The organism is Pseudarthrobacter sp. NamE2, assembly GCF_005796205.1.
In the GTDB taxonomy this organism is placed as follows: domain Bacteria; phylum Actinomycetota; class Actinomycetes; order Actinomycetales; family Micrococcaceae; genus Arthrobacter.
The window spans coordinates 229,875-315,448 of record NZ_VAHN01000003.1; the positions used below are offsets into that span (position 1 = coordinate 229,875).

The window sequence follows — 85,574 nt, forward strand, 5'->3', positions numbered from 1 at the left end:
GCCGGGTGCAGGTGGCCCCCGCCCCGCAGCAGGTGCCGGCGGTCCCCGTCCGGGTGCCCCGCGTCCCGGCGGTCCCCGTCCCACGCCTGGCATGATGCCCAACCGTACTGAGCGTCCCGCACCCGCAGGTGCCGGGCGTCCCGGTGGCGGCCGCGGTCCGGGACGCCCGGGTGGCGCCCCCGGCACCGGAGGTCCCGGCGCCGGTGGCGGTGCTCCCGCCGGCGGTGGCTTTGGCAAGGGCGGCCGCGGCCGCGGCGGCACCCAGGGTGCCTTCGGCAAGGGCGGCGCAGGCCGTGGCAAGCAGCGCAAGTCGAAGCGCGCGAAGCGCCAGGAACTTGAGCAGATGAGCGCACCGTCGCTGGGTGGCGTGAGCGTACCCCGCGGCGACGGCAACACCGTCATCCGGCTGCGCCGTGGCTCGTCCATCACGGACTTCGCCGACAAGATCGAGGCGAACCCCGCAGCGCTGGTCACCGTACTGTTCCACCTTGGTGAAATGGCAACTGCCACCCAGTCGCTGGACGAAGACACCTTCGCACTGCTGGGGGAGGAACTGGGCTACAAGCTCCAGGTAGTGTCCCCGGAGGACGAGGAGCGCGAGCTGCTGTCCACCTTCGACATCGACGTAGAGGCCGAGCTTGAGGCCGAAGGCGACGAGGAACTCGAACCCCGGGCTCCCGTGGTAACCGTCATGGGCCACGTGGACCACGGTAAGACCCGCCTCCTCGACGCCATCCGCAACTCGGATGTCGTGGCCGGCGAACACGGTGGCATCACTCAGCACATCGGTGCCTACCAGATCACGCACGAGCACGAAGGCACCCACCGCCAGATCACCTTCATCGATACCCCCGGCCACGAGGCGTTCACCGCCATGCGTGCCCGTGGTGCGAAGGTCACGGACATCGCCATCCTGGTGGTGGCCGCGGACGACGGTGTCATGCCGCAGACCGTTGAAGCGCTCAACCACGCCCAGGCGGCCAACGTGCCGATCGTCGTGGCCGTGAACAAGATCGACAAGGAAGGCGCCAACCCTGACAAGGTCAAGGGCCAGCTGACCGAGTACGGCCTGGTTCCGGAAGAATACGGTGGCGACACCATGTTCGTTGAGGTCTCGGCCCGCCAGAACCTCAACATCGACGAGCTCATCGACGCTGTCCTGCTGACCGCCGACGCCGCCCTGGATCTCCGGGCCAACCCGGACAAGGCAGCCCGCGGTATCGCCATCGAAGCGAACCTGGACAAGGGCCGCGGTGCGGTTGCCACCGTCCTGGTGCAGTCCGGCACCCTGGCCGTCGGCGACACGATCGTGGCCGGCACGGCGCACGGCCGCGTCCGTGCCATGTTCGACGAAGACGGCGAAGCCCTCGACGTCGCACTGCCGTCCCGCCCGGTCCAGGTCCTCGGCCTGTCCAACGTGCCGCGCGCCGGTGACACCTTCCTGGTGACCGCCGACGAGCGTACCGCCCGCCAGATCGCCGAGAAGCGTGAAGCCGCTGAGCGCAACGCCCAGCTCGCCAAGCGCCGCAAGCGCATCAGCCTCGAAGACTTCGACCAGGCAGTCGCCGAAGGCAAGATCGACACCCTCAACCTCATCCTCAAGGGTGACGTGTCCGGTGCCGTGGAAGCCCTCGAAGACGCCCTGCTCAAGATCGACGTCGGCGAAGGCGTGCAGCTGCGCGTCATCCACCGCGGTGTGGGTGCCATTACGCAGAACGACGTCAACCTTGCAACGGTCGACTCCGCCGTCATCATTGGCTTCAACGTCAAGCCGGCCGAGCGTGTTGCCGAACTGGCAGACCGCGAAGGCGTCGACATGCGCTTCTACTCGGTCATCTACGCAGCCATCGATGACATTGAGATGGCGCTCAAGGGCATGCTCAAGCCGGAATACGAAGAAGTCCAGCTGGGCACCGCCGAGGTCCGCGAAGTCTTCCGCTCCTCCAAGTTCGGAAACATCGCAGGCTCGATCGTCCGCTCGGGCATCATCCGCCGCAACGCCAAGGCACGCGTCAGCCGCGACGGCAAGATCATCGGTGACAACCTCACCGTCGAGTCGCTCAAGCGCTTCAAGGACGACGCCACCGAGGTCCGCACGGACTTCGAATGTGGTATCGGTCTTGGGTCGTACAACGACATCATCGAAGGTGACATCATCGAGACCTTCGAGATGCGCGAGAAGCCGCGCGTCTAATCGGTAGTACTGCGAGAGGTGCGGGGTCGTTGGGTTTTCCGGTGGCCCCGCCTTTTCCGCCGCAGAGGGGCCCCGCCCCTACGCTGGGCGGCTTGGAATCTTTGATCCCAGGCCACCCAGCTCCGGCAGGCCCGATGCCACTCCCGGGCCCCCTCTACGGCTCCAAAGAGCCGCCGGAAAACCCACCGTGGGTCCGTCTTTGGCTCGCTGTGGTGCGTGGCACCAATCGAACGTGGGTACGTTTGCGTCAACGCGCCGTCGTACGTCCCAAATTTTCTTAGGAGTTGAACATGGCCGATCCGGCACGTGCTGCCAAGTTGGCGCAGCGGATTAAGGTTGTTGTTGCTGAGGCCTTGAGCCGGCGGGTCAAGGATCCGCGGCTTGAGGGAATTACGGTCACCGATGCCCGGGTCACTAATGACCTGCAGCATGCCACCGTGTACTACACCGTTTTTGGGGACCAGACTTTGCAGGCTGATGCCGCGAAGGGACTGGAGAAGGCCAAGGGCGTCTTGCGCCAGGAAGTGGGCAGGAACATCACTGCCCGGCTGACTCCCACGCTCGAGTTCGTGGCTGACCAGATTCCCGTGAACGCCTCTAACCTGGAGGAACTGCTCCGCGAAGCCCGGAAGCGTGATGCCGAGGTGGCCGCCCTGGCCGCCAATGCCAAGCACGCCGGCGACGCCGATCCCTACAAGAGCGACGCGTCCGCCGAGGTGGACCTCGACGAAGACGACTTCGACGAAGAGGACCTTGACCTCACCGACCCCGACGGGATACACGAGGACGGCAACAAGTAGCACCGGCACAGCAGAAGGCCCGGACCATGGGGTCCGGGCCTTCTGCTTCCCCGAAAATCTCCGCCGACGGCTGCTACGTCTAGTCGAAGTCGACCTCGATGAGCTTACCCTCGGGCTTGGGCATGGGAGCGTCGGGTGTGGCCGGGTCCGGTTGCGGAGGAAGGGCGTCAATCGTGGCGAAAACGTCGCCGTCCCTGAACTCGACGGCGGCCGGCAGGTTCACCTTCAGGAAGTGCGAGCGTTCGCCCTGGTACGTGAACTTCAGGATTTCCCCGCCGAACAACGACGCTACGTACACATCGCCCTCGTCCGAAACTGCCAGGCCTGTGGGGCTGACTATCGCGTTCTGCCAGAGCACGGTCGCGCCGGTCCAGGGGTTGACCTTGAAGATTGCTCCACGGGGACCAAGTGACGGGTCCTCCGGGCCGCCGGGAAGGGATGACACGTACAGCCAACCGTCGGGGCCAATTTCCACGTCAGTGGGAACCGGTTCAAAGCCGTAAGTAAAGCCAGCGCAGCTTGGTACTCCCAAAGATTGTGCAATCTTGTGCGTGATGGTCAGCGGCCGGGGTGGCAAAACCGCCACCGTCGAAATGCTGCCGGACTCCAGATCCACCTTGAGGACCGCATTCATGCCGGCATCGGCCACGTAGGCCGTGTCCTCACGGACCGCCACAGCGTAGGGGTTGGAGTCCAACGTGCCCGTGTACTGCGCAGGCGGGGCATCCGGACGGGATGCCGCTTCGGCAAGGCACTGCTGGCCCGTGTCTGCCTCAAAGCCGTAATGCTGGCCCGCATCCGGATTGAACTTCCGTTCGTAGTCAGCGAGGTCTGCGATAGTACGGGCTTCGCCATCCGAATCAAGGGCTTTCAGGTATCCCCTTAGTCCGTCAGGCCCCTGCCCGGCTCCAAAACTCTCCAGGAAGTAGGCGGTGGAGTCATGGATATCCACCCCGGCTACCGACCAACCCTCGTTTGGGGTGGTGTAGACATCATCCAAGTCGCCATCATCCTCGACATGCGTGAGGATCCCGGCGAAGGCCTGGCTGACGAGGACAGACTCGTCCTTGTCCACGGCGAGGTGGAGAGGTGACAACAGGCCTGTCGCCATCACCTCATAATCCGGCTCATCCGTGGCGGCGATGGCCGGTGCTGCCTGGACCATTGAGGTAACAGCAATGCAGGCGATAAACGTAAGGTGTTTCTTCATTTGGGTACTCCGTTTTTGGCGCCCATGCCGGGCCGGGTAAGAAGCCTCTTCGAGGCGAAGTATCGCGCGCGGTCCCCGGCGACAGGATATGCCTGTGGTGCCGCTGTGTCGTCGGGCGTTTTCCCCCAATTCCACCCCCTATTTGCACCCCCTAACCGCGCCTTGGTTAGGATCTGACTATGACTCAGGTGGACTACAACCACGGCGATGCCGCGCAATATCTCAAGCAGGCCGTAGAACTGGCCACGAGGAATGTGGCGGACGGCGGCGGCCCCTTCGGGGCAGTGGTGGTCACCCCGGACGGACGCACCTACGAGGGCGTCAACAGGGTTACCCGCGATAACGATCCCACTGCCCACGCTGAAGTAGTGGCAATCAGGACGGCTGCAGCAGCACGGGGCACCTTCAGCCTGCAGGGCTCCGTCCTGTATGCAAGCTGCGAGCCGTGCCCGCTTTGCCTGGCCTCGGCCTTGTGGGCACGCATCGACCGGGTCTATTTCGCTGCCGACCGCCATGGTGCGGCTGCTGCCGGCTTCGACGATGCGGTTTTCTACGAGTATTTCAGCGGTTCCCGCCCGGAGCTCCTGCCCGTCACGAGAGGCGACATCCCGGCGTCGGACGCTCCCTTCCATGCGTGGGGATCGCACCAGCGCCGGACGGAGTACTAGGAATGGAACCCACGCTGATCGCCTGCCCGTCGTGCGGCAGGACGAACCGGATTCCGGCCCAGGCCGCCGGGCAGCCGCGCTGCGGGAACTGCAAGGCCGGGCTGCCGTGGATTGTCAGCGCCGGGGATGCGGACTTCGCCGCAGTGGCGGAGCGGTCCCCGGTGCCTGTGCTGGTGGACTTGTGGGCGGAGTGGTGCGGCCCGTGCCGCATGGTGAGCCCGGTCCTGGATCAACTCGTCCGGGAACGCCCGGGCCGGATCAAACTGGTTAAGGTGGACGTGGACTCGTCGCCCGGCCTGTCCCGCCGTTTCGACGTCCAGGCAATTCCAACCCTGATGGTATTGGTGGACGGAAAGGTGGCGGCCCGCCAGGCGGGGGCAGCGCCTGCCGGGGTCCTGCGCTCATGGCTCGATCAGGCGCTTTCCGGAGCGGCGCGTTAGGAGATCCCCGGCGGCAGGAGTTCCGGGGGCGGTGCTTACTGCGCCGGCAGCCGGGACAACCCCTCCAACAGATCCTGCTTCCGGCCGCACAGCGCTATCCGCACCCAGCCCTCACCGATGGAGCCGAAGGCAGTCCCCGGCGCGAGGGCAACCCCGGAGTCGGCAAGGAAGCGCCGCGCCCAGCTGCGCACGTCTCCGCCGCTGGCATGTGATACGTCCGCCCACAGGTAGAACGCCCCTTGGGCCTGAAGGTAAGGAATCCCCTTGGCATCGAGGACGGCGGAGGCAGCGTCCCGGTTCTCCCGGTAGTGCCCGTGCGCCGCGCGGACATAGTCCTGGGGCCCGGTGAGGGCGGCGAGCGCAGCATACTGCGAGGGCGCAGCCACGCAGGAGACGATCGACTCCATCACGTTGTCCATCTGCTGCTTCAACCCGGGCGGGCAAACCAGCGCGCCGATCCGGAGCCCGGTGAGCCCGTACGTCTTGGACAGCGTCAGGGAGGTAAAGACGCGCGCTTCTCCCGGCGTGCCGCCGTCGAACCTCGCGGGACTGACATGCGGTACATCGTAGGTAAACGCCTCGTAGCACTCGTCCGAGATGACCCAGAGGTCGTGGCGCCGCGCCAGGTCCATCAGCCCGCGCGTCAGGTCCTCACCGAGCACGGCACCCAGGGGATTCGACGGCGAATTGAGCACCAGGACCCGGGTGCGCTCCGTGATGAGGGCTTCGATGTCCGCTGTGCGCGGCTGGAAGCCGTGCTCCGGGTACAGGGGGTAGCCAACAGGATGCGCCCCCAGGAGCCGGCCGGTCATGGCGAAGGTGGGATAGCCGGGGTTGGGAATCAGGATCTCGTCGCCAGGCGCGAGCAGCAGGCTCATGGCGAGGTGCAGGCCCTGCTGCGCGCCGGCCACCACATAGATACGGTCGGCGCCCACGTCAACGCCCTGCTGCTCCCGGAAGCGGGCGGCAAAGGCTTCGCGCAGCCCGGGAATTCCCGCGTTGGGGGTGTAGTTGGTTTCGTCGCGGTCCAGGCATGCGATTCCGGCGTCGAGGACGTGGCGGGGGAGCGGGAAGCCCGGCTCCCCGATGCTGAGGACCAGGGCGCCGGGGATACGCCATGCCGCTTCCGTGATCTCGCGGATCTGGTTGACGGGCACGTCGCGGACATGGGCGGCAAGCTCAGGCATGCCTGCCATCCTAGCGGCCGCTGCTTCCGCCGCCGGCACCTGGCCTGCCGTGCGCACAGGCACCGCCGCCCGCCGTCGGGCCTTCCGCCCCGGACAGCCCCCATATACTGGAAGGCGTGCTTTCTGGACTGGTGATAGTGGACAAGCCGCAGGGATGGACCAGCCATGACGTGGTTGGCCGGATGCGGCGCCTGGCAGGTACCCGGAAAGTGGGGCATGCGGGGACGCTTGATCCGATGGCCACCGGCGTCCTGGTGCTCGGCGTCAACAAGGCCACCCGCCTGTTGACCTACATCGTGGGCACCTCCAAGACCTACACCGCCACCATCCGGCTGGGCCAGTCGACCGTGACTGACGACGCCGAGGGCGAGGTCACGGCGACAGCCGGCACCGCTGGCGTCAGTGACCAGGCAATTCACGACGGCGTCGCAGCACTGACGGGGGACATCCAGCAGGTGCCCAGCAGCGTCAGCGCCATCAAGGTCAACGGCGAACGCGCCTACGCGCGGGTCCGCTCCGGGGAGGACGTCAAGCTGTCCGCCCGCCCGGTCACCATCCACCGGTTCGAGGTCCATGCCATCCGGCGGGACGGGGAAGCCGGCTTGCTGGACCTGGATGTCACCGTCGAGTGCTCCTCCGGCACCTATATCCGCGCGCTGGCCCGGGACCTGGGCAAGGCACTGGGCGTCGGCGGTCACCTTACCGCCCTGCGCCGGACCCATGTCGGCCCGTACTCGCTGGCGCAGGCCCGCACCCTGGAACAGCTTGCGGAGGAACTGAACATCCTGGACATATCCCAGGCCGCGCGGGCCCTGATGCCCAACCGGGAACTGACGGCGGAAGAAACAACCGAAATCTCCTTCGGACGGCGCATTGCCGCCGGTGCTGCTCCCGGAAGTCCGGATGCACCAACCGCCGAGCATCCTGCCGCAGCCTTCGCCCCCGACGGCAGCCTGGTGGCGCTGCTCGCCGATTCCGGCAGCTACGCCAAGCCCGTCCTTGTCTTCGAGCCCGGCAACGGGGCTCCCGCCAGCGCCACGGCCGGGAAGGCCTGAAGGGTGGACGCGTACTTTTACATCATCCTGGTGGTCGGCCTGCTGTCCACGGTGACCTGTGTAGTGGCCGGCATCCTCAAGAAGGCGCCCAACGACGTCACCATCCTGTCGGTCGCGGCGGTGGAACTGGCTCTGGTGGTCTACCTGGTGGGGTCGATCGTCCGTGTCATTGCCGGCGAACCCATCGCGGGCGAGGCCTGGGAGTTCTGGGGCTACCTTGCCACGGCGATGCTCCTGCCTCCGGCGGCCGTCTACTGGTCCATCCTTGAACGGACCCGGTGGAGCAACTTCGTCCTGGCCGCCGTCGGGGTTACGGCCCTGGTGATGGCCGCCCGCATGAACCAGATCTGGTACTGAAGTGGAAGAAGCACGCAAAGTGAACGACCAGCAATCAACCTCCGCTGCCGGCAGCCGCGCCGCCGCCGGCCGGCGCGACACCCGCAACACCGGCCCCGGGCGCCTGCTCATCGCCGTATATGCGGTTTTCGCCATCTCCGCTTCGGCCCGCGCCGGCTACCAGATCCTCACCAAGTTCTCCGAGGCCCCGCTGGCCTACCTGCTGTCCGCCTTCGCGGCGCTGGTGTACGTGGTGGCCACCGTGTCCCTGGCCAAGGCCGGCAGCACCTGGTTCAAGGTGTCGGTTGCCGCTGTGCTGGTGGAACTGGTGGGTGTGCTGGTGGTGGGCGCACTGAGCGTGTTCGACCCCGTGGCGTTCCCGCACGAAACCGTCTGGTCCCTGTTCGGCCGCGGCTACGGATTCATCCCGCTGCTGCTGCCGGTGCTCGGCCTGGTATGGCTGTACCGGCGGCGTCCCGGGCAGGGAAACGGCACCGTAAAAGGGGCACCGTGAATACGGGTAACCTTGAAGAGTTCCGCGGCCGGTCCGGTTGCGGAGCGTTGATGCTGCAGGCGTTTTAAGGCGAGGGTGATGGTCTACATCTGGCACGACCCGTCCGAGGTCCCGGCGGACTTCGGACCCTCTGTTGTCACCTTCGGGAACTTCGACGGGGTTCACCGCGGGCACCAGCAGGTGCTGTCCCAGCTGATCCGTTCGGCCCGCCTTACCCGGTCAAAGGCAGTGGCGGTGACCTTCGATCCGCACCCGGCGTTCATCCACCGTCCGGAGTCCGCGCCGGAAATGATCATGGGCCTGGACGACAAGCTCGAGGCGCTCGGCGAACTTGGCCTCGACGCCATCCTGGTGGTCAAGTACTCCCTCGACCTGGCCAGCCTCACCGCCGAGGAATTCGTGGAGCAATACCTGGTGGACTGCCTGCACGCCAGCCACGTGGTCATCGGCCACGACGCCCGCTTCGGCCGTGGCAACTCGGGGGACCTGGACACCATGCAGGCCCTGGGGGAGAAGTTCGGGTTTGAAGTCCGGGTCATCAGCGAGTTCGGTTCCGAGGGGTATCCGCTGCATGACGACGGCGGCAAGGACCGCCGCTGCTCGTCCACCTGGGTGCGGGAAGCCCTGCAGGAAGGCGACGTCGCAACCGCGGCCGCGGTGCTGGGCCGGTGGCACCGGATGCGGGGTGAAGTGGTCCACGGCGCTGCCCGCGGGCGTGCCCTGGGCTTTCCCACCGCCAACCTGTCCTCCGATGCGAGCGGGCTGATCCCGGCCGACGGGATCTACGCGGGCTGGCTCGTGGACCAGGCCGGCAAACGCTGGCCCGCCGCGATTTCGGTAGGCTCCAACCCCACATTCGACGGCGTCAGCCGGCAGGTCGAGGCCCACGTCATCGACCGGCCTAAGGAAGCCGTGGAGGACTTCGATCTGTACGGCCAGACAGTCATCATAGAATTTGTGTCCCGCCTGCGGGGGATGGTGGCTTATCGTGGGCCTGAAGCGCTGGTGGACCAGATGAAACTGGACGTCGTCCAGGCACACGACCTCCTGACCAGGCGCTGACCGCCGGGCAGCAGCCGTTCCTGTCCCCACCAGCCTCCGGCGGCAGGGCCTGCCGGGGCGTCCCGCAAGGAAGGCAGTACGTGTCGGTCGAGAAGAACACCCGCAAGCTGGACAAAGGCATTGTCCGGGATTTCAGCTCCCGGATGAGCTACGCCTCCTACCTGCAGCTGCCCACCCTCCTGAGTGCCCAGCAACCGGTGAGCGAGCCGGAGCACCATGACGAGCTGCTGTTCATCATCCAGCACCAGACCACGGAACTCTGGCTGAAGCTGGTGCTCCATGAGCTCCGCAGCGCCGCCGCCTGGCTCCGTGCTGACGACCTCGGCTCCGCCCTGAAGGGGATCGCGCGAGTGAAGCACATCCAAAAAACCCTGACGGAACAGTGGTCTGTCCTGACCACCCTGACGCCCACCGAGTACTCCCGGTTCCGGGGCTTCCTCGGCAACGCCTCCGGTTTCCAGTCGGCCCAGTACCGGGCCGTCGAGTTTGTGCTGGGCAACAAGAACCGCAAGATGCTTCCGGTCTTCGAATCGGACCCGGAAGCGTCTGCCATGCTGGGTGAGCTGCTCGAAGCCCCCAGCATCTACGACGAGTTCCTGGCGTACCTCTCACGGCACGGATTCGACGTGCCTGCCGCAGTGCTCAGCCGGGATGTCACCCGGGCCCACGAGTTCACTCCGGAACTGGTGCCGCTCTTCAAGCACATCTACGAGCACGCGGAGGACAACTGGAGCGCCTACGAGGCCTGCGAGGAACTGGTGGACCTGGAGGACAACTTCCAGCTCTGGCGCTTCCGCCACCTGCGGACCGTGCAGCGGACCATCGGCATGAAGACCGGAACCGGTGGCTCCACCGGTGCTGCCTTCCTGCAGAAGGCCCTCGAACTGACCTTCTTCCCCGAACTATTCGCCGTCAGGACGGAAATCGGACAATGAGCATCGACCAGGCACAGTCCGCTGCAGCAACGGATGAAGCACTTCGGCGGCGGGCCGAAGAGCTTGACCGCCAGGATCCGCTGGCACACTACCGGGCCCACTTCATCGGCACGGAGATGCCGCTGTCCTACCTGGACGGCAATTCGCTGGGCCGGCCGTTGAAGCGGACTGCCGAAGACATAGCGGCCTTCGTCCGGGAGGAGTGGGGCGGGCGGCTGATCCGCGGCTGGGACGAACAGTGGCTGAACCTGCCGCACGCCATCGGCGACCAGCTGGGACGTGCAGTCCTGGGCGCCGCGCCGGGGCAGACGATTATCGCTGACTCCACCACCGTGGTTCTCTACAAGGTGACCCGTGCCGCTCTGGCCGCGGTGGCGGACCCGGACCGGAACGAACTGGTGCTGGACACCGGGAACTTTCCCACGGACCGGTATCTCGTGGAAGGCATTGCCCTTGAGGAGGGCCTTACCCTGCGCTGGATCGAAACCGACCCCGCGGCCGGGGTGACGGTTGACCAGGTGCGTGCAGTGACCGGGCCGCGCACCGCCGTCGTACTCCTGAGCCAGATCGCCTACCGTTCAGGCCACCTGGCGGACCTGCCAGCCATCACCAGGGCAGTGCACGACGCCGGCGCGCTGGTGGTGTGGGACCTGTGCCATTCCGCGGGGTCGGTGGTGATCGACCTTGACGGTGCCGGCGTGGACTTCGCCGCGGGGTGCACCTACAAATACCTCAACGGCGGCCCGGGATCGCCGGCGTTCGCCTACGTCAACCAGCGGCACCTGGCAGCGCTGAACCAGCCGATTTGGGGGTGGATGGGGCGTAAAGATGCCTTCGAGATGGCGCATGGGTACGAACCTGCTCCCGGCATCCGCGGGTTCCTCAGCGGGACGCCGGCCATCCTCGGGATGGTGGCAATGCAGGGAATGCTCGAGGTCATCGAGGAAGCCACCATGGTTGCCGTCAGGAAAAAGTCGGAAAAGCTGACGGCCTTCGCCGTCGACATCTTCGACGCCTGGCTGGCGCCGCTTGGGGCTGAACTGGCGTCGCCCCGGGAGCCGGGGGAGCGGGGCAGCCACATCACCGTGGACCACCCGGACTTCACCAAGGCCATGGTGGAGGCGCTCTGGGACGGCGACGTGATCCCCGACTTCCGGTCGCCCCGCGGGATTCGGGTGGGGCTGTCGCCGCTGAGTACCAGCTTCGGCGAGGTGCTCCAGGGCATGGCAGCGATCCGGGACCGGCTGCAGGGCTGATTCCCACGCGGGTACGCCTGTTTCGACAGGTTAGGGGAGTGCCGGTAAACTTGACGATGGATCCGGCTGCAGTCCGTGGCGGCTGGTTCCTGTTGCACGCGGCTTCTATCCGGTTTTGTCCGGATGCGGTGGCGGCGGCAGACCCGGCAGTGAGTTTCTGACCGGGCCCTCACGGCACATTTTCCCAAGGAGTTATTGTGGCACTTGACGCCGCTGTAAAGCAGTCCATCATCAAGGAATACGCAACCTCGGAAGGCGACACCGGTTCGCCCGAGGTCCAGGTTGCCGTCCTGACCCAGCGGATCAAGGATCTGACTGAGCACATGAAGGAGCACAAGCACGACTTCCACACCCAGCGCGGTCTGCTGGCCATGGTGGGTCGCCGCAAGCGCATGCTGAGCTACCTCAAGAAGACTGACATCGCCCGCTACCGTTCGCTCATCGAGCGCCTCGGCCTGCGCCGCTAGTCTGGCTTTGGGCGGCCCTTTCCGTACGGAACGGGCCGCCTTCTTTCAACACAACTAAACAGGAGGATCAACCGCATCACGCATTCGCGGTCCTCGGTAGTGATCCCCGGGAAGGCTTCCTTCAGGAAACTTCGGCCCGTGGGTCTCGATCGATGACCGGGTGCAGGGCCAGTAGACAGATGCTGGACTGGGTTGATGCGGCTGGACTTCCGTGAAACAGAAACGGAGGTGACTCTCTTGGAGGGTCCCGAAATCCAGTTCTCGGAAGCAGTCATTGACAATGGCCGCTTCGGCAAGCGCGTAATCCGCTTCGAAACCGGCCGCCTCGCCAAGCAGGCAGCCGGTGCAGCCATGGTGTACATCGACGACGACACCGCGCTGCTGTCCGCCACCACCGCCGGTAAGCACCCGCGCGAAGGCTTCGACTTCTTCCCGCTGACGGTCGACGTCGAAGAGCGCATGTACGCTGCCGGCCGCATCCCGGGCTCGTTCTTCCGCCGCGAAGGCCGCCCGTCCACCGAAGCGATCCTGGCCTGCCGCCTGATGGACCGCCCGCTGCGCCCCGCCTTCATCAAGGGCCTGCGCAACGAGGTCCAGATCGTCGTCACCGTCCTGGCTATCAACCCGGACGAGCTGTACGACGTAGTGGCCATCAACGCCTCCTCCATCTCCACGCAGCTGTCCGGCCTGCCGTTCTCCGGCCCCATCGGCGGCGTCCGCGTTGCCCTGGTTGCCGACGAAAACGGCTCCCAGTGGGTTGCTTTCCCCAAGCACTCCCAGCTGGAAAACTCCGTCTTCAACATGGTGGTTGCCGGCCGCATTGCCGGTGACGACGTCGCCATCATGATGGTGGAAGCCGAAGCTACCGACAACTCCTGGAACCTCATCAAGGAACAGGGCGCCACCGCCCCCACGGAAGAGGTTGTTTCCGAGGGCCTCGAGGCTGCCAAGCCGTTCATCAAGGCACTCTGCGAAGCACAGGCCGACCTGGCTGCCCGCGCTGCCAAGCCCACCGTCGAATTCCCGGTCTTCCTGGACTACGAGGACGACGCCTACGCCGCCATCGAATCCGCTGCCACCGAAAAGCTGACCGCTGTCTTCCAGATTGCTGACAAGCAGGAGCGCGAGAACGCTGCGGACGCACTGAAGGACGAGGTCCTCGCGGACCTTGCCGGCCAGTTCGAGGGCCGCGAGAAGGAACTGTCTGCAGCCTTCCGCTCGCTCACCAAGCACGTTGTACGCCAGCGCATCCTCAAGGACCAGATCCGCATTGACGGCCGCGGCCTGACGGACATCCGCCAGCTCACCGCCGAGGTTGAGGTCCTGCCGCGCGTACACGGTTCGGCAATCTTCGAGCGCGGCGAGACCCAGATCATGGGCGTCACCACGCTGAACATGCTGAAGATGGAACAGCAGATCGATTCGCTGTCGCCGGTGAAGACCAAGCGCTACATGCACAACTACAACTTCCCGCCGTACTCCACGGGTGAAACCGGTCGGGTGGGCTCGCCCAAGCGCCGCGAAATCGGCCACGGTGCCCTGGCCGAGCGCGCCCTGGTGCCGGTGCTGCCGTCCCGCGAGGAATTCCCGTACGCCATCCGCCAGGTGTCCGAGGCCCTCGGTTCCAACGGTTCCACGTCGATGGGTTCCGTCTGCGCCTCCACCCTCTCCATGCTGAACGCCGGCGTGCCCCTGAAGGCCGCCGTCGCCGGTATCGCCATGGGCCTGGTTTCCGACCAGGTGGACGGACAGACCCGCTACGCGGCACTGACTGACATCCTTGGCGCTGAAGATGCCTTCGGCGACATGGACTTCAAGGTTGCCGGCACCTCCGAGTTCGTCACGGCCATCCAGCTGGACACCAAGCTCGACGGTATCCCCGCGTCTGTGCTGGCAGCAGCCCTGAAGCAGGCCCGGGAAGCCCGCCTGCACATCCTCGAGGTTATGGATTCGGCCATCGACACCCCGGACGAGCTCTCCGAGTTCGCACCGCGCGTCATCGCCGTGAAGATCCCCGTGGACAAGATCGGTGAGGTCATCGGCCCCAAGGGCAAGATGATCAACCAGATCCAGGAAGACACCGGCGCCGACATCTCCATCGAGGACGACGGCACCGTCTACATTGGCGCCACCGACGGACCGTCTGCCGAGGCAGCACGCTCCGCCATCAACGCCATTGCCAACCCGCAGGTTCCGGAAATCGGCGAACGCTACCTGGGCACGGTCGTCAAGACCACCACCTTCGGTGCCTTCGTGTCGCTGACCCCGGGCAAGGACGGTCTCCTGCACATCTCCGAGCTGCGTAAGCTGGCCAACGGCAAGCGCGTGGACAACGTGGATGACGTCGTGTCCGTGGGCCAGAAGGTCCAGGTGGAGATCACCAAGATCGACGACCGCGGAAAGCTGTCGCTGGCCCCGGTGGTAGCCGAGGAAGAGGGCGCCGAGGATGAGACCGAGCGTGCCCACACGACGGAACCTGTTGAAGGCGCTGACGTCTAACACGTCCGGTCTCCGGCACAAGCATTAATCGGCGGGGCCGGTGGATGATCCACCGGCCCCGCCGCTGTTACGATGGCAGCCAGATCCGGCTGCCCCTGTGAAAGGCCTCAATGACTGTTGTACCCCTGCCGCTTGAGCAGAACCACCGCGGCGACACCCTGGTCCACGGATCCGACGGCGGCTCCGAGGTCCGGCGTTCGGTGCTGCCCGGGGGAGTGCGGGTGCTGACGGAGGCGATGCCCGGGCAGCGGTCTGCGACCATCGGGTTCTGGGTTGGCGTCGGGTCCCGGGACGAAGCCCCGGGCCAGCACGGCTCCACGCACTTCCTTGAGCATCTGCTGTTCAAGGGCACCAAGCGCCGCACCGCCCTGGAAATCGCGTCGGCGTTCGATGAGGTGGGCGGCGAGTCCAACGCGGCCACCGCGAAGGAAAGCACCTGCTACTTCGCCCGCGTTTTGGACTCGGACCTGCCGATGGCCATCGACGTGATTGCCGATATGATCACCGGCGCCGTGCTTGATCCCGCTGAGATGGAGCAGGAGCGCGACGTCATCCTCGAGGAAATCGCCATGGACAGCGATGACCCCACCGACGTCGCCCATGAGCATTTTGTATCAGCTGTCCTCGGCAGCCATCCCCTGGGCAGGCCTATTGGCGGCACGCCGGCAGCGATCAAGGCTGTGGCCCGTGACTCGGTCTGGGAACACTACCGCCGCTACTACCGTCCGGATGAACTCGTGATCACGGCCGCCGGCGGCCTGGAGCACGACGTTGTCTGCGACCTCGTCATCGATGCCCTCGAGTCAGCCGGCTGGTCCCTGGAAGCGGACGCGTCCCCGGTCAAGCGCCGCTCCACGGAACGTGCGCTGATCACCGGTACTGCAGGCCTTCATGTGGTCAAGCGCGCGGTGGAACAGGCCAACATCATCATGGGGTGCCCCACCATTGTTGCCACCGACGAGCGCCGGTACGTGATGAGCGTCCTGAACGCAGTCCTGGGCGGTGGCATGTCGTCGCGGCTTTTCCAGGAGATCCGCGAAAAGCGGGGCCTCGTGTATTCCACCTACTCGTTCGCATCCTCCTATGCCGACGCCGGTTACTTTGGCATGTACGCGGGATGCACGCCCTCCAAGGTCCGGCAGGTGCTGGACCTGTTGGGTGTGGAGCTGGACAAGCTGGCTGAGCACGGGATCTCTGATGATGAGCTCCGCAAAGCGGTGGGCCAGCTCTGCGGCGGGATTGTTCTCGCCCTGGAAGACACTGGCTCGCGGATGTCACGCCTGGGCCGCGCCGAACTCGTTTCCGGCGAGTACCAGGACATAGATGAGACCCTTCGGCTCATCAAGGCCGTTACTGCCGAACAGGTCCAGGATTTGGCAGCTGAACTGGCCGCCGCACCCCGGACGGTTACGGTGGTTGGTCCCTTCGAAGAGACGGAAACCTTCGGACTCTGACCCCGGTCCAACGCATTCTTTCGGCCTAAGATGTAGCCATCCGACGTGGGAGGAAGGCTTCGGAGGAAGCGGTGAGGGGTGATTGGCGTGGGTGCCTTTCCTGCCGGTGATCCTTCTGGGGACCGCGCCCGGGCCGAGCATCCTGCCTTGGCCGGCCTGCTCGGCCGTTGGCTGGGGAGTACGCGGCTCGCATCAGGGCCGTGGGGACCTGAACGGACAGTCGAGGCCGAGGTGACTTACCGCCGCGCGGCCGGTGGGTTTGCCGTGGTGCAGAGCTACCGTCATCTCGAACCTGACGGCTCGCACTTCGAAGGCCACGGAGTTTTCACGATCGACCCCGATCATAAAGACGTCCTCTGGTACTACGTGGACAGTTCAGGACCTGCACCGGACGCGCCCGCGCGCTGTACGTGGCGCGACGGCATCCTTCGTGTGGAACGCCGGGGGAGCGCAGGCTGGACACGGCATTCTGTACGTGTTGACGGCGAAGTCCTCACGCACGTTACCGAACTGCGCAGGCAGGGCCAGCCCGGAGTTCCGGAGCAGGCAACCGAAGGAAGCGTTGTTGGCGACGTGCACGGCGCAGGCGCCAACGGCACGGGCTCCGCGTTCATCCCCTTCATGACCTCCACGTTCCGGCGCAGCTGACAGAAGGATCTGGCGACTTCCTCAGTCGGGCTACGACAGCATCAGTTCCCAGTCCGGCTGCGGACCGGGCGGCAGGATAAAGGGCTTGGCGTAAAAGGCGTCCCATACAGGGTCTTCAGGTGGGAAATCGTCGGAGTCCATGAGGTTCTCGCCAAAGGTTCTTCACCTGAAGGTTCGTTACCAGGGGGTTCCACGTGCGGCGGTGCCGTATCGAGCCATGCAGGATATGCGGAGGAAGCTGCATCCGGCAGCATGGACCAACCACACACCTCTGAACGCTGTGCTCCCGAATTGCGTTGCTCCACGTCAGGCTCCTCGGCCAGTGTGGCGGCCGCCAGTCGGGTTGTCCGGCTTGGTAGTGGCGGCCGGTGGGTGAGGTCCAGCCGGGTGGTTCGTTCGTCACGTGCATCCGTTCGAGCCGGATCTCGTAGGCCCGCCCCAAAACATCCACTCCGTCCCCGACGGCACCTGAAGCGCCGGCGGAAGCGAGGGCGGCGTCCTTGGCGGTGAGCGCGGTGAGAGCGTCAGAAGAGGCGTGAACGTCCTCCATCGCTGCCGCCGCCCCGACACCGTTTCCCATACCAACATCATCGGCGGAGGCACTGATTTTTTGGCGCGGCCGGCAACGAGAGCCGGAACCAGCAAAGAGAAGGAAGCTTTACCCGCCGGCAAACGGCGGCAGCACATCCACAACGTCGTCGGGGCTGAGCACTGTGGAATGGACCCGGACGGCCACCTCGTTCAGCAGGAAGCTGCTCCGCGACAGGACGCGGGGAAGCGCAGGAGTCCCGGCAGGAGGTTCCGGCCGCTCCACGGCGAGCACTGCCTCAAGGAGCCCGGCGACGGTGGTGCCTTCCGGCAGGTCAAACTTTTCTTCCTCAAGCCCGGCAGCAGCGCGCGCGGCAGCAAAGTAACGTACATGCATTGGTGTCAGCCCCCGATGGCGCTCATACTGCGGTCCGGCTGGACGAAGTCCGGAGCGTCAAGTCCCACGTGGTCCATGCCGTGGGCCTTTGGCTTGAGCCACATGGCATCCTGCCAGCGCCGTGCGAGGTCCTCGTCAGAGGCGCCCGAGCGCAGGAGTCCCAAGAGGTCGTATTCCTCGTGCGAGAACAGGCAGCTCATGATCTTGCCCTCAGCCGTGATCCGGGTGCGGCGGCAATCCGAGCAGAAGGGCTCGGTCACCGAGGCAATAATTCCCACGGTGCCCAGCACCGGCCCGTGCACGGAAGCGTCGTCCGCGCCGGACCCGGCCGCCCGCCGTCGTACTTCAAAACGCTCGGCCGGTGCGCCGTCTCGGGCGCGCGGATCCGGGGAGAGGACAAAGTCGCGGGACAGGAGTTCGCGGATCTCCGAGGCCGTGATCATGTCGCGCCGCGTCCAGCCGTGGTCGGCGTCAAGGGGCATCTGCTCGATGAACCGCAGTTCGTAGCCCCGGCCCAGGGCCCACGCGAGAAGCGACGGCGCCTCGGCATCGTTGATGCCGCGCATCAGCACTGCGTTGAGCTTGACCGGTCCCAGCCCGGCAGCCCACGCCGCATCCACGCCGGCCAGGACCTGGTTAAGGAACGGCCGGCGGGTCAGTTGGGTGAAGGTTTCCTCGTGCAGGGAGTCCAGCGAAACGTTGATGCGCGTCAGCCCGGCTGCCTTCAGCGCTGCAGCCTTCTTGGCCAGGCCGACTGCGTTGGTGGTCATGGAAATTGGCAGGTCGGGGTGGTTGCGCCGCAGTTCGGCAATGATCTCCACGAGGTCGTGCCGGACCAGCGGCTCGCCGCCGGTCAGCCTCAGTTCGCGGACACCAAGGCGTTCCACGCCGATCCGTACGATCCGGACAATTTCCCCGGCCGTCATCACGGCCTGCTTCGACAGCCACTCCAGGCCCTCGGCCGGCATGCAGTACGTGCAGCGGAGGTTGCACTTGTCCGTCAGGGAGAGCCGCATGTCCGTGGCACGGCGTCCGTACCGGTCCACAAGCCCGGCACCCGCAGTGGCAGGGCGGACGGCGGGTACGTTACTGCCGGCAACCTCCCGTGGCTGCGGCATGCCTAGCTGGACGCTCATGAATTCAGGCTACGCCACTATGCGCTGCACATCACACTCGTGACCATCCGGCGGACGTCCACGCGCACCGCCTCCGCTGGGGACACCTGAAACTATGCTTGAAGGGTGGACAATCCACAGCCTGGGCAAACCACGCACGACGGCGGCACGCGCGTCAGGATACACGCCGACAGCCGGGTGCAGCGACAGTTACGGGACGGCCCGCGACGCCGGTTCGCGGCAGCCGCCGGTGTTGTTGCCGCCGGCGCGGCAGTGGTGGCTGGAGAACTCCTGGCCGGGCTGGTGAGCCCTTCGCTGTCGCCCCTGACGGCCGTCGGCGGCGCTGTTATTGACGCCGTTCCACCCGGGGTCAAGGACTGGGCCGTTGCGCTGTTTGGCACGGCGGATAAAGCTGCCCTCCTGGCCGGGATGGGCCTGGTCATCGCAGTCATTGCCGCGCTGGCCGGAATCATGGAAGACCGCCGCCGGCATACGGGTGTGGCAGTAGTAGGCGTGTTCGGGCTGGTTGGCGTGGCCGCTATAGCGACGCGCGCCCAAGCGACGCCGGCGGCTTTGGCCCTGCCCCTGGTGACCGGGTTAATGGCCGCAGTGATGCTACGGTTCCTGATTGGCAAGCTCCAGAACTGGGCAGCAACGCCGCATGCAGGATCAGGGGAAGGCAGTTCGCGCCGGCGTTTCCTGCAGGACCTGGCCGGTGGTGCAGTCTTAACGGCAATCGGCGGAGCCGTCGCAGGAGCCTGGCGCGGTGCCACCGCCGGAGTGAGCGAGGCGCGGGACCGGCTCGCACTGCCGCAGGCCGCCTCACCGGCCCCGGCCATACCCCCCGGCGCCGCAGCCGGCGTCGAAGGCATGCAGCCCCTGATCACGCCCAACCCGGACTTCTACCGCATCGATACCGCCCTGTCCGTGCCCGCGGCCGATCCGGACACGTGGGTCCTCAAAGTTACCGGTATGGTGCAGCGGGAGGTGGAACTGGACCTCGCCGGGCTCCTGGCCAAGCCCCTGGCTGAACGGCACATCACCATTGCCTGCGTATCGAACCCGGTAGGCGGAGACCTGATCGGCAACGCCCGCTGGCTGGGCTGGCCGGTCCGGGAACTGCTCGCGCAGGCCGGGCCCCTCCCGGGCGCCGACATGGTGCTCTCCCGCAGTGCCGATGGATGGAGCGCGGGAACGCCGCTGGACGTCCTCACGGACAGCAGGGACGCCCTCCTGGCCGTGGGCATGAACGGGGAACCCCTCCCGCTTGAACACGGCTTCCCCGTGCGGCTCGTGGTGCCGGGACTCTACGGCTACGTCTCGGCCACAAAATGGGTTACGGAGCTCAAGGTCACCACATTCGCCGACGACGCCGGCTACTGGACGCCCAGGGGCTGGTCCGAACGCGGGCCCATCAAGATGTCGTCCCGCATCGACGTGCCCCGGAAGGGACGGCCGGTGCCGGCCGGAACCGTGATGTTCGGCGGCGTCGCATGGGCCCAGCACACCGGAATTGCGAAGGTGGAGCTGCGGGTCAACCGCGGCCCGTGGCGGGAGACGGAGTTTTCGCCCGGCATTTCGGTGGACACCTGGTACCAGTGGAAGCTCGGGGTGGACCTGGGGCCGGGACAGCATGAGGTCCAGGTCCGCGCCACCGACCTCGCCGGCAAGACCCAAGACGAAGAGCAACGGCCGGTGGCACCCGACGGGGCCACCGGGTTCCACACGGTTAGAGTGGACGTGAGATCCTGACGGCCGCAACCGAAGGCACAGCCATGACCAGCACGCACCCGCACGCTCACCACGACGGCCGTGCACGCTCCATTGCCCACCACCTCGCCGCCGTCACCGAACTCCTCCGCCCGGTCGCCGCCCTCGCCCGCACGGAAACCGTGCCCCTCTCCAAGGCGCTCGGCCGCGGCCTGGTGCATGACGTCATGGCACCCCTCAGCCTGCCGCCCTTCGCCAATTCCCAAATGGACGGTTACGCCATCCGCTGCTCCGAGGTGCCCGACGGCGGCGCGGCCCTGGGCATCGCGGCTCCCGTCCCGGCGGGGGCCAGTGCGCCCCCGCTGGGGGAGGCAATGGCTGCCCCCATCATGACCGGTGCGATGATGCCGGCCGGTGCTGACGCCGTCGTACCCATTGAACGCGCCATCCCGGACCACTTTCCCGCTGCAGGGGAGGGCGGAACCGTGACACTGCCCGCCACGGTGCCCGGCACCTTTGTCCGCGCAGCCGGAAGCGACATCGCGGAAGGGGAACGGGCCCTTGCCGCGGGCACATTCCTCGGGCCCCCGCAGCTTGGGCTGCTCGCCGCCCTCGGCATCCCCAAGGTCACCGTTTACGTCCCTGTGACGGTGCTGCTGGTGGCCACGGGGGACGAGGTGGTGGAGCCGGGAAGGGCGCTCCCGGCCGGCAAGATCTACGACTCCAACGGAACCCTCCTGGAAGCCGCCATGACCCAGGCCGGGCTGCAGGTCCGGCGTGCCGGGATCATCACTGACAACCCGGACGAACTGCGGAAACTGTTGCGGAACCAGGGTGCAAATACGGACCTGATCGTCACCACCGGAGGAGTCAGCAAGGGCGCCTACGAAGTAGTACGGCAGGCGATGACTGACCAGCCCGTCGACTTTATGCACGTCGAGATGCAGCCCGGCGGCCCCCAGGGAATAGGCACGTTCGAAGGGATCCCCTTCCTTGGGTTTCCGGGAAATCCCGTCAGCTGCCTGGTCTCGTTCGAAATGTTCCTCCGGCCCGCTCTCTCGGCGCTGCTCGGAACTCCGGCACCGCGCGTGCCCCTCCGCGCCCGCCTGCACCAGCCGCTGACGTCGCCCGGGCACAAGCACCAGGTGCGCCGCGGCACCCTCTGCGCAGATGGCACTGTCCGGCTGGAGGGCGGCGAAAGCTCACACCTGATGCATGCCCTGGCCGCCTCGAACGCGCTGGTGCACGTTCCCGCGGGGGTATCCGCGCTCGCGGCCGGTGATGAAGTGGAAGTATGGATGCTGTGAATGCAGAACAAACCCCTGCCGCGCTGACGCACCTGCGCCAGGACGGCAGCGCCCAGATGGTGGACGTCTCCACCAAGGCCGAGACCACCCGCGAGGCCACGGCCACCGCAACCGTCAACACCACCGCGGAGGTCATGGGCCTCCTGGGTACCGGCGGGCTTCCCAAGGGCGATGCGCTCGCCGTAGCCCGCGTTGCCGGCATCATGGCGGCAAAGAAGACCCCTGAACTGGTGCCGCTATGCCATCCGCTGCCGCTGTCCAAGGTGACGGTGGACTTCGACCTGGTTGCCACCGCCGTCGTTATCGTGGCCACCGTCAAGACCCGTGGTGTTACCGGCGTGGAAATGGAAGCCCTCACCGCAGCGTCCGTGGCCGCCCTGAGCGTCTACGACATGATCAAGGCCGTGGACAAGCACGCGGTCCTCACCGACATCAAGGTACTGGCCAAGAGCGGCGGCAAGAGCGGGGACTGGGCACTGTGAGCGCCCAAGCAACCCACAGCGCACCGGAACCGCACAGGCACGGTGAAGTGCAGGGGCGCAAGGCGGGGGTGGTCATCGCCTCCACCAGGGCCGCCGCCGGGATTTACGACGACGAGACCGGCCCCGTGATCACCGACTGGCTGACCGAACACGGCTTTGACGTGTACCCGGCCATGGTGGTCCCGGACGGTGAGCCCGTGGGCGCCGCGATCCGTGCCCTCCTGACCCAGCGGCCCGCCGTCGTGATCACCAGCGGCGGTACCGGCCTGAGCCCGGACGACCGCACACCGGACGTCACACTGCCTTTGCTGGACCGCGAGATTCCGGGCATCATGGAGGCCATACGTCGCGCCGGTGCGGCCAAGACACCGCTGGCAGCCCTGAGCCGCGGGTATGCGGGTGCTGCCGGCAGCACCTTCATTGTTAATCTCCCCGGTTCACCCAAGGGAGTCATGGACGGGCTCACCGTCCTGGACACGGTGATCGGGCACCTTTGCGACCAGCTGGAAGGCGGACATGGGCACTGAATCAGCATTCGAGGTGGTGACGGCTGTCCTGAGCGCGGAACCCATTTCCGTGGACCAGGCAATCGCCGCCGTGGAAAGCGATACGGCCGGCGCCGTGGTCAGCTTCAGCGGCGTGGTCCGCAACCACGACGGCGGCAAGCCGGTTGAACGCCTCAGCTACAGCGCGCACCCCACGGCATACCAGGTGATGGCCGACGTCGTCGCCCGCCTTGTCGCCGAACAGCAGGCCTCCGGGCCCGCGGACACGGGAAGCCAGCCAGTCCGCATCTGGGCCGCCCACCGGACCGGCATGCTGGAAATCGGCGATCCCGCCCTGGTGTGCGCGGTGTCCGCGGCCCACCGCGGCCAGGCCTTCGCTGTCTGCTCCGAGCTGGTGGACCGCATCAAGGAACAGGTGCCCATCTGGAAGGAACAGTTCTTCTCGGACGGAACCGTTGAATGGGTGGGCGCCGGCGCCTGAGCCCCGCTGCCCGCGAGGTAACGCACACCGCCCGGTTCCTTGCCGCGCCAGGCCCGCCGGTAGGGTTAAGCCATGACCGAACAACACTCCGAACCCATCCTGGTTGCCGTGCTGGGCGCCAACGGACGCATGGGCGCCGAAGCCGTGAAAGCCGTTGAAGCCGCACCCGACATGAAGCTCGCCGCAGCCCTGGGACGGGGTGACTCACTGGACCAGGTTACCGCTGCCGGTGCCAACGTGGTGGTGGACCTGACGGTTCCGGAAAGCACGGAGGCTAACGTCCGGTACGCCGTCGAACACGGAATCCACGCCGTCGTGGGGACCACCGGCTGGGACGCCGGCCGCCTGTCCTCGCTCGAGGCGCTGCTGGCCGAACACCCGGAAACCGGCGTGCTGATCGCCCCCAACTTTGCCGTGGGCTCGGTCCTGGCATCGGCCTTCGCCGCCAAGGCCTCCAAGTACTTCGAATCCGTGGAAATCATCGAGCTGCACCATCCGGACAAGGTGGACGCGCCCTCCGGCACAGCCGTCCGCACGGCGCAGCTCATCGCTGCCGAGCGTGCCGCTGCCGGGGCTGCGCCCAGCCCGGACGCCACCACCAGTGAAATGGCCGGCGCCCGCGGCTGCGACGTCGACGGCGTCCGGGTCCACAGCGTGCGGCTTCGCGGGCTGGTGGCGCACCAGGAGGTTTTGCTCGGCGGTCCCGGCGAACAGCTGACGTTCCGGCACGATTCCTACGACCGGGCCTCGTTTATGCCTGGCGTCCTTCTCGGCGTGCGCAACGTCGCCAGCCGCCCCGGCCTGACGGTGGGCCTGGACGGCTACCTGGACCTGGGACTCTAGGCCATGGGCGGGTTCCTGGCGGCCCTGCGAAAGAACCGCACCAAGATCTGGGTGGGGGCGGTGACGCTTCTGCTTGTTTTCTACCTCGTGGTGTCCTTCCAGCGGTCGCTCCTGCTCCTGACGGACAGCAACCTGGCTGCACAGGCGATCGGCGCAGCCTACCTGGTGCTGCCCGTCATCGGTGCCTGGGCGCTGATCCGCGAGCTGCTGTTCGGGGCGCGCACGGAACAGATGGCCAAGGTCCTGGAAGCCGAGGGCGGACTGCCCGTGGATGAGCTGCCCCGCACTCCCGGCGGCCGCATTGTGCGGGCCGCCGCGGACGCTGAATTCGAAAAGTACCGTGCCGAGGCTGAGGCCGCTCCCGATGACTGGCGTTCCTGGTTCCGCCTGAGCTGCGCCTACGACGCCGCGGGGGACCGCAAGCGTGCCCGGGCGTCCATGCGGGATGCCGTCCGGCTGTTCCGGGGCAAGGTTCCGGCGTAGTTCCGGAGGCTTGCCCCCTAACGGACCGCCTTGACCTGGCCCCGACCCGCCTGGCTTGCCGCATGCGCCAGCCACTCCAGCGGGCCGCGCCACTTCAGCAGCACGAAGGCCATGCCGACGATGATGGCGGTGGCCGCCTGGGCAAAGTACATGCCGTCCTCGGTCCAGCCGGCGGGCAGCGGCTTCAGGTAGAAGCCGGAGACCACCCAGACGTGCACGGTGTACAGCGACAGCGTCATGGCACCCGCCCCGCGCAGCGGCAGCAGCAGGTCCAGGTCCACCCACTCTGCCAGCCTGCCCAGGAGCAGGCAGACGCCGATCACGGCGGCGGCCACGCCCGAGGTGTGCAAGAGGTCCAGGGATGTTCCGGAGTGTGGCGCAGCGGATGCCAGCCACCACCATGACCCTTCCTGCGGAATGCCCGTCAGGTTCACCTGGAGGACGCTGTGCAAAGGGTAGCCGGGGGAGTCGAGGATCGCTTCCAGGGCTGCCCTGCCGCCCCAGCTTTCCATCGCCGTTACCCCGAGGGTTTTTGCCGCCACGGCCACCACCGTTCCCGCCACCAGCAGCACAACGGGCACCAGGGCCCTGGTGAGGACCAGCCGGCCGATCACAAGGCCCACCAGCAGGTATGACATCCACTGGACCACGGGGTAGTAGCCGGTAAAGAACAGGTCTGACAACAGCCGCGCAGGCGTCCCCAGGTCTTCCCACTTCGGATTGTGGCCCAGCTTCAGCGGCGGCTCGGCGGCGAGCAGCCAGGGCCGCAGCAGGTAGGCCAGCACCGGCGAGGCCAGGATCCAGCCGGCGGCCCAACCACAGAGCTGCTTCAGTCCCACCCCCAGGAACGGCAGGACGCACAGGAACAGCACCGCGTAGTGCACCAGGATGATGGCCAGGCTCACTTCCAGTCCGCCCAAAGCCAGGCCGACGGCGGCAATCACCAGGGCGCGCAATGCGACCCCCCGGCGGGCGGCACTGAGGTCACTGCCGGAGAGCGGCTTGTTCCTGCCGGTGGACAATGCCAGTCCCACACCGGCCAGCACTGCGAACAGGGCTGCGGCCCGCCCTGAAAACGTCAGTCCGACCCAGGTTGGCGTCAGGTCCGCATTCGATTCGAAGGTCGGCAGCAGATGGGTGGCCATCATGCCCAGGAGGGCAACACCGCGGGCAGCGTCAATGCCGTGGAGCCGCGCCGAAGCCGGGCCCCCGGTTTTCCTGGACGCTTTGGCGGGGGTTCGGGACGTCATGTCCAGATCGTCTCACACCTGCCTTTGAACCAGCTGCCAAGGATGCGGCGCCCGGACAATCCCTTCACGTGCCTGGCCGGACGGGGGGCGCAGGCGCTTGTATTCGAATATGTGTTCGAATAGCATGGAGGGCATGCAAACCCCAGCACGCGATATCCCGGCAGAAGGGCGGGGCGGCCCCCAGCAGGGCAACGCCGGCCTCCTCAAAGCCATGAGTCCCGGCGTCGTGGACTTCCTCTTCCGGCAGCTGGTGGCAGGCCGGCCCGCCGAGGACGTCCAGTGGGAGCAGGAAGGCATCAGCCTCGCCAGCCAGCCCGAAGGGGCCGAGCTTGCAAGGCGTCTTGCGGAAACAGACCTTGACGCCCTCACGCCCCTGGAACTGTTCCATTACGTCAGGGCGGCCCAGCGGCTCGCCGACTGGGCGGAGGGCCTCAGGCAGGCTGCCGTTGCCAGGTACTGCGGAGCGCCCCCGGCGTAAGGTGCTTCCGGCGAGGGTACAGCGGGACTGGGAGCCGCAGCGGGGACCGGGAGGTGCCGGAACCTCGTTGACAGCTCGCGACGCAAGCGGTCAACGAGGTTCCGGCATGCAATTTGACCTTCATCACGCCGAGGGCATTGTCCTAACCTGCCGGGGACAGGGTAACGTTTTTGCCATGGCTGACTCTTCCGCGCACATCCCCGCCCTCGGTACCCTCCTGACCGCCATGGTCACGCCGTTCACCAAGGACGGCGCCGTGGATTACGAGCAGGCAGCGGCGTTGGCCGGCAAGCTGGTGGACGACGGCTGTGACGGCCTTGTGGTCACCGGCACCACGGGTGAAACCTCCACCCTGACGGACGAAGAGAACCTTGGAATGTTCCGCGCCGTCAAGGAAGCCGTTGGCGGCCGCGCGGCCATCATCGCCGGCACCGGCACCAACGACACTGCGCACTCCCTGCACCTTTCGCGGCAGGCCGCGGCCCTCGGCGTCGACGGCCTCCTGCTGGTCACCCCGTACTACAACAAGCCAAGCCAGGCAGGCGTGCGCGCGCACTTCGAAACCGTCGCCTCCGCCGTCGACATCCCCGTGATGCTGTACGACATCCCGGGCCGCTCCTCCATTGCCATTGAGCCGGACACCATGATCCGCCTGGCACAGCACCCGAACATCGTGGCCGTCAAGGACGCCAAGGCGGACCTCGTCACGGCCACCCGCGTCATGGCGGAAACCGACCTCCTCTTCTACTCGGGCGACGACGGACTGACGCTGCCCTGGATGGCGCTGGGAGCCGTCGGGCTGGTGGGCGTCACAACGCACGTTGCCACCCGCCGTTTCCGCGAACTCATCGACGCCGTCAACGCCAACGACCTCGGCACCGCCCGGAAGATCAACTTCGAACTCCAGCCGGTAGTCCGCGCCACCATGAGCCGGGTCCAGGGCGCCGTGGCGGCCAAGCAGATTCTTAAGTGGCAGGGAGTGCTGCCCAACTCGATTGTCCGTTTGCCCCTCGTGGAGCCGGACGAAGCCGAGATCGAAACCATCCGCGGGGATTTGGCGGAAGCGGGGCTGGTCTACTCCTGAGGACGACGACCGGCACCCTTCCGCCTGGAAAGTAGTGCAATATGACCCAAACCGCCCTTACCGGCCTTGTTACCCCTCCCCGCCTGCCTGCCGGCACGCTGCGGATCGTTCCGCTCGGCGGCCTGGGGGAAATCGGCCGGAACATGGCCGTGTTCGAAATCGACGGCAAGCTGCTGGTCGTGGACTGCGGCGTCCTCTTCCCGGAGGAAACCCAGCCCGGCGTTGATCTGATCCTGCCGGACTTTTCGTACATCGAGGACCGGCTGGACGATGTTGTTGCCGTGGTCCTCACCCACGGGCACGAGGACCACATCGGTGCTGTCCCGTACCTGCTGCGGCTGCGCAACGATATACCGCTGGTGGGCTCGCAGCTGACCCTTGCGCTGATCGAGGCCAAGCTGCAGGAGCACCGTATCCGTCCCTACACCTTGTCAGTGGAGGAAGGGCAGGTCGAAAGGTTCGGGCCGTTCGAATGCGAGTTCGTTGCCGTCAACCACTCGATCCCGGACGCCCTCGCCGTGTTCATCCGCACCGCCGGCGGTACGGTCCTGCACACCGGCGACTTCAAGATGGACCAGTTGCCGCTGGACGGACGCATCACGGACCTGCGCCACTTCGCCAAGCTCGGCGAAGAAGGCGTCGACCTGTTCATGTCCGACTCCACCAACGCGGACATCCCCGGCTTCACCACCGCGGAAAAGGAAATCGGCCCCACACTGGAGCGCGTTTTCGCCCAGGCTGCCAAGCGGATCATCGTGGCGTCCTTCTCCTCCCACGTCCACCGGGTCCAGCAGGTGCTGGATGCGGCCGCAAAACACAACCGCAAGGTGGCGTTCGTGGGCCGGTCGATGGTCCGCAACATGGCTATCGCGGAAAAACTCGGCTACCTGGATGTACCGCCCGGGCTGATCGTCGACATCAAGAACATCGACAACCTGCCGGACAACCGGGTGGTGCTCATGTCCACCGGTTCACAGGGCGAACCCATGGCCGCCCTGTCCAGGATGGCCAACGGCGACCACCGTGTGGTGGTGGGCGACGGCGACACCGTCATCCTGGCCTCCAGCCTGATCCCCGGCAATGAAAACGCAGTGTTCCGGATCATCAACGGCCTCCTGAAACTCGGCGCCGACGTCATCCACAAAGGCAACGCCAAGGTGCACGTCTCCGGACACGCCGCCGCGGGTGAACTGCTCTACTGCTACAACATCCTGGAACCCCTCAACGCCATGCCCGTGCACGGGGAAACCCGGCACCTGATGGCCAACGGCAAGATCGCCATAGAGTCCGGCGTTCCCGCGGCCAGCGTCATCCTGGCCGACAACGGCACCGTGGTGGACCTCAAGGACCACCGGGCCGACGTGGTGGGCCAGGTCGAAGTCGGCTTTGTCTACGTGGACGGCTCCAGCGTTGGCGAGATCACCGACGCGGACCTCAAGGACCGGCGAATCCTCGGTGATGAAGGCTTTATCTCCATCATCACAGTGATTCACCGTGCCACCGGCAAGGTGGTCTCCGGACCGGAAATCCATGCACGGGGCGTGGCTGAGGACGACTCCGTCTTCGACGACATCATCCCCAAGATCAACAGCGCCCTGGAGGAAGCCGTCCTCAACCACGCGGACCACACCACGCACCAGCTGCAGCAGGTTGTCCGCAGGGTGGTGGGCACCTGGGTCAACCGCAAACTGCGCCGGCGTCCCATGATCATTCCGGTGGTCCTCGAAGCCTGACGGCGGCTGTCCCTCCCTGTCCGCCTCGGCCCGCGAAAGGTCCGGTTCCACGGAACCGGACCTTTCGCGTCCGACCAGCCCGGAGGCCCCGAAATCCCCGGGTTTCCGGCTCGGCTCCGGTAGCGTGGCTACTATGGCCACACGTACTACCTCCGCGCCCAAAGGAACCGGCAGGGGCACCTCCGGCAGCTCCACGGGCCGCGGTTCCGGCTCGGCATCATCCAAGTCCGGCCGGGGCGGAGGCTCCTCCAGCACGGCCCGAACCCGGCAGCTTCCCGCCGTTGAGCACCACCAGCCGTGGCTGCTGAAGGTAGTTGGCGGCGCCTGGCTGGGAGTCGGCCACCTGGTGGGCGGGGGAGTCCGCCGGATCGGCCACGACGTCAGCGACCTGCCCGCCGAGGACCGGCGCGACGGCGCAGCCCTGTTCAACCTTGTCCTCGGCATCTTCATTGCCACCTTCGCCTGGTGGGGCCTGACGGGCTGGTTCCCGGACGCAGTGTACGCCGTGGTCAACGGCACCTTTGGCTGGATCTCGCTGCTCCTGCCGCTGATGCTGTTCGTGTGCGCCTTCCGGCTTTTCCGCCAACCCTCGGACGGCCGTGGAAACAACAGGGTGGGCATCGGCTTCCTGGTGATGACGTTCGCCGGCTGCGGCCTCGCCCACATGCTGGGCGGCCAGCCCACCGTTGCCCAGGGCTTCGACGGCCTGCGCCAGGCCGGCGGCATGCTGGGGTTCCTCGCCGCCACGCCGCTGGCAGCCATCCACGCCGCAGTGCCGCTCGTCCTCTACAGCCTCCTGGCCTTCGTGTCCCTGCTGATCATCACCGCCACCCCGTTCACCGCCATTCCGCGGCGCCTGCGTGCGGCGTACGAGCACCTTATGGGCGTTGACCTGATCGAGCAGGAACAGGACAAGGATGTCCATGACCGCAGCTACCTCGACCGCACCCCTCAGGCCGCTCCCAAGAAGAAGAAGCGGAAGCTGTTCGGCAAAGACGAGGACAAGTCCGACGCCGGCCTGGAAGGGTATGTGGGCGACGAGGCCTTCGAGCATGCCGTCATCGACGACGACGACGCCCAGCCGCCGCGCCCCGCACCGGGGGTCCGCCGGCCCACCCAGGCCGAGATCGCCGTCGAAAAGATCAAGGCGGCCCAGGGGCTGGGCGCCGCCAACGCCTCCGCGGGGGAGAACGCCACAGAGGCCATCCCGATGGTCACACCCGGGATGGCTCCACCCCCGGGCAAGCCTGCCGCGGCACCTACCGTGCCCTCCACCCCCGTTGCGCCCGCCCCGCCGCCCACGCCCATCCCGCAGCGCACCGAACAACTGTCGCTGGCGGGCGACGTGACGTACACGCTGCCGGCGTCGGACTTCCTGACGCCCGGCTCGGTGCCGAAGGAGCGCACCGAAGCCAATGACGCCGTCGTCGCCGCCCTGACCGACACCCTCCAGCAGTTCAACGTGGATGCAACCGTCACCGGCTTCAGCCGCGGCCCCACTGTCACCCGCTACGAAATCGAGCTCGCGCCGGGCACCAAGGTGGAACGCGTTACCGCGCTGTCCAAGAACATTTCCTACGCCGTTGCCTCCAGCGACGTCCGCATCCTGAGCCCCATCCCGGGCAAGTCAGCCATCGGTATCGAGATCCCCAACACGGACCGCGAAACCGTGTCGCTGGGTGACGTCCTGCGGAGCCAGAACGCGCGCCGCACCGACCACCCCATGGTGATGGGCGTCGGCAAGGACGTGGAAGGCGGCTACGTGGTGGCCAACCTGGCCAAGATGCCGCACCTGCTGGTGGCCGGCGCCACCGGCGCCGGTAAGTCGTCCTTCGTCAACTCGATGATCACCTCCATCCTGATGCGCGCCACCCCGGACGAAGTCCGCATGGTGATGGTGGACCCTAAGCGCGTGGAGCTGACCGCCTACGAAGGCGTGCCGCACCTCATCACACCCATCATCACCAACCCCAAGAAAGCCGCCGAAGCTCTTCAATGGGTGGTGCGCGAGATGGACGCCCGCTACGACGACCTTGCCAACTACGGCTTCAAGCACATCGACGACTTCAACAAGGCCGTGCGGGCGGGCAAGGTCCAGCCCCCGCCGGACTCCAAGCGCGTGATCCGCCCCTACCCGTACCTGCTGGTGATCGTGGACGAACTTGCCGACCTCATGATGGTGGCGCCGCGGGACGTGGAAGACTCGATCGTCCGCATCACCCAGCTGGCCCGTGCCGCCGGCATCCACCTGGTCCTGGCCACCCAGCGCCCGTCCGTGGATGTGGTGACCGGCCTCATCAAGGCCAACGTGCCCTCCCGCATGGCCTTCGCCACCTCCTCCGTCACGGACTCCCGCGTCGTGCTGGACCAGCCCGGCGCCGAAAAGCTGATCGGCCAGGGCGACGCACTGTTCCTGCCCATGGGTGCCTCCAAAGCCATGCGTGTCCAGGGCGCATGGGTCTCGGAGTCCGAGATCCACAAGGTCGTCGAGCACGTCAAGACACAGCTGCAGGCCGTGTACCGTGACGACGTTGCCCCCGAGGCGGAAAAGAAGCAGATCGACGACGACATCGGGGACGATCTCGAGGTTTTGTTGCAGGCCACCGAACTCGTGGTCACCACGCAGTTCGGCTCGACTTCCATGCTGCAGCGCAAGCTCCGCGTCGGCTTTGCCAAGGCGGGCCGGCTTATGGACCTGCTGGAGTCCAGGGGAGTGGTGGGGCCCTCCGAGGGGTCCAAGGCCCGTGACGTCCTGGTGAAGCCGGACGACCTCGCGGCCGTGCTGGCCGCCATGAAGGGCCAGGAGGCTCCCGCCTCGGCGGACGCCCAGACAGCTGCCCTCAGTGACAACGCCAACGCCAACATCGCGCAGGGCGGTTACGCCGAGGACCTCGTGGCAGCCGACCTGGAACAGCGGAAGCAGAAGGTCGAATACTACGACGGCTCGGACACCGCTCCCGGCGGTTACGGCGATGACGACGACGGGTCCGAGGACGCCTGGTCCCTCACCGGGCGCTAGCCGGAAGAATGTAGCCTAGAAAAGTGACAAGCACCGATGCAGCAGCCGCCGGCCCCGGCCGGGCCGGGGTCTGGAACCTTCCCAATGTCCTGACCATGATCCGCATCGCGCTGGTGCCGTTCTTCGTCTGGTTCCTGATCGCCGACGCCCCGGGCTTGCGCAGCGAGTCCGGGCTGTGGCGCTGGGCCGCGGTGCTGGCATTCGCCGTCGCCATCTACACGGACAAGCTCGACGGCGACATCGCCAGGAGCCGCAACCTCATCACGGACTTCGGCAAGATTGCCGATCCGATCGCCGACAAGCTCCTCATCGGTTCGGCACTGGTTATGCTGTCCCTGCTGGGTGAACTGCCCTGGTGGATGACCCTGGTCATCCTTATCCGTGAATGGGGCATTACCGGCCTGCGGTTCTTCGTCATCCGGTATGGCGTTATTCCCGCATCCCGTGGCGGCAAGCTGAAAACCGTGGTGCAGACCGCCGCGATCTTCCTTTACCTCCTGCCGTTGGCGGCCTTCGCACCCTGGCTGTCCTGGGTGGCCTTTGCCGTAATGCTGGCAGCGGTCATCATCACCGTCTGGACCGGCGTCGAGTATGTTATGGAAGCACTGCGGCTGCGGGCAAGGGGCAAGCGCGAGGCACGGCCGGACCACGGACAGGAGCAGGCATGACAAACCTCCACCACCTCGCCGCCCGGGCCGTGCGCCAGGCCCTCGAAGTACGGCGGACCGTGGCCACGGCCGAATCGCTCACGGCCGGGATGGTGTCCGCCGTCCTCGCCGACACCCCCGGGGCTTCCGGGATGCTGCAGGGCGGCGTGGTGGCTTACCAGAACTCGGTCAAGGAGTCCGTGCTGAACGTCGGTTCCGACCTGCTCTCGCGCGCTGGTTCCGTTGACAGTGACGTGGCCCGGGAGATGGCCGAAGGCGTCCGCACCCTCCTGCGGGCCGACGTCGGGATTTCCACCACAGGCGTGGCAGGGCCCAACGGCCATGACGGCAAGCCCGTGGGCACCGTCTTTGTCGGGGTGGCCACGGCCGGAGGCAGCTTCTCCTTCGAGTACGCGTTCGACGGCAGCCGGGCGGAGATCCGGGGCCTGGCCTGCGGCGCGGCACTCGAGAGGCTGCTGGAGGCGCTGTCCTCCTGAACCCTTCACCTGCTGATGCTTGGCTACTGCGGGACGCTGCGGCCCGGGCGAAGTTACCGGACGTAAACTTGGCGGGAACAAAAGCCGCTACCGATTAGTTATTACATTGTGTCGCTTCCGGAGAGCGGAGGCGCCTAGGATGAAGATGACCATGACGGTTCGCTTCGCGGCGGACCTGAACGATGAGGGAGCAAGGCGATACAGATGGTAAAGCAGCCCGTATCCGTAAACGGCGTTGTCCGCTGGAAGGATGTGGGCCTCGCCGACCAGATCAAGAGCGAACAGAAGGAGCGCAAGATGGTTGTACTTCGTCACGAAATTGGTGATGTCCTGCGCGATGTCCGCCAGCGTCAGGGCCGTACGCTCCGTGAAGTTTCGCACAGCGCCCGTGTCTCCCTTGGCTACCTCAGCGAGGTGGAGCGCGGCCAGAAGGAAGCATCGTCCGAGCTGCTGTCGTCAATCTGCTCGGCCCTGGATGTTCCGTTGTCCAGCATGCTCCGCGAAGTCAGCGATCGCGTGGCAGTGGCCGAAGGCGTTGCTGTTCCGGACACCGTCCCCCAGGAATTTTCCCAGCGCTACGGCCGCGACCTCGATACCGACCTCGACGGCGAACTGTCCACCGGCCTTCTCTCCGGCGCCCGCTAAGGGCGGCCCCCCGGAAGGCGGGCCCTGGATTTGCACGAAGCCCCCGGCGCAGGCCGGGGGCTTCGTTCTTGTTAAGCCGCTGCTGCTGTCAGTCCTCCTGACCGCTGGCAGGGGCGGACGCGTCTCCAGGGATACCGTCCCGCTCATAGGTGGAGTTCAACCTGGCCATGTAGCGGGCCAGTTCCTTGAGGTCCTGCACCGGCCACTCGCCCAGGCGCTCCCGGAAAACCTGGCGGCGCGCGTCCTGGACCTGGTGCATCTTCTCCTCGCCCCTGGGAGTCAGCCGGATCGCCTGTGCGCGGCGGTCAAGCGGATCAGCCTCCTTGGACACCAGGCCGATGCTTTCGAGGAACGCAATCTGCCGGCTCACGGACGGCTTGCCCACGCCGATGCTCATGGCCAGGTCCGTCAGCCGGATGGGGCCTTCCCGGCGGATCACGGTGAGGAGGCCGTACGCCGCGGGCTCCATGTCCGGGTGGACCTGGCGGGAGAGTTGGTTGGTGATGGCACGCCCGCGCCGCCAGAACAGGGTCAGCTGATGTTCCACGTTCTGCAGTGCATCATCAACGGTCGATTCGTCCGCGGGGTGTTCCGAGGGCGGCAGATCGGGGGAGTTGCTCATGGCAACAATTCTAGGGTCCCGGGCCGTGAGAGAATTTTTTGATGCGACTCAGTGACTACTGGCGGCTCATGGACGATGAATTCGGGTCGGGCTACTCCCGCGTGCTGAGCAGCACCCTGGTCCTCGCAGGCGTTGGCGGCCGGACCGCAGACCAGGCGCTGGCGGCTGGCGTGGAGCCGCGCAAGGTATGGCTGGCTGTCTGCGACGTGCAGGACGTTCCGGCCGAGCGGCGCTTGGGCCGCGACATCAAGCCGCGCGGCAACTGACTCCTTTGCCGTCGATTTTTGGGCCGCCACTTCACGGACACGCCGTGCCGCTGTTCGAATACCTGTTCGGATAAAGCTATGCTCTTCGTAGCGGGTTTTTCCACATAGCCGTAGTCATCCGGCCGGAATGTCAGTGGGTCCCCTTAGCGTCAGAGATGACCAATAAACGGCCGCGAAGGCCACCATCGAGAAAGCATTAGAGGTGTCAACCATGGCGGCAGCCCCGGATCGTGCAAAAGCGCTGGAAGCAGCGCTGGCCCAGATTGACAAGCAGTTCGGCAAGGGCTCGGTCATGCGCCTGGGCGATGAAGTCCGCGCCCCGATTGAAGTCATCCCCACTGGTTCCATCGCCCTTGACGTTGCCTTGGGAATCGGCGGCTTGCCGCGCGGCCGGGTCATCGAAATCTACGGCCCTGAATCCTCCGGTAAGACCACCGTTGCCCTGCACGCCGTGGCCAACGCCCAGCGGGCCGGCGGCATCGCCGCCTTCATCGACGCCGAACACGCGCTGGACCCGGATTACGCCGCCAAGCTGGGTGTGGACACCGACGCCCTCCTCGTCTCGCAGCCGGACACCGGTGAGCAGGCTCTGGAAATCATGGACATGCTGGTCGGCTCCGGTTCGCTGGACATCATCGTCATCGACTCCGTGGCAGCCCTGGTGCCGCGCGCGGAGATTGAAGGCGACATGGGGGACAGCCACGTCGGCCTCCAGGCCCGCCTGATGAGCCAGGCGCTGCGTAAGATCACCGGCCGGCTCAGCCAGACCAAGACCACCGCCATCTTCATCAACCAGCTTCGCGAAAAGATCGGTGTTTTCTTTGGTTCTCCGGAAACCACCACGGGTGGTAAGGCCCTGAAGTTCTACGCCTCCGTCCGCATCGACGTCCGCCGGATCCAGACGCTGAAGGAAGGCGCCGACTCCGTGGGCAACCGGACCAAGGCGAAGATCGTCAAGAACAAGATGGCCCCGCCGTTCAAGACCGCCGAGTTCGACATCATTTACGGGCAGGGCATTTCCCGTGAAGGCGGCATCATCGATATGGGCGTGGAGCACGGCATCATCAAGAAGTCCGGTTCCTGGTTCACCTACGACGGCGACCAGCTCGGCCAGGGCATGGAAAACTCCCGCCGTTTCCTCCGGGACAACCCGGAACTGGCAGCTGAACTCGAGCGTCTGATCAAGGAGAAGCTTGGGGTCGGCGTGAAGGCGGCCGAAGCCGAAGCCAAGGACTCGCCGAAGCTGAAGGCAGTCGACGGGTTCTAACCGTTGACAGGACACCAACCGGGGCGGCCCCAAACCAAGGGGGGCCGCCCGCGGCATTCCCGCCCGGTTTCGGAAGCCGGGGACGTAGATGACTTTGGCGACCCCGATGCACCCGGTTTCGGTGACGCCGAACCCGACCCCGCTTCTGTTGCGCGGGCCATTGTGTACCGCCATCTCACTGCCTCCGCCAAGAGCCGGCACCAGCTGGCGCGCAAGCTTTCCGAACGGAATATCCCTGAGGCCGTCGCGGAGGCGGTACTGGACAAGTTCCAGGAAGCCGGGCTGATCAACGACGCCGAGTTCGCCGGGATGTGGGTCCGCAGCCGGGCCCAGTCCCGGAAACTTGCCAGGGGTGCGCTCCAGCGCGAACTCGCAGACAAGGGCATTGACCACGAGACCGCATTGGCAGCCCTGGAGCAGGTCTCGGACGCCGACGAGGAGGCAGCCGCGCGGACCCTGGTGGAGCGGAAAATCCGCGCCGGCACGGATCTGTCGGACCGCGGCGAACGGGACAAAGCCACCCGGCGCCTGGCATCCATGCTCGCCCGCAAGGGCTACCAGCCGTCCCAGGCGTTCCGGATCGTCACCGAGGTACTGGACGAGCAGGCCGCCGCAAGCTTCGACCACTGACTGCAGCCGCGGCCCGCCTACGTCCCGGCGCCGGCCCGACTGCGGGTCCAGCCGCAACAGCCGGTACCCTTAACGGGTGAGTTTGACCATTCCTTCACCCCTTCCCGGTGCCGAGGCCTCCACAGGGGCCGACTCCGCTGCCCAGCCCGGCGGCACCCCCGCTCCCCGCACCTACCAGGTGCGGACTTTCGGCTGCCAGATGAACGTGCACGATTCCGAGCGGATGGCAGGCCTGCTGGAAAACGCCGGCTACGTTCCGGCAGAGGGCGAGCACGCCGACGTCGTGGTCTTCAATACCTGCGCCGTCCGTGAAAACGCCGACAACAAGCTCTACGGCAACCTCGGGATCCTGGCGCCGGTCAAGGCCGCCAACCCGGGCATGCAGATTGCCGTCGGCGGATGCCTGGCCCAAAAGGACAGGGAGACAATCCTGAAAAAGGCCCCCTGGGTGGACGCCGTCTTCGGCACCCACAACGTGGGTGCACTTCCCGCGCTGCTGGACCGCGCCCGCCACAACAATGAGGCGCAGCTGGAAATCCTGGAATCCCTGGATGTGTTCCCGTCCACGCTTCCCACCAAGCGCGACTCCGTCTACTCGGGCTGGGTGTCCATTTCCGTGGGGTGCAACAACACCTGCACGTTCTGCATCGTCCCGGCCCTCCGCGGCAAGGAGAAGGACCGCCGGCCCGGGGAGATCCTGGCCGAAATCCAGGCCCTCGTGGACGACGGCGCCATCGAGGTCACCCTGCTCGGCCAGAACGTGAACTCCTACGGCGTCGAATTCGGAGACCGCCAGGCCTTCTCCAAGCTCCTGCGCGCCTGCGGTGAAATTGAGGGCCTGGAGCGGGTGCGCTTCACCAGCCCGCATCCCGCAGCCTTCACGGACGACGTCATCGACGCCATGGCCGAGACCCCCAACGTCATGCCGCAGCTCCACATGCCGCTGCAGTCCGGCTCGGACAGCATCCTTCGTGCCATGAAGCGTTCCTACCGGTCCACCAAGTTCCTGGGCATCCTGGACAAGGTGCGCGAGAAGATTCCGCACGCCGCGATCTCCACGGACATCATCGTCGGCTTCCCCGGGGAGACCGAAGAAGACTTCCAGGCAACCCTGGACGTGGTGGAGAAGTCGCGCTTCGCCACGGCCTTCACGTTCCAGTACTCCAAGCGCCCCGGCACCCCCGCCGCCGACCTGCCGGACCAGCTGCCCAAGGCCGTGGTGCAGGAACGCTTCGAGCGCCTTACCGCCCTGCAGGACCGGATCGCCGCGGAGGAAAACCGCAAGCAGCTCGGACGCAGGGTCGAAGTGATGGTCACCGCCCAGTCCGGACGGAAGGCGGACATGACGCACAGGTTGTCAGGCCGCTCGCAGGACCAGCGCCTGGTGCACTTCTCCGTTCCCAAGGGGGCGCCGGCACCCCGGCCCGGCGACCTCGTCACCGTTACTGTCACGGAAGCGGCCGCCTTCCACCTTATCGCCGACCCCACCCTGGAGGACTACAGCCTGCGCCGCTCACGTGCAGGCGATGCCTGGGACAGGTCACAGGCCGATTCGTGCGGTGCCCCGGCACCCGCTGCCGGGAACGGGCGGAAGGGCGTCTCCCTGGGCATGCCCTCGCTGCCGCTGCGTACCCGCTGACAGGTGGGCACCCCGCCGGTCATCGCCGTCGTCGGCCCTACAGGATCCGGAAAGTCGGACCTGGCCGTCAGCCTGGCCCTGGAGCTGGACGGCGAGGTGATCAACGCTGACGCCATGCAGTTTTACCGCGGCATGGACATCGGAACTGCCAAAATCACCGTGCCCGAGCGCAGGGGAGTCCCGCACCATCTCCTGGACACCCTGGACGTGACGCAGGAAGCCAGTGTCTCGGACTTCCAGCAGCAGGCGCGCCAGCTCATTGCCGGGATCCACGCCCGGGGCAAGCGGGCCATCCTGGCCGGCGGCTCCGGCCTCTACGTCCGGGCCGCGCTGGACGTCCTGGAATTCCCCGGCACTGATCCCCAGCTGCGGCACCAGCTGGAGTCCGACCTCGCCGCCCACGGCACCGCAGCGATGCTGGACCGGCTCCGGACGGTGGACCCGGAGTCCGCCGGCAGGCTGTCCGATGACCGCCGGATCATCCGCGCCCTGGAGGTTTACCAGCTCACGGGACGGCCCTTCAGCTCGTTCATGCCCAGGCGCGAGTACTATCAGCCGGCGGTGCAGGTGGGCCTCAGTGTGGACCGGGCGGTGCTGCACGAACGCCTCGCGCTGCGGGTCCATGCCATGGTGGACAAGGGCCTGCTGGCCGAAGTCCGCCGCTTGGACGCCCAGGGGCTGCGCCGTGGCAAGACGGCCCCCCGCGCGCTTGGCTATTCCCAGTTCCTGGCCGTCATCGACGGCGAAGCAACTGTCGCAGAGGCCGCAGAAAGCACCATTGTGGCCACCCGCCAGTTCGCCCGCCGCCAGCTCACCTGGTTCCGCGCCGACCCCCGCATCAGTTGGCTTGACTGGCAGGACCCGCAGCTGGTGGCGCGCGCCGTGGAACTGTGCCGCTGACGGGCCAGGTACGTCCTGCCGGATTCGGGCCGTGCGCGTCCGGCCGGTAACCTAGGAGGCATGGATGCAACCCTCGCCGAGACCGCCGCGCCCGCCTTAAGCACGCTTGGCGGGCTCCGCTTCTCGAAGGGGCACGGCACGGGCAACGACTTTGTCCTGGTGGCCGACCCCGAGGGCGTCCACACCATAACTCCCGAGCAGGTGGCAGGGCTGTGCGACCGGCATCGCGGCATCGGCGGCGACGGACTGATCCGGGCCGTCCCCTCGCGACTCCTGCCCGAGGGGCGCGAGCTGCTGGCCGCCACCCCGAACGCGGAGTGGTTCATGGACTACCGCAACGGCGACGGTTCGCTGTCCGAGATGTGCGGCAACGGTGTCCGCGTCTTTGTCCACTTCCTCCGCGCCGAGGGCCTGGTGGACCTGCCGGACGGCGGTGCCCTCACCATCGGCACCCGGGGAGGCGTCAAGACGGTGGTCCGCACGGGGGACGACTACGCCGTGGACATGGGCCCGTGGGAATTCATCTTCCCGGGTGAGGCCACGGCCAAGGCCATGGATTCGCTGGTCACCGCGGAAGGCCTCGAGGTTCCCCGGCCCGCCCTGTCCGTGAGCATGGGCAACCCGCACACGGTGGTGGCCCTCGCCGAGCTCTCGGAACTCGCGGGCACCAAACTCTTCACGGCACCCGCCGTCGAACCAGTTCCCGCCAACGGAACCAACGTAGAGTTCGTTGTACCGGCTGAACCGCTGGTCCACGACGGCGTAGGTTCAATCACCATGCGCGTCCACGAGCGGGGCGTTGGCGAGACCCAGTCCTGCGGAACCGGAGCGTGCGCTGCCGCCGTCGCCATCCGCCACTGGGCAGGCGCCGGGGCTCCGGACAGCTGGCGGGTTCATGTCCCCGGAGGAGTGGTGGGCGTAAAGTTCTTCTCCGGACCCGGCGGGCACGAGCACGTCGAGCTCAGCGGCCCGGCCGTGATCGTGGCTAGCGGAACGCTTTCCTGACCTTCAGGATCCGGAAGGACTTGGACGTCGATTCGCGGGTCACGGTGAACGACTCATCCAGTTCCGCCGCCAGCCAGCGCTGCAGCGAATCCGACCCGAGGTTCTTCTGCACCACCAGCCACGCCGCTCCGCCCGGGGCCAGCCGGGGCAGCCACAATTTCAGGAGCGAGTGCAGTTCGTCCTTGCCGATCCGGATGGGCGGATTCGACCAGATCGTGTCGAACCGCAGCTCCGGGTCCACGGCCTCCGGCGTGCTGGCCACAACGTTGGTCAACCCCAACGCGGCGGCATTCTCATTGGTCAGGGCGATGCAGCGCTCGTTGACATCCACCGCATAGACCGTTGAATGCGGCGCGCGCAGGGCCATGGTCAGCGCAATCGGGCCCCAGCCACACCCGATGTCGAGCAGGTTGCCGGTAGGGGAGGGGGCAGGCACTTCGGCGAGCAGGACAGCCGTACCCTTGTCGATTCCGTCAGGGCTGAAGATGCCGGTGGAAGTCTGCAGCCTGCGCGTTTCACCGGCCAGTTCAACGGTGAGGGGCTTTCGTGTGAAGGGGCCGGCGGGGGATGCGCTGAAATAATGTGCGGACTCCATAACTGGCAGAGTAGTTCCCCCTGCAGCTTAAAGTGAAAATTCGGCTTGGGGGGCTCTGCTAACCTTGTGGGCATGTTCCTGATCTTCGAGTAGCCGGCACGGGCCCTGCCCGTCCCCGCAGCCTGTCCTCGCGACAGCCCGTCCCGCAGCGACGCAGGTATTTCCTGCCTTCCGCTTGTGCACCGGACCAGGCGCATCGGCCTGCTCCGGCCGCCGGACAATACTCGAGAGTCAGCATTTCTGCTGGTCTTCCCGCCGTGCTCCGGCATCTCATCGAACCGCCGCCCGTTCATGATGCGGCACGTCCGCCGCCCGCACTGTTGCGGCGGTGCAGAGAACCAGGAGAACTGCATGACCGCAGACCGTCAGCCCAACGCGAATACTTCCCTACAGACCAGCAATCGGCACTATTCTGGAAATGCCCAATCTTCAAAGGAGACCATGACCAGCCAACCCAACACCGGATCCGAGCCAGCCGCCCAGGACATGAGCCCTGCGGAAATCCAGGCTGTCATCGACCGGATTCTCTCCAAGGACGTACCGGCCAGGAATCGCACGCCCCGCGGAGAAGAGCGTGGAAACGGCACGGCAGTGCTGGGCAAGGCCCAGGCGATCTCCAACCTCGACGAAGAGCACGGCAGTTACGACGGCGACCAGCAGGACCTCGAGGAACGCCGGGCACTGCGGCGTACGGCAGGTTTTTCCACCGAACTCGAGGACGTCACCGAGGTCGAGTACCGCCAGCTCCGCCTGGAGCGCGTGGTCCTGGCCGGGCTCTGGTCCGAGGGCACCCTCGCGGATGCCGAAAACTCGCTCCGCGAGCTGGCGGCCCTCGCCGAGACCGCCGGTTCCGAGGTGCTCGACGGCATCGTCCAGCGCAGGGAAAGACCGGATCCCGGAACATTCCTGGGCTCCGGCAAAGCCCTTGAGCTCAAGGACATCGTGATGTCCACCGGCGCAGACACCGTGGTGGTCGATGCCGAGCTGGCCCCTTCCCAGCGGCGCGGCCTTGAAGACATTGTCAAGGTCAAGGTCATCGACCGCACCGCGCTGATCCTGGACATCTTCGCCCAGCATGCCAAGAGCCGTGAAGGCAAGGCCCAGGTTGAGCTGGCCCAGCTGGAATACCTGCTTCCCCGCCTTCGCGGCTGGGGCGAGTCGATGTCCCGCCAGGCCGGTGGCCAGGTGGGCAGCGCCGCGGCCGGCATGGGTTCCCGTGGTCCCGGTGAAACGAAGATCGAACTGGACCGCCGGCGGATCCGCACGCGGATGGCCAAGCTGCGGCGCGAGATCGCCGGGATGAAGCCGGGACGCGAGACCAAACGCGCCAACCGGCGTCGTAATGCCGTCCCTTCCGTTGCCATCGCCGGGTACACCAACGCCGGCAAGTCCTCGCTGCTCAACCGGCTTACCAACGCGGGCGTCCTGGTGGAGAACGCCCTGTTCGCCACGCTGGACCCCACCATCCGCAAAGCCGAAACTGCGGACGGCCTCGGGTACACGCTGGCCGATACCGTCGGGTTCGTCCGCTCCCTGCCCACTCAGCTGGTGGAGGCCTTCCGCTCCACCCTGGAAGAGGTGGCGGACGCCGACCTGATCCTGCACGTGGTGGACGTTTCGCACCCGGACCCCGAAGGCCAGATCGCTGCCGTCCGCAAGGTCTTCAGCGAAGTGGACGCCCGCAAGGTGCCCGAGATCATCGTGTTGAACAAGGCCGACGCCGCTGATCCCTTTGTGGTGGAGCGGCTGAAGCAGCGCGAGCCCCGCCACGTCGTGGTGTCCGCTCGCACCGGTGAGGGGATCCAGGAGCTGCTGCAGGCGATCAGCGAATCGATCCCGCGGCCCAGCGTCAAGCTGGAGTTGCTCATCCCGTACCACCGCGGCGACCTGATCAGCAAGCTGCACGATTCCGATGCCGAGATCATCAGCCTGGACCATGTCGAGGCAGGCACCCGGGCGGTTGTTATGGTCCGGGAAGGCCTGGCGGCCGAACTGGAATCATTCGTCAGCAATGACTGACACCGTGGCGGGCGAAGCCACGGAGACGGCCGGCGAGCAGTTCGTCATCGAACTGCTCGACCGGGCCGTTGCCGCCATGGGTGGCCAGAGCCGGACGGGCCAGCATGACATGGCGCGGCAGGTTGCCCGGGCGATCGAGTCAGGTAACCACCTGCTGGTCCAGGCCGGGACGGGTACCGGCAAGTCGCTGGCATACCTGATACCGCTCATTGCGCATGCCCTGGAGAGCAACAAGCCCGCCCTGGTCTCCACTGCGACGCTGGCGCTCCAGACCCAGATCGTCGGCAGGGACCTGCCCCGCCTCCTCAAAGCCATCACGCCTGCCCTGGACCGCCCCGTGAAGGTGGCGCTGGTCAAGGGCCGGTCCAACTACGTGTGCCGGCACAAGCTCGAAGGCGGTTTCCCTTCTGAAGAGCCTGCAGAGGGCCAGCTGTTCTCCCTGGGCGAGGACACCAGCGTCCCGCATGTCGCCGCGGCCGTGGGCGGCCCGGCGTCCCAGCTCGGCCGGGAAGTCGTCCGGCTGAGGAAGTGGGCGGAGAAGACCGCCACAGGCGACCGTGACGAGCTCCTGCCCGGCGTGACGGACCGTGCGTGGCGGCAGGTCTCGGTGACATCCATGGAGTGCCTGGGCGCGCAGAAGTGCCCCCTTGCCGAGGAGTGCTTCAGCGAGCTTGCCCGCCAGGACGCGGCCGAGGCGGACGTTGTAGTCACCAACCACGCCATGCTGGCGGTCAGCGCTTTCGAAGGGCTTGCCGTCCTTCCTGAGTACGACGTCGTAGTGGTGGACGAGGCCCACGAACTCCAGGACCGGGTCACGGGTGCCGTCTCGGGCCAGCTTTCGGTGGCAATGGTCCACGCCGCCGCCTCGAGTGCCAGGAAACACACGGCCATCACCGTGGACGCGCTCAACGCGGCCGCCGCCAACCTTGAGCTTGCACTGGCAGGCGTGCCGGCAGGGCTGCTTCCGAACGGCCTGAATGATGAGCAGCTCGACTGCGTCGACCAGTTGCGGGAAGCCTGCCGCGCTGCCCTGTCCGATTCCAAGGGGGACAGCAGCATAACGGCCGACGGCGGCAGGCAGTTGGCGCGGTCCCGCCTGATGGTCATCCTGGAGCTTTGCGAACGGCTCCTGGCAGCCCGGGAGAACCGTGAAGTGGTGTGGTTCTCACGCGCCAGTTCCTTCGACACGGCGCAGGGCTACTCCCAGCCGGACGAAGGCGCCCCGGCGCTGATTAACATCGCACCGCTGTCCGTGGCGGCAAGGCTGCGGGAAGGCCTGTTCGCGGACCACACCGTGGTGCTGACGTCCGCCACGCTGGCCATCGGGTCGGCTTTTGAGCCCGCCGCCGGCGGCCTTGGACTGGTGGGTGACGGCGCTCCCTCGTGGACCGGCGTCGATGTCGGATCGCCCTTCGACTATCCCAGGCAGGGCATCCTGTACGTGGCCGGCCACCTGCCCAAGCCTGGGCGCGGAGCATCGCCGGAATCACTGGCAGAGCTTGAGTCCCTGATCCGTGCCTCGGGTGGGGGAGCGCTATGCCTGTTTTCCTCCCGGCGGGCGGCCGAGGAAGCGGCCGAGGCGTTGCGCCCGAAGCTGGGCGTGACGGTGCTTTGCCAGGGAGATTCCACAATGACCGCCCTGGTTAAGCAGTTCGCGGATGAGCCGGACACGTGCCTCTTCGGAACCATGTCCCTGTGGCAGGGCGTAGACGTTCCCGGCGGTTCCTGCAGGCTGGTGGTCATCGACAGGATTCCGTTCCCGCGTCCGGATGATCCTTTGATGACGGCCCGGTCGCGCGCGGTGGCGCAGGCCGGAGGGAACGGCTTCATGGCGGTTTCTGCAACGCATGCCGCGATCCGGCTGGCGCAGGGCGCGGGCCGCTTGATCCGGTCCACCGGGGACAAGGGTGTGGTGGCGGTGCTGGATCCCCGGCTTGCGACCGAACGCTACGCGGGATTCCTGCGGGGCGCGCTGCCCCCGTTTTGGGCCACCACGGACCGCAAGGTTGCCGTGGCCGCGTTGGAAAGGCTTGCCAAGGAACGGAACTGAGGGGAGCGTTGCCGCTGCGGCTGCAGGGCTGTCAATGCAGTGGTGCGCTTCCCGGAGGCTGGGAACTTGTTATAGCGAACGCAGGACCGAAACGACCTTGCCCATGATGGTGGCGTGATCGCCAAGGATGGGTTCGTACTGCGTGTTCTGCGGAAGCAGCCACGTGTGTCCGTCCCGCTGGCGGAAGGTCTTGACGGTGGCCTCGTCATCCAGGAGGGCAGCCACGATGTCCCCGTTGGCGGCGTCCGCCTGCCGGCGGACCACCACCCAGTCGCCATCGCAGATCGCGGCGTCCACCATGGAGTCGCCGGCGACTTTCAGCATAAACAGTTCGCCCTGGCCCACAAGCTGCCGGGGAAGCGGCAGGACATCTTCCACCAGCTGGTCCGCGAGGATGGGGCCGCCGGCGGCAATCCGCCCCACCAGGGGCACCATGGCGGTATCGACGGCAGTGGGCAGCTCCGTAACAGTGCCACCATCGGCCTCGTCCATAACTGCGGACGACTTAGCGGCCGGCTTCGGCAATCCGGTGTCGAGGGTGAGGGGTGTGAGGACCTCCATGGCGCGCGGCCGCTTCGGGTCCCGGCGCAGGTAGCCCAGTTTCTCCAACTGGGACAGCTGGTGTGTCACGCTCGAAAGGCTTGCGAGGCCCACGGTATCGCCGATTTCCCGCATGGACGGCGGATAGCCGTTCTCGTTGACCGATCGCTGGATGGTTTCGAGAATTTTCTTTTGCCGGGGCGTCAGGCCCTTGGTGGTCCTCTTCGGCTGAGGGGTTGCCCTGCCTCCGGTGGCTGCTGCTGCCATACTCGCAATGCCTTTCAGTCGCCACCGGGCTTTCCAAGACGCCGGACTGGGTGGGTAGCCCTCATTGTCAGACCCTGCTGATCAACTTCAAGGGTGGTTGTTCCTTGTTTCAAAACTAGGCCAGCCACTTGGCTTTTTCAAACATTTGTTCTAGCGAGTCTCGACATTGTTCGTTGATAGGTGCTAAAAACTAAGTGGCGCAATTCGAATACGTGTTCGATGCAGGAGTCGGGTTGTTCGAACATCCGGTGGATTGTCGGAGGTGCGAGTTGGGCTTGGGACACCGCCAGCAGCAAGGCCGGCAACGCGGCGTCTTCGCCAGTCAGCACATTGGCTAGGCAGCACCTTGGTTAGGCAGCACAGTTCGGTCCAGGAGGGCTAAGTCATGTCAGCTATATCCGCTTCACAGGTAAACGGCCGTCACGTCCCGGCGCAGCGGACCAAACCCGCGCAGCAGGTCAAGCGCGGGCAGCAGGCGCACCAGCGGCCTGCACCCCTGCCTCCGCTGCGGCTTACCCGGCGGGGCAAGGTGGTCCTGATCGGCATTCCGATGATGTTGCTGGCAGCCCTGTTGCTGTCCCTGGCAGGGTTCTTCAACTCGCCGGCCAAGGCTTCGGATGCGCCGGAGGATCTGGCCGTCACGCCCACCGTCACGGTGACCGTCCAGCCGGGGGAGTCCCTGTGGGCAATTGCGGGCTCGGTCGCCCCGGGACGGGACGCCCGGGATGTGGTCGCCGAGATCGTCCAGCTCAATAACCTGTCCGAGGGCACGGTCCTGCCCGGCCAGCAACTTTACATTCCCACCCGCTGAGTGCAGGGCGCACGCCCAGCGCGAACACTGCCCTGTCACATTTTCCGCTCCCCGGGGCGGCCACTAAACTGTTCAGGTGAATGACCAGCTTGAGCGCCTGAACCGGCTTCCCCTCCGCAGCAACCTTCGCGGCCTGACCCCCTATGGGGCCCCACAGCTGGATGTACCCATCCTCCTCAACGTCAATGAAAATACGCATGGCGTTCCAGCGGACGTACGCGCCGCCATCACGGCAGCTGTGTCCGAAGCTGCGGCCGGACTGAACCGCTACCCGGACCGGGAATTTACCGAGTTGCGCAAGGCGCTGGCCGAGTACCTGGGCCACGGGCTCGACGAATCCAATGTATGGGCGGCCAACGGCTCCAACGAAGTGCTCCAGCAGATCCTGCAGGCATTTGGCGGTCCCGGCCGCACCGCACTCGGCTTTCCCCCTACCTATTCCATGTATCCCCTGCTGGCCAGCGGCACGGACACCGAATACATCAAGGGGGAGCGGGCGGAAGGCTACGAGTTGAGCGCCGGGTCCGCGGCGCGCCAGGTGAAGGAACTGCGGCCCAACATCGTTTTCCTCTGTTCACCGAACAACCCCACCGGCACCGGGCTGGGGCTGGACGTCGTGGAAGCGGTCTACGAGGCCGGTGCGGAGAGCCAGACCATCGTGATCGTGGATGAGGCTTACCACGAGTTCGCCCACGACGGGACGCCCAGCGCCCTGACCCTCCTCCCCGGCAGGGAACGGTTGATCGTCTCCCGGACCATGAGCAAGGCTTTCGCCCTGGCAGGGGCGCGCCTTGGCTATATGGCCGCCGCGCCGGAAGTTGCGGATGCGCTGCGCCTGGTGCGCCTGCCCTACCACCTGTCCGCCATCACGCAGGCCACGGCCCTGGCCGCCCTGCAGCACCGTGAGGCTTTGATGGCTGACGTGGAGGACATCAAGAAGCAGCGGGACCACATCGTCAGTGAGCTCACCCGGATGGGACTCGCACCGGCTGCCTCCGACTCCAACTATGTCTTTTTCGGGGGACTGGAGAATCCGCACCAGGTGTGGCAGGAACTGCTGGATGCCGGGGTTCTGATCCGCGACGTGGGCATCCCCGGCCACCTGCGTGTTACCGCCGGCACTGAGACCGAAACCACAGCGTTCCTTACCGCCCTGGAAAGCATCCTTGCAAACCAGGCCGCCCTTCCCGCCTAGACTTGAAGTACCGGCGCTGGGCGCCCCGAAATACTTTTTCCCGCTCAAAGGACACCTGACCATGAGTTCCAACGGATCGAACACGGCCGCGGCCCGGACTGCGCGGATGGAGCGTGCCACCAGCGAGTCGTCCGTGCTTGTCGAGATCAACCTTGACGGAACCGGCATCTCGGACATCGACACCTCCGTGCCTTTCTACGACCACATGCTCACGGCCCTGTGCAAGCACTCCCTCATCGACATGACCGTCAAGGCCACGGGCGACATCCACATCGACGTCCACCACACGGTGGAAGACGTCGCCATCACTTTCGGTGAAGTGCTCCGCACCGCGCTGGGCAACAAGGCCGGCATCCGCCGGTTCGGTGAAGCCACGGTCCCGCTGGACGAGGCACTGGCCCACGCCGTGGTGGACGTTTCCGGCCGGCCCTACCTCGTCCACGGCGGCGAGCCCGCCGGGCAGGAGTACCACCTGATCGGAGGACACTTCACCGGCTCACTGACCCGTCACGTGTTCGAAGCCATCACCCTCCACGCCGGTATCTGCCTGCACATGAATGTCATCGCCGGCCGCGACCCTCACCACATCGTGGAAGCCCAGTTCAAGGCCTTTGCCCGCGCCCTTCGTGCCGCCGTCGAAACCGACCCCCGCGTCGAAGGCATCCCGTCCACCAAGGGCGCGCTGTGAGCGGGCAGGTTTTGAAGGACGGCGCCATCATCGATCCGTCGGCCTCCCGGAAGCTGCCGTCGCCGGAGGGAAAGCCCACTGTCACGGTGCTGGATTACGGCTCCGGGAACGTGCGCTCCGCCGTGCGGGCCCTGGAGCGGGCAGGTGCCGAAGTCATCCTGAGCGCCAAGCCGGACGATGTCCTGAACGCGGACGGCCTGGTGGTTCCCGGCGTCGGCGCCTTCGAAACCGTTATGCGCGAGCTTAAGGCCGTGGACGGCATCCGCCTCATCGGACGCCGGGTGGCCGGCGGCCGTCCGGTCCTGGGAATCTGCGTAGGCCTTCAGGTGCTCTTCGAAGCAGGCGTCGAACACGGCACCGAATCTGAAGGCATCGGCGAGTGGCCGGGGAAGGTGGAACTCCTGCCCGCGGACGTGGTGCCGCACATGGGCTGGAACACCGTGAAGGTGCCGGAAGGCTCCAAGCTGTTTGCCGGCGTCGAGGACGAGCGCTTCTACTTCGTGCACTCCTACGGGGTGCAGGAGTGGAACTTTGACGTCATCCAGCCGCGGATGGCGCCGCCCCTGGTGACGTGGTCCGAGCACGGCGCTCCGTTTATTGCCGCCGTCGAAAACGGCCCGCTCTGCGCCACCCAGTTCCACCCGGAGAAGTCCGGCGATGCCGGTGCGAAACTGCTCCGGAACTGGGTTGAGGCGCTGCACCGGCCTGCCGGCGGCCACGCGGCCGAAGGCGCAACGGAGCCGTCCGGCGGCACCGCGTAGATGTGGTGGTCCGTTCTCCTGATGGGGCTTGCCGGCCTGCTGGTGGGAGGCGCCCTGTCCTTTCGGCAGCAGCGCAAGCCGCTGTGGACCCAGATATCGTTCTACGTCCTGGCGGGCATGGCGCTGCTTGCCGCCTACCTGCTGACGCTGCCGGCCGCGTGACCGGCATTACCGCTCCCTGCACCCAACCCTGAGGATGATGATGACCACCGCAAACGATCTGCCGGTTCTCGAACTGCTGCCCGCCGTCGACGTCGTGAACGGGCAGGCGGTCCGGCTGGTCCAGGGTGAGGCAGGGAGCGAGACGAGCTACGGCACCCCGCTGGAGGCCGCGCTGAACTGGCAGCAGCAGGGCGCAGAGTGGGTGCACCTCGTGGACCTGGACGCTGCCTTCGGACGCGGTTCGAACGCAGAACTTCTGCGCGACGTGGTGGGCCGGCTTGACATCAACGTGGAGCTCTCCGGCGGGCTGCGCGATGACGAAACCCTGGAAGCGGCCCTCAACCTGGGCGTCGCCCGGGTGAACCTCGGCACCGCCGCCCTGGAAAACCCCGAATGGACGCGGCGGGCCATCGACCGCTTCGGTGACAAAATCGCCGTCGGCCTCGATGTCCGCGGCACCACCCTTGCCGGCCGCGGCTGGACGAAGGAAGGCGGGGACCTCTGGGAGGTGCTGGGCCGGCTCGAAGAGGCCGGTTGCTCCCGGTACGTCGTCACGGACGTTACCAAGGACGGCACGCTCCAGGGGCCCAATGTTGAACTGCTGCGCCAGATGGTGGAGAAGACGGGCAAGCCTGTGGTGGCGTCCGGCGGTATCTCCAGCCTGGATGACTTGAAGGTGCTGCGCTCCCTGGTTCCGCTTGGTGTCGAAGGGGCCATCGTTGGCAAGGCGCTCTACGCGGGCGCCTTCACGCTGCCCGAAGCACTCGACGTGGCCGGACGCCGCTAGGCCGGGGCGCAGGAAACAGCGCATGGCCAGCGATGACGAAGGCGCCCCGGCGGCACGCCAGCTCCCGGGGCATATAGCGGCGGCCCTGGCAGGGGCCGGTGGGGCAACCGACTCCGCCGGCCGGCCCTGGGCAGGCCGCAGCCTTGCCGGCGATGACGCGAAGATTCACAACTTCGAGGACGACGACGGCACCGCCAATGCCGGTTACCTTGCCGCACTGGAGGCTCTCCGGGCAGGAACCGGAGACGAAGCGGCTGTTGTCGCGTCCCTGGCGACCGCGCGGGTCTTCATCCCCATCGTGGCCCAGTTGGCCGAAGAAGAGGAGACCGTGCACGGCCTGCACGCTGACAAACAGGCGGACATGGCGCTGGTCACCCTCAAAGCCGCCGACGGCAGGACGGCCCTGCCGGCCTTCACGTCCGCCGCGGCGCTTTCGCACTGGCACCCGGAGGCCCGTCCGGTCGCCGTCTACGCCGCCCGCGCAGCCCTCTCCGCCGTGGCGGAGGGCGCCGAACTGCTGGTCCTGGATCCCGGCGCCGAGGTTACCTTCGTGGTGCGCCGGCCCGGGGTCTGGGCCCTTGCCCGGCAGCGTGACTGGATGCCCTCCTACACGGACGGGGAACTGGCCGGGGAGATGGGCCGGGCCGCCGGCGGCTTTCCCGCGGTCCGCCGCATCGAACTGCTGCCGGGCAGGGGAGTGCCGTCCAGGGCCGCGGACGGAAGCACCGTTCCGGGTGGTGGAGCCGGGCCCGAACTGCAGGTTGTGCTCTACCTTGAAGACGGCCTGGACGCGGCCGCCGTGCAGCAGCTGGTGGCCGGACTCCAGGAGGAGTGGTCACGGAATGTATTGTTTGGGGAGCGCGTCGACTCCATCGAAATCACATTGCGGCGCGCTTCACAGTAGCCAGAGCGAGGCGGGATGATCTCCGGCCTGCTGCGGCAGACGTAAGGACCACCTCGTGAACTTCGCGCTGTACCGGGAACTGCTGGCCGTCCGTTCCATCCGGAGGCTGCTCCTGGTGGGAATGATCGCCCGCATTCCGCACTCGGCCGCCGGCGTGCTGCTGACCCTGCACATCGTCCTGACCCTCGGCCAGGGGTATGCCGCCGCCGGCGCGGCAGCAGCCGTCATGACCATCGGCATCGCCCTCGGTGCGCCCTGGCGCGGCCGCCGCGTGGACACTGCCGGCCTGCGCAAAGCCCTGGTTCCCTCAGTCATCTCCGAGGCCGTGATCTGGTCCATCGTCCCGCACGTGTCCTACCAGTGGCTGCTGCCGCTGGTGTTCGTGGGCGGCCTGCTGACGCTGCCCATCTTCAGCGTGGTGCGCCAGTCACTGGGCGTGCTGGCCGAAGGCGACCAGCGGCGCACAGCCTATGCCCTGGATGCGATCACCACCGAAATGGTCTTTATGATCGGGCCGGCCGTCGGCGCCGTGGTTGCCACCAGCGGCTTCACCACCATTGGCCTGACCGTGGTTGGCGCAGCAACATCCGTGGCGGGTCTTTTCCTCATCTGGTTCAACCCGCCCACCCGCAGCCCGGAGGAATCCCGGGAGAGCGCTGAGGAGCAGCGCCACGCGGCGGAGGTCGCCGTGGTGGCCGCCGCCCCGGCCCACCTGCAGGAGGCGGCGGCTGAACTTGGGCCTGCCGGTTCCAGCGCGCCGGCCGGACTGCGCGGCAGGGTCGCCCGCAATTTTGTCTGGTTCACAGCTACCGTGGCGGCGCTGTTCGCCGTCGCCGGGGGTGCCGGGATGGTCCTCAGCGGCACTGACGTAGGCATTGTCGCAGCCTTGGAAACAGGCGGCCGGCAAAGCGAAATAGGAATCGTGTTCTTCTTCTGGTGCGCAGCATCGGTGGTGGGAGGTTTGGTCTACGGGGCCATGCACCGGCCCGTCCCGCCCATCCTCCTGCTGCTTGGAATGGCTGCCCTGACCATCCCGATGGGCTTCGCCCGCGACACCTGGACGCTGGCCCTCGTCTCGGTCCTGCCCGGGCTATTGTGCGCTCCCGTCCTGTCCTCGGCATCGGAGAAGGTGGCGGACCTCGTCTCAGAGGAACGCCGCGGCGAGGCCATGGGCTGGTACGGCTCTGCGCTGACCGCCGGCGTCGCGCTCGGCTCGCCGCTCGCCGGGGTGTTCATCGACTTCATGGGCGCATCCGGAGGGTTCGTGTCCGTGGGGGTTGCCGGCGTGCTCCTGTGCCTGGTCGGCCTGGTCCTCCAGCAGCGGCGCCGCAGCACCCCCGCCTGATCTACGCCTGAAGAGTTTTTGTCCAGATATGCCGACCTCCGGGGCCCGGAAGCCGGCATATCTGGACAAAAACTTCGGGTTAACGCACGACGGCGGGCCAGCCTTTGGAAGGCCGGCCCGCCGTTGCGGAGTCCGTGGAAAGCTTCTGCCCTAGCTGACTGCCCCGGTGTACTTTTCGCCCGGGCCCTTGCCCGGAGCGTCGGGAATCAGGGATTCTTCGCGGAACGCTAGCTGGAGGGAGCGCAGTCCGTCCCGCAACGGGCCGGCGTGCTGTGAACCGATTTCCGGTGCGGCGGCGGTGACGAGGCCTGCCAGCGCGGTGATGAGTTTGCGTGCCTCGTCCAGGTCCTTCAGTTCCGCCGCGTTGTCCTCGGCGGCCAGGCCGAGCTTGACCGCTGCGGCGCTCATCAGGTGCACGGCGGCGGTGGTGATGACCTCGATGGCAGGTACCTCGGAGATGTCCCGGATCTGCTGGGACACGTCGGCGCCTGCTTCGGAGGAGTCGAAGCGGTATGAATTACTGTCTGCGGTGCTCATACTGGTAAGCTTGACACAGACCAACTGGATGTCGTTATTTTAGAAACCAGGTCCCAGCGGTGCTGCGCAGCGCCGGCGGGACTTTTTTCTGTAGAATGGCATGCAGTTTGCAAGCGGAGTTCTCTCCCACCCGCGTCAGCCGTTGTTCCGAAGGTTCCCAAAGAGCCGTTCCGGGACGCAAGGTTGCCGGGTACCTGGTTGGGCATGGCGCCGGCGATGAGCCGGAGCCGTGCGTACGGTCCTCTAGTCGGGACCGGCATTCCCAGCCGTCCATGAGGCCTTCGATTGCTCCGGCAGTTGGGGGCCTTCTCTATTTGCCGGATTCCACAACAAAAACAGGAGCTTTAACATTAGCGAGCCAAGAATCAATGAGCGTATCCGCGTCCCCGAGGTGCGGCTGGTCGGCCCTGCAGGTGAACAGGTAGGCATTGTCCGTATTGAGGATGCCTTGCGTCTGGCTGCCGAATCCGACCTTGATCTCGTTGAAGTTGCACCTCAGGCGAAGCCTCCGGTGTGCAAGCTGATGGACTTCGGCAAGTACAAGTACGAGGCCGCGGTCAAGGCACGCGAAGCCCGGAAGAACCAGACCAACACGGTTCTGAAGGAGATCCGGTTCCGCCTGAAGATCGACACCCACGACTACGAGACCAAGCGCGGACACGCACTGCGCTTCCTCGGTGCCGGGGACAAGGTCAAGGCCATGATCCAGTTCCGCGGCCGTGAGCAGCAGCGTCCGGAGATGGGCATCCGCCTGCTCCAGCGCTTCGCCGACGACGTCGCCGAAGTAGGTGTGGTGGAATCCAGCCCCCGCATCGACGGCCGCAACATGGTCATGGTGGTCGGCCCGCTGAAGAACAAGGCCGAAGCCAAGGCAGAAGCCCGCCGCGCCACGCAGCGTGCCGAAGCGAAAGCGCAGAACGAAGCCAAGGCAGCCGCCCGGATCGACGTTTCCGGCGAGGACCAGGCCCCCATGACCCAGTCGTTGGGTGACCTGCTGCCCGAGGGCTTCACCGTCGCCGCGGAGACCGAGGCTCCGGCAGAGGCGCCCGAAGCGCAAAAGCCGGCTCCCGCCGTCGAACCCGCCAAGGACGAAGTGCCTGCCAAGGAAGAAGCGCCTGCCAAGGAAGAAGCGCCTGCCAAGGTTGCCGAAGCGCCCAAGCAGGAAGCTCCGAAGGCCGCAGCGCCGGCTCCGAAGCCGTCTGCAGCGGAGAAGCCGGATGCCGCGGCGGCCAAACCTGCAGCCGTTCCTGCTCCGCCCAAGCCGGTGGCAAGGCCGGCAGCGCCGAAACCGGGAGCACGCCCTGTCCCCAAGGCAGTGCCGAAGCCGGCCGGCAAGAAGACCACTTAGTTCACAGCTGCCGGGGGTTCCGCCCTCCGGCAGTCAGCAACCAGCATGCCGCCCCCGCAGGGGCGGCTGCGCGAAAGAGCTGCAGGCCCAGCCTGCGGATACGTAAGGAGATCGGTTCCCATGCCGAAGATGAAGACCCACAGTGGTGCCAAGAAGCGCTTCAAGCTGACCGGCAGCGGCAAGCTGCGCCGCCAGCAGGCCAACCGCCGCCACTACCTCGAGCACAAGTCCACCCGGCTGACCCGCCGCCTCGCCGCGGACAAGATCGTCTTCAAGGGCGACGCCAAGGTCATCCGGAAGATGCTCGGCATCTAATTTCCAAGTCCTTTGACGGGCAGCCGCCTGGTGGCCCGTCACCTGCCAAACAGCCTTCTCAGGCCGCCGGTCAGCCGGCAGTAGATGCTTGGGATCAGATTTTCGAAGGAGTACGCACGTGGCACGTGTGAAGAGGGCGGTTAACGCCCACAAGAAGCGCCGGGTTATTCTCGAACGCGCAAAGGGCTACCGGGGACAGCGTTCGCGCCTGTACCGCAAGGCCAAAGAGCAGCTGCTGCACTCGTTCGTGTACAGCTACGGCGACCGCAAGAAGAAGAAGGGCGACTTCCGCCGCCTGTGGATCCAGCGCATCAACGCCGCTTCGCGCGCCAACGGCCTGACCTACAATCGTCTCATCCAGGGCCTGAAGGCCGCTGAGGTTGAGGTCGACCGCCGCATGCTGGCAGAGCTGGCCGTCTCCGACGCCAACGCTTTCGCCGCGCTGGTCCAGGTGGCCAAGGACTCGCTGCCGGCTGACACCTCCGCCAGGAAGGTTGTTGCCTAGCAACCCCTCCGTCCCCGCACAGGGGGCAGTTCAAGAGCCGGTGGCACCAGCCACTAGAGTTCTTATATGAACCAAACCGGGCGCCCGCAAGATGCACCACTGTCCAACCCCCGAGCAGATCGGGTCAGGGACGTGGCAAAGCTTGCCGGGCGCCCGGCCCGTATAAAGCGCGGGCAATTCCTGGCGGAGGGGCCCCAGGCCGTGCGTGAAGCGCTGAAACTGCACCAGGAGAGCCTCGCCGCCGGAGCGCCGGGCGTCGTCACGGACGTGTTCGCCAGCGAAGCGTGCCTGGACCGGTTTCCGGAGTTCGAGGAGCTCGCCGAGGGCACCAGCGCGCGCCTCGCCACGGACGAGGTCCTCGCTGCCATGGCGGACACCGTCAATCCCCAGGGCATCATCGCCGTGTGCCGCTTCGTTGACGTGGCGCTTGAGGAAGTGCTCGACGGCGGTCCGCGCCTGATGGCCGTGCTGTGCCAGGTCCGCGACCCCGGCAATGCCGGTACAGTCCTGCGCGCAGCAGACTCGGCTGGCGCAGACGCCGTTATTTTCACCGCCTCCAGCGTGGACATTTACAACCCCAAGGCTGTCCGCTCCACGGCGGGCTCGCTGTTCCACCTGCCCGTGGTGCTGGGTGCGGACGTCGCCGGGCTGGTTGCAGCGTGCAAGGCCAGGGGGATCGGCATCCTGGCGGCGGACGGCTACGGCACTCTCAATCTGGACGCATTGCAGGACGAGAACGCCCGGCGCAGGCTGACCGGCGGGGGACCGGAGTCCGTGTACGATCTGGCAGCGCCTACTGCATGGCTGTTCGGCAACGAAGCCCAGGGGCTCTTCCCGGATGAACTGGCCCTCGCCGACCACCGGGTTGCCGTGCCGGTCTATGGTGCAGCCGAAAGCCTTAACCTCGGCACCGCCGCCACCGTCTGCCTCTACGCCAGTGCACGTTCGCAGCAGCCCGCGGGAATTACGGCCTGAATCCTGGGCGCCGTTACGCCGGGAGCCCGAGGCACAAATAAAGGCCCCGGTTCTCCGGGGCCCTTTGGGTTATCGAACTGTTAGGTGACAGGAACCATCATGGTGCGCGGGTGGTCTTTCCGCGTCCGGTGATGGCTCCGTAGATGCCGGCTACCACCAGGCCGCCGACAATAGCGAGGATCCAGGTCCCGAGGTCGAAGAAGGCAAGATCGCCCCTGTTGAACAACAGGCTGCCGATCCAGCCGCCAACGATGGCGCCCACTACACCCAGAACCAGGCTGGTGACCCAACCGCCGCCCACCCGTCCGGGCATCACAGCCTTAACGATGGCACCGACAATCAGGCCCAAAATGATCCAAGCAAGAAAACCCATGTCTCCTCCTTTTGGTTACCGGGGCTTAATAGTCCCGATGAGGCTCAAGCTAACATAACGGTCTCGTGATGTCAGCAGGCTCAGGGGACCTGGGTTCGCCGCCTGAGCCGGCCTGGATTAGCGGTCGATGCAGCAGGGACGCTTGATCCGCTGCGCCGCCTGTTCCCAGGTGTCCGGGGGTTTCAGGAGCTCATGTGGCCAACGGCCGCCGACGTTCCATGACCCCGCTGACGACGGCGACGCCGAACCCCAGGACGGCCAGGACGGCACCAACCAGCGCGGGGGCAACATAGCCCCATCCGAGGGCGATCACCAGCCCGCCCAGGAAGGCGCCCAGGGCGTTGGCCACGTTCAGCGCGGCGTGGTTGAGCGACGATGCCAAGGAGGGTGCGTCCGGCGAAGCGTCCAGCAGGCGGGTCTGCAGTGCCGGGATCAGCATCGATCCAGCAGCGCCCACCACGAACACCATCACGAACGCGGACCACGGCCAGTGCACTGCCACCGCATAGACAACCAGCGCCACCGCGATGGCGGGCAGAACCCTGTACAGGGTGCCCATCACGGACTTGTCCGCGATCCTGCCGCCCACCACGTTGCCGGCCACCATGCCCAGTCCGTACAGGGCCACCACCACGGGGATCAGCGAAGACGGGATCCCGGCCACCATGGTCATGGTGTGGGCGATGTACGTGTACGTGGCGAAAAAGCCGCCAAAGCCCACTACGCCGATGAGGATGGCCAGCCATACCTGGAGCCGCTTCAGGGCGCCCAGTTCCCGCCTGATGCTCGCTTCGGGGTGGGCGTGCTCGAAGGGGACGAACTTCCAGACCAGAACGAGGGTCGCCAGGCCGATGCCGCCCACCAGGACAAAGAGCAGCCGCCAGCCGTACGTCTGGCCCAGCCAGGTGGCGAATGGCACCCCAATGACATTGGAGATGCTGAGCCCCGCCATGACCATCGAAATGGCCCAGCCGCGCCTGGTGGGCGGTACCAGGGAGGCTGCGATGACGGCAGCCACGCCGAAGAACGCCCCGTGCGGAAGGCCGGCGGCAAAGCGTGAGGCCAGCATGGTGCCGTAGTCCGGGGCGATGAACGAGGACAAATTGGCCAGGGTGAAGAACAGCATCAGGCCCAGTGCCAGGTGCTTGCGTGGCAGCCGGGCACCCACGGCGGCGAGGACGGGGGCACCCACCACCACACCGAGGGCGTAGGCGGAGATGAGGTGGCCGGCGTCGGGCGTGCTGATGCCCAGGCCCTGTTCCACTTCCTGCAGCAGCCCCATCATGGTGAATTCGGTAACCCCGATGCCCACCCCGCCCATAGCAAGGGCAATGATGGCCATAGTGAGGTTGACGGGCGTGGTGGGGGATGCCGTGGACATGCGGAGGGCGCTGCTCATAAGCCTGCTTTTCGAGGAGAGTTTTGTATGACTGGTGCCACAGCGGTGGGGCGGAGGGCCGGAACCCCTTTGCGGAAACCCCGGACCAAGGAAGCGTATTCCCGGTGCCGGGACCGCGGTCCCGCCCTTTCCATTGTCCCCCAATAGAATGAGGCGGTGAGCGGACTGATACAGGTAGTGGGCGGAGCCGTAGTGGACAGCCTGGCCGACCCGGCCAAGCTCCTGGTGGCGCGGCGCAGCGCCCCCGAAAAGCTGGTTGGCCTGTGGGAGTTCCCGGGCGGCAAAGTGGAACCCGGCGAGGACCCGCAGGCAGCGCTCGTGCGGGAACTGGTGGAGGAACTCGGCATCACAGTGCGGCTCGGTGCGGAACTTCCGGCCGATAGTCCACAAGGCTGGCCGCTCAACGAACGGGCGGCGATGAGGGTCTGGTTCGCGGAGCTGGCGGGCGGGGAACCACGTCCGCTGCAGGACCATGACGAACTGCGCTGGGTGCCGCTTGCGGCTGCGGACGAGGTCCTGGGCCTGCCCTGGATTCCGGCTGACTTCCCGATTGTCCGGGCGCTGCTTGGCGCAGTGTCTGTGCCGGCCGGACGCAGCTCCGCCTAGCGTAATGTCCCGGAGAACCGGGACGGCCTAGAACAGGGTGGGCTGGCCCGCCTGGCTGCCCGCGGCAGGTGCCCCCGACGCCCGGCCGGCCGGAGGGGCGGCGGGGATGATGCCGGCAGGATACTCGGCTTCCTCACCGCGGGGATCGTCCAGGTCCCGGTGGCTGAACCCGGCGGTGTTGGCGAAACCGTGCCGGGCCTTGAAGTAGCGGACCTTTCCGGCCAGCCAGCTGCGGTATTCCTTGGAGGCGTAGGAGCCTGATTCGTACAGCCGGCGGTACTTGCCCACCAGTTCAGGGTGGTTTCCCGCGAGCCACTTCATGAACCATTCCCGGGTCCCCGGCTTCAGGTAGAGGGCTCCGGCGGTGACGCCCGTGGCCCCTGCCGCGGCCAGGGACGCGAAGAGCGCGTCCAGCGCTTCGTCGCTGTCGGACAGCCAGGGAAGGATCGGCATGGCCATCACCCCGCAGGGGAGGCCGGCTTCCCGGAGCCGGGTCACCAGCTTCAGCCGTGCCCGGGGGCCCGGGGTGCCCGGTTCGATGGCCTCGGACAGGGCCTCGTTGGTCATGGCAAGGGAGATGCCCAGTCCCACAGGTACCTGGGTGGCGGCGCTCGTGAGGAGCGGGATATCCCGCGCCAGCAACGTGCCCTTGGTCAGGATGGACAGGGGAGTCCCGGAGTCCGCCAGTGCCGAGATAATGCCCGGCATCAGCCGGTAGCGTCCTTCGGCACGCTGGTACGGGTCAGTATTGGTGCCAAGGGCAACCTGCTCACGCATCCATGACGGCCGGGTGAGCTCCTTGCGCAGGACCTCTGCGGCGTTCACTTTGACCACCACCTGGCTGTCAAAGTCCATGCCGGCGTCGAAATCCAGGTATGTATGGGTTTTCCGGGCAAAGCAGTAGACGCAGGCGTGGCTGCAGCCGCGGTAGGGGTTCACGGTCCACTCAAACGGCATGCGCGACCCCGCCGGCACCCGGTTGAGCACCGATTTTGCGGTGACCTCATGGAAAGTGATGCCGGCGAAGTCCGGAGTGGTTACCGAACGCACCAGCCCGGCGAGCGGAAGGAGCGACGGAACAGGTCCTGCAGCCTCGGTGGTGGGGGCAGGAACCAATGCTTGCGCGTCCCATCTCATAGCCACTATTCGAAAACATCTTCGAATCGAAGTCAAGGTGGCCGGCTATTCCGCGGCACGGCCTCCGACCAGTTCCCACACGACTGTCACTGTTGTTTCCACCCGCGTTTCCCCGGGCTCAACCGCAATGCTCTCAACGGCGCTGGCACGTTGGAGGCCTGCCACTGGCACCGGTGCCATGCCGGACGGGTGCTCCGTCACCGACACCACCCGGCCCAATGTTGCTGATGCGAGGCCTGCGAACTGCTGGCCTGCCCGCAGCGCGTCCTGCCAGGCGGCGGCCCGCGCCCGCTCCCTCAGTGACGAATCGTCAGCGAGGGCCAGCTGCATGCTGTTGAGGCGCACGTGGTTGCCCCCGGCCCGGACGGCATCGGAAATGGCGCCGGAAGCGGATTCAACATTCCGGAGCCTCACCTCGAGCATGCTCGCGGCGATGTATCCCGCCACTTGCTGCCCTTCGCCCTCACGCCACACCAGGTCCGCGCGGACATTCAAACCCGTTGTCCTGATGTCCGCCGCTACGATTCCTTTCGAGTGAAGCGAAGCAGTAACGGCGGCCAGGGCTGCGCCCGCGGCTGAGTAGGCGGCTTCCACTCCGGCAGCACGGCATTCGACGCCGATGGAAACCTGGAGAAGGTCGGGGACCGCGCCTGCCCTGCCCGTTCCCGTCACCGTCACCGTGCCGGGAGAAAATTGCGCAGCACCCGCCAATTCGGCCCTCATGGTACCGCCCTGCCTTTCCTTGCACCGGCGGGTGCCGGGAACGGGTAGCCTCCCTCGGCAAGGCCGGCCCGCCGCTCGAAGATGTTCGCGGTTCCCGGATTGCCGGTGCGCAGGACAGACCAGCCGGCAGCGGCCAGGTACAGCGGGATGAACGGGAGTCCCAGGCACCAGGCGTACTGGCTGCAGTGCTTCTCCTCATGGCCCAGGAGCGCCGGCCGGGACAGAAGGTCCCGGGCCGGACCGCGGCACAGCACCACGTTTCCCAGGGTGAAGGCCCGGGCGAAGGGCAGCCGCCACCGGTAGCCGCCGGCGAGCAGCAGCCCGCGGGGGCCCGGACTGATCCGGCTCCGGGCGGCCACAGCCACCACCAGGCCCAGCAGTGTGCTGCCGTTAAGCAGGTTTGCTGCCTGCCGCAGCCGCTGCCCGGGAGAAACCGGACTGGCGGGAAAGCTATGCGGGGCAGGAGGCAGCAGCGCAACGGAACCCGGACGCTGCCGCAAAGTCATGAGGCCATCGTAGCCGGAGGGTTCAACTAGACTGGAGGGCAGTGGCCGCCGGTTCTGCCGGCGAGCCCTGACCTGGTCATTGAGTGCACTTTCCGTGAGGGCATTCATCCATGACCTGCCAGTGACGGACGCGCCGCCGGGAGACCGTGCAGGGCTGCTCCGCTCGCCGGCAGCCACGACTCGTAGCTAAGAACAGTAGATGACTGAAACTTTGCCGGGCGCCGCTCCGAACCCAACGGATGAAGCCGCCATCACCGCCGCCGTAGACCAGGCCATCACCGCCATTGCCGGTGCGGCCACCCTTGACGAGCTGAAGGCGGTGAGGCTCGCGCACACGGGGGAGAAGTCCCCGCTCAGCCTCGCCAACCGCGAGATCGGCCGCCTCCCCAAGGAGCAGAAGGCGCTCGCCGGAAAGCTCATGGGAGCATCCCGCGGCCGGGTGAACAAGGCGCTTGCCGAGCGCACGGCTGAGCTGGAAGCGGAGAACGACGCGCGGATCCTCCTTGAGGAGACGGTGGACGTCACGGCCGCTCCGCGCCGCCGTCGTGCCGGTGCCCGGCACCCGCTGTCCACCCTCCAGGACCGCGTCGCGGACATCTTCGTCGGCATGGGCTGGGAAATCGCCGAGGGCCCGGAAGTTGAATCCGAGTGGTTCAACTTCGACGCCCTGAACTTCAAGCCGGACCACCCGGCCCGGGAGATGCAGGACACATTCTTCGTGGAGCCCCCTGAGGCCCACCTGCTGATGCGCACGCACACCTCCCCGGTGCAGGTCCGGTCCATGCTGGAGCGCGACGTGCCCATCTACGTGCTCTGCCCCGGCAAGGTTTTCCGGACGGACGAGCTGGACGCCACCCACACGCCGGTGTTCCACCAGTTCGAGGGCCTGGCCATCGACAGGAACCTCAGCATGGCGGACCTGCGCGGCACCCTGGAGCACTTCGCCCGGCAGATGTTCGGCGACGAAGCCCAGATCCGGCTGCGCCCCAACTACTTCCCGTTCACTGAACCGTCAGCGGAACTGGACATCTTCCACCCGGGTGCCAAGGGCGGCCCGCAGTGGATCGAGTGGGGTGGCTGCGGCATGGTCAACCCCAACGTCCTCCGCGCGGCCGGCATCGATCCGGACGTCTATTCAGGTTTTGCCTTCGGCATGGGCATCGAGCGCACCCTCATGTTCCGCAACGAGGTGGGCGACATGCGCGACATGATCGAGGGCGATGTACGTTTCAGCGAGCACTTCGGGATGGAGATCTAACAGTGCGTATCCCACTTTCCTGGCTGCGTGAATTCGCAGAAGTACCGGCCGGAGCGACGGCCGAAGACGTTATGGCGGACCTGGTCAAGGTCGGCTTCGAGGAAGAGGACGTGCACCGTCCCACGGACTCCCTGCAGGGCCCCATTGTGGTGGGCCAGGTCCTGAGCCTGGTGAAGGAACCGCAGACCAACGGCAAGACCATCAACTGGTGCCAGGTCCGGGTGGTTCCGGAGGGCAAGGAGCAGATTCTCACCGGCAAGGGGATCGACCCGTCGGGCGTGCAGGGCATCATCTGCGGTGCGCACAACTTCGTGGAGGGCGACAAGGTGGTGGTCACCCTTCCCGGCGCCGTGCTGCCCGGCGACTTCCGCATCTCCGCCCGCAAGACCTACGGCCACCTCTCCGCAGGCATGATCGCCTCGGTGCGGGAGCTGGGCATCGGCGAGGACCACGACGGCATCCTGGTGCTGTCCCGCATCGGCCTGGACCCCGAGGTGGGCACCGACGCCATGGAGCTCCTTGGCCTCTACGACCAGGCAGCGGAAATCAATGTCACCCCCGACCGCGGCTACGCCTTCTCCATCCGCGGCGTTGCGCGCGAATACGCCCATGCCACCGGGACCACGTTCACGGACCCGGCAAGCAAGGTGCAGGCACCCGCTGAACTGGCCGGCGGCTACGGCGTCAAGCTCAACGACGACGCCCCCATCTACGGCAATCCCGGCTGCGACCGTTTCGTGGCGCGCACCGTCCGCGGCGTGGACGCCACCCGGCCCACCCCGCCGTGGATGGTGTCCCGGCTCCGCCTGGCCGGCATCCGCTCCATCTCGCTGCCCGTGGACATCTCCAACTACGTCATGCTCGAGCTGGGCCAGCCGACGCACTGCTACGACCTGGACAAGCTGTCCGGCGACATCGTGGTGCGCCGTGCCGCCGCCGGTGAGAAAATCACAACGCTGGACGACAAGGAACGCACCCTTGACGCCGAGGACCTGCTCATCACCGACGACTCCGGCGCGATCGGCATCGCGGGCGTCATGGGCGGGGCAGCCACGGAGGTGAGCGATTCGACGTCGAACATCCTGGTGGAGGCCGCGCACTTCGACGAGGTCTCGATCGCCCGCTCGCGTCGCCGGCACAAGCTGCCTTCCGAAGCGTCCAAGCGGTTCGAGCGCGGCGTCGACTGGCAGGTGGCCGGCATCGCGGCGCAGCGCGTGGTGGACCTTTTGGTGGAACTGGCCGGCGGCACCGCCGACGAAACCGGCACCGATGTGGGCACCGCCCCGGAGACGGTGACCATCGAGCTGCCCGCCGGCTTCGCCGCCCGGCGCATCGGCATCGACTTCACCGAAGAACAGATCGTCACGTCCCTGGAGGACCTGGGCGCGGTTGTGGTGAAGAACGACGGCGGCTGGACCGTCACTGCCCCGAGCTGGCGGCACGACCTGGAGACCAAGGAAGACCTGTCCGAGGAAATTGCCCGGCTGGTGGGCTACGACAAGATCCCCGCCACCCTGCCCGTGGCGCCTCCCGGCCGGGGGCTGACGCGCGTGCAGCAGCAGCGCCGCCGCCTGATCCAGGCCCTGGCGGACGCCGGCCTCACGGAAGTGCTGTCCTACCCCTTCGTGTCCAAGGCCGCGAACGACACCTTCGGCGTGGCTGAAGCAGGAGCTGAACGCAGCGCCGTGAAGTTGGCCAACCCGATCAGCGAGGAGCAGGGCTTCCTGCGCACCTCCATCCTGCCGGGACTGATCGAGGTGGCCAAGCGCAACCATTCCCGCGGCTTCCGCGACCTGGCGCTCTTCGAGTCCGGGCTGGTGTTCCTGCCCGGCGAAACGGTGGGCACGGCCTCCATCCCGCCGCTGGGCGTCAAGCCTGCCGATGAGGTGCTGGATGCGCTGTACGACGGCGTCCCGGCCCAGCCCTTCCACCTCGCCGCGGTCCTCACCGGCCATGACTCGCCGGCTGCCGCAGCCCACGCCCCCCGGGCCTGGGACTGGGCGGATGCCCTGGACATCGCACGCCTGGCCGGCGACGTCCTGGGCGTTGAGCTGGTCGTCTCGCAGGGCAGCCACCAGGCGTTCCACCCCGGACGCGCGGCCAAGCTGTCGCTGCGGACAGGTGAAGCGGTGGGCTACGCCGGCGAGCTGCACCCCAAGCTGCTGGCGGCCGCGGACATGCCGGCCCGCTCCGTTGCCCTGGAGCTCAACGCCGACGCCCTGTTCGAGGCCGCGCCGGACGTGATCGTGGCACGCCACATCTCGGCATTCCCGGTGGCCACCCAGGACGTGGCGCTGGTTGTCCCCGCTGACGTTCCGGCGGACGCCGTCCTGGCCGTGCTCCGCGAAGGCGCCGGGGACCTGCTGGAAGACGTTGCGCTGTTTGACGTCTACGCCGGCAAGGGCATCGAGGAGGGCAAGAAGTCGCTGGCCTTCGGGCTGCGTTTCCGGGCCGCTGACCGGACACTGACGGCGGACGAGGCTTCCGCAGCCAGGGAAAGCGCCGTGGCCCTGGCTGCCGAGCGCTTCGGGGCGGTCCAGCGGTAGCAGCCGATCCGGCTGACGAGGTTCAAAGGACGGGCGGCATGACTCCAGAGCTTGTGGTGCATGCCGTCCCGCCCTTTTCGCTGTCCGGCGCGGCTGAGCGGGTCCAGCGCGACGCCCAGGCCCTGCTCGACGGCCCGGAGCTGGCACGGGCCCAAGCCATGGAGCCCGCGTCCCGCAGCCGGTTCCTTGCCGGGCGCCTGGCCCAGCGGCGGTTCGCCGCGGAGCTGCTCGGCGTGCGCGGCAGCCGCCTGGTAGCAGCCTACAGCTGCCCCCGCTGCGGCACCGGGCCCGGCATCACCCACGGCAGGCCGGGCTACCTGCTCGACGGCGGCCCCGCGCCTCTGGTCCTCAGCCTGTCCCGTGCGGCGGGGTGGACTTTGCTCGCGGCCGTGGCCGGGCCGCCGGACAGTTGCCGCCTGGGAGTGGATGTGGAGGACCCTGCCCGGACCGGCTTTGACGGCTTCCCCGCACTGGCGCTCACGCACGCTGAGCAGCAGGTTGTCGGGCACCTGTCAGGCGGCGCGTTGCTGGCCGGGCGTGCCCGCCTGTGGGCACGCAAGGAAGCGGTACTGAAAATGACCGGGGACGGATTGCGGACCGCACCCTCATCGCTGGACGTGCTGCAACGGAACGATGTACGAGACCTGTTGCCCGCCGAAACGGGCCTGCCCGCCCGCCTTGCGGCCGCCGTCGCGTTGTCCTGGGCGGTACCTCAGCCCACCGGAAGGGGCGGCAGGGCTTCCTCGTAAAGCCACGGGTGGAGCAGCGACTCCGCGTCCACCGCGGTGGCCCGGTTGACGGCCAGGATGAAGTCGTGCGTGGTTACGGACCCGTGCCGGTGCCGTGCTGTCCATTCCTGGAGCAGGGCAAAGAATGCGAGGTCCCCGCAGGCCATGCGTACAGCGTGCACCGCCAGCGCGCCGCGCTTGTAGACGCGGTCGTCGAACATGTGCTCGGGTCCCGGGTCGCCCACCAGGATGTCCTGCAGGTCAGTCTTCAACCGCCGCCAGGCAGCCTCGGCGCGGGCGGCGACGGACAGGACACCCGCTTCCTCCGACCAGATCCACTCGGCATAGCAGGCAAAGCCCTCGTGCAGCCAGATGTCCTGCCACGCCGCGGCTGTCAGGGAATTGCCGAACCACTGGTGCGCCAGCTCATGCGCAATGAGCCGCTGCGACTCCCAGCCCTGGTCCAGGTGGTTCGGCCCAAGGATGGACATGCCCTGGGCTTCGAGGGGAATCTCGAGCTCATCCTCCGCCACGACCACCGTGTACTCCGGGAAGGGGTAGGGGCCGAAACAGCTGGCGAAGGTCCGCATCATGGCGGGTTGCAGGGCCAGCCCGGCCCGGGCACGGTCGGCCAGGGCGGGCGGAACGGCTGCGGACTGCGGCACCGCGGGGGCATGCCGTCCCGGATCCAGCTCAAGCAGACCGTACCGGCCAATCTGGACGGTGGCGAGATAGCTGGCCATGGGCTCCGCCTGCTCGTAAATCCAGGTCTCCCGGCTGGAACGGGTGGTGCGGGACTGGAGGACACCGTTGCAGACGGCGCGGTAATTCGCGTCCGTGGTGACGGTGAACCGGTAGCTGGCCTTGTCCCGGGGATGGTCGTTGCACGGGAACCAGGACGGCGCGCCGTTGGGCTGTCCGGCCACGAGGACGCCGTCGGTCAGTTCTTCCCAGCCCACCTCGCCCCACAGGCCGCGGCGAGGTGCGGGGCTGCCCTCGTACCGCACGTCGAGGGTGAAGTGCTGGCCGGGCTGCAGTGGAGCCTGCGCGGTGATCACCAACTGCTCGGCCCGCTGGCTGAACCGGCCGGCCTTGCGTCCGTCCAGCTGCACCTTGGTGGCGCGCAGGTTGCCCATCAGGTCCAGGACAACGGCCGACGCCGGTGCCTGGGCCACGCCGTGCAGCACCGCCCTGCCGCTGAGGCGGTTGCTGCTGACTTTGTAGTCCAGCTCCAGTTCATAGCGCTCCACCCGGTAGGCGTTGCTGCCCGACCCCGGCAGGTAGGGGTCGGCGGCCGGGCCGTCTGCCGGAAAGCCCTGGCCGGTTCGTGCTGGAAAAGTCATGGATACCTTTAGTTTGTTCGTTCAAAGCTCTGGGGGACCGCTCCAGGGACTCACCGGATTGCCCATCCAGTAGGTGCCCGCGGGGATTGTTTCGCCGCATCACGAGCGATGCAGGACCAACTGTTCCACCCGGCCCGATGGCCGCCTGCGGAAGGATGACCCCGTGCGGACCCATGGTGGCCCCGTCCTCGAGCGTAACAGCGTCCATGCTCATCACCCGGTCGTGGAAGAGGTGGGTCTGGACCAGGCGGTCGCGGTCCACGGTGGAGTTCCGGCCAAGGGTCACCAGGTTTGCTTCAGGGAGCCAATAACTCTCGCTCCACGTGCCTGACCCGATCCGGGCTCCCAGGGCGCGCAGCCACCAGACCAGGGCGGGCGTGCAGCCCCCGGGCGGCAGCGCGGACTTCATCCATCAACTGCGCGTAACTGAGGGAGCGGTGGCCGTCATCCAGGGCGGAGGCCTCGGGGTAGCGGCGAGCGGTGTCCTGCAGGATGTCGATCAGCGTCCGGACCGGGGGAGCGGCGAGCGATCCCGGCATCTGGGGTGCGTAGGGGCGGATGGCGGTGGAAAGGGCATCACCATGGGGGACCTGCTGCTCAGTCACCCGGGCATTTTGCCTGTGCCAGGTGAACAGAAGGTGTACCCGGCGGCTCCAGTACCCCGATCTGCAGATTTCCGGTTAACCTGCCGTTCACCTTGCCTGTGCCGTGAGCCACCCCTGGGGGCTAGGGAACCAGGAGTACCTTGCCGGTGGTACGCCGCCCCTCGAGGTCGCGGTGGGACTGTGCCGCCTGTGCCAAGGGATAGCGGGCCCCGATTCGAACCTTCAGGCTGCCGTCCGCCGCTGCAGCAAAGACTTCCCTGGAACGCCAGCGCCGTTCCGCTGCGTCCCGCAGATGGTGGGCGATGGTGGGCCTGGTGAGGAACAGGGACCCGCCGGAGTTGAGGCGCTGGGGGTCCACAGGCGGAACGGGGCCGGACGCAGCACCGAACAGGACCAGCATTCCCCGCATGCCTAATGCTTCCAGTGAACCGTCGAAGGTGTCCTTCCCCACTCCGTCGTACACCACATCTGCACCGGTGCCGCCGGTAATCTCCCTGACCCGTCCGGCAAACCCCTCGTACTGCAGCACGTGGTCCGCCCCGGCGTCGAACGCCAGTTCTTCCTTTTCCCCAGTGGAAACGGTGGTGATGACTTCGGCGCCCCTTGCCTTGAGCAGCTGGATCAGGAGCAGGCCCACGCCGCCGGCTCCCGCATGCAGCAGGACCTTGTGCCCCGGTTCCACCCTGAAGGTGGAGTTCATGAGGAAATGTGCCGTCATACCCTGCAGTGGGAGTGCTGCCGCCGTGAAGTCATCGAGGTTGGCCGGAACGGGCAGGGCGGCCTGCTCGGCAACCAGGGCGTAGTCCGCGTAGCAGTTGAAGCCTTCGGCCGTGGCCACACGGTCACCGGGAGTGAAGCCGGTAACGCCCTCGCCCACAGCCTCCACCGTGCCGGCGGCTTCGGACCCGGGGGTAAAGGGAAAAGGAACCTTGTAGGTGCCGCCGCGCTTATAGGTATCGATGAAGTTGACTCCCGCCGCCGTCACCTTAACCAGCAGCTGCCCGGGCCCCGGCACCGGGCGTTCCACTTCCTCATAGGCAAGGACTTCCGGTCCGCCTGCCTGCCGTGCGACGATTGCGTGCGTCATTGCTTCCCTTCCGCGGATCCGGCGTGTCCGGCTCCGGCTGCTGGAACCATCCTAGGGATTCCTCCAGCGGCCCAATGTCAATGCACGATAAACAATGCATAAATATCAGCTGTCCTGCATAAGTATTGCTGTATAGTCGGAGTCATGACTATTTCTGTTGCAGTCTCCGGTGCCAGCGGATACGCCGGGGGCGAGGTGCTCCGCCTCCTGGCCGGGCACCCGGACGTCACCATCGGCGCCATCACGGCGCACAGCAATGCCGGGTCCCGGCTCGGCGAACTGCAGCCCCACCTGCACGGGCTCGCCAGCCGCATCCTGGAAGACACAACAGTGGAGAACCTCTCTGGCCATGACGTCGTCTTCCTGGCACTGCCGCACGGAGCTTCGGCCGACATTGCCGCCAAGCTCCCCGAGGGGACAGTGGTGATCGACGCCGGCGCCGACCACCGGCTGCAGGATCCGGCAGCGTGGGAGAAGTTTTACGGCTCCGCCCACGCCGGGACCTGGCCCTACGGGCTTCCCGAGCTTCCGGGCCAGCGCGAGGCGCTGAAGGGTGCCACCCGCATCGCCGTACCCGGCTGCTACCCGACGTCGTCCCTGCTCGCCCTGGCTCCCGGCTTCGCAGCCAACCTGCTGGAGGCCGACGACGTCGTCATCGTTTCCGCCTCGGGCACCTCCGGCGCCGGCAAGGCAGCAAAGGTGAACCTGATCGGTTCCGAAGTCATGGGCACCATGAGCCCATACGGCGTCGGCGGCGGCCACCGCCACACTCCCGAGATCGAGCAGGGCCTGTCCAATGCGGCAGGCGAACAGGTGACGGTCTCCTTCACCCCCACGCTCGCCCCGATGAGCCGCGGCATCCTCACCACCGCCACCGCACGGGTCAAGGCCGGCACCACGGCGGATCAGCTGCGGCAGGCCTGGGAGGGCGCGTACGACGACGAACCGTTCGTGCACCTGCTGCCGGAAGGCCAGTGGCCCACCACCAAGTCCGTCCTGGGCTCCAACCACGCCGCAATGCAGCTGGCCTTCGACGCCCACACCGGCCGCGTAATCGTCACCTGCGTCATCGACAACCTGACCAAGGGCACGGCCGGCGGCGCCGTCCAGTCCATGAACATCGCACTCGGCCTGCAGGAAACCGCCGGCCTCAACCTGCAGGGAGTAGCCCCGTGACCGTCACCGCACCCCAGGGCTTCCGGGCCGCCGGCGTCACCGCCGGATTGAAGGCCTCGGGCAAACCGGACCTCGCACTCGTGGTCAATGACGGGCCGTCCAGGACCGCCGCGGCAGTCTTCACCAGCAACCGCGTCGCCGCCGCTCCCGTCCACTGGTCCCGCCAGGTGGTTTCCGACGGCAGGGTGGACGCCGTCGTCCTGAACTCCGGCGGCGCCAACGCCTGCACGGGACCCACCGGTTTCCAGAACACGCACAGCACAGCGGAGAAGGTGGCCGAGGTCCTGGGCATCTCCGCCACGGACGTCCTTGTCTGCTCCACCGGCCTGATCGGCGAGCAGCTGCCCATGGACAAGATCCTCCCGGGAGTGGAGGCCGCGGCAGCAGCACTCAGCACCGAGGGCGGCCCGGCAGCCGGCAACGCGATCATGACCACGGATTCCGTGCCCAAGTCTGCGTTGTTCATTGGCTCCGATGCTGACGGGCAGGAGTTCACCATCGGCGGCATCGCCAAGGGCGCCGGCATGCTGGCTCCCGGCCTGGCCACCATGCTGGTGGTGCTCACAACGGATGCGGCAGTCGAACCGGAACTGCTCGACGTCGTCCTGCGCGACGCCACCCGCGTCACGTTCGACCGGGCGGACTCGGACGGCTGCATGTCCACCAACGACACCGTGGTCCTGATGGCCTCCGCGGCCTCCGGCGCCGTGCCGTCAGCCGAAACCTTCACCGCGGGCCTTACCCAGGTGTGCGCCGAACTGGCACGCAAACTTATAGCCGACGCCGAAGGCGCCAGCCACGACATCGCCATCCGGACCTTCAACGCAGCCACCGAGGCCGATGCCGAAACCGTCAGCCGCGCCGTGGCCCGCTCCAACCTCTTCAAGGCCGCCATCTTCGGCAAGGACCCCAACTGGGGCCGCGTGCTCTCCGCCGTCGGTACCACCAACGCAGTGTTCGAGGCGGACCAGCTCAACGTCGCCATGAACGGTATCCAGATCTGCCGCAACGGCAGCATCGGCGACGACCGGGGCCTGGTAAACCTGGAGCCTCGCGAGGTCCTGGTGGAGATCGACCTGCAGGCCGGCGACGCCGAGGCCACCATCTGGACCAACGACCTCACCCACGACTACGTGCACGAGAACAGCGCGTACTCCAGCTAGCCCGACCTCAGCGGAAGTGACACCATGAACACCCAGACGCGCGAGACCACCAGCATGTCCGACGCCCAGGCCAAGGCGGGGACATTGATCGAGGCCCTGCCCTGGATCCAGCGCTTTGCCGGCACCACCATGGTGATCAAGTACGGCGGGAACGCCATGGTCAATGACGACCTCCGCCGTGCCTTCGCGGAGGACATCGTCTTCCTCCACCACGTGGGCATCCATCCCGTGGTGGTCCACGGCGGCGGCCCACAGATCAACTCGATGCTCGGCAGGCTCGGCATCGAGTCCGAGTTCAAGGGCGGCCTGCGCGTCACCACGCCGGAAGCCATGGACGTGGTCCGGATGGTCCTCACCGGGCAGGTGGGCCGCGAACTGGTCGGTCTCATCAACTCACATGGTCCGTACGCAGTTGGCATGTCCGGCGAAGACGGCGGGTTGCTGCGCGCCGTCCGTACCGGGACCGTGGTGGACGGCGAGGAGGTGGACCTCGGGCTGGTGGGCGAGGTGGTCGGCGTCGATCCCGCAGGCATCGTGGACATCCTCGACGCCGGGCGCATCCCGGTGATCTCCACCGTGGCCCCGGAAATCCTCGACGGCGGCGACGGCACAGCAGGTGCCGGCCGTTTCCAGCCCACCGGGCAGGTGCTGAACGTCAACGCCGACACCGCCGCGGCAGCGGTGGCCTCCGCGCTGGGAGCGTCGAAGCTGGTCATCCTGACCGACGTCGAAGGCCTCTACGCCAACTGGCCGGACAAGTCCTCGCTGATTTCCTCCCTGACCGCCTCCGAGCTGCGGGACATGCTGCCCCGGCTCGAATCCGGCATGATCCCCAAGATGGCGGCCTGCCTGAAGGCGATCGATGAAGGCGTGGAACGCGCGCATATCGTTGACGGCCGGCTGCCGCACTCCATGCTTCTTGAAACTTTCACCACCGCCGGAATCGGCACCCAGGTTGTTCCGGACGAGGATGTGAAGGCATGAACGAAACTGTTGACGTGAGTCCGGCCGGCGATGGGGGCCCCGCCCGCTTCGCGGTGCCCGACCACGCCCTGGCCCCCATCGCCGGACCGGACGCCAAAGCTTCCGTTATGACTGGAATGGGAAGTGGCTCCGAGTGGCTGGCCCGCTACTCATCGTCGCTCATGGGCGTCTTCGGCACCCCGCAGCGGGTCCTGGTCCGCGGCGCCGGCTGCCTGGTGTGGGACGCGGACGGCAAGGAATACCTGGACCTGCTGGGCGGCATCGCCGTCAATGCACTTGGCCATGCCCACCCGTTCGTGACGTCCGTGATTGCCAGCCAGCTTTCCACGCTGGGCCACGTGTCCAACTTCTTCACCAGCCCCACGCAGATCGCCCTGGCCGAGAAGCTCCTGGCGCTGGCAGACGCGCCGGCCGCGTCCAAGGTGTTCTTCACCAACTCCGGCACCGAGGCGAACGAGGCCGCGTTCAAGCTTGCCCGGCGGAACACGGGCGGCGGCGATACCAAACGGACAAAGATCATCGCCCTGGAAGGTGCCTTCCACGGCCGGACCATGGGCGCCCTCGCGCTCACCGCCAAGGAAGCGTACCGGACCCCGTTCGAGCCACTGCCGGGCGGGGTGGTCCATATTCCGTTCGGCGATGTGGAGGCGCTTAAGGCAGCCGTCGACGAGACCGTGGCCGCCGTTTTCCTGGAGCCCATCCAGGGCGAGGCCGGCGTCCGCCCGCTGCCTCCCGGATACCTGAAGGCTGCCCGCGAACTGACGGCCCGGGCCGGTGCCCTGCTGATCCTGGATGAAGTCCAGACCGGAATCGGCCGCACCGGCAAATGGCTCGCGAGCGGGGATGCCGGGATCATGCCGGACGCCATCACCCTGGCCAAGGGCCTCGGCGGCGGGTTCCCCATCGGCGCCCTCATCACCATGGGGGAGCAGACGTCGTCATTGCTGTCCGCGGGCCAGCACGGCACTACGTTCGGCGGCAACCCGGTGGCGACGGCGGCCGCCCTCGCCACGCTGCACGCGATCGAAAGCCAGGGCGTGCTCGCCAACGCCACCGCCGTGGGGGAGCACCTCCGCTCCGCCTTGGCGGTGCTGCCCGGCGTCACCGAAGTCCGCGGGGAAGGCCTGCTGATCGGCTTCGACCTGGACGCGGAGGTGGCACCTGCCGTGGTGCAGGCCGGGCTCGACGCGGGCTTCATCGTCAACAGCCCCGGGCCGCGCACCATCCGGCTGGCACCGCCGCTGGTCCTCACAGAGGCCCAGGCAGACTCCTTCCTCGCCGCATTCCCGGCAATCCTTCAGACAGCAAAGGACGCATCGTGACCAGCACAACCCGGCACTTCCTCAAGGACACGGACCTGAGCCCGGCCGAGCAGGCGGACGTCCTGGAGCTTGCCGCCCGCATGAAGGCGGCGCCCTACAGCGTCCAGCCCTTCGCCGCCCAGGGCGGCGGCCGGAAGACCGTGGCTGTCATCTTCGACAAGACCTCCACCCGCACCCGGGTTTCTTTCGCCACCGGCATCGCCGATATGGGCGGCAACGCCCTCATCATCAACCCGGGCGAAGCACAAATCGGACACAAGGAGTCCGTGGAGGACACCGCCAAGGTCCTTGAGCGGATGGTGTCCACCATCGTGTGGCGGACCGGTGCGCATGCCGGTCTGGTGGCTATGGCCCAAAACTCGAAGGTGCCCGTCATCAACGCCCTGTGCGACGACTACCACCCGTGCCAGCTCCTCGCCGACCTGCTGACCGTCAAGGAGCACAAGGGCGAACTGAAAGGCCTCACCATGAGCTACCTGGGTGACGCCGCGAACAACATGGCCAATTCCTACCTGCTTGCCGGCGTCACCGCCGGGATGCACGTCCGCATCGCCGGGCCGGAAGGGTACCTGCCCGCCGCGGACATCGTGGCCGCCGCGGAGGAGCGGGCGGCGCTGACCGGCGGTTCCGTCCTGGTGACCACCGATGCCAAGGAAGCTCTTAAAGGCGCCGACGTGGTGGCCACCGATACCTGGGTGTCCATGGGGCAGGAAGCTGAAAAGGAAGCCCGGCTGCAGCTGTTCCGGGACTACACCGTGGACGAGGGGGCCATGGCGCTTGCCGCGGATGACGCCGTCGTACTCCACTGCCTGCCCGCGTACCGCGGCTACGAAATCTCCGCCGGCGTCATCGACGGTCCGCAGTCCATCGTCTGGGATGAGGCGGAAAACCGGTTGCACGCGCAGAAGGCGCTGATGGCCTGGCTCCTGCACGCCTCGGGCCAGGCCGTCGTCGAGGGTCTCGCACCCCTTGGGGACACGCCGGGAAGCACGTCCTAGTGTCCGCGCAGCCGGTATCGCCGGGCTCCAGTCCGGCCACCAAAACCGCCCGCCAGGCGCGCATCACCGCCCTCCTGACCAACCAGTCGGTGCGTTCGCAGGCGGAGCTTGCGGCGCTTTTGGCGGACGACGGCGTGCAGGTCACCCAGGCCACCCTGTCCCGGGACCTGGTGGAACTCGGCGCGGTCCGCGTACGCGGAAAAGAGGGCGCCCTGGTCTACGCGGTTCCCGCCGAGGGCGGCGATCGTGCCGCCAAAAGCGGGGTCAGCCAGGAAATCCTGGATGCCCGGCTGGCCAGGCTGTGCAGCGAACTGCTGGTCACCGCGGAAGCCTCGGCCAACATCGCCGTGCTCCGGACCCCGCCGGGCGCGGCGAACTTCCTGGCCCTGGCCATCGACCACTCGGTGATGCCGTCCATCTTGGGCACCATCGCCGGCGACGACACCGTGCTGCTGGTGGCCCGGGACCCGCAGGGCGGCCGGGACCTCGCCGCCAGGTTTTTGCAGCTGGCTGAAGAAGCCGGGCAATAAGCTTGAAGACAACATCCAAAGAAACCCCCAACAAGGAGCATGTGAAGTGACTGAACGCATTGTGCTCGCCTACTCCGGCGGCCTGGACACCTCAGTAGCCATCGGCTGGATCGGTGAAGCCACCGGCGCCGAGGTGATCGCCGTGGCGGTCGACGTCGGACAGGGCGGCGAGTCGCTCGAGACCATCCGCCAGCGCGCCCTGGGCTGCGGCGCCGTCGAAGCCTACGTGGCAGACGCCTCGGACGAGTTCGCCAACGAGTACTGCATGCCCACGCTGAAGGCCAACGGCCTGTACCAGGGCCACTACCCGCTGGTGTCCGCCATCTCCCGCCCCGTGATCGTCAAGCACCTGGTCAAGGCTGCCCGCGAATTCGGCGCCACCACCGTTGCCCACGGCTGCACCGGCAAGGGCAATGACCAGGTCCGCTTCGAAGTAGGCATCCAGACCCTCGGCCCGGACCTGAAGTGCATCGCACCGGTCCGCGACCTCGCCCTGACCCGTGACAAGGCCATCGCCTTCGCCGAGGAAAAGGGCCTGCCGATCGAGACCACCAAGAAGAACCCCTACTCCATCGACCAGAACGTCTGGGGCCGCGCCGTGGAAACCGGCTACCTCGAGGACATCTGGAACGCCCCCACCAAGGACATCTACGACTACACCGCCACCCCCGAATTCCCGCCGGCACCGGATGAAGTCATCATCTCCTTCGATGCCGGTATTCCTGTCGCAATCGACGGCGTGAAGGTCACCCCGCTGCAGGCCATCAAGGAGCTCAACCGCCGTGCCGGCGCCCAGGGTGTGGGCCGCATCGACGTCGTGGAGGACCGCCTGGTGGGCATCAAGTCCCGCGAAATCTACGAGGCGCCGGGCGCCATGGCCCTGATCACCGCCCACAAGCACCTTGAAGACATCACTGTGGAACGCGAGCAGGCCCGCTTCAAGGCGACGGTCAACCAGCGCTGGGCCGAACTGGTCTACGACGGCCAGTGGTTCTCCCCGCTCAAGCGCTCCCTGGACGCCTTCATCGAGGACACCCAAAAGTACGTGTCCGGCGACATCCGCATGAGCCTGCACGGTGGCCAGGCCATCGTCAACGGCCGCCGCTCCGAAACCTCCCTCTACGACTTCAACCTTGCCACCTACGACACCGGCGACACGTTCGACCAGTCGATGGCCAAGGGCTTCATCGAGCTGTGGGGCATGTCCGCCAAGGTTGCCTCCGGCCGCGACCTGCGGGTCGCAGGCGAGTGAGTCCTCAGCAGGGCCCACGAGCGCAGGGGTCCCCGACCGAGCGCAGCGAGGCCGGGGTGCGCTCGGGGACCAACGAGGGCGCGCTGTGGGGCGGCCGTTTCGCCGGCGGCCCCGCGGACGCCCTCGCGGCACTGAGCAAGTCCACCCACTTTGACTGGCGGCTGGCACGCTACGACATCGCCGGCTCCAAGGCGCACGCCCGTGTGCTGCACAAGGCCGGACTACTGGATGACGCCGAACTGGAAGGCATGCTGGGGGCGCTGGCGCAGCTGGACGGGGACGTTGCGTCCGGTGCGTATCTGCCGGCGGAGTCTGACGAGGACGTGCACGGTTCCCTGGAGCGCGGACTGATCGAGCGTGCGGGTGCCCAGCTGGGCGGCAAACTCCGCGCCGGCCGGTCCCGCAACGACCAGGTTGCAACCCTGGGCCGGATGTTCCTGCGCGATCATGCACGGATCATCGCCCGCGGTGTCCTGGACACCGTGGACGCACTGGTGGACCAGGCGAAGGCGCACCAGGGTGTGGCCATGCCGGGCCGCACGCACCTGCAGCACGCCCAGCCCGTCCTGCTCAGCCACCACCTGCTGGCCCACGCCTGGGCGCTGCTGCGCGATGTGCAGCGGCTCCAGGACTGGGACCGGCGGGCCGGCGTTTCGCCCTACGGCTCGGGAGCACTGGCCGGGTCCTCGCTCGGCCTGGATCCGGAAGCCGTCGCCGCGGACCTGGGCTTCTACTCCGCAGTGCACAATTCGATCGACGGCACCGCCTCCCGTGACGTCTTCGCCGAATTCGCCTGGGTGTGCTCCATGATCGGGGTGGACCTGTCCAGGATCTCGGAAGAGGTCATCTTCTGGGCCACCAAGGAGTTCTCCTTCGTCACGCTGCATGATTCGTACTCCACCGGGTCCTCGATCATGCCGCAGAAGAAGAACCCGGATGTAGCGGAGCTGGCCCGCGGCAAGGCCGGACGCCTGATCGGTAACCTGACCGGGCTGCTCGCCACGCTCAAGGGCCTGCCGCTCGCGTACAACCGCGACCTGCAGGAGGACAAGGAGCCGGTATTCGATGCCGCCGACACCCTGGAGCTGCTGCTGCCGGCAGTGTCCGGCATGATCGCGACGCTGAAGTTCAACACGGAAAGGCTGGAGTCGCTGGCGCCGCAGGGCTTCGCGCTGGCTACGGACATCGCCGAATGGCTGGTCCGCCAGGGCGTGCCGTTCCGCGAGGCGCACGAGTTGTCCGGCGCTGCGGTCAAGCAGGCCGAATCCCGCGGCGTTGAGCTGTGGGACCTGACCGACGACGAGTACGCAGCCATCTCGGAACACCTCACCCCGGAGGTCCGCACGGTCCTTTCGACCGAAGGTTCCCTGAACAGCCGCAACTCCCAGGGCGGCACCGCACCGGCCGCCGTCGAACGCCAGCTGGCCGCGCTGGAAAGCGAGCTCGCCGGCGCAAGGGAGTACGCAGGCCAGTAGCAGCACGCTCTCTCACTTTCTGCACCCAAACGGCCGACGCTCTCTCACTCTCCCCAGGAAAGTGAGAGCGCGTTGGCCGTTTTCATGCGACAAGTGAGAGAACGTTGGGTGTGAAACCTGCGCCGGCTCAACCCGCTCCGGCTACCATGGCGCCATGAGCGAAACCTTCCGCAAGTTCCTTCGCACCCTGCCGGATTTCCCGGCGGACCTTCCCCGCTTTGACCCGGCCAGCGCCCCGCGGAAGCCCGTGGAGCTGTTCAAGCAGTGGCTGGACGAGGCGCTGGACGCGGGGGAGCAGCAGCCGCACGCCTTCAGCCTCGCCACGGTCAGTGCGGGGCAGCAGCCTTCGTCGCGGATGCTGGTCCTGAAGAACATCGACGGCGACGGCTGGCACTTTGCCACCTCCCGCACCTCCCGGAAGGGGCAGGAACTCGACGTCGTTCCCCAGGCCGCCATGAACTTCTACTGGGCCTCCATGGGCCGGCAGGTCCGGGTGGCCGGGCCGGTGGTGCAGCTGTCCGCAGAGGCCTCGGCCCGCGATTGGGCGGAACGGCCGCGGGCGGACGGCAGCACCAACCCGAACTGGCAGCTCTACGCAGTCCAGCCCACCGAGTACGAGTTCTGGCAGGGCAGCAACGACGGTGACCACGTCCGGCACCGCCTGGGTCCGGACGGCACCGTTCACGGCTAGGATGAGCGCCATGACCGCTCCAGCTCCCGATGTCCTGCTCGCCGCAATCCACAAAGCCGCCGACGACGTCACTGCCGATGCCGCCAAACTCACCGACGCGGACATCAAGGCTCCTTCAGCCCTTCCAGGGTGGACCAAGGGGCACGTCCTTGCCCACCTGGCCGGGATCTCCAACGCGATGGCCCGGCAGCTTGAGTACGCGGCTCGCGGTGAAAGCATTGAGCTGTACGACGGCGGCATGGAGGGCAGGAACAGGGCCATCGACATGGCCGCCGGCCACGATGCCGCCACCGACCGTGCAGACCTCGCGGCGGCCCTGGGGCGGGTCAGGCACGCGTTTGATTCGCTGCCCGGCATCAAGGATTCCGCAGCGAACCGCACCGGCTGGTGGGCCCCCATCGCCTACCGCGGGGGAGTGGTCCTGGACGGCGGGTTGGCCCTGTGGCGCGAACTGGTCATTCACAATTCGGACCTGGGCACGGGCCGGGGACCGGAAACCTGGAGCCGGGAGTTCTGCAGCCATCTCTTCGACTTCCTGGCTGCCCGGGTGCCGGACAACGTGAAACTGGTCCTGCAGCCGCTCGGGCTGCAGCCGGTGACGATCGGCACCGGCGGGCAATCCATTGTGGTCAACGGCATGGTCACTGACATCGCCGCGTGGCTTGCCGGCCGTGAGCCCTCGCTGGGCAGCCTGCGGGCGTCAGCCGCGGCCGACGGGGCAGACCTGCCGGACCTGCTGCCCTGGCCCGCCGGAACCCCCTCACCCATAAACCCAACAGGGGATTAAGCCGCTTCGCGGGCCAGCAGGCTCTCTTTCACCCGCAGTCCCCAGCGGAAGCCGCCCAGGGAACCGTCCGTGCGGATCACCCGGTGGCACGGCACAAACAGGGCTGCCGCGTTGAACGCGCACGCGCTGGCCGCGGCCCGAACGGCCTTCGGATTGCCGGCCAGGGCGGCGTACTCGGTGTAGGTAACGGGGAAACCCGGTTTGACCTGCCGCAGAACGTCCCACGCCTGGGCGCGGAAGGGACCCGACCGCTGCCGGACCGGAACGTCCATGGCCAGGCGCGGGTCGCCGTCGTAATAAGCCTCCACGGCGAGGGATATGTCCCCGAGCGCATCGACGGGCTCGTAGGCATCGGGGAGGAGGGCCGGATGGACCTGCCCCGTCAGCTCCGCCGGATCGGCCGTCCAGCCCGAGGACAGGACCAGGCCCTCCGAGGCGAGGATGGTGAAGGGGCCATCCGGTGTGGACATGGTGAGCAGCTGGGCTTTCATTGCATCGCTTTCTGGAGAATGCCGGTGCCGGCACGGACTTTGGGTGCGGCGGCGGCCCGCCACAGGTGCATCGTGGCGTAGGAGCGCCACGGACTGACGTTCCGGAAATCAGGTGCCCCGGCGCCGGAAAGGGTGCGGATGCCGTTCCGTACGGCGGCGTCGTTGGCAAGGAAGATGTCAGGGGCGCCGAGGATCCGCATGGCCGCGTAGCCCACCGTCCAGGGTCCTACGCCGGGGAGGGGAAGCAGCATGGCGGTCAGGCCGGCCAGGTCGTCGCCATAGCCCGGATCAATCCGTCCCTCGGCCATGGCGGCAGCGGCGTGAAGGAGCGCTTCCGTCCTGCGCCGCGGTCCGCGGAGCAGATGCCCGGCCGCTGCAATTTGGGCGGATGTGGGAAAAAGGCGGTGCAGCCCGTCTCCCTGGACGCTGCTGGTGCTGCCGGCCGCGGACAGCTGCGTCAGGGCCGTTCGTGCTGCAGCCACGGTGATCTGCTGGCCCACCATGGCCCGCACCAGCAGTTCCTGTGGGTCCAGGGCGCCGGGCATCCTGATGCCAGGTGCTTCCGCCACCAGGCCGGTGAGCCGGCCGTCTTCCCCAAGGGCACTGTCGATGGCTTCGGGATCGGCGTCAAGGTCGAAGAGGCGCCGCACGCGGCTCAGCAGGGCCGGAAGGTCGCGCAGGTCCGCCGCGCCGATGGTGAGCGTCAGCGGCCGCTCCCGCGCGCCGTCGTCGTACTCAACCCGGAACCGTGCGTCTCCGTGGGGCAGCCGCAGGGTACGGGCATAGGAGGTAGCCGTGCCGGCCTCGATGCCGGGGATCGACCTCAAGGCGAGGAAGGTGAAGATGCCCGGGTCGAAGGGTTTCCGGTATGGGAGGCTAAGGGTCAGTGCGGTGGCACTACCGGCCGTTTTTCCATGCCTGGCCGTATGGCGCAGGGCAGTGGGGGGCATGTCGAAGACGTCCAGCATGGTTTCGTTGAACTGGCGGATGCTGCTGAAGCCGGCGGCGAAGGCGACGTCGGCGAGCTTCATGGGCGTGGACACCAGAAGGGTGCGGGCCGTCTGGGCCCGGCCCGCCCTCGCGAGCGACAACGGCCCGGCGCCGAGCTCCTGGGTGAGGATCCTGTTGAGCTGTCGCGACGAGTACCCCAGCCGGGCAGCCAATCCCTCCACCCCATCGCGATTAATGACGCCGTCGTTGATGAGGCGCATGGCCCGCCCCGCGATGTCCTGCCGGACGTTCCACGCCGGGGTGCCTGGGACCGCCTCCGGGAGGCAGCGCTTGCAGGCCCGGTAGCCGGCGTCGTGCGCGGCGGCTGACGTTTCATAAAAGGTGACGTTGGCGGCCTTGGGCGTCCTTGCGGGGCAGGACGGGCGGCAGTAAATGCCCGTGGTCCGGACGGCAGTGTAGAACTGTCCGTCGAACCGGGTGTCCCGGGCATCGATCGCCCGGTAGCGCTGCCAAAAGTCCACGGCTTCCATCCTGCCAGCCCGCGGAGACGGCTACTAGCGGAAATCGGACACGGCCGTAGGGTTCCTTGCGTAACCTGCTGTGGGTGACGCAACCGAAGTGGGTAGGGTCTGCCCATGACTGAAAAAGCCGCCCCGTCAGGACAACCGCTGCGGGAGTTCCTCTCCGGGGATGCCCGGACGCTCGCGCCGCTGCTGCTGGGCGCTGTCCTGACCCACGATTCGCGGGAAGGCCCGGTTTCGGTCCGGCTGACCGAGGTTGAGGCCTACCTGGGGCCGGAGGATTCCCTCCACCCGGACCCGGGCTCGCACACCTACCGCGGCCCGACCCCGCGGAACGCGCCGATGTTTGGCCCCGCGGGCCACCTCTACGTCTACTTCACCTACGGGATGCACCACTGCACCAATATTGTCTGCGGGCCGGACGGGGTTGCTTCAGCGCTGCTGTTGCGGGCCGGCGAAATCGTCGAGGGACTGGAACTGGCGCAACGTCGCCGGGCAACGTCCAAAAACCCTTCGGATCTGGCGAGGGGCCCTGCCCGCCTGGCGAAGGCATTGGGGCTTACGACGGCGGACAGCGGACGTGACGCCCTGGCCCCGCCGTTCGGGCTGGTGCTTCCGTCCGGGCCGGCTGTGCAGGTCAGCTCCGGTCCCCGGGTGGGGGTGGCCGGAGCTGGCGGGTCCGACGAGTATGCCTGGCGCTTCTGGATCACGGGCGATCCCACCGTGTCCACGTACAGGCCGGCCAAACCGCGGGTGAGGAAGCCCGGCGGATCCGCGGCCGGTTCGCCGCAACCGGACCGGTGCGCGTTTCATCAGCGTTAACGGAAATGGTTGTAGAATAGTAGGTCTGTCTTTTGCGATAGGGGAACGTTGAATGCTTGACGCCGATTTGGCCCACGAACGGGAATATGTGGCCGGGTTGTACGCCCGGTTGGAGGAGCTCCGTGAGGAAAAGCGCCGACAGCTTGCACAGGTGCGCCGGGCCGGGGCAGTGGGCACCATGCAGAACGTTTCCGAGCGCGACGCGTTCGCCGCACTGTACGAGGACCGCCTGGCGCAGCTCGACGCCGTCGATGACCGCCTGGTGTTCGGACGCCTGGACCTTGACTCCGGCGAAGCCCAGTACATCGGCCGCATCGGCCTCACTACCGAGGACCTGCAGCGCCTGATGGTTGACTGGCGCGCCCCTGAGGCCGGGCACTTCTACCAGGCCACCGCGTTCGACCGGCAGGGTGTCCGGCGCCGGCGCCACCTGATCCTGCAGGGCCGCGAGGTGAAGGCCATCGAAGACGATGTCCTTGATGCCGGGATGCTGGCGGACAACGAATCGCTGCAGGGCGAAGGAGCCCTGCTCGCTGCCCTCAATTCCAAGCGCACCGGCAGGATGTCGGACATCGTCAGCACCATCCAGTCGGAGCAGGACCGCATCATCCGCTCGTCCATCTCCGGCGCGCTGGTGGTGCAGGGCGGGCCCGGCACCGGCAAGACGGCCGTGGCGCTGCACCGTGCCGCCTACCTGCTCTACACCCACCGCGACCGGCTCAAGAGTGCAGGTGTGCTGCTGGTGGGCCCGTCGTCGTCGTTCATGAAGTACATCGAACGCGTGCTGCCCTCCCTGGGCGAGACCGGGGTGGTGATGGCCAGCCTGGGCCGCCTGATGCCCGGCATCCAGGCCGTACCCGAGAAGGATGCCGATGTCGCCGCGCTCAAGGGCCGGCTGGACATGGCGGAAATCGTGGCCAACGCCGTGTCCAACAGGCAGCGGGTCCCCGCGTCGAACCGGATTCTGGAAGTGGACGGGCGCAAGCTGACGCTGACGCCAAAGCAGGTGCGGCGCGCGCGGGAACGTGCCCGTGCTACTGGAAAGCCGTACAACGAGGCGCGCGTGACGTTCGTCAAGATCCTGCTGAAGGAATTGACGGAGCAGATGACGGACCTGGTGGAGGCAGGCAACATCGGCAACAACGCCGACCGCTCCTACCTGGCGGAGGACGTCCGTACCGCGCGGGACGTCCGCATTGCCATTAACCTGTGCTGGATGCCCATGACCCCGGAGAAGCTGATCTCGGACCTGTTCAGCAACCCGGAGGTACTGCAGTTCTGCACCCCCAACCTGACACCGGCCGAGCGGGCCCTGCTGCAGCGGCCGGCCGACGCGCCGTGGACCGAGTCCGACGTGCCGCTGCTCGACGAGGCCGCCGAACTGCTGGGCGAGCTGGATCCTGCTGCCGGGCGCGGGCTGGCCCAGCAGGAACACGACCGTGCCCGGGACCTCGCCAACGCCAAGCAGACCCTTGCCAACATGGAAACCGCCGGTGTTGATGCCCTGATGACGGCCGAGGACCTGATGGAGCACAACCAGGAGCGCGAGGCCCGGCTGACCGCTGCCGAGCGTGCCACGAGCGACCGGACCTGGGCTTTCGGGCACATCGTGGTGGACGAGGCGCAGGAGCTTTCCCCCATGCAGTGGCGGCTGCTGGTCCGCCGCTGCCCCCTGAAGTCCTTCACCATCGTGGGCGATATCGCCCAGACCAGCTCCGTTGCCGGCGCCAATTCCTGGCAGGGCGCGCTTGCCCCGATGTTCGGTGACCGCTGGCAGCTGGAAGAACTCACGGTCAACTACCGCACACCCTCCCAGATCGCCGAGGCCGCCGTGCGGATGGCCAATGCTGCGGGACTCGTGGTGTCCGCGCCCAAGGCTGTCCGGGAAGGACGCTGGGCGCCCATCATCGACGAAGTGGAGCCGGGCGGCCTGGTCCGGCGGCTGGTGGAGATCCTTCCGGAGGAGTTGGACGCGCTCGACGGCGGTTTGCTCGCCGTGATCGTCGAAGGCGACCTGTTGCCTGAAGCCGCCGCGGCCCTCCGCGCCCTTTACGGACGCCGCATCGGCACGGGTGCGGGCAGCTACGAACAAGACATCGTGGTCATCAGCCCCCGCGACGCCAAGGGCCTGGAATTCGACGGCGTCGTGGTCCTGGAACCCGCCGCCATGCTCAACCATGAGCACGGCAAGGTGGGGGACCTGTACGTTGCCATGACCCGCGCCACACAGCGGCTCCGGCTGATCGCGGGTCAGCCTGTTCCCGCTGGAATCGAGCGCTGATCGGGAGTTCCGGATACTGCTAACTTAGAAAGCGTGCCAGACATCAGCAGCCTCGAATCGCAACAGAACGACCCCACTTTTGCCAACATTTGGCAGGAGCTGAAATGGCGTGGCCTGGTCCACGTCTCCACCGACGAAGCAGAGCTGGAAGAGCTTCTCGCCGGTGCACCGGTGACGTACTATTGCGGCTTCGATCCCACGGCGCCTTCGCTGCACCTGGGCAACCTGGTTCAGCTGCTCGTCATGCGCCGGCTGCAGCTTGCCGGCCATAAGCCACTGGGGCTGGTGGGCGGTTCCACCGGGTTGATCGGTGATCCGCGCCCCACGGCGGAGCGCACCTTGAACACCAAGGACACGGTGAACGAATGGGTGGGTTACCTTCAGGCCCAGGTGCGCCGCTTCCTCAGCTTCGAGGGGGACAACGCCGCCCGGATGGTCAACAACCTGGACTGGACCGCGCCGTTGAGCGCCATCGACTTCCTGCGCGAGGTGGGCAAGCACTTCCGGGTGGGCACCATGCTGCGCAAGGACGCCGTGGCCTCCCGGCTGAACTCGGACGAGGGCATCAGCTACACCGAGTTTAGCTACCAGATTCTCCAGGGCATGGACTACCTGCAGCTCTACCGCGACTACGGTTGCGTGCTGCAGACTGGCGGCTCCGACCAATGGGGCAACCTCACCAGTGGAACCGAGCTGATCCGCAAGGTTGAGGGCAAGAGCGTCCATGCGCTGGGAACGCCGCTGATCACCAACTCGGACGGCAGCAAGTTCGGCAAGAGCGAGGGCAATGCCATTTGGCTGGACGCCGGCATGTGCAGCCCTTACGCGTTCTACCAATTTTGGCTCAACACAGCCGATGCCGACGTCGTGGACCGGCTCAAAGTGTTCACTTTCCTTACCCGCGCCGAGATCGAGGAGATCGCTACGGCGGTTGCCGAGCGTCCGTTTGCCCGGGAAGGCCAGCGCAAGCTCGCGTACGAGGTGACCTCACTGGTCCACGGGGTGGAGGCTACCGAAAAGGTCATAGCAGCCTCGGCTGCACTGTTCGGCAACGGCGACCTGTCTGCCTTGGATAAGCCGACGCTCCAAGCCGCCACATCCGAGCTGCCCTCTGCCACCGTGCAGGTGGACGGGATGGGCATCATCGATCTGCTCGTAGCGTCCGGGCTTTCGGAGAGTAAGTCGGCGGCACGACGCACTGTCGGGGAAGGCGGCGCCTACGTCAACAACGAGAAGGTGCTGGATCCCGAGGCGGTCATTTCCGAGGACGAGCTGCTGCACGGACAGTACCTGCTGCTTCGCCGGGGTAAGAAGAATCTGGCCACCGTTGAGGTGCTGGTTCCGTAACCGGGGAGTCCCACTATCACGTACACGCTCCTTCGCAGCCGATTTGCACGGCTCCGGAGGGGCGTGTATTGTTTTCTGAGTCGCCGCCGCTGAGTGGTGACAAATTCCCGACTAAATGAGAAGCGATTCTTGACGGAGCAAAGCTCTGTCCGGAGAAAAGCTCGAATTTATGCTGGGCAGATTCATTCCACCGAGTAAATTCCGGAAAAACACCGGATTTGCAAAAGTGAATAAGAATGAAATAAGCTGGAAACACCGCAGCGAAGAAAATGCGAAACAAATTCTTATTTTGTTTCCAAAGTACTCGAATGTGTCTGTTGTTTGAGAACTCAATAGTGTGCCAAGTTTGTTGATACCAATTGTTTTATGAATTGGTTGAATTGGCCGTGCCGCCACCCCGTGGTTGGCA

At 66.8% G+C, this 85,574-nt stretch carries 85 protein-coding genes and 1 pseudogene (1 of these 86 only partly in view); 65 read left to right on the forward strand and 21 right to left on the reverse strand.

All coding sequences use genetic code 11. The features are described 5' to 3' along the window. Positions 1–2,194, forward strand: the 3' portion of a protein-coding gene (gene infB, locus FDW83_RS05890) for a translation initiation factor IF-2 (RefSeq protein ID WP_138136662.1). It extends 683 nt beyond the left edge of the window; only the last 2,194 of its 2,877 coding nucleotides appear in the window; its start codon lies off the left edge, out of view; it ends in the stop codon at positions 2,192–2,194. 290 nt (positions 2,195–2,484) lie between these two features. Then, the gene (gene rbfA / locus FDW83_RS05895) at positions 2,485–2,994 is read left to right on the forward strand and encodes a 30S ribosome-binding factor RbfA (protein ID WP_138136663.1); all 510 of its coding nucleotides are present in this window, start codon (positions 2,485–2,487) and stop codon (positions 2,992–2,994) included. 79 nt (positions 2,995–3,073) lie between these two features. Here the strand turns inward: rbfA and FDW83_RS05900 are convergent, their stop codons facing one another. Continuing rightward, positions 3,074–4,204 (reverse strand): ScyD/ScyE family protein, encoded by a 1,131-nt coding sequence (locus tag FDW83_RS05900; protein ID WP_138136664.1) that lies wholly within the window; start codon positions 4,202–4,204, stop codon positions 3,074–3,076. Positions 4,205–4,383: 179 nt separating this feature from the next. On the opposite strand from FDW83_RS05900, the gene FDW83_RS05905 reads away from it, so the two are divergent. Together FDW83_RS05905 and trxA are read left to right on the forward strand one after the other, a co-directional pair. Then, positions 4,384–4,872: a nucleoside deaminase gene (locus FDW83_RS05905; RefSeq protein ID WP_138136665.1), complete on the forward strand. Its 489-nt coding sequence runs from the start codon at positions 4,384–4,386 to the stop codon at positions 4,870–4,872. Positions 4,873–4,874: 2 nt separating this feature from the next. Further along, positions 4,875–5,312: a thioredoxin gene (gene trxA / locus FDW83_RS05910; protein WP_138136666.1), complete on the forward strand. Its 438-nt coding sequence runs from the start codon at positions 4,875–4,877 to the stop codon at positions 5,310–5,312. 35 nt (positions 5,313–5,347) lie between these two features. On the opposite strand, the gene FDW83_RS05915 is transcribed toward trxA, so the two are convergent. Then, a complete protein-coding gene (locus FDW83_RS05915; RefSeq protein ID WP_171027461.1) occupies positions 5,348–6,499 on the reverse strand; it encodes a pyridoxal phosphate-dependent aminotransferase in 1,152 nt (383 codons plus the stop codon). A 116-nt stretch (positions 6,500–6,615) separates the two neighbouring features. Between FDW83_RS05915 and truB the strand changes: the two genes are divergently transcribed. From truB to FDW83_RS05965, 10 genes are all read left to right on the forward strand, one after another. Continuing rightward, entirely contained in the window at positions 6,616–7,554 is a 939-nt protein-coding gene (truB, locus tag FDW83_RS05920; RefSeq protein ID WP_138136668.1) for a tRNA pseudouridine(55) synthase TruB, read from the forward strand. 3 nt (positions 7,555–7,557) lie between these two features. Then, the gene (locus FDW83_RS05925; protein ID WP_138136669.1) at positions 7,558–7,911 is read left to right on the forward strand and encodes a hypothetical protein; all 354 of its coding nucleotides are present in this window, start codon (positions 7,558–7,560) and stop codon (positions 7,909–7,911) included. Positions 7,912–7,930: 19 nt separating this feature from the next. Then, the gene (locus tag FDW83_RS05930) at positions 7,931–8,404 is read left to right on the forward strand and encodes a hypothetical protein (RefSeq protein ID WP_138136670.1); all 474 of its coding nucleotides are present in this window, start codon (positions 7,931–7,933) and stop codon (positions 8,402–8,404) included. Positions 8,405–8,482: 78 nt separating this feature from the next. Then, a complete protein-coding gene (locus FDW83_RS05935) occupies positions 8,483–9,466 on the forward strand; it encodes a bifunctional riboflavin kinase/FAD synthetase (protein ID WP_138136671.1) in 984 nt (327 codons plus the stop codon). 80 nt (positions 9,467–9,546) lie between these two features. After that, positions 9,547–10,401: a tryptophan 2,3-dioxygenase gene (kynA, locus tag FDW83_RS05940; RefSeq protein WP_138136672.1), complete on the forward strand. Its 855-nt coding sequence runs from the start codon at positions 9,547–9,549 to the stop codon at positions 10,399–10,401. Next, the gene (locus tag FDW83_RS05945) at positions 10,398–11,657 is read left to right on the forward strand and encodes a kynureninase (RefSeq protein WP_138136673.1); all 1,260 of its coding nucleotides are present in this window, start codon (positions 10,398–10,400) and stop codon (positions 11,655–11,657) included. Before kynA ends, FDW83_RS05945 begins: the two co-directional genes overlap by 4 nt. Positions 11,658–11,854: 197 nt before the next feature. Next, on the forward strand, positions 11,855–12,124 hold the full coding sequence (gene rpsO / locus FDW83_RS05950; RefSeq protein ID WP_138136674.1) for a 30S ribosomal protein S15: 270 nt from the start codon (positions 11,855–11,857) through the stop codon (positions 12,122–12,124). 237 nt (positions 12,125–12,361) lie between these two features. Then, positions 12,362–14,623, forward strand: coding sequence for a polyribonucleotide nucleotidyltransferase (locus tag FDW83_RS05955; protein ID WP_138136769.1), 2,262 nt, complete (start codon positions 12,362–12,364; stop codon positions 14,621–14,623). 110 nt (positions 14,624–14,733) lie between these two features. Further along, positions 14,734–16,077: a pitrilysin family protein gene (locus tag FDW83_RS05960; RefSeq protein ID WP_138136675.1), complete on the forward strand. Its 1,344-nt coding sequence runs from the start codon at positions 14,734–14,736 to the stop codon at positions 16,075–16,077. A gap of 87 nt (positions 16,078–16,164) precedes the next feature. Next, positions 16,165–16,725 (forward strand): DUF1579 family protein, encoded by a 561-nt coding sequence (locus FDW83_RS05965; protein WP_138136676.1) that lies wholly within the window; start codon positions 16,165–16,167, stop codon positions 16,723–16,725. A gap of 658 nt (positions 16,726–17,383) precedes the next feature. Here the strand turns inward: FDW83_RS05965 and FDW83_RS05975 are convergent. Continuing rightward, complete coding sequence (locus FDW83_RS05975) at positions 17,384–17,650, reverse strand: MoaD/ThiS family protein (protein ID WP_138136677.1); 267 nt, start codon at positions 17,648–17,650, stop codon at positions 17,384–17,386. 5 nt (positions 17,651–17,655) lie between these two features. Beyond that, positions 17,656–18,786 (reverse strand): GTP 3',8-cyclase MoaA, encoded by a 1,131-nt coding sequence (gene moaA / locus FDW83_RS05980; protein WP_171027462.1) that lies wholly within the window; start codon positions 18,784–18,786, stop codon positions 17,656–17,658. Between the two features lie 177 nt (positions 18,787–18,963). Between moaA and FDW83_RS05985 the strand changes: the two genes are divergently transcribed. The 7 genes from FDW83_RS05985 to FDW83_RS06015 all read left to right on the forward strand — a co-directional run bounded on the left by FDW83_RS05985 (position 18,964) and on the right by FDW83_RS06015 (position 24,577). Then, complete coding sequence (locus FDW83_RS05985) at positions 18,964–20,517, forward strand: molybdopterin-dependent oxidoreductase (protein ID WP_370281170.1); 1,554 nt, start codon at positions 18,964–18,966, stop codon at positions 20,515–20,517. Positions 20,518–20,540: 23 nt separating this feature from the next. Next, positions 20,541–21,782 (forward strand): gephyrin-like molybdotransferase Glp, encoded by a 1,242-nt coding sequence (glp, locus tag FDW83_RS05990; protein WP_138136678.1) that lies wholly within the window; start codon positions 20,541–20,543, stop codon positions 21,780–21,782. Beyond that, positions 21,770–22,264 (forward strand): cyclic pyranopterin monophosphate synthase MoaC, encoded by a 495-nt coding sequence (gene moaC / locus FDW83_RS05995; RefSeq protein ID WP_138136679.1) that lies wholly within the window; start codon positions 21,770–21,772, stop codon positions 22,262–22,264. Before glp ends, moaC begins: the two co-directional genes overlap by 13 nt. Further along, complete coding sequence (locus FDW83_RS06000; protein WP_138136680.1) at positions 22,261–22,791, forward strand: molybdenum cofactor biosynthesis protein B; 531 nt, start codon at positions 22,261–22,263, stop codon at positions 22,789–22,791. Before moaC ends, FDW83_RS06000 begins: the two co-directional genes overlap by 4 nt. Then, entirely contained in the window at positions 22,781–23,251 is a 471-nt protein-coding gene (locus FDW83_RS06005; protein WP_138136681.1) for a molybdenum cofactor biosynthesis protein MoaE, read from the forward strand. Before FDW83_RS06000 ends, FDW83_RS06005 begins: the two co-directional genes overlap by 11 nt. Before the next feature lie 72 nt (positions 23,252–23,323). Continuing rightward, positions 23,324–24,094: a 4-hydroxy-tetrahydrodipicolinate reductase gene (gene dapB, locus FDW83_RS06010; RefSeq protein ID WP_138136682.1), complete on the forward strand. Its 771-nt coding sequence runs from the start codon at positions 23,324–23,326 to the stop codon at positions 24,092–24,094. Positions 24,095–24,097: 3 nt separating this feature from the next. Then, a complete protein-coding gene (locus tag FDW83_RS06015) occupies positions 24,098–24,577 on the forward strand; it encodes a hypothetical protein (RefSeq protein WP_138136683.1) in 480 nt (159 codons plus the stop codon). A gap of 17 nt (positions 24,578–24,594) precedes the next feature. On the opposite strand, the gene FDW83_RS06020 is transcribed toward FDW83_RS06015, so the two are convergent. Continuing rightward, complete coding sequence (locus tag FDW83_RS06020; RefSeq protein ID WP_138136684.1) at positions 24,595–25,827, reverse strand: heparan-alpha-glucosaminide N-acetyltransferase domain-containing protein; 1,233 nt, start codon at positions 25,825–25,827, stop codon at positions 24,595–24,597. A 133-nt stretch (positions 25,828–25,960) separates the two neighbouring features. Between FDW83_RS06020 and FDW83_RS06025 the strand changes: the two genes are divergently transcribed. The 7 genes from FDW83_RS06025 to FDW83_RS19380 all read left to right on the forward strand — a co-directional run bounded on the left by FDW83_RS06025 (position 25,961) and on the right by FDW83_RS19380 (position 33,930). Then, positions 25,961–26,305 carry a hypothetical protein gene (locus FDW83_RS06025; protein ID WP_240720865.1) on the forward strand — a complete coding sequence of 115 codons (345 nt, stop codon included), beginning with the start codon at positions 25,961–25,963 and terminating at the stop codon, positions 26,303–26,305. A 175-nt stretch (positions 26,306–26,480) separates the two neighbouring features. Further along, positions 26,481–27,389 (forward strand): 4-hydroxy-tetrahydrodipicolinate synthase, encoded by a 909-nt coding sequence (gene dapA, locus FDW83_RS06030; RefSeq protein ID WP_138136685.1) that lies wholly within the window; start codon positions 26,481–26,483, stop codon positions 27,387–27,389. Between the two features lie 41 nt (positions 27,390–27,430). Further along, a complete protein-coding gene (locus FDW83_RS06035; protein WP_138136686.1) occupies positions 27,431–29,122 on the forward strand; it encodes a ribonuclease J in 1,692 nt (563 codons plus the stop codon). Positions 29,123–29,255: 133 nt separating this feature from the next. After that, positions 29,256–32,141 (forward strand): DNA translocase FtsK, encoded by a 2,886-nt coding sequence (locus FDW83_RS06040; protein ID WP_138136687.1) that lies wholly within the window; start codon positions 29,256–29,258, stop codon positions 32,139–32,141. Between the two features lie 23 nt (positions 32,142–32,164). Further along, a complete protein-coding gene (pgsA, locus tag FDW83_RS06045) occupies positions 32,165–32,809 on the forward strand; it encodes a CDP-diacylglycerol--glycerol-3-phosphate 3-phosphatidyltransferase (protein ID WP_138136688.1) in 645 nt (214 codons plus the stop codon). Beyond that, positions 32,806–33,285 (forward strand): CinA family protein, encoded by a 480-nt coding sequence (locus tag FDW83_RS06050; protein ID WP_138136689.1) that lies wholly within the window; start codon positions 32,806–32,808, stop codon positions 33,283–33,285. The genes pgsA and FDW83_RS06050 overlap by 4 nt, the downstream gene beginning before the upstream one ends. A gap of 204 nt (positions 33,286–33,489) precedes the next feature. After that, entirely contained in the window at positions 33,490–33,930 is a 441-nt protein-coding gene (locus FDW83_RS19380) for a helix-turn-helix domain-containing protein (protein ID WP_138136690.1), read from the forward strand. An 88-nt stretch (positions 33,931–34,018) separates the two neighbouring features. Here the strand turns inward: FDW83_RS19380 and FDW83_RS06060 are convergent, their stop codons facing one another. Next, positions 34,019–34,552 carry a MarR family winged helix-turn-helix transcriptional regulator gene (locus FDW83_RS06060; RefSeq protein ID WP_138136691.1) on the reverse strand — a complete coding sequence of 178 codons (534 nt, stop codon included), beginning with the start codon at positions 34,550–34,552 and terminating at the stop codon, positions 34,019–34,021. 41 nt (positions 34,553–34,593) lie between these two features. On the opposite strand from FDW83_RS06060, the gene FDW83_RS06065 reads away from it, so the two are divergent. The 6 genes from FDW83_RS06065 (at position 34,594) to dapF (ending at position 40,259) form a co-directional block, all read left to right on the forward strand. Beyond that, positions 34,594–34,818 carry a DUF3046 domain-containing protein gene (locus FDW83_RS06065; protein WP_138136692.1) on the forward strand — a complete coding sequence of 75 codons (225 nt, stop codon included), beginning with the start codon at positions 34,594–34,596 and terminating at the stop codon, positions 34,816–34,818. Positions 34,819–35,029: 211 nt separating this feature from the next. Next, the gene (gene recA, locus FDW83_RS06070) at positions 35,030–36,085 is read left to right on the forward strand and encodes a recombinase RecA (protein ID WP_138136693.1); all 1,056 of its coding nucleotides are present in this window, start codon (positions 35,030–35,032) and stop codon (positions 36,083–36,085) included. Between the two features lie 159 nt (positions 36,086–36,244). Continuing rightward, entirely contained in the window at positions 36,245–36,715 is a 471-nt protein-coding gene (locus tag FDW83_RS06075) for a regulatory protein RecX (RefSeq protein ID WP_240720875.1), read from the forward strand. Positions 36,716–36,791: 76 nt separating this feature from the next. Next, on the forward strand, positions 36,792–38,354 hold the full coding sequence (gene miaB, locus FDW83_RS06080) for a tRNA (N6-isopentenyl adenosine(37)-C2)-methylthiotransferase MiaB (RefSeq protein ID WP_138136695.1): 1,563 nt from the start codon (positions 36,792–36,794) through the stop codon (positions 38,352–38,354). Positions 38,355–38,357: 3 nt separating this feature from the next. Further along, positions 38,358–39,254 (forward strand): tRNA (adenosine(37)-N6)-dimethylallyltransferase MiaA, encoded by an 897-nt coding sequence (gene miaA / locus FDW83_RS06085; protein WP_138136696.1) that lies wholly within the window; start codon positions 38,358–38,360, stop codon positions 39,252–39,254. A gap of 60 nt (positions 39,255–39,314) precedes the next feature. Continuing rightward, the gene (gene dapF / locus FDW83_RS06090) at positions 39,315–40,259 is read left to right on the forward strand and encodes a diaminopimelate epimerase (RefSeq protein ID WP_138136697.1); all 945 of its coding nucleotides are present in this window, start codon (positions 39,315–39,317) and stop codon (positions 40,257–40,259) included. Here dapF and FDW83_RS06095 read toward each other — a convergent pair. Continuing rightward, positions 40,240–40,854: a class I SAM-dependent methyltransferase gene (locus FDW83_RS06095; protein ID WP_138136698.1), complete on the reverse strand. Its 615-nt coding sequence runs from the start codon at positions 40,852–40,854 to the stop codon at positions 40,240–40,242. The genes dapF and FDW83_RS06095 overlap by 20 nt on opposite strands. A gap of 441 nt (positions 40,855–41,295) precedes the next feature. On the opposite strand from FDW83_RS06095, the gene hflX reads away from it, so the two are divergent. Together hflX and FDW83_RS06105 are read left to right on the forward strand one after the other, a co-directional pair. Then, positions 41,296–42,873, forward strand: a complete 1,578-nt coding sequence (gene hflX / locus FDW83_RS06100) for a GTPase HflX (RefSeq protein ID WP_138136699.1) — start codon at positions 41,296–41,298, stop codon at positions 42,871–42,873. Beyond that, positions 42,866–44,923 (forward strand): ATP-dependent DNA helicase, encoded by a 2,058-nt coding sequence (locus FDW83_RS06105; protein ID WP_138136700.1) that lies wholly within the window; start codon positions 42,866–42,868, stop codon positions 44,921–44,923. Before hflX ends, FDW83_RS06105 begins: the two co-directional genes overlap by 8 nt. Positions 44,924–44,992: 69 nt before the next feature. On the opposite strand, the gene lexA is transcribed toward FDW83_RS06105, so the two are convergent. Continuing rightward, the gene (lexA, locus tag FDW83_RS06110) at positions 44,993–45,730 is read right to left on the reverse strand and encodes a transcriptional repressor LexA (protein WP_138136701.1); all 738 of its coding nucleotides are present in this window, start codon (positions 45,728–45,730) and stop codon (positions 44,993–44,995) included. Positions 45,731–46,115: 385 nt separating this feature from the next. On the opposite strand from lexA, the gene FDW83_RS06115 reads away from it, so the two are divergent. The 8 genes from FDW83_RS06115 to FDW83_RS06145 all read left to right on the forward strand — a co-directional run bounded on the left by FDW83_RS06115 (position 46,116) and on the right by FDW83_RS06145 (position 52,383). Further along, positions 46,116–46,541: a LysM peptidoglycan-binding domain-containing protein gene (locus FDW83_RS06115; RefSeq protein ID WP_138136702.1), complete on the forward strand. Its 426-nt coding sequence runs from the start codon at positions 46,116–46,118 to the stop codon at positions 46,539–46,541. A gap of 76 nt (positions 46,542–46,617) precedes the next feature. Next, the gene (locus FDW83_RS06120; protein ID WP_138136703.1) at positions 46,618–47,736 is read left to right on the forward strand and encodes a histidinol-phosphate transaminase; all 1,119 of its coding nucleotides are present in this window, start codon (positions 46,618–46,620) and stop codon (positions 47,734–47,736) included. A gap of 61 nt (positions 47,737–47,797) precedes the next feature. Next, positions 47,798–48,424: an imidazoleglycerol-phosphate dehydratase HisB gene (gene hisB, locus FDW83_RS06125; RefSeq protein WP_138136704.1), complete on the forward strand. Its 627-nt coding sequence runs from the start codon at positions 47,798–47,800 to the stop codon at positions 48,422–48,424. After that, entirely contained in the window at positions 48,421–49,185 is a 765-nt protein-coding gene (hisH, locus tag FDW83_RS06130) for an imidazole glycerol phosphate synthase subunit HisH (RefSeq protein ID WP_138136705.1), read from the forward strand. Before hisB ends, hisH begins: the two co-directional genes overlap by 4 nt. Then, complete coding sequence (locus FDW83_RS19080; protein WP_171027463.1) at positions 49,186–49,347, forward strand: hypothetical protein; 162 nt, start codon at positions 49,186–49,188, stop codon at positions 49,345–49,347. Between the two features lie 40 nt (positions 49,348–49,387). Next, positions 49,388–50,134, forward strand: a complete 747-nt coding sequence (priA, locus tag FDW83_RS06135; RefSeq protein ID WP_138136706.1) for a bifunctional 1-(5-phosphoribosyl)-5-((5-phosphoribosylamino)methylideneamino)imidazole-4-carboxamide isomerase/phosphoribosylanthranilate isomerase PriA — start codon at positions 49,388–49,390, stop codon at positions 50,132–50,134. Between the two features lie 22 nt (positions 50,135–50,156). Beyond that, complete coding sequence (locus FDW83_RS06140; protein WP_138136707.1) at positions 50,157–51,038, forward strand: SseB family protein; 882 nt, start codon at positions 50,157–50,159, stop codon at positions 51,036–51,038. A 55-nt stretch (positions 51,039–51,093) separates the two neighbouring features. Continuing rightward, positions 51,094–52,383: an MFS transporter gene (locus tag FDW83_RS06145; RefSeq protein ID WP_138136708.1), complete on the forward strand. Its 1,290-nt coding sequence runs from the start codon at positions 51,094–51,096 to the stop codon at positions 52,381–52,383. A gap of 150 nt (positions 52,384–52,533) precedes the next feature. Here FDW83_RS06145 and FDW83_RS06150 read toward each other — a convergent pair whose 3' ends face one another. Then, positions 52,534–52,920: a DUF1844 domain-containing protein gene (locus FDW83_RS06150; RefSeq protein ID WP_138136709.1), complete on the reverse strand. Its 387-nt coding sequence runs from the start codon at positions 52,918–52,920 to the stop codon at positions 52,534–52,536. A gap of 391 nt (positions 52,921–53,311) precedes the next feature. Here FDW83_RS06150 and infC point away from each other — a divergent pair, with 391 nt between their 5' ends. From infC to FDW83_RS06170, 4 genes are all read left to right on the forward strand, one after another. After that, positions 53,312–54,268, forward strand: a complete 957-nt coding sequence (infC, locus tag FDW83_RS06155) for a translation initiation factor IF-3 (RefSeq protein ID WP_240720866.1) — start codon at positions 53,312–53,314, stop codon at positions 54,266–54,268. Between the two features lie 120 nt (positions 54,269–54,388). Further along, positions 54,389–54,583: a 50S ribosomal protein L35 gene (gene rpmI / locus FDW83_RS06160; protein ID WP_138136711.1), complete on the forward strand. Its 195-nt coding sequence runs from the start codon at positions 54,389–54,391 to the stop codon at positions 54,581–54,583. A gap of 118 nt (positions 54,584–54,701) precedes the next feature. Further along, positions 54,702–55,088 carry a 50S ribosomal protein L20 gene (rplT, locus tag FDW83_RS06165; protein ID WP_091418046.1) on the forward strand — a complete coding sequence of 129 codons (387 nt, stop codon included), beginning with the start codon at positions 54,702–54,704 and terminating at the stop codon, positions 55,086–55,088. Positions 55,089–55,154: 66 nt separating this feature from the next. Further along, on the forward strand, positions 55,155–56,063 hold the full coding sequence (locus tag FDW83_RS06170; protein WP_138136712.1) for an RNA methyltransferase: 909 nt from the start codon (positions 55,155–55,157) through the stop codon (positions 56,061–56,063). A gap of 97 nt (positions 56,064–56,160) precedes the next feature. Here the strand turns inward: FDW83_RS06170 and FDW83_RS06175 are convergent, their stop codons facing one another. Together FDW83_RS06175 and FDW83_RS06180 are read right to left on the reverse strand one after the other, a co-directional pair. Next, positions 56,161–56,436, reverse strand: coding sequence for a GlsB/YeaQ/YmgE family stress response membrane protein (locus FDW83_RS06175; RefSeq protein WP_138136713.1), 276 nt, complete (start codon positions 56,434–56,436; stop codon positions 56,161–56,163). Positions 56,437–56,626: 190 nt separating this feature from the next. Continuing rightward, positions 56,627–57,835, reverse strand: a complete 1,209-nt coding sequence (locus FDW83_RS06180) for an MFS transporter (RefSeq protein WP_138136714.1) — start codon at positions 57,833–57,835, stop codon at positions 56,627–56,629. Positions 57,836–57,991: 156 nt separating this feature from the next. On the opposite strand from FDW83_RS06180, the gene FDW83_RS06185 reads away from it, so the two are divergent. Then, on the forward strand, positions 57,992–58,441 hold the full coding sequence (locus tag FDW83_RS06185; RefSeq protein ID WP_138136715.1) for a (deoxy)nucleoside triphosphate pyrophosphohydrolase: 450 nt from the start codon (positions 57,992–57,994) through the stop codon (positions 58,439–58,441). A 27-nt stretch (positions 58,442–58,468) separates the two neighbouring features. Here the strand turns inward: FDW83_RS06185 and FDW83_RS06190 are convergent, their stop codons facing one another. The 3 genes from FDW83_RS06190 to FDW83_RS06200 are packed head-to-tail and all read right to left on the reverse strand — an operon-like array spanning position 58,469 to position 60,807. Then, entirely contained in the window at positions 58,469–59,578 is a 1,110-nt protein-coding gene (locus FDW83_RS06190) for an Rv2578c family radical SAM protein (protein ID WP_138136716.1), read from the reverse strand. A gap of 45 nt (positions 59,579–59,623) precedes the next feature. Beyond that, positions 59,624–60,301 (reverse strand): SIMPL domain-containing protein, encoded by a 678-nt coding sequence (locus FDW83_RS06195; protein WP_138136717.1) that lies wholly within the window; start codon positions 60,299–60,301, stop codon positions 59,624–59,626. Beyond that, the gene (locus FDW83_RS06200; protein ID WP_240720867.1) at positions 60,298–60,807 is read right to left on the reverse strand and encodes a hypothetical protein; all 510 of its coding nucleotides are present in this window, start codon (positions 60,805–60,807) and stop codon (positions 60,298–60,300) included. The genes FDW83_RS06195 and FDW83_RS06200 overlap by 4 nt, the downstream gene beginning before the upstream one ends. 199 nt (positions 60,808–61,006) lie before the next feature. Here FDW83_RS06200 and pheS point away from each other — a divergent pair, with 199 nt between their 5' ends. Genes pheS through FDW83_RS06215 form a run of 3 tightly spaced genes read left to right on the forward strand, consistent with a single transcriptional unit; the run spans position 61,007 to position 65,360 of the window. Next, positions 61,007–62,065 (forward strand): phenylalanine--tRNA ligase subunit alpha, encoded by a 1,059-nt coding sequence (gene pheS / locus FDW83_RS06205; RefSeq protein ID WP_138136718.1) that lies wholly within the window; start codon positions 61,007–61,009, stop codon positions 62,063–62,065. A gap of 2 nt (positions 62,066–62,067) precedes the next feature. After that, a complete protein-coding gene (pheT, locus tag FDW83_RS06210) occupies positions 62,068–64,611 on the forward strand; it encodes a phenylalanine--tRNA ligase subunit beta (protein WP_138136719.1) in 2,544 nt (847 codons plus the stop codon). A gap of 38 nt (positions 64,612–64,649) precedes the next feature. Then, on the forward strand, positions 64,650–65,360 hold the full coding sequence (locus FDW83_RS06215; protein WP_138136720.1) for a 4'-phosphopantetheinyl transferase superfamily protein: 711 nt from the start codon (positions 64,650–64,652) through the stop codon (positions 65,358–65,360). Here FDW83_RS06215 and FDW83_RS06220 read toward each other — a convergent pair. From FDW83_RS06220 to FDW83_RS06230, 4 genes and pseudogenes are all read right to left on the reverse strand, one after another. Next, positions 65,324–66,682, reverse strand: coding sequence for a M1 family metallopeptidase (locus tag FDW83_RS06220; protein WP_138136721.1), 1,359 nt, complete (start codon positions 66,680–66,682; stop codon positions 65,324–65,326). The two genes, FDW83_RS06215 and FDW83_RS06220, sit on opposite strands and share 37 nt — an antisense overlap. Positions 66,683–66,703: 21 nt before the next feature. After that, a pseudogene (locus tag FDW83_RS19385) lies at positions 66,704–67,061 on the reverse strand (hypothetical protein); the annotation flags it as partial. Continuing rightward, positions 66,979–67,287, reverse strand: a complete 309-nt coding sequence (locus FDW83_RS19085; protein WP_171027464.1) for a hypothetical protein — start codon at positions 67,285–67,287, stop codon at positions 66,979–66,981. The pseudogene FDW83_RS19385 and the gene FDW83_RS19085, both read right to left, overlap by 83 nt. 121 nt (positions 67,288–67,408) lie before the next feature. Continuing rightward, positions 67,409–68,374, reverse strand: a complete 966-nt coding sequence (locus FDW83_RS06230; protein ID WP_138136722.1) for a quinone oxidoreductase — start codon at positions 68,372–68,374, stop codon at positions 67,409–67,411. Between the two features lie 144 nt (positions 68,375–68,518). On the opposite strand from FDW83_RS06230, the gene argC reads away from it, so the two are divergent. The 10 genes from argC to FDW83_RS06280 all read left to right on the forward strand — a co-directional run bounded on the left by argC (position 68,519) and on the right by FDW83_RS06280 (position 78,752). After that, positions 68,519–69,550 carry an N-acetyl-gamma-glutamyl-phosphate reductase gene (gene argC, locus FDW83_RS06235; protein ID WP_138136723.1) on the forward strand — a complete coding sequence of 344 codons (1,032 nt, stop codon included), beginning with the start codon at positions 68,519–68,521 and terminating at the stop codon, positions 69,548–69,550. Further along, positions 69,547–70,713 carry a bifunctional glutamate N-acetyltransferase/amino-acid acetyltransferase ArgJ gene (argJ, locus tag FDW83_RS06240; protein ID WP_138136724.1) on the forward strand — a complete coding sequence of 389 codons (1,167 nt, stop codon included), beginning with the start codon at positions 69,547–69,549 and terminating at the stop codon, positions 70,711–70,713. The genes argC and argJ overlap by 4 nt, the downstream gene beginning before the upstream one ends. A 24-nt stretch (positions 70,714–70,737) precedes the next feature. Beyond that, positions 70,738–71,697, forward strand: a complete 960-nt coding sequence (argB, locus tag FDW83_RS06245; protein ID WP_138136726.1) for an acetylglutamate kinase — start codon at positions 70,738–70,740, stop codon at positions 71,695–71,697. Between the two features lie 107 nt (positions 71,698–71,804). Next, on the forward strand, positions 71,805–73,019 hold the full coding sequence (locus FDW83_RS06250) for an acetylornithine transaminase (protein ID WP_138136778.1): 1,215 nt from the start codon (positions 71,805–71,807) through the stop codon (positions 73,017–73,019). Continuing rightward, complete coding sequence (argF, locus tag FDW83_RS06255; protein WP_138136727.1) at positions 73,016–74,017, forward strand: ornithine carbamoyltransferase; 1,002 nt, start codon at positions 73,016–73,018, stop codon at positions 74,015–74,017. Before FDW83_RS06250 ends, argF begins: the two co-directional genes overlap by 4 nt. Next, a complete protein-coding gene (locus tag FDW83_RS06260) occupies positions 74,017–74,547 on the forward strand; it encodes an arginine repressor (protein ID WP_138136729.1) in 531 nt (176 codons plus the stop codon). Before argF ends, FDW83_RS06260 begins: the two co-directional genes overlap by 1 nt. A gap of 46 nt (positions 74,548–74,593) precedes the next feature. After that, positions 74,594–75,799, forward strand: a complete 1,206-nt coding sequence (locus tag FDW83_RS06265; RefSeq protein ID WP_138136730.1) for an argininosuccinate synthase — start codon at positions 74,594–74,596, stop codon at positions 75,797–75,799. Then, positions 75,796–77,274, forward strand: a complete 1,479-nt coding sequence (gene argH / locus FDW83_RS06270) for an argininosuccinate lyase (protein WP_138136731.1) — start codon at positions 75,796–75,798, stop codon at positions 77,272–77,274. The genes FDW83_RS06265 and argH overlap by 4 nt, the downstream gene beginning before the upstream one ends. A 154-nt stretch (positions 77,275–77,428) precedes the next feature. Further along, entirely contained in the window at positions 77,429–77,965 is a 537-nt protein-coding gene (locus FDW83_RS06275; protein ID WP_138136733.1) for a pyridoxal 5'-phosphate synthase, read from the forward strand. Positions 77,966–77,975: 10 nt separating this feature from the next. Beyond that, entirely contained in the window at positions 77,976–78,752 is a 777-nt protein-coding gene (locus tag FDW83_RS06280; protein ID WP_138136734.1) for a maleylpyruvate isomerase family mycothiol-dependent enzyme, read from the forward strand. Here the strand turns inward: FDW83_RS06280 and FDW83_RS06285 are convergent. After that, entirely contained in the window at positions 78,749–79,243 is a 495-nt protein-coding gene (locus FDW83_RS06285; protein ID WP_138136736.1) for a methylated-DNA--[protein]-cysteine S-methyltransferase, read from the reverse strand. The two genes, FDW83_RS06280 and FDW83_RS06285, sit on opposite strands and share 4 nt — an antisense overlap. Beyond that, the gene (locus tag FDW83_RS06290) at positions 79,240–80,715 is read right to left on the reverse strand and encodes an AlkA N-terminal domain-containing protein (protein WP_138136737.1); all 1,476 of its coding nucleotides are present in this window, start codon (positions 80,713–80,715) and stop codon (positions 79,240–79,242) included. The genes FDW83_RS06285 and FDW83_RS06290 overlap by 4 nt, the downstream gene beginning before the upstream one ends. A 114-nt stretch (positions 80,716–80,829) precedes the next feature. Between FDW83_RS06290 and FDW83_RS06295 the strand changes: the two genes are divergently transcribed. The 3 genes from FDW83_RS06295 to tyrS are packed head-to-tail and all read left to right on the forward strand — an operon-like array spanning position 80,830 to position 85,165. Further along, positions 80,830–81,537 carry a DNA-3-methyladenine glycosylase gene (locus FDW83_RS06295; protein ID WP_138136739.1) on the forward strand — a complete coding sequence of 236 codons (708 nt, stop codon included), beginning with the start codon at positions 80,830–80,832 and terminating at the stop codon, positions 81,535–81,537. 52 nt (positions 81,538–81,589) lie between these two features. After that, positions 81,590–83,818, forward strand: coding sequence for an AAA family ATPase (locus tag FDW83_RS06300; RefSeq protein ID WP_138136741.1), 2,229 nt, complete (start codon positions 81,590–81,592; stop codon positions 83,816–83,818). A 33-nt stretch (positions 83,819–83,851) separates the two neighbouring features. Continuing rightward, entirely contained in the window at positions 83,852–85,165 is a 1,314-nt protein-coding gene (gene tyrS / locus FDW83_RS06305; protein ID WP_138136742.1) for a tyrosine--tRNA ligase, read from the forward strand. 111 nt (positions 85,166–85,276) lie between these two features. On the opposite strand, the gene FDW83_RS19280 is transcribed toward tyrS, so the two are convergent. Continuing rightward, positions 85,277–85,574: hypothetical protein (locus FDW83_RS19280; RefSeq protein ID WP_205754655.1), on the reverse strand; the 298-nt coding region annotated here is incomplete at its 5' end.

Excerpts from the sequence above, each read along its gene's own strand:
- FDW83_RS06275 (WP_138136733.1), top strand. The coding sequence starts at position 77,429 with ATGAGCGAAACCTTCCGCAAGTTCCTTCGCACCCTGCCGGATTTCCCG.
- FDW83_RS05935 (WP_138136671.1), top strand. The coding sequence starts at position 8,483 with ATGGTCTACATCTGGCACGACCCGTCCGAGGTCCCGGCGGACTTCGGA.
- FDW83_RS19380 (WP_138136690.1), top strand. The coding sequence starts at position 33,490 with ATGGTAAAGCAGCCCGTATCCGTAAACGGCGTTGTCCGCTGGAAGGAT.
- FDW83_RS06025 (WP_240720865.1), top strand. The coding sequence starts at position 25,961 with ATGCAAACCCCAGCACGCGATATCCCGGCAGAAGGGCGGGGCGGCCCC.
- FDW83_RS06040 (WP_138136687.1), top strand. The coding sequence starts at position 29,256 with ATGGCCACACGTACTACCTCCGCGCCCAAAGGAACCGGCAGGGGCACC.
- FDW83_RS06190 (WP_138136716.1), bottom strand. The coding sequence starts at position 59,578 with ATGAGATGGGACGCGCAAGCATTGGTTCCTGCCCCCACCACCGAGGCT.
- FDW83_RS06295 (WP_138136739.1), top strand. The coding sequence starts at position 80,830 with ATGACTGAAAAAGCCGCCCCGTCAGGACAACCGCTGCGGGAGTTCCTC.
- FDW83_RS05905 (WP_138136665.1), top strand. The coding sequence starts at position 4,384 with ATGACTCAGGTGGACTACAACCACGGCGATGCCGCGCAATATCTCAAG.
- dapA (WP_138136685.1), top strand. The coding sequence starts at position 26,481 with ATGGCTGACTCTTCCGCGCACATCCCCGCCCTCGGTACCCTCCTGACC.
- FDW83_RS06105 (WP_138136700.1), top strand. The coding sequence starts at position 42,866 with ATGACTGACACCGTGGCGGGCGAAGCCACGGAGACGGCCGGCGAGCAG.
- trxA (WP_138136666.1), top strand. The coding sequence starts at position 4,875 with ATGGAACCCACGCTGATCGCCTGCCCGTCGTGCGGCAGGACGAACCGG.
- FDW83_RS06115 (WP_138136702.1), top strand. The coding sequence starts at position 46,116 with ATGTCAGCTATATCCGCTTCACAGGTAAACGGCCGTCACGTCCCGGCG.
- FDW83_RS06250 (WP_138136778.1), top strand. The coding sequence starts at position 71,805 with ATGACTGGAATGGGAAGTGGCTCCGAGTGGCTGGCCCGCTACTCATCG.
- FDW83_RS19080 (WP_171027463.1), top strand. The coding sequence starts at position 49,186 with ATGTGGTGGTCCGTTCTCCTGATGGGGCTTGCCGGCCTGCTGGTGGGA.
- lexA (WP_138136701.1), bottom strand. The coding sequence starts at position 45,730 with ATGGCAGCAGCAGCCACCGGAGGCAGGGCAACCCCTCAGCCGAAGAGG.
- FDW83_RS06050 (WP_138136689.1), top strand. The coding sequence starts at position 32,806 with ATGACAAACCTCCACCACCTCGCCGCCCGGGCCGTGCGCCAGGCCCTC.
- FDW83_RS06220 (WP_138136721.1), bottom strand. The coding sequence starts at position 66,682 with ATGACTTTTCCAGCACGAACCGGCCAGGGCTTTCCGGCAGACGGCCCG.
- FDW83_RS06170 (WP_138136712.1), top strand. The coding sequence starts at position 55,155 with ATGAACCAAACCGGGCGCCCGCAAGATGCACCACTGTCCAACCCCCGA.
- FDW83_RS06200 (WP_240720867.1), bottom strand. The coding sequence starts at position 60,807 with ATGACTTTGCGGCAGCGTCCGGGTTCCGTTGCGCTGCTGCCTCCTGCC.
- FDW83_RS05945 (WP_138136673.1), top strand. The coding sequence starts at position 10,398 with ATGAGCATCGACCAGGCACAGTCCGCTGCAGCAACGGATGAAGCACTT.
- FDW83_RS06065 (WP_138136692.1), top strand. The coding sequence starts at position 34,594 with ATGCGACTCAGTGACTACTGGCGGCTCATGGACGATGAATTCGGGTCG.
- pheS (WP_138136718.1), top strand. The coding sequence starts at position 61,007 with ATGACTGAAACTTTGCCGGGCGCCGCTCCGAACCCAACGGATGAAGCC.
- FDW83_RS05900 (WP_138136664.1), bottom strand. The coding sequence starts at position 4,204 with ATGAAGAAACACCTTACGTTTATCGCCTGCATTGCTGTTACCTCAATG.
- FDW83_RS06175 (WP_138136713.1), bottom strand. The coding sequence starts at position 56,436 with ATGGGTTTTCTTGCTTGGATCATTTTGGGCCTGATTGTCGGTGCCATC.
- glp (WP_138136678.1), top strand. The coding sequence starts at position 20,541 with ATGACCAGCACGCACCCGCACGCTCACCACGACGGCCGTGCACGCTCC.
- FDW83_RS06195 (WP_138136717.1), bottom strand. The coding sequence starts at position 60,301 with ATGAGGGCCGAATTGGCGGGTGCTGCGCAATTTTCTCCCGGCACGGTG.
- FDW83_RS06285 (WP_138136736.1), bottom strand. The coding sequence starts at position 79,243 with ATGAAAGCCCAGCTGCTCACCATGTCCACACCGGATGGCCCCTTCACC.
- moaC (WP_138136679.1), top strand. The coding sequence starts at position 21,770 with ATGGATGCTGTGAATGCAGAACAAACCCCTGCCGCGCTGACGCACCTG.
- recA (WP_138136693.1), top strand. The coding sequence starts at position 35,030 with ATGGCGGCAGCCCCGGATCGTGCAAAAGCGCTGGAAGCAGCGCTGGCC.
- FDW83_RS06020 (WP_138136684.1), bottom strand. The coding sequence starts at position 25,827 with ATGACGTCCCGAACCCCCGCCAAAGCGTCCAGGAAAACCGGGGGCCCG.
- FDW83_RS05915 (WP_171027461.1), bottom strand. The coding sequence starts at position 6,499 with ATGCCTGAGCTTGCCGCCCATGTCCGCGACGTGCCCGTCAACCAGATC.
- rbfA (WP_138136663.1), top strand. The coding sequence starts at position 2,485 with ATGGCCGATCCGGCACGTGCTGCCAAGTTGGCGCAGCGGATTAAGGTT.
- hflX (WP_138136699.1), top strand. The coding sequence starts at position 41,296 with ATGACCAGCCAACCCAACACCGGATCCGAGCCAGCCGCCCAGGACATG.
- FDW83_RS06015 (WP_138136683.1), top strand. The coding sequence starts at position 24,098 with ATGGGCGGGTTCCTGGCGGCCCTGCGAAAGAACCGCACCAAGATCTGG.
- dapF (WP_138136697.1), top strand. The coding sequence starts at position 39,315 with ATGGATGCAACCCTCGCCGAGACCGCCGCGCCCGCCTTAAGCACGCTT.
- FDW83_RS06140 (WP_138136707.1), top strand. The coding sequence starts at position 50,157 with ATGGCCAGCGATGACGAAGGCGCCCCGGCGGCACGCCAGCTCCCGGGG.
- FDW83_RS06035 (WP_138136686.1), top strand. The coding sequence starts at position 27,431 with ATGACCCAAACCGCCCTTACCGGCCTTGTTACCCCTCCCCGCCTGCCT.
- FDW83_RS05975 (WP_138136677.1), bottom strand. The coding sequence starts at position 17,650 with ATGCATGTACGTTACTTTGCTGCCGCGCGCGCTGCTGCCGGGCTTGAG.
- FDW83_RS06180 (WP_138136714.1), bottom strand. The coding sequence starts at position 57,835 with ATGAGCAGCGCCCTCCGCATGTCCACGGCATCCCCCACCACGCCCGTC.
- FDW83_RS06150 (WP_138136709.1), bottom strand. The coding sequence starts at position 52,920 with ATGAGCACCGCAGACAGTAATTCATACCGCTTCGACTCCTCCGAAGCA.
- FDW83_RS06215 (WP_138136720.1), top strand. The coding sequence starts at position 64,650 with ATGACTCCAGAGCTTGTGGTGCATGCCGTCCCGCCCTTTTCGCTGTCC.
- FDW83_RS06280 (WP_138136734.1), top strand. The coding sequence starts at position 77,976 with ATGACCGCTCCAGCTCCCGATGTCCTGCTCGCCGCAATCCACAAAGCC.
- FDW83_RS06230 (WP_138136722.1), bottom strand. The coding sequence starts at position 68,374 with ATGACGCACGCAATCGTCGCACGGCAGGCAGGCGGACCGGAAGTCCTT.
- argC (WP_138136723.1), top strand. The coding sequence starts at position 68,519 with ATGACTATTTCTGTTGCAGTCTCCGGTGCCAGCGGATACGCCGGGGGC.
- hisB (WP_138136704.1), top strand. The coding sequence starts at position 47,798 with ATGAGTTCCAACGGATCGAACACGGCCGCGGCCCGGACTGCGCGGATG.
- priA (WP_138136706.1), top strand. The coding sequence starts at position 49,388 with ATGACCACCGCAAACGATCTGCCGGTTCTCGAACTGCTGCCCGCCGTC.
- rpmI (WP_138136711.1), top strand. The coding sequence starts at position 54,389 with ATGCCGAAGATGAAGACCCACAGTGGTGCCAAGAAGCGCTTCAAGCTG.
- moaA (WP_171027462.1), bottom strand. The coding sequence starts at position 18,786 with ATGAGCGTCCAGCTAGGCATGCCGCAGCCACGGGAGGTTGCCGGCAGT.
- FDW83_RS06060 (WP_138136691.1), bottom strand. The coding sequence starts at position 34,552 with ATGAGCAACTCCCCCGATCTGCCGCCCTCGGAACACCCCGCGGACGAA.
- FDW83_RS05960 (WP_138136675.1), top strand. The coding sequence starts at position 14,734 with ATGACTGTTGTACCCCTGCCGCTTGAGCAGAACCACCGCGGCGACACC.
- FDW83_RS06300 (WP_138136741.1), top strand. The coding sequence starts at position 81,590 with ATGCTTGACGCCGATTTGGCCCACGAACGGGAATATGTGGCCGGGTTG.
- argB (WP_138136726.1), top strand. The coding sequence starts at position 70,738 with ATGAACACCCAGACGCGCGAGACCACCAGCATGTCCGACGCCCAGGCC.
- FDW83_RS06005 (WP_138136681.1), top strand. The coding sequence starts at position 22,781 with ATGGGCACTGAATCAGCATTCGAGGTGGTGACGGCTGTCCTGAGCGCG.
- dapB (WP_138136682.1), top strand. The coding sequence starts at position 23,324 with ATGACCGAACAACACTCCGAACCCATCCTGGTTGCCGTGCTGGGCGCC.
- FDW83_RS06095 (WP_138136698.1), bottom strand. The coding sequence starts at position 40,854 with ATGGAGTCCGCACATTATTTCAGCGCATCCCCCGCCGGCCCCTTCACA.